Origin of the sequence: Planctomonas sp. JC2975, from assembly GCF_012985205.1 — a bacterium.
Taxonomy (GTDB): domain Bacteria; phylum Actinomycetota; class Actinomycetes; order Actinomycetales; family Microbacteriaceae; genus Humibacter.
On sequence record NZ_JABEKS010000002.1, the window covers coordinates 172,709 to 288,051 of the forward strand.

The 115,343-nt window shown below is 66.7% G+C and carries 96 protein-coding genes (2 of these 96 running past the window's edge); 49 read left to right on the plus strand and 47 right to left on the minus strand.

Features of this window, described 5'->3' with window-relative positions; all coding sequences use genetic code 11:
• Positions 1-60, plus strand: the end of a protein-coding gene (locus HII28_RS14250) for an NAD(P)H-quinone dehydrogenase (RefSeq protein WP_170026276.1). Its footprint begins 1,374 nt before the window's first position; only the last 60 of its 1,434 coding nucleotides appear in the window; its start codon lies beyond the left edge, outside the window; it ends in the stop codon at positions 58-60.
• Between the two features lie 72 nt (positions 61-132).
• Here HII28_RS14250 and HII28_RS14255 read toward each other — a convergent pair whose 3' ends face one another.
• The 3 genes from HII28_RS14255 to HII28_RS20325 all read right to left on the minus strand — a co-directional run bounded on the left by HII28_RS14255 (position 133) and on the right by HII28_RS20325 (position 4,293).
• A complete protein-coding gene (locus HII28_RS14255; protein WP_170026278.1) occupies positions 133-1,896 on the minus strand; it encodes a biotin carboxylase N-terminal domain-containing protein in 1,764 nt (587 codons plus the stop codon).
• 146 nt (positions 1,897-2,042) lie between these two features.
• Positions 2,043-2,690 carry a Maf family protein gene (locus HII28_RS14260; RefSeq protein ID WP_170026280.1) on the minus strand — a complete coding sequence of 216 codons (648 nt, stop codon included), beginning with the start codon at positions 2,688-2,690 and terminating at the stop codon, positions 2,043-2,045.
• Between the two features lie 37 nt (positions 2,691-2,727).
• Positions 2,728-4,293 carry an LCP family protein gene (locus tag HII28_RS20325; RefSeq protein WP_170026282.1) on the minus strand — a complete coding sequence of 522 codons (1,566 nt, stop codon included), beginning with the start codon at positions 4,291-4,293 and terminating at the stop codon, positions 2,728-2,730.
• Positions 4,294-4,588: 295 nt separating this feature from the next.
• Between HII28_RS20325 and HII28_RS14270 the strand changes: the two genes are divergently transcribed.
• The 4 genes from HII28_RS14270 to HII28_RS14285 all read left to right on the plus strand — a co-directional run bounded on the left by HII28_RS14270 (position 4,589) and on the right by HII28_RS14285 (position 8,889).
• Positions 4,589-5,839, plus strand: coding sequence for a TRAM domain-containing protein (locus HII28_RS14270; protein ID WP_346769342.1), 1,251 nt, complete (start codon positions 4,589-4,591; stop codon positions 5,837-5,839).
• Between the two features lie 68 nt (positions 5,840-5,907).
• Positions 5,908-6,585: a response regulator transcription factor gene (locus tag HII28_RS14275; protein ID WP_170026286.1), complete on the plus strand. Its 678-nt coding sequence runs from the start codon at positions 5,908-5,910 to the stop codon at positions 6,583-6,585.
• Complete coding sequence (locus tag HII28_RS14280; RefSeq protein ID WP_170026288.1) at positions 6,572-7,807, plus strand: ATP-binding protein; 1,236 nt, start codon at positions 6,572-6,574, stop codon at positions 7,805-7,807. The genes HII28_RS14275 and HII28_RS14280 overlap by 14 nt, the downstream gene beginning before the upstream one ends.
• Complete coding sequence (locus HII28_RS14285) at positions 7,804-8,889, plus strand: hypothetical protein (protein ID WP_170026290.1); 1,086 nt, start codon at positions 7,804-7,806, stop codon at positions 8,887-8,889. The genes HII28_RS14280 and HII28_RS14285 overlap by 4 nt, the downstream gene beginning before the upstream one ends.
• A 462-nt stretch (positions 8,890-9,351) precedes the next feature.
• Here the strand turns inward: HII28_RS14285 and HII28_RS14290 are convergent, their stop codons facing one another.
• Positions 9,352-9,588 carry an acyl-CoA carboxylase epsilon subunit gene (locus tag HII28_RS14290; protein ID WP_205864944.1) on the minus strand — a complete coding sequence of 79 codons (237 nt, stop codon included), beginning with the start codon at positions 9,586-9,588 and terminating at the stop codon, positions 9,352-9,354.
• Between the two features lie 25 nt (positions 9,589-9,613).
• Positions 9,614-11,203: an acyl-CoA carboxylase subunit beta gene (locus tag HII28_RS14295; protein WP_170026852.1), complete on the minus strand. Its 1,590-nt coding sequence runs from the start codon at positions 11,201-11,203 to the stop codon at positions 9,614-9,616.
• Between the two features lie 273 nt (positions 11,204-11,476).
• Between HII28_RS14295 and HII28_RS14300 the strand changes: the two genes are divergently transcribed.
• Positions 11,477-12,028 carry a GtrA family protein gene (locus HII28_RS14300; RefSeq protein ID WP_170026292.1) on the plus strand — a complete coding sequence of 184 codons (552 nt, stop codon included), beginning with the start codon at positions 11,477-11,479 and terminating at the stop codon, positions 12,026-12,028.
• A 34-nt stretch (positions 12,029-12,062) separates the two neighbouring features.
• Here HII28_RS14300 and HII28_RS14305 read toward each other — a convergent pair whose 3' ends face one another.
• A complete protein-coding gene (locus HII28_RS14305) occupies positions 12,063-14,462 on the minus strand; it encodes an FG-GAP-like repeat-containing protein (protein WP_240977991.1) in 2,400 nt (799 codons plus the stop codon).
• A 219-nt stretch (positions 14,463-14,681) separates the two neighbouring features.
• Here HII28_RS14305 and HII28_RS14310 point away from each other — a divergent pair, with 219 nt between their 5' ends.
• Positions 14,682-15,671, plus strand: a complete 990-nt coding sequence (locus tag HII28_RS14310; protein WP_170026296.1) for a biotin--[acetyl-CoA-carboxylase] ligase — start codon at positions 14,682-14,684, stop codon at positions 15,669-15,671.
• 96 nt (positions 15,672-15,767) lie between these two features.
• On the opposite strand, the gene HII28_RS14315 is transcribed toward HII28_RS14310, so the two are convergent.
• Entirely contained in the window at positions 15,768-17,291 is a 1,524-nt protein-coding gene (locus HII28_RS14315; RefSeq protein ID WP_170026298.1) for a DUF2142 domain-containing protein, read from the minus strand.
• A gap of 136 nt (positions 17,292-17,427) precedes the next feature.
• Between HII28_RS14315 and HII28_RS14320 the strand changes: the two genes are divergently transcribed.
• From HII28_RS14320 to HII28_RS14330, 3 genes are all read left to right on the plus strand, one after another.
• Positions 17,428-17,955, plus strand: coding sequence for a PH domain-containing protein (locus HII28_RS14320; protein WP_170026300.1), 528 nt, complete (start codon positions 17,428-17,430; stop codon positions 17,953-17,955).
• A gap of 542 nt (positions 17,956-18,497) precedes the next feature.
• The gene (locus tag HII28_RS14325) at positions 18,498-19,331 is read left to right on the plus strand and encodes a hypothetical protein (RefSeq protein ID WP_170026302.1); all 834 of its coding nucleotides are present in this window, start codon (positions 18,498-18,500) and stop codon (positions 19,329-19,331) included.
• Between the two features lie 132 nt (positions 19,332-19,463).
• Complete coding sequence (locus HII28_RS14330; protein WP_205864945.1) at positions 19,464-20,588, plus strand: hypothetical protein; 1,125 nt, start codon at positions 19,464-19,466, stop codon at positions 20,586-20,588.
• Positions 20,589-21,204: 616 nt separating this feature from the next.
• On the opposite strand, the gene HII28_RS14335 is transcribed toward HII28_RS14330, so the two are convergent.
• Positions 21,205-21,798, minus strand: coding sequence for a GtrA family protein (locus HII28_RS14335; protein ID WP_240978000.1), 594 nt, complete (start codon positions 21,796-21,798; stop codon positions 21,205-21,207).
• Between the two features lie 190 nt (positions 21,799-21,988).
• On the opposite strand from HII28_RS14335, the gene HII28_RS14340 reads away from it, so the two are divergent.
• From HII28_RS14340 to HII28_RS14350, 3 genes are read left to right on the plus strand one after another with little or no spacing between them, the layout of a single operon-like run.
• The gene (locus HII28_RS14340; RefSeq protein ID WP_170026306.1) at positions 21,989-23,125 is read left to right on the plus strand and encodes a 5-(carboxyamino)imidazole ribonucleotide synthase; all 1,137 of its coding nucleotides are present in this window, start codon (positions 21,989-21,991) and stop codon (positions 23,123-23,125) included.
• Between the two features lie 17 nt (positions 23,126-23,142).
• The gene (gene purE, locus HII28_RS14345) at positions 23,143-23,667 is read left to right on the plus strand and encodes a 5-(carboxyamino)imidazole ribonucleotide mutase (RefSeq protein WP_170026308.1); all 525 of its coding nucleotides are present in this window, start codon (positions 23,143-23,145) and stop codon (positions 23,665-23,667) included.
• The gene (locus HII28_RS14350) at positions 23,664-25,031 is read left to right on the plus strand and encodes an LCP family protein (protein ID WP_240978009.1); all 1,368 of its coding nucleotides are present in this window, start codon (positions 23,664-23,666) and stop codon (positions 25,029-25,031) included. Before purE ends, HII28_RS14350 begins: the two co-directional genes overlap by 4 nt.
• 7 nt (positions 25,032-25,038) lie before the next feature.
• On the opposite strand, the gene HII28_RS14355 is transcribed toward HII28_RS14350, so the two are convergent.
• Together HII28_RS14355 and HII28_RS14360 are read right to left on the minus strand one after the other, a co-directional pair.
• A complete protein-coding gene (locus HII28_RS14355; protein WP_170026310.1) occupies positions 25,039-26,493 on the minus strand; it encodes an MFS transporter in 1,455 nt (484 codons plus the stop codon).
• 49 nt (positions 26,494-26,542) lie between these two features.
• Positions 26,543-27,883 (minus strand): M20/M25/M40 family metallo-hydrolase, encoded by a 1,341-nt coding sequence (locus HII28_RS14360; RefSeq protein WP_170026312.1) that lies wholly within the window; start codon positions 27,881-27,883, stop codon positions 26,543-26,545.
• A gap of 200 nt (positions 27,884-28,083) precedes the next feature.
• On the opposite strand from HII28_RS14360, the gene HII28_RS14365 reads away from it, so the two are divergent.
• The 4 genes from HII28_RS14365 to HII28_RS14380 all read left to right on the plus strand — a co-directional run bounded on the left by HII28_RS14365 (position 28,084) and on the right by HII28_RS14380 (position 32,457).
• A complete protein-coding gene (locus tag HII28_RS14365) occupies positions 28,084-28,722 on the plus strand; it encodes a VTT domain-containing protein (RefSeq protein WP_346769343.1) in 639 nt (212 codons plus the stop codon).
• Complete coding sequence (locus tag HII28_RS14370; RefSeq protein ID WP_170026314.1) at positions 28,719-30,044, plus strand: histidine kinase; 1,326 nt, start codon at positions 28,719-28,721, stop codon at positions 30,042-30,044. Before HII28_RS14365 ends, HII28_RS14370 begins: the two co-directional genes overlap by 4 nt.
• A complete protein-coding gene (locus HII28_RS14375; RefSeq protein ID WP_170026316.1) occupies positions 30,041-30,712 on the plus strand; it encodes a response regulator transcription factor in 672 nt (223 codons plus the stop codon). Before HII28_RS14370 ends, HII28_RS14375 begins: the two co-directional genes overlap by 4 nt.
• Positions 30,713-30,987: 275 nt before the next feature.
• Positions 30,988-32,457 (plus strand): acyltransferase, encoded by a 1,470-nt coding sequence (locus HII28_RS14380; protein ID WP_170026318.1) that lies wholly within the window; start codon positions 30,988-30,990, stop codon positions 32,455-32,457.
• On the opposite strand, the gene HII28_RS14385 is transcribed toward HII28_RS14380, so the two are convergent.
• From HII28_RS14385 to rfbB, 4 genes are all read right to left on the minus strand, one after another.
• A complete protein-coding gene (locus tag HII28_RS14385; protein WP_170026319.1) occupies positions 32,426-33,202 on the minus strand; it encodes an HAD-IIB family hydrolase in 777 nt (258 codons plus the stop codon). The two genes, HII28_RS14380 and HII28_RS14385, sit on opposite strands and share 32 nt — an antisense overlap.
• Positions 33,203-33,303: 101 nt before the next feature.
• Positions 33,304-34,437 (minus strand): glycosyltransferase family 1 protein, encoded by a 1,134-nt coding sequence (locus tag HII28_RS14390; RefSeq protein ID WP_170026320.1) that lies wholly within the window; start codon positions 34,435-34,437, stop codon positions 33,304-33,306.
• Entirely contained in the window at positions 34,412-35,278 is an 867-nt protein-coding gene (gene rfbD / locus HII28_RS14395; RefSeq protein WP_170026322.1) for a dTDP-4-dehydrorhamnose reductase, read from the minus strand. The genes HII28_RS14390 and rfbD overlap by 26 nt, the downstream gene beginning before the upstream one ends.
• A gap of 4 nt (positions 35,279-35,282) precedes the next feature.
• A complete protein-coding gene (rfbB, locus tag HII28_RS14400; protein ID WP_170026324.1) occupies positions 35,283-36,278 on the minus strand; it encodes a dTDP-glucose 4,6-dehydratase in 996 nt (331 codons plus the stop codon).
• A gap of 71 nt (positions 36,279-36,349) precedes the next feature.
• Here rfbB and rfbC point away from each other — a divergent pair, with 71 nt between their 5' ends.
• The 4 genes from rfbC to glf all read left to right on the plus strand — a co-directional run bounded on the left by rfbC (position 36,350) and on the right by glf (position 41,091).
• Positions 36,350-36,958 (plus strand): dTDP-4-dehydrorhamnose 3,5-epimerase, encoded by a 609-nt coding sequence (gene rfbC, locus HII28_RS14405; RefSeq protein ID WP_170026326.1) that lies wholly within the window; start codon positions 36,350-36,352, stop codon positions 36,956-36,958.
• Position 36,959: 1 nt separating this feature from the next.
• The gene (gene rfbA / locus HII28_RS14410; RefSeq protein WP_170026328.1) at positions 36,960-37,826 is read left to right on the plus strand and encodes a glucose-1-phosphate thymidylyltransferase RfbA; all 867 of its coding nucleotides are present in this window, start codon (positions 36,960-36,962) and stop codon (positions 37,824-37,826) included.
• Between the two features lie 129 nt (positions 37,827-37,955).
• On the plus strand, positions 37,956-39,896 hold the full coding sequence (locus HII28_RS14415; RefSeq protein ID WP_170026330.1) for a DUF6541 family protein: 1,941 nt from the start codon (positions 37,956-37,958) through the stop codon (positions 39,894-39,896).
• Positions 39,897-39,933: 37 nt separating this feature from the next.
• A complete protein-coding gene (gene glf / locus HII28_RS14420; RefSeq protein ID WP_170026332.1) occupies positions 39,934-41,091 on the plus strand; it encodes a UDP-galactopyranose mutase in 1,158 nt (385 codons plus the stop codon).
• Positions 41,092-41,205: 114 nt separating this feature from the next.
• Here the strand turns inward: glf and HII28_RS14425 are convergent, their stop codons facing one another.
• Both HII28_RS14425 and HII28_RS14430 read right to left on the minus strand, forming a co-directional pair.
• Positions 41,206-41,937: an ABC transporter ATP-binding protein gene (locus tag HII28_RS14425; protein ID WP_170026334.1), complete on the minus strand. Its 732-nt coding sequence runs from the start codon at positions 41,935-41,937 to the stop codon at positions 41,206-41,208.
• Between the two features lie 34 nt (positions 41,938-41,971).
• Positions 41,972-42,844, minus strand: coding sequence for an ABC transporter permease (locus HII28_RS14430; protein ID WP_346769344.1), 873 nt, complete (start codon positions 42,842-42,844; stop codon positions 41,972-41,974).
• Positions 42,845-43,170: 326 nt separating this feature from the next.
• Between HII28_RS14430 and HII28_RS14435 the strand changes: the two genes are divergently transcribed.
• Positions 43,171-44,853: a glycosyltransferase gene (locus HII28_RS14435; protein ID WP_170026336.1), complete on the plus strand. Its 1,683-nt coding sequence runs from the start codon at positions 43,171-43,173 to the stop codon at positions 44,851-44,853.
• The gene (locus tag HII28_RS14440; RefSeq protein WP_170026338.1) at positions 44,841-45,746 is read left to right on the plus strand and encodes a glycosyltransferase family 2 protein; all 906 of its coding nucleotides are present in this window, start codon (positions 44,841-44,843) and stop codon (positions 45,744-45,746) included. The genes HII28_RS14435 and HII28_RS14440 overlap by 13 nt, the downstream gene beginning before the upstream one ends.
• A 36-nt stretch (positions 45,747-45,782) precedes the next feature.
• Here HII28_RS14440 and HII28_RS14445 read toward each other — a convergent pair whose 3' ends face one another.
• From HII28_RS14445 to HII28_RS14470, 6 genes are all read right to left on the minus strand, one after another.
• Complete coding sequence (locus tag HII28_RS14445; RefSeq protein ID WP_170026340.1) at positions 45,783-46,643, minus strand: glycosyltransferase; 861 nt, start codon at positions 46,641-46,643, stop codon at positions 45,783-45,785.
• The gene (locus HII28_RS14450; RefSeq protein WP_170026342.1) at positions 46,643-47,596 is read right to left on the minus strand and encodes a glycosyltransferase family 2 protein; all 954 of its coding nucleotides are present in this window, start codon (positions 47,594-47,596) and stop codon (positions 46,643-46,645) included. Before HII28_RS14450 ends, HII28_RS14445 begins: the two co-directional genes overlap by 1 nt.
• 210 nt (positions 47,597-47,806) lie before the next feature.
• Positions 47,807-49,159 (minus strand): hypothetical protein, encoded by a 1,353-nt coding sequence (locus HII28_RS14455; protein WP_170026344.1) that lies wholly within the window; start codon positions 49,157-49,159, stop codon positions 47,807-47,809.
• Positions 49,160-49,584: 425 nt separating this feature from the next.
• Positions 49,585-49,998, minus strand: a complete 414-nt coding sequence (locus HII28_RS14460; RefSeq protein WP_170026346.1) for a DUF2304 family protein — start codon at positions 49,996-49,998, stop codon at positions 49,585-49,587.
• Positions 49,998-50,759: a glycosyltransferase family 2 protein gene (locus tag HII28_RS14465; RefSeq protein ID WP_170026348.1), complete on the minus strand. Its 762-nt coding sequence runs from the start codon at positions 50,757-50,759 to the stop codon at positions 49,998-50,000. Before HII28_RS14465 ends, HII28_RS14460 begins: the two co-directional genes overlap by 1 nt.
• Positions 50,746-51,681, minus strand: a complete 936-nt coding sequence (locus HII28_RS14470; RefSeq protein ID WP_170026350.1) for a glycosyltransferase — start codon at positions 51,679-51,681, stop codon at positions 50,746-50,748. Before HII28_RS14470 ends, HII28_RS14465 begins: the two co-directional genes overlap by 14 nt.
• 29 nt (positions 51,682-51,710) lie before the next feature.
• Here HII28_RS14470 and HII28_RS14475 point away from each other — a divergent pair, with 29 nt between their 5' ends.
• Positions 51,711-52,508, plus strand: a complete 798-nt coding sequence (locus tag HII28_RS14475; protein WP_346769345.1) for a glycosyltransferase — start codon at positions 51,711-51,713, stop codon at positions 52,506-52,508.
• Positions 52,505-53,473 carry a glycosyltransferase gene (locus HII28_RS14480; protein ID WP_170026352.1) on the plus strand — a complete coding sequence of 323 codons (969 nt, stop codon included), beginning with the start codon at positions 52,505-52,507 and terminating at the stop codon, positions 53,471-53,473. Before HII28_RS14475 ends, HII28_RS14480 begins: the two co-directional genes overlap by 4 nt.
• Before the next feature lie 52 nt (positions 53,474-53,525).
• On the opposite strand, the gene HII28_RS14485 is transcribed toward HII28_RS14480, so the two are convergent.
• From HII28_RS14485 to HII28_RS14500, 4 genes are all read right to left on the minus strand, one after another.
• On the minus strand, positions 53,526-54,680 hold the full coding sequence (locus HII28_RS14485) for an acyltransferase (RefSeq protein WP_170026353.1): 1,155 nt from the start codon (positions 54,678-54,680) through the stop codon (positions 53,526-53,528).
• Complete coding sequence (locus HII28_RS14490) at positions 54,677-55,816, minus strand: NAD-dependent epimerase/dehydratase family protein (protein WP_170026354.1); 1,140 nt, start codon at positions 55,814-55,816, stop codon at positions 54,677-54,679. The genes HII28_RS14485 and HII28_RS14490 overlap by 4 nt, the downstream gene beginning before the upstream one ends.
• 194 nt (positions 55,817-56,010) lie before the next feature.
• A complete protein-coding gene (locus tag HII28_RS14495; protein ID WP_346769346.1) occupies positions 56,011-57,309 on the minus strand; it encodes an O-antigen ligase family protein in 1,299 nt (432 codons plus the stop codon).
• Positions 57,310-57,433: 124 nt separating this feature from the next.
• Positions 57,434-58,765, minus strand: coding sequence for an O-antigen ligase family protein (locus HII28_RS14500; protein WP_170026355.1), 1,332 nt, complete (start codon positions 58,763-58,765; stop codon positions 57,434-57,436).
• Positions 58,766-58,896: 131 nt separating this feature from the next.
• Between HII28_RS14500 and HII28_RS14505 the strand changes: the two genes are divergently transcribed.
• From HII28_RS14505 to HII28_RS14530, 6 genes are all read left to right on the plus strand, one after another.
• Complete coding sequence (locus HII28_RS14505) at positions 58,897-59,310, plus strand: OsmC family protein (protein ID WP_170026356.1); 414 nt, start codon at positions 58,897-58,899, stop codon at positions 59,308-59,310.
• A 164-nt stretch (positions 59,311-59,474) separates the two neighbouring features.
• On the plus strand, positions 59,475-60,698 hold the full coding sequence (manA, locus tag HII28_RS14510) for a mannose-6-phosphate isomerase, class I (protein ID WP_170026357.1): 1,224 nt from the start codon (positions 59,475-59,477) through the stop codon (positions 60,696-60,698).
• A 125-nt stretch (positions 60,699-60,823) separates the two neighbouring features.
• Positions 60,824-61,795 (plus strand): UDP-glucose 4-epimerase GalE, encoded by a 972-nt coding sequence (gene galE / locus HII28_RS14515; RefSeq protein ID WP_170026359.1) that lies wholly within the window; start codon positions 60,824-60,826, stop codon positions 61,793-61,795.
• Positions 61,796-62,013: 218 nt separating this feature from the next.
• Complete coding sequence (locus HII28_RS14520) at positions 62,014-62,337, plus strand: WhiB family transcriptional regulator (RefSeq protein WP_170026858.1); 324 nt, start codon at positions 62,014-62,016, stop codon at positions 62,335-62,337.
• Positions 62,338-62,783: 446 nt separating this feature from the next.
• On the plus strand, positions 62,784-66,041 hold the full coding sequence (locus tag HII28_RS14525; RefSeq protein ID WP_170026361.1) for a glycosyltransferase: 3,258 nt from the start codon (positions 62,784-62,786) through the stop codon (positions 66,039-66,041).
• Positions 66,031-67,485: a DUF5719 family protein gene (locus HII28_RS14530; RefSeq protein WP_170026363.1), complete on the plus strand. Its 1,455-nt coding sequence runs from the start codon at positions 66,031-66,033 to the stop codon at positions 67,483-67,485. The genes HII28_RS14525 and HII28_RS14530 overlap by 11 nt, the downstream gene beginning before the upstream one ends.
• 90 nt (positions 67,486-67,575) lie before the next feature.
• On the opposite strand, the gene HII28_RS14535 is transcribed toward HII28_RS14530, so the two are convergent.
• Positions 67,576-68,013 carry a metallopeptidase family protein gene (locus HII28_RS14535; protein WP_170026365.1) on the minus strand — a complete coding sequence of 146 codons (438 nt, stop codon included), beginning with the start codon at positions 68,011-68,013 and terminating at the stop codon, positions 67,576-67,578.
• Between the two features lie 104 nt (positions 68,014-68,117).
• On the opposite strand from HII28_RS14535, the gene HII28_RS14540 reads away from it, so the two are divergent.
• Together HII28_RS14540 and ahcY are read left to right on the plus strand one after the other, a co-directional pair.
• The gene (locus HII28_RS14540; RefSeq protein WP_170026367.1) at positions 68,118-68,354 is read left to right on the plus strand and encodes a DUF3499 family protein; all 237 of its coding nucleotides are present in this window, start codon (positions 68,118-68,120) and stop codon (positions 68,352-68,354) included.
• A 103-nt stretch (positions 68,355-68,457) separates the two neighbouring features.
• Entirely contained in the window at positions 68,458-69,984 is a 1,527-nt protein-coding gene (ahcY, locus tag HII28_RS14545) for an adenosylhomocysteinase (RefSeq protein WP_240978031.1), read from the plus strand.
• 186 nt (positions 69,985-70,170) lie between these two features.
• Here ahcY and HII28_RS14550 read toward each other — a convergent pair whose 3' ends face one another.
• From HII28_RS14550 to HII28_RS14575, 6 genes are all read right to left on the minus strand, one after another.
• Positions 70,171-71,184 carry a siderophore-interacting protein gene (locus HII28_RS14550; RefSeq protein WP_170026371.1) on the minus strand — a complete coding sequence of 338 codons (1,014 nt, stop codon included), beginning with the start codon at positions 71,182-71,184 and terminating at the stop codon, positions 70,171-70,173.
• Positions 71,171-72,040, minus strand: coding sequence for an ABC transporter ATP-binding protein (locus HII28_RS14555; protein WP_170026373.1), 870 nt, complete (start codon positions 72,038-72,040; stop codon positions 71,171-71,173). The genes HII28_RS14550 and HII28_RS14555 overlap by 14 nt, the downstream gene beginning before the upstream one ends.
• On the minus strand, positions 72,037-73,143 hold the full coding sequence (locus tag HII28_RS14560) for an iron ABC transporter permease (protein ID WP_170026375.1): 1,107 nt from the start codon (positions 73,141-73,143) through the stop codon (positions 72,037-72,039). The genes HII28_RS14555 and HII28_RS14560 overlap by 4 nt, the downstream gene beginning before the upstream one ends.
• On the minus strand, positions 73,140-74,213 hold the full coding sequence (locus HII28_RS14565; protein ID WP_170026377.1) for an iron ABC transporter permease: 1,074 nt from the start codon (positions 74,211-74,213) through the stop codon (positions 73,140-73,142). Before HII28_RS14565 ends, HII28_RS14560 begins: the two co-directional genes overlap by 4 nt.
• Positions 74,214-74,238: 25 nt before the next feature.
• Positions 74,239-75,300 carry an iron-siderophore ABC transporter substrate-binding protein gene (locus HII28_RS14570; RefSeq protein ID WP_170026379.1) on the minus strand — a complete coding sequence of 354 codons (1,062 nt, stop codon included), beginning with the start codon at positions 75,298-75,300 and terminating at the stop codon, positions 74,239-74,241.
• A gap of 219 nt (positions 75,301-75,519) precedes the next feature.
• Positions 75,520-76,386, minus strand: coding sequence for an RDD family protein (locus tag HII28_RS14575; protein ID WP_170026381.1), 867 nt, complete (start codon positions 76,384-76,386; stop codon positions 75,520-75,522).
• Positions 76,387-76,405: 19 nt separating this feature from the next.
• Between HII28_RS14575 and HII28_RS14580 the strand changes: the two genes are divergently transcribed.
• Entirely contained in the window at positions 76,406-77,401 is a 996-nt protein-coding gene (locus tag HII28_RS14580) for a stage II sporulation protein M (protein WP_170026382.1), read from the plus strand.
• A gap of 107 nt (positions 77,402-77,508) precedes the next feature.
• On the opposite strand, the gene aqpZ is transcribed toward HII28_RS14580, so the two are convergent.
• Positions 77,509-78,282 (minus strand): aquaporin Z, encoded by a 774-nt coding sequence (aqpZ, locus tag HII28_RS14585; protein ID WP_170026385.1) that lies wholly within the window; start codon positions 78,280-78,282, stop codon positions 77,509-77,511.
• 194 nt (positions 78,283-78,476) lie between these two features.
• Between aqpZ and HII28_RS14590 the strand changes: the two genes are divergently transcribed.
• The gene (locus HII28_RS14590) at positions 78,477-78,902 is read left to right on the plus strand and encodes a Fur family transcriptional regulator (RefSeq protein ID WP_346769347.1); all 426 of its coding nucleotides are present in this window, start codon (positions 78,477-78,479) and stop codon (positions 78,900-78,902) included.
• Positions 78,903-79,011: 109 nt separating this feature from the next.
• The gene (katG, locus tag HII28_RS14595) at positions 79,012-81,168 is read left to right on the plus strand and encodes a catalase/peroxidase HPI (protein ID WP_346769364.1); all 2,157 of its coding nucleotides are present in this window, start codon (positions 79,012-79,014) and stop codon (positions 81,166-81,168) included.
• An 85-nt stretch (positions 81,169-81,253) separates the two neighbouring features.
• Here katG and HII28_RS14600 read toward each other — a convergent pair whose 3' ends face one another.
• From HII28_RS14600 to HII28_RS14620, 5 genes are read right to left on the minus strand one after another with little or no spacing between them, the layout of a single operon-like run.
• On the minus strand, positions 81,254-82,582 hold the full coding sequence (locus HII28_RS14600) for a DUF58 domain-containing protein (protein ID WP_170026387.1): 1,329 nt from the start codon (positions 82,580-82,582) through the stop codon (positions 81,254-81,256).
• Between the two features lie 10 nt (positions 82,583-82,592).
• Complete coding sequence (locus tag HII28_RS14605; RefSeq protein WP_170026389.1) at positions 82,593-83,618, minus strand: MoxR family ATPase; 1,026 nt, start codon at positions 83,616-83,618, stop codon at positions 82,593-82,595.
• A gap of 7 nt (positions 83,619-83,625) precedes the next feature.
• On the minus strand, positions 83,626-84,942 hold the full coding sequence (locus HII28_RS14610) for a DUF4350 domain-containing protein (RefSeq protein ID WP_205864949.1): 1,317 nt from the start codon (positions 84,940-84,942) through the stop codon (positions 83,626-83,628).
• Positions 84,939-85,646: a DUF4129 domain-containing protein gene (locus tag HII28_RS14615; protein ID WP_170026391.1), complete on the minus strand. Its 708-nt coding sequence runs from the start codon at positions 85,644-85,646 to the stop codon at positions 84,939-84,941. The genes HII28_RS14610 and HII28_RS14615 overlap by 4 nt, the downstream gene beginning before the upstream one ends.
• Complete coding sequence (locus tag HII28_RS14620; RefSeq protein WP_170026393.1) at positions 85,625-87,076, minus strand: hypothetical protein; 1,452 nt, start codon at positions 87,074-87,076, stop codon at positions 85,625-85,627. The genes HII28_RS14615 and HII28_RS14620 overlap by 22 nt, the downstream gene beginning before the upstream one ends.
• 203 nt (positions 87,077-87,279) lie before the next feature.
• On the opposite strand from HII28_RS14620, the gene mtrA reads away from it, so the two are divergent.
• The 6 genes from mtrA (at position 87,280) to secA (ending at position 96,481) form a co-directional block, all read left to right on the plus strand.
• On the plus strand, positions 87,280-87,963 hold the full coding sequence (gene mtrA, locus HII28_RS14625; protein WP_170026395.1) for an MtrAB system response regulator MtrA: 684 nt from the start codon (positions 87,280-87,282) through the stop codon (positions 87,961-87,963).
• A gap of 25 nt (positions 87,964-87,988) precedes the next feature.
• A complete protein-coding gene (mtrB, locus tag HII28_RS14630) occupies positions 87,989-89,797 on the plus strand; it encodes an MtrAB system histidine kinase MtrB (RefSeq protein ID WP_346769348.1) in 1,809 nt (602 codons plus the stop codon).
• 4 nt (positions 89,798-89,801) lie between these two features.
• The gene (locus tag HII28_RS14635) at positions 89,802-91,523 is read left to right on the plus strand and encodes an LpqB family beta-propeller domain-containing protein (protein WP_170026397.1); all 1,722 of its coding nucleotides are present in this window, start codon (positions 89,802-89,804) and stop codon (positions 91,521-91,523) included.
• A gap of 136 nt (positions 91,524-91,659) precedes the next feature.
• Positions 91,660-92,361, plus strand: a complete 702-nt coding sequence (locus tag HII28_RS14640; RefSeq protein ID WP_170026399.1) for a phosphoribosyltransferase family protein — start codon at positions 91,660-91,662, stop codon at positions 92,359-92,361.
• A gap of 207 nt (positions 92,362-92,568) precedes the next feature.
• Positions 92,569-93,270 carry a ribosome-associated translation inhibitor RaiA gene (raiA, locus tag HII28_RS14645; RefSeq protein ID WP_170026401.1) on the plus strand — a complete coding sequence of 234 codons (702 nt, stop codon included), beginning with the start codon at positions 92,569-92,571 and terminating at the stop codon, positions 93,268-93,270.
• A 394-nt stretch (positions 93,271-93,664) separates the two neighbouring features.
• The gene (gene secA / locus HII28_RS14650) at positions 93,665-96,481 is read left to right on the plus strand and encodes a preprotein translocase subunit SecA (RefSeq protein WP_170026403.1); all 2,817 of its coding nucleotides are present in this window, start codon (positions 93,665-93,667) and stop codon (positions 96,479-96,481) included.
• A gap of 94 nt (positions 96,482-96,575) precedes the next feature.
• Here the strand turns inward: secA and HII28_RS14655 are convergent, their stop codons facing one another.
• Positions 96,576-100,385, minus strand: coding sequence for a beta-galactosidase (locus HII28_RS14655; RefSeq protein WP_170026405.1), 3,810 nt, complete (start codon positions 100,383-100,385; stop codon positions 96,576-96,578).
• A gap of 195 nt (positions 100,386-100,580) precedes the next feature.
• Positions 100,581-101,063 (minus strand): Rv3235 family protein, encoded by a 483-nt coding sequence (locus tag HII28_RS14660; protein WP_170026407.1) that lies wholly within the window; start codon positions 101,061-101,063, stop codon positions 100,581-100,583.
• A gap of 165 nt (positions 101,064-101,228) precedes the next feature.
• Here HII28_RS14660 and HII28_RS14665 point away from each other — a divergent pair, with 165 nt between their 5' ends.
• The gene (locus HII28_RS14665; protein ID WP_170026409.1) at positions 101,229-101,867 is read left to right on the plus strand and encodes a hypothetical protein; all 639 of its coding nucleotides are present in this window, start codon (positions 101,229-101,231) and stop codon (positions 101,865-101,867) included.
• 62 nt (positions 101,868-101,929) lie between these two features.
• Here the strand turns inward: HII28_RS14665 and HII28_RS14670 are convergent, their stop codons facing one another.
• Entirely contained in the window at positions 101,930-102,217 is a 288-nt protein-coding gene (locus HII28_RS14670) for a helix-turn-helix domain-containing protein (protein WP_170026411.1), read from the minus strand.
• A gap of 155 nt (positions 102,218-102,372) precedes the next feature.
• On the opposite strand from HII28_RS14670, the gene HII28_RS14675 reads away from it, so the two are divergent.
• The 3 genes from HII28_RS14675 to HII28_RS14685 are packed head-to-tail and all read left to right on the plus strand — an operon-like array spanning position 102,373 to position 105,860.
• Positions 102,373-103,098 (plus strand): hypothetical protein, encoded by a 726-nt coding sequence (locus HII28_RS14675; RefSeq protein ID WP_170026413.1) that lies wholly within the window; start codon positions 102,373-102,375, stop codon positions 103,096-103,098.
• A complete protein-coding gene (locus HII28_RS14680) occupies positions 103,095-104,360 on the plus strand; it encodes a regulator (RefSeq protein WP_170026415.1) in 1,266 nt (421 codons plus the stop codon). The genes HII28_RS14675 and HII28_RS14680 overlap by 4 nt, the downstream gene beginning before the upstream one ends.
• 9 nt (positions 104,361-104,369) lie before the next feature.
• Positions 104,370-105,860 (plus strand): histidine kinase N-terminal domain-containing protein, encoded by a 1,491-nt coding sequence (locus HII28_RS14685; RefSeq protein WP_170026417.1) that lies wholly within the window; start codon positions 104,370-104,372, stop codon positions 105,858-105,860.
• 76 nt (positions 105,861-105,936) lie between these two features.
• Here the strand turns inward: HII28_RS14685 and HII28_RS14690 are convergent, their stop codons facing one another.
• Positions 105,937-106,185: a WhiB family transcriptional regulator gene (locus HII28_RS14690; protein WP_146322482.1), complete on the minus strand. Its 249-nt coding sequence runs from the start codon at positions 106,183-106,185 to the stop codon at positions 105,937-105,939.
• A 347-nt stretch (positions 106,186-106,532) separates the two neighbouring features.
• On the opposite strand from HII28_RS14690, the gene HII28_RS14695 reads away from it, so the two are divergent.
• Positions 106,533-106,964: a hypothetical protein gene (locus HII28_RS14695; protein ID WP_170026419.1), complete on the plus strand. Its 432-nt coding sequence runs from the start codon at positions 106,533-106,535 to the stop codon at positions 106,962-106,964.
• Between the two features lie 69 nt (positions 106,965-107,033).
• Here HII28_RS14695 and bcp read toward each other — a convergent pair whose 3' ends face one another.
• The 3 genes from bcp to aroA all read right to left on the minus strand — a co-directional run bounded on the left by bcp (position 107,034) and on the right by aroA (position 110,119).
• Positions 107,034-107,525, minus strand: a complete 492-nt coding sequence (gene bcp / locus HII28_RS14700; protein WP_170026431.1) for a thioredoxin-dependent thiol peroxidase — start codon at positions 107,523-107,525, stop codon at positions 107,034-107,036.
• Between the two features lie 139 nt (positions 107,526-107,664).
• A complete protein-coding gene (rsgA, locus tag HII28_RS14705) occupies positions 107,665-108,720 on the minus strand; it encodes a ribosome small subunit-dependent GTPase A (protein ID WP_170026433.1) in 1,056 nt (351 codons plus the stop codon).
• 13 nt (positions 108,721-108,733) lie between these two features.
• The gene (aroA, locus tag HII28_RS14710; protein ID WP_170026435.1) at positions 108,734-110,119 is read right to left on the minus strand and encodes a 3-phosphoshikimate 1-carboxyvinyltransferase; all 1,386 of its coding nucleotides are present in this window, start codon (positions 110,117-110,119) and stop codon (positions 108,734-108,736) included.
• Positions 110,120-110,341: 222 nt separating this feature from the next.
• Here aroA and HII28_RS14715 point away from each other — a divergent pair, with 222 nt between their 5' ends.
• On the plus strand, positions 110,342-111,055 hold the full coding sequence (locus HII28_RS14715; RefSeq protein ID WP_205864989.1) for a sigma-70 family RNA polymerase sigma factor: 714 nt from the start codon (positions 110,342-110,344) through the stop codon (positions 111,053-111,055).
• Positions 111,052-111,300 (plus strand): zf-HC2 domain-containing protein, encoded by a 249-nt coding sequence (locus HII28_RS14720; RefSeq protein WP_170026439.1) that lies wholly within the window; start codon positions 111,052-111,054, stop codon positions 111,298-111,300. Before HII28_RS14715 ends, HII28_RS14720 begins: the two co-directional genes overlap by 4 nt.
• 484 nt (positions 111,301-111,784) lie before the next feature.
• On the opposite strand, the gene HII28_RS14725 is transcribed toward HII28_RS14720, so the two are convergent.
• Positions 111,785-115,343, minus strand: partial view of a multifunctional oxoglutarate decarboxylase/oxoglutarate dehydrogenase thiamine pyrophosphate-binding subunit/dihydrolipoyllysine-residue succinyltransferase subunit gene (locus HII28_RS14725; RefSeq protein ID WP_170026441.1) — the 3' portion only. 332 nt of this gene lie beyond the right edge of the window; only the last 3,559 of its 3,891 coding nucleotides appear in the window; its start codon lies beyond the right edge, outside the window; it ends in the stop codon at positions 111,785-111,787.

A 115,343-nucleotide genomic window follows, 5' to 3' on the forward strand; every position in this document is an offset into this window, starting at 1 on the left:
TACCCGTCGCTCTCGAGCTCGATCACGGACGCGGCCCGCGCGATGCACATAGTGCTGTAGGACGCGCGGTGCCCCACAGCACCTGATCGGCAGCCTGCGACGTGCTGACGCGCGCCGCGCCGCTCTGTTCGACTAGACGATGTTGAGCAGCAGGTGACCGCTGGAGACCGTCGTCCCGACGGAGGCGTTGAGGTTGCTGATCGTGCCGTCCTTGTGCGCGGTGAGCGGTTGCTCCATCTTCATCGCCTCGAGCACGACCACCAGGTCGCCCTTCACCACCTGGTCGCCCTCGCCGACGGCGAGCTTCACGACGGTGGCCTGCATCGGCGCGGTGACGGAGTCGCCGGTCGCCGTGCTGACCGAGTGCGACGCCGACTTGCGCTTCGGTGCGTGTCCCATGGCGGCGGTCGAGCCTCCCGCGATGAGCAGGCGGGTCGGCAGGCTCACCTCGACGCGCTTGCCGCCGACCTCGACGATCACGCTGTGCCGTGCTTCGGCTTCGGGCTGATCGGTGCCCTCGCCGGACCACGGCTCCAGCTCGTTCACGAACTCGGTCTCGATCCAGCGCGTGTACACGCTGAACGGATGCCCGTCCTTCGGTGCGAAGGCCGCGTCGCGGACGATGGCACGGTGGAACGGAAGAACCGTGGGGAGTCCGGCGACCTCGAACTCGTCGAGGGCGCGGCGCGAGCGCTCCAGGGCTTCCTCGCGGCTCGATCCGGTGACGACGAGCTTGGCCAGCAGCGAGTCGAACGCTCCGGAGATCACGTCGCCCGACTGCACACCTGAGTCGACACGCACGCCAGGACCCGAAGCCGGCTTGAACACATGCACCGGGCCAGGCGCGGGCAGGAAGTTGCGGCCGGGATCCTCGCCGTTGATGCGGAACTCGAACGAGTGGCCGCGCGGCTGGGGATCCTCGTAGTCGAGCACGCCGCCCTCGGCGAGGCGGAACTGCTCCCGCACCAGGTCGATGCCGGTGACCTCTTCGGAGACCGGATGCTCCACCTGCAGTCGCGTGTTCACCTCGAGGAACGAGACGGTGCCGTCCTGACCGATCAGGAACTCGCACGTGCCGGCGCCGAGGTATCCGACCTCCTTGAGGATGGCCTTCGACGAGCTGTAGAGCTGGTCGCGCTGCTCGTCTGTGAGGAACGGCGCAGGTGCCTCCTCGACGAGCTTCTGGTGGCGGCGCTGGAGGGAGCAGTCGCGGGTGGAGACGACGACGACGTTGCCGTGGGCATCGGCAAGGCACTGCGTCTCGACGTGGCGCGGCTTGTCGAGGTACTTCTCGACGAAGCACTCGCCGCGGCCGAAGGCGGCGATCGCCTCGCGGGTGGCGGACTCGAACAGCTCGGCGACCTCGTCGCGTTCGCGCGCGACCTTGAGGCCGCGACCGCCACCGCCGTATGCGGCCTTGATGGCGACGGGAAGTCCGTGCACGTCGACGAATTCGAGGACCTCGTCGGCGTTCGCGACGGGATTCAGCGTGCCGGGAGCCAGCGGCGCACCGACCTTCTCCGCCACGTGGCGGGCCGACACCTTGTCGCCGAGACGCTCGATGGCGTCGGAGCCGGGACCGATCCACACCAGACCGGCGTCGATCACGGCGCGTGCGAAGTCGGCGTTCTCCGCCAGGAATCCGTAGCCGGGGTGAACTGCGTCGGCACCGGAGCGACGGCACACCGACAGGAGCTTCTCGATGGAGAGGTAGGTGTCGCCACTGGTCGCACCATCGAGGGCGAAGGCCTCGTCGGCGAGACGAGTGTGCACCGCGTCGCGGTCCTGATCCGCGTACACGGCGACGGACGCGATACCGCTGTCGCGCGCCGCTCGGATGACTCGCACGGCGATCTCGCCGCGGTTGGCAATCAGGACCTTGGAGATATGGGGCACAGTCTTCAAGCCTATTGACGCTTGTATGCCTGGTTTTGAATGGTGCGCACAAAACTGACCTTGAGCGCTTTCGGATGCCTACAACGACTGTGCCGACCCCGCGTGCTGTTCTGCTCGCTCTTGCTGCTCGTGGCCGTCGGCATCCTTCAGCTCCAGAGATCGGTCCACTCGTAGCCGAGCCGTCTGACCAGGCCGCGCAGCGTCGACAGCGAGAGGCCGACGACCGTGCTCGGATCTCCGTCGACCCGGGTGATGAACGGGCCGCCGAGGCTGTCGATCGTGAAGGCTCCCGCCACCTCGAGCGGCTCGCCCGTCGCCACATAGGCGTCGATCTCCGCGTCATCGACGTCGTCGGCGAACGTGACCGACGCGGTCGCAACCGCGCCTGCCGCTCGCGTGGCTCTGCCGCCCGTGTGGTCGATCAGCCAGTGCCCCGAGTGCAGCACGCCTGTGCGTCCACGCTGAGCATGCCAACGCTCGCGTGCGACGGATGGCTGGTGCGGTTTCCCGTAGATCACCCCGTCGATCTCGAACGCCGAGTCTCCACCGAGAATCAGACCGTCGATGGCGGCGCCGTCCACCTCAGCGCCCACGACGGCCTCCGCTTTGGCCCTGGCGAGGAGCTGGACCATGTCGGATGCTCCTAGCGGTACCCCCCGCACGTCTTCCGCTCGCGCCACGGTCGCCGGTTCATCGACGCCGGGGGAGATCGTCAGCGGCTCCACTCCCGCCGAACGAAGCAGTGCGAGGCGGGCGGGCGACGTGGAAGCGAGGTAGAGGCGCACCCGTCCCATTGTGCCCGTCCCGGCACTCTTCGTCCCGGCTCCGACCTCAGTTCACACAGGGGATCGACGACGACGACATGACTCCGCCCGTGCCGAACGTGTTCGAGGGCGCCGATCCGGAGCCGGACGACCCGGATCCGGATGAGCCGCTTCCCGAAGACCCCGACGAACCCGTGCCCGACGAGCCGGAGCCCGAACCCGACCCCGTCGATGCTGAAGGATGCGCGGTCGCGGTGGACGATGCATCCGATGCCGCGATCAGCTGCGCGGTGGTGGCACGCACCTGGTCGAGATCGACGAGGTTGACGTCCTGGCCGTCCTCGTAGCCGAAGGATGAGATCGGCAGCGTCTCGAAGCTCACTCCGCCTCCGCCGAACCGCTTGGCATCGGAGGCGAGGCTGAGCAGATCGAGGTTCGAGTCGACGGCGATGTCGTTCTTGACCGTTCCGAGCATCTTCTCCATCACGGTGAAGTCGTCGAAGAGATTCTGGTGCTGGAGCTTGTTGGCGAGCGAGATGATGAACGCCTGCTGGCGCCGCTCCCGGTCGAGGTCGGTGAGGTTGACGTCGGAGGTCGTCGTGTCACGTCGTTGGCGGACGAAGGCCACGGCTTGCGCGGCGTTGATCTCCTGGAGCCCTTTGGTGAAGTCCGCGCCGGAGTAGCTGTCGGCCGTGGCAGCGTTCAGGCACACCTGGATCGGCTGCACCGCCTCGGCAAGCTGGTAGAACGCGCCCATCGTCACCTCGACGAAGTGGTTGATCTTCACGTTCAGGAACTGCGAGACCGTGTTCACCTCCTCGACGCGAGCCGCCGAGCGGGCCTGCTGATAGGCATCAGCGTGCGAGAGGTTCGGCTGGGTGTTCACGAGGTGCGTGAGCGTGGCGTCGAGCTGATAGCCGTAGGCCTGCTTGATCTTGCCCATGGAGACGCCGTCGGGCGATCCTGGCAGGCTCACCCAGTCGTCGCGTGGAATGGAGATGCCGACCGGATGGCCGCCGCCGGCAGGGATGTGCAGCAGCATGAGCACGTTGGAGTTGTATCCGCCGTCATCCGATGTTCCGGCGTGCAGGGCGTTGTAGACATCGGCCGGCAGCGGGTTGCCGTTCTCATCGAGCCGGCTGTCGAGGCCCATCACCAGGATGTTGGTCTCTGCCGTGTTCTGCGCGGGTCCAAGGCTCGTGCGGTGGATACCGGACGACAACTGCTGGTACTGCGTGAAGACGATGATGCCCGCGCCGACCACCACCAGGACCACGGCCGCTGCGATGCCCGCGATGATGCGTCGACGCCGGAACTTCCGCTTGCGAGCAGTCGCGGGATCTGGCGGAGCGGCCGGAGGCGTCGCCGACGCGCGTCCGCGCTTCGGCTCGCGATACGGCTCCAGGAGCTCGTACGGGTCTGAGGGACGTGCAGCCGGTGACGGCGAGCGTGAGGACGACCGTCCGGCGGGCTGTCCCGAATCGGATGGCGTCCCACTCCGTCGCTGAGCCGACGGTTCAGCCGAAGGAGCAGGTCTCGATCCGTCGTTTCCCGTGTTCTGCCGCTCCCTGGCCCGGTTGATCCGGGCGATCTTCTTGGGATCGAGCGGTTTGCCGTTCTTGTAATAGGTCACGCGGTCCCCTCGCACCGTTCACGCACATCGCAGAAGTAGAAGGTACGAAGGGCGCCTGAGCGCGTGGTGGGCGACCGGTTGGTAACCGGTGAAGGGACTCGCAGGAGCGCCCGGGGCAGACGGATGCCTCGCGCGGCATATGCGGGCCGGCAGCGCTCCCCGGCAACTCCCGACCCGGGTATGGGAGCATCGAAGGATGCCTCGCCCCGCTCGCCGCCGCCCCGCATCCAGCGCCTCCGTCGATCGTTCGGGGGCCCGCACACGCCAGAGTCGTCCGCGGAACGCTGCCCCCGCGGTGGTTGCGGACCCGGTCGACCTCGAACTGGAGGTCACAGGTGTCGCGCACGGCGGAGTGTTCGTCGCACGGCACGAGGGCAGGGTCGTCTTCGTCAGCGACACGCTGCCGGGGGAGCGTGTCGTGGCGCGAGTGTCCGACACGCGGCACGACCGGTTCTGGCGCGCGGAGACGGTACGGGTGCTCGAGCCGTCCGAACACCGGCGCGAGCATGTGTGGTCGGCGGCATCCGTCGAGCGGGACCCGGCTGATCGCGCGGGAGGGGCCGAGTTCGGCCACATCGAGCTGCCGTTCCAGCGCGAGCTCAAGCACCGCGTCATCGCGGACGCGTTCAGCCGCATGGCAGGCGTCGAGGACGCGCCGATCGTGGAGCCGGCGCCCGGCGACGAGGAGCGGGACGGCATCCGCTGGCGCAGCCGCGCGAAGCTTCAGATCGACGATGCTGGCAACCTCGGTCCGTATGCCGCCCGATCCCATCGCGTGGTGCCCGTCGCGGATCTGCCGCTGGCCATCGACGCCGTCGAGCGCGCCGTTCCGCTCGGTGAGACGCAGTCCCGGCCGGGGTCGATCGACGTGACGGTCACCAGCGAGGGCTTCGTCTCGGTGATCAGACGGGATGCCACCGGCTCGACGCATCAGCCGCCGCGGATCATCCACGAGCGCGTCGGTGACCGCCGGTTCGCGCTGGCCGCGACCGGATTCTGGCAGGTGCACCGCAAGGCCCCAGAGGTGTTGACCGCAGCAGTGCAGGATGCCGTGGACGACTCGCTCTTCGACCCGCGGGCGTACAACCTCGACCTGTACGGAGGCGTCGGCCTGCTGGCAGCGGCCATCGGAGACCGCTTCGGACCCACGACCAGGATCACGAGCGTCGAATCGGACGAGCACACCACCGATCACGCCGCCGCCAACCTCGCCGACTGGCTCGGTGCGCAGACCGTGACGGCGCGCGTTGAGGACTATCTGCGGGAGCTGAGCACGCGGTCGACGGCCGGTGAGCGGGCTCGCCTGGCCGCGGCCACGGTCGTGCTCGACCCGCCTCGGAGCGGGGCCGGCCGCGAGGTGATCGAGAAGCTGACCGAGCTCCGCCCGGGCCAGCTCGTGTATGTCGCGTGCGATCCCGTGGCGTTCGCCCGCGACCTCAAGTGGCTGCGCGAGCGGGGCTACATCCTGCGCCGGTCCCACGCCTTCGACCTCTTCCCGCACACTCACCACGTGGAAGTCGTGGCCTCGCTCACGCGAGCTGACTGACCCCGAAGGACCTGCTCCAACGACGGCCGTACGCCCGCCGGGGACGGGCGTACCAATAAGCTGAGTCCATGGTGCGGGTGGGGATCGTCGACGATCACGAGTCTGTGCGCCTCGGACTGCGGACCGCATGTCACGACGCGGGCTACGAGGTCGTCGCCACGGGTGCCACGGTGAACGCGGTGCTCGAGGAGCTCCCCGACACCGGATGCGACGTCGTCGTTCTGGACCTCTCGCTCGGAGACGGATCCAGCATCACCGAGAACGTGAAGCGCGTGCAGGCCACGGGTGCAGGGGTGCTCGTGCACAGCATCGCCGATCAGGTCGCCAATGTTCGAGAGGCGCTCGCGGCGGGTGCAGCAGGGGTGATCCCGAAGTCCGCGCCGACCACGACGCTCATCGCCGCCATCAAGTCGGTGGCCGCAGGCGAGGTGCTGAACAACCTCGAATGGGCGAGCGCCATCGATGCGGACAGCGAATTCGCCAAGGCGCAGCTCGGACGCCGCGAGCGGGATGTCCTGCACCTCTATGCATCCGGTCTGCCCCTGAAGGCCGTTGCCGAACAACTCGGTGTCGCCCACTCCACGGCCCGCGAATACCTCGACCGCGTCCGCACGAAGTACGTCGAGGTGGGACGTCCTGCGCCGACGAAGGTGGACCTGCTGCGGCGCGCAGTGGAGGACGGCATCCTGCCGGGCCTCGCACCGGACGGCCCGGGATTCCCTGGCGTTTCGGATGGCAAGCGCTGATCCGTCGGCCCCGGCCCTTCCGTCGGCGGCGACGGCGAGCCCGCTGACCAGAGCCCGGGTCGAGCGGCTCGCCGCGCGCGCCGTCGCCGGCTTCAGCTGGGTGTTCGGGATACAGGTCATTCCCGCGATCATCACCCAGTCGAGACACGTCGATCCCGTCTATACGACCTTGGTCGCCGGCGTGCTCTTCGCGTCGCTCGCCTGGCTTGGCGTCGCCTCGATCGCCGGACGCACCGTGCGAACATCCGCCCTCATCTTCTGCCTCGCATACGTGGTCGCACTCGCCTTCTGGGAATGCGGCATCACCGATCCCGACTACTTCACCGGAACACGCCCGTGGTTGTGGAACCTGCTCACCGTGGCGACCGCCTGCGCCGCCGTGGCCATGTCGTTCGTGTGGGCGGCGATCTACACGCTTCTCGTGCCGGTTCTCTACGGCTTCGTGCTCGCCTTCACGGCCGGCCCGGATGCTATGCGGATCGCCGTGCTCGACTCCCTTTACGCCGTCATCTTCGCCACGCTGCTGCTGGCGATCATGACGATGCTGCGGCAGGCCGCCAGCAGGGTGGACGGGAGCCAGACGGCGGCGCTCGAGCGCTACGAGGTGGCGGTCCGGGCGCACGCCCTGGCCGCGGAGCGGGTCGAAGTGGATGCCATCGTGCACGACAGTGTGCTCACCACGCTGTTGTCGGCGGCCCATGCCCGCACGCCGGAGGCGATGGCGATCGCCTCCTCCATGGCTGAGGACGCCCTCGGCCACCTCGACACCTCCGCGCCGCTCGCGCGTCCCGGCCGCGCGCTCGACGCCATCCCGATCAGCAGGCTGCGGGACCGGATCATCTCGGCCGCCCGGTCGTTCACCGTGCCGTTCTCGATCGTTCCGCGCATCCGCACCGATGCCCTCATCCCCGTCAGCGTTGCAGAGGCGCTGTACTCGGCGACAGTCCAGGCCATGGTGAACAGCGCCCAGCACGCGGGCGGGGTGCTGGTGCGACGCACCCTCCAAGTCGAGCCGACCGACGTCGGCGGTGTCCTCGTCGTCGTCACCGACGACGGCACCGGATTCGACATCGGACTGATACCTCCCGAGCGGCTCGGTCTCGAGGTCTCGATCCGTGAGCGGGTCGCTCTCGCCGGGGGCGAGGCATCAATCGACTCCACGCCGGGCAAGGGCACCACGGTGCGGTTGCGGTGGTGGCCGTCCGAGGAGGACGCCGGATGATCACCGTCTCCCGCGGCGTCCTCGTCGTCCTTGCTGCAGTGTTCTCGCTGTACCACGTCGTGCTCGCGATCACGTCGATGGGCGTGTACCACCATCCCGCGCCGGTCATCGTGGCCATCGCGCTCTACATCGCCGCCACGGCGCTCTCGCTCGCCGACACGCGCCGCGTCGCGCTCGCGGTATGGATCGCCGCATTCGACCTTGCGGTGTCTCTGGCCGTGCCCGTGCTCGTGGCGAGCCAGCTCGATCAATCGCGGGAGAACGGATATGCAACGTGGTACGTGGCGGCGATCGGCACCCTGATGACCATCGTCATCGTGCGTCGCCGGAGCGTGTTCGCCTGGCTCGGCATCGCGTTTCTCGTTGCACACACCCTCGCGTTCGCCGGCGTGGTGGCTCTGGGCAGCTACGGGGTGATCGGAAGCGTCGTGTGGGTGGCAGCCGCGGCCGTCGTGACGCGCGCGCTCGGCTCGATGGCGCGGGATGCGTCGCGGTTCTCCCGTGCGGAACGCCAGGTCGTCGAGTGGCATGCGGAGCAGGAGGCGCACGTGATCGAGCGGCAGCGCCGCCTCGATGAGACCTACCGCCGAGCTGCTCCGCTCCTGATCCGCATCGCGGAGAGTGGTGGGATGCTCACCGACGAGGAACGAGCGGAATGCCTCCTGCTCGAAGCGGGCATGCGGGACGAGATCCGTGGGCGCGCGCTGCTCGACGACAGCGTGCGCGAGCGGATCCTCGCCGCGCGGCGGCGCGGGGCGGCGGTAGTGCTGCTGGACGACGGCGGACTCGACGGACTGGATGAGGCGGATCTCGGACGCATCCACGCCCGACTCGCCGCAGCGCTCGAGCACTCAGATGCGGACAAGTTCATCGTGCGCACCGTGGAGAGCGGATCCGCGGTCGCCGTGACCGTCGTCGGCCTTCGTTCTGGAGCGCACCTGCCGACCGATGCCGATGGATCCGTCGGACCCCGGGACGCCGTCGACGCTGCCGCCGCCGAATCCGAGGGAGCCGACGACGAGGTGGAACTGTGGCTGGAGATCCCACGGCAGCCATCGATACCGGCGGCCAATGCACTGTGAGGGTTCGCTTCTGGACCGACTCCCAGCGAGGTCGCGTCTCGATGACCGATCTTGCTGATCACCGGGGCATCCCACCGTTTCTGCCATGGAAACCGGTATGCGGGGGAGCTGGCAGCGATTGCGATCGGTTCGCACCGCGTGGTGGCGTTGTGGTGCCGCAAATGCATCGGAGGGCGCCGGTCTAATGACCGACGCCCTCCGGAAGCCCCGAGTCGGGGCGACAACCCGAATATCGCCCCGACTCGCCCCCAAAACACTCGCCCGCTTACCCTAGTCGGCGAATGAATGGCGGTGAATCTCAGATGAGAGACACCTAGCAACATCAATAATGATGGGGTTCGCGCAAGAGGGAAAGTCGTCATTTTGGGGGACAATCGGGGGACAGTTTTCCCGCGTAATCCAGGGTGTTTTGTCCTCCGAGCCTCAAAACGGGGTACAAATCGGGGTTCAAGCCGCCTGGCGTCAGCGCCACGCCCGCCAGGCGCCGTCACCCCGCACCAGAGGCGCGCGCAGGTTCCGCTGGTCGCGCTGCCAGGCCGTGCTCGCGGCATCCGCTTCCGGTGACTCGCGCGCGGACTGTTCACGCAACGCCGCCGTGAGCACCGCAGTTGCAGCGGCGATCTCCGTCTCAGACAGTCCGCCGGTGCGGAACACGATCTGCGAGGCGTCCACCTCGGTATGCATGCTGTGCCTCGCCATGGCTGTTCCTCTCAGTCCTTGGTGGTCACAGCGGGATGTTGCCGTGCTTCTTCGGCGGCTGCGTCGCCCGCTTGGAGCGCAGGGCGCGCAACGCCTTGATGACGGAAACACGTGTCGCAGCCGGCTCGATGACTCCGTCGAGCTCCCCGCGCTCCGCAGCAAGGAACGGGGATGCGACGTTGTACGTGTACTCGTTCGCCAGCTTCGTACGTACGGCGGCGACATCTTCGCCCGCCTCCTCCGCACGCCTGATCTCGCCGCGGTACAGGATGTTCACCGCCCCCTGGCCGCCCATGACCGCGATCTCGGCCGTCGGCCAGGCGAGGTTGATGTCGGCGCCGAGTTGCTTCGATCCCATCACGATGTACGCACCGCCGTACGCCTTCCGCGTGATGACCGTGACGAGCGGAACGGTGGCCTCCGCGTACGCGTACAGCAGCTTCGCCCCGCGTCGGATGACGCCCGTCCACTCCTGGTCGGTGCCGGGCAGATAGCCGGGCACGTCGACGAGTGTGAGGATCGGGATCGAGAACGAATCGCAGAAGCGCACGAACCGCGCCGCCTTCTCACCCGCATCGATGTTCAGCGTTCCGGCCATCGCGTTCGGCTGGTTCGCGATGATGCCGACCGACCGGCCCTCGACGCGAGCGAATCCGATCACGATGTTCGGCGCGAACAGCGGCTGCACCTCGAGGAAGTCGCTGTCGTCGACGATGTGCTCGATGATCGTCGTCACGTCGTACGGCTGGTTCGGGGAGTCGGGGATGATCTCGTTGAGCCGGCGGTCGGCATCCGTGATCTCCAGCTCCGCCTCCGCATCGTAGACGGGCGCATCGGTCATGTTGTTGTCGGGCAGGAAGCTGAGCAGCGCGCGGGCGTAGTCGAGGGCATCCTGCTCATCCGATGCCAGATAGTGGCTCACACCGGAGATCTTGTTGTGCGTGAGCGCGCCACCGAGCTCTTCGAAGCCGACGTCTTCGCCGGTGACGGTCTTGATGACATCCGGACCGGTGACGAACATGTGGCTCGACTTGTCGACCATGATCACGAAGTCGGTGAGCGCGGGGGAGTACACGGCGCCGCCGGCGGCCGGACCCATCACGATGGAGATCTGCGGGATGACACCGGATGCCTGGGTATTGCGCCGGAAGATCTCGCCGTACTTGCCGAGGGCGACCACACCCTCCTGGATGCGCGCCCCACCGGAGTCCAGGATGCCGATCATCGGCACACCCGTCTTCAGCGCGTGGTCCATGACCTTGATGATCTTCTCGCCCGCGACCTCGCCGAGCGAGCCGCCGAAGATGGTGAAGTCCTGGCTGAACACGGCAACATTGCGGCCATGGATGGTGCCGAGCCCGGTGACCACGGCGTCGCCGTACGGACGCTTGTTCTCCATGCCGAACGCGTGAGTGCGGTGGCGGACGAACTCGTCGAGCTCGACGAACGACCCAGGATCGAGCAGCAACTCGATGCGCTCGCGCGCCGTCAGCTTGCCCTTGGCGTGCTGCTTCTCGATGGCGGCCAGCCCGCTGGCGGTAACCGCCTCGTGGTACCGGACCTTGAGATCGGCAATCTTGCCGGCGGTGGACGTGTCGGGCGCGGCGTCGTTCAGGGCCTCGGCGGCACCGTCGGCGTCGGGGGTGGAGATGTCGGTCACCTGTTCACTGTACTTGGTGGGGGTTGGGGGGATCGGTTGGGGGAATCCCACAGAGATCGCTGCAGATTCAGGTGCAATGCCATGAGCGGTGGGCAGCCCCAGCCGACCGATCTCGGAGTTCGCACGGTGACCGTTTCAGCGCCTACGCTTACGCTTGCGTGGGGCCGGCCGCCGTGACCTGCGATGCGTCTGCTCCAGTCGCAGCCCTATTTACACGGAGAACTAACCTTGAGCGATCGCGATCCGGATGCTGCGAGTGCCTCCTCCGGAGGTAACATCTCGCCTGGCGCCACGTCTGCAGATGCCAACGCGGCATCGGGTGGATCGGTCCCAGCGCGCGGCACGTCGAGTCTGCGGCGAGTTCGCCAGCGGATCATCGACTCGCGGCTTCTCCTTCAGAATCGTGCCATCGTCCGATACCTGGTCGTCGGTGGCTTGAGCTTTGTGATCGACTTCGGGCTGCTCGCGTTGTTCGAGGAGGTCTTCCATTGGCAGACCTGGATCGCCACAGCGGTGGCCTTCCTCCTTAGCGTGATCTTCAACTACATCGCCCAGCGGACGTATTCGTTCGATTCGAATACGCCGCATGGCAAGACACTGGTGCGGTATGTCATCCTGCTGGCCTTCAACACTGTTGCGACCTCCGTGATCGTGTCGCTCGGCGCCAAGACGCCGTTGACATGGGCCGGAGCGAAGATCGTAGCCACCGGCATGACGACGTTGTGGAACTATTTCGTGTTCAAATACTGGATCTTCGCCTCAAGACGGCTGCGTAGCTGACAATCAACTTGGGCGGGCGAATCCTCGCCGTCTCCTATCCAAATATGTTCCAGCCGAAGTCGACGTCTTTTCCGAAGTTGAGTCCGGACGGTCGTGCTGTGCTGCCGGCGGTGCCGGTGCCGGAGTAGTAGTAGAGGTTTCCGCTGGGGGTGATTCCGAGGATGTCGGGTTTCCCGTCTCCGTTGAGGTCGCCTGATGCCACGACCTGGGTGAACATGTTCCAGCCGAAGTCGACGTTTTGTCCGGGGTTGAGTCCGGACGGTCGTGCTGTGCTGCCGGCGGTGCCAGTGCCGGAGTAGAAGTAGAGGTTTCCGCTGGGGGTGATTCCGAGGATGTCGGGTTTCCCGTCTCCGTTGAGGTCGCCTGCACCGATCACCTGGGTGAACATGTTCCATCCCCAGTCGACGTTGATGCTGGGTGCCAGGCCGGAGATGTCGTATCCGCTGCCGGTCTTGCCGGTTGTCCCGGTTCCGGCGTAGAAGTACAGCTGCCCGGTGGGTGTAATGCCCAGCAGGTCGGGTTTGCCGTCTCCGTTGAGGTCTCCGGGTGCGACTATCTGGCTGAACATGTTCCATCCGCTCAGGCCGATTTTCTGACCGGGGCCGAATGGTGCGGTTGTCTTCCCGTTCCCCGGGTAGAACCACAGAGTCCCATCCGGCTTCGTCGCCAGAAGATCCGGACGACCATCACCATTCAAATCCCCCGTCGCCACAATGTGGTTGAAGACGTTCCATCCGAAGTCGACATCGACGGGTGGCTTCAGGCCAAGGGCTGCTGCGTTTCCCGAGGAGGCGGTTGATCCTGTCCCGGCGTATAGATCGAGATGCCCTTCCGGCGTGACTCCGATGAGATCGGGCTTCCCGTCTCCATTCACGTCACCTGGTGCAAGGGTGGTGGTGAATGCGTTCCATCCTGTCGTGTCGAGCACGGTGCCAGGATGAAGCCCCGAAGAGATGGCGGGCTGCCCGGCCGTCCCAGTTCCGAGATACGAATACAAATCGCCTGACGGGGTAATTCCGAGAACATCGGGAATGTGATCTCCCGAGATGTCACCCGCCCCGATCACATATGTGAATATGTTCCAGCCGAAGTCGACGTCTTTTCCGAAGTTGAGTCCGGACGGTCGTGCTGTGCTGCCGGCGGTGCCGGTGCCGGAGTAGTAGTAGAGGTTTCCGCTGGGGGTGATTCCGAGGATGTCGGGTTTCCCGTCTCCGTTGAGGTCGCCTGATGCCACGACCTGGGTGAACATGTTCCAGCCGAAGTCGACGTTTTGTCCGGGGTTGAGTCCGGACGGTCGTGCTGTGCTGCCGGCGGTGCCAGTGCCGGAGTAGAAGTAGAGGTTTCCGCTGGGGGTGATTCCGAGGATGTCGGGTTTCCCGTCTCCGTTGAGGTCGCCTGCACCGATCACCTGGGTGAACATGTTCCATCCCCAGTCGACGTTGATGCTGGGTGCCAGGCCGGAGATGTCGTATCCGCTGCCGGTCTTGCCGGTTGTCCCGGTTCCGGCGTAGAAGTACAGCTGCCCGGTGGGTGTAATGCCCAGCAGGTCGGGTTTGCCGTCTCCGTTGAGGTCTCCGGGTGCGACTATCTGGCTGAACATGTTCCATCCGCTCAGGCCGATTTTCTGACCGGGGCCGAATGGTGCGGTTGTCTTCCCGTTCCCCGGGTAGAACCACAGAGTCCCATCCGGCTTCGTCGCCAGAAGATCCGGACGACCATCACCATTCAAATCCCCCGTCGCCACGACCGGAGACGGTCGCCATGCGCTTTGAGTCGTCGCCGTGACTTGGAGCTGGGAGATGTTCCCGTTGAACTCGTCTTGATCGCCGGGAAACACCCCGGAGTCCGCGTACTGCCAGAAGGTGAACGATGGCCATCCACGCGGGAGTGTCCCAGGGCCGCCCGCAACATTGCTCGGCCAGCTCGCGATGAACAACGGATTGGCCGAGAATCCTGTCGAGTCGCCCGTGCAGGTTCTCCACCAGTCCGTCGTGGAGTAGATAGCGGGGAGGCGCCCGGTTCGTGAGAGGACTGTACTCGAGAAGCTCGAGATCCACGCAACCATGTCGGCCTGGCTCAAGCCGTAACACTCGGAACCGTAGGGGTTGTACTCGATGTCGAGCAGCGGTGGGAGAGTGTGGCCGTCCGGTGTCCACCCGCCGCCGTTGGAGACGAAATAGTTCGCTTGCGCCGCGCCGGACGAGGTATCGGGGGTCGCGAAGTGATATGCGCCGTGGAAGAGGCCCGCTGACAGGGAGTCGCCGTACTGCTCACTGAACTGACTGCTCACATAGTCAGTGGACTCCGTCGCCTTGACGTAAGCGAAACGTGCGCCGTTCGCGTATGCGGCGCTCCAGTCGGACGGGGTGAGCTTCTGCCATGCGCTGACGTCCATGCCCAGCACGCCCGAGGGCTGACCGGAAGCCAATGCCATGGCCGGCACGATCTTGTTCGAATCTGAGGAACCGTCGATTCGGGCGGCGATCGTAGATCCCATCGAGTGATTGTGAGCGGCGTTCATGAGCGCGAGGCTCGGATCAGTCCCTTGGACCACCCGGGCCGACGCGGTGTGGTCTACTGAGTCCCTGGAGTCGGCTTCGGACGAAGATCGTGTCGAAGCGATGTGCGCCTCGACCATCCGAGAATCTGAGGAATGAGTTGCGAGTGTCGACCCTGGGAGCAGAATGCCTACGGTGCTGAGCAAGACTGGAACGATGATCCCGAATATGCGGTCGATGCCACGCTTGGTCACAACATCCCCCCGATTGTTGTCGAACACTCACCAGGCTACGAGAGGGTCGCGGTAATGACGTTGCGACGCGGCAACCATGCGGAAGAAGCAGACCCCGAAGGTCTTCCGAGGTCGCGCGGCATCGCGACACGGCTCATACTGCTTGCGACGGCCGGATCCACGAACAGCGAGCTTGCCGAACGGCTCCGCAGAGAGCCCGCGGTCGCCTGGCCGGAATTCGCGGTTCTCGCCACCCTGAATCAAACGGCCGGGCGCGGTCGACTTGGGAGAGAGTGGAAGGCACCTCCGGGGACCATGCTTGCCGTCTCGGTGGTGCTGCGGCCCGCGCGCCATCTGACCGTCGTGACATCCCGCACGCTGGGCTGGCTGCCGCTGTTGGCTGGCGTGGCCATGACGGAGGCGCTTCGCTCGCTCGACGTCCGGGCGACTCTGAAGTGGCCGAATGACGTCATGATCGGAGGTAAGAAGGTGTGCGGCGTCCTTTGCGAGTACGACGGTCAGCAGGAGAACGTCGTCGTCGGAGCGGGGGTCAACTTGTATTTCGGCTCTGATGACCTTCCCGACGACAGGGCAACTTCGCTCGCTTTAGAAGGAGTGACAGCATCGCCCGATGACGTCCTCTGCTCGTTTCTGACAAGCCTCAGAGCCCGCTATCGCGAGTTCATGGCCGCTTCAGGGGATTCACGCGCCTCGGGCCTGGCGCAACGTCTTGAGGAGATGTGTGAGTCCGTGGGGCAGGAGGTACGAGTCGAGCTCCCCGGCGCGGCGACCATCGAAGGACGCGCCGTCCGCATCGACGGTGAGGGCAGGATCGTAGTGGTCGAGGATGCAATGGAACACCACGTGGCGGCAGGCGACATCATCCACCTGCGCCAGACCGGCTCTACGTGAATTGTCGAGCTCGATTCGGCGTGGCCGTTTCATGAGGAACCATCGCGCTCACGAAGTCCGGATGCACCCCCTTGCCGCGCCCGATCACGGCCGACGTCACGACCGAATTGTTCCGGAGGTGATGTCGGGTCGCCCTGGCAGCTCTCCTCGCGACGCGGAATTCCGTGCCAAGACGACGACAATCGACACGGCAGTACTCGCGACCGCCGCGAGGAGAATCCACAGGGCGACCCCGCCAGGTGGTGACCACGCCGCCGGGCGCACGATGTGGAAGATGTTGGTTCCTCCGACCGCGTTACGGGTCATGACCGTGACGAACGACCATGTTTGCGCAATTGCGACGATCGACACCACCAGCCAGCCCATTCGCGGACTGACCCGATCGGTCGTGGACTCGCGAGCGACAACCACTGAACAGGTGATGAGGAAGATGCCGAAGGCGAGGAGGCTGTACCGCCCCTGCCAGACGTAGCCCGTGTTTCGTACAGACGCGGCTTGAACCAATGCAGGCAGGACACCGATACCTGCGACGGAGACGAGGAGGGCGACAAGGTTTCGTCCTCGCGCAACCCCGAGCGCCACTACGAGCCCCGCGAGTGCGAACGTGATCCACACCGCGATCACGGATTCAGGAGCGGGCGCGTCGAGCCATCCGAACACGCCGATGACGGTCGGATCGACCGGACTGATCATCTTGGATATGAAGGCAACGGCCGGACTCGATCCCACTCCCGGGCTCTTGGCAAGCGAACCGAGACTACCGGTGTAGAGGGTCCACACAACCGACCCGACCGTCGCGACGAGCGCGATCCCCGCCGCGATCAACATTCGCCGGTTCTTCAGAAGCATCATCATGCGACGGGCCGGAGTAAGAGCAACGACGACGCCGAGCATGAGGGCGAGCCAGAGCGGTGATATACCCCGCGACGTGACCAGGAGGACCGCCGACGCGGCGATGATCCCAGCCTCCAGCTTCGAAGGGCCATGGTCGTGGCTAGCCACAAGGAGCAGCGTCGCGAACGTGCAGATTCCGGCGGCGATCTCGAGCGAATTCGGGTTAACGGATCCTGCCAGGTAATACACCATCGGCGTCAGCGCGGCAAAGAACCCGTACTTGGCCAACCAGAAGACCTTCAGCCGGGAGAGCGCCGTGAAAGCCACGGCCAGACATGCAGTGATCAGTAGGGCGCTGACCATCCGCATCCCGTAGCCGATGACCTGGGCGTTCCCACTGAGCAGTGACGGCCAGCCGACGAGCCAATAGTAGACAGGATTGTACAGGCCTGCAGACGTGAGCGCCTTCGTGGGCGCCATCCCGGAATGGAAAGGCGGCATGCAAGACGCGGGCTCGGAGGTGACGAACTTGTTGCACGGCCAATCTTGCGCATTGGCGATCGCCGCCGGCACGAGAACGATGGTGTCCGGTGAACCGCTGTGCTGAGTGCCGATCAGTTCGCCGTGGGCTACCGCGGCCGCCTTGATGATGTGTGACGGTTCGTCCGGCGCGGAGCCAAGCGGCGTGCCGAGCGCATAGCAGATCGAGAGAGCGAATAATGCCGCCCAGATCCAGAGGAAGCGCCGAGCGCCCAGTGCAGGCTCACGTCGAGCAACACGCTCCACCCCAGATGACCTCCGGCCCTGCCAGCAACCCGATTGGTCTATCCAACGGCGCAGGAACCCACCATAGTCCGACCCGGATCGACCCGCGAGCGCGATAAGGGCGGCAGCATCGTGGACCTGCGGTATTAATGGGCCTATGGCAGTGACGGATGGGTACGGTTCGCCGCCCGCCGAGCGTGTGGTCGCCCGACTTCATCAGCACGCGTATCGCATGCTCGGGCCGTCCCTCGCTCTCATTGTGATCTGTGGCGTTGCAGGGTACTACGGGTCGGTGTTCGGTGGATGGGTCGGTGTCGTGATCTGGATCGCTGCGCTGTTGCTGGCGATCTTCGCATTCCTCCTGCCGCTCAGCAGCTGGCTGTCCACGCGTTACACGGTGACGACAAGGCGACTGGTCATGCGGACCGGCCTGCTCACACGTGAGCGCCGAGAGCTGTTGCACAGCAGGGGATACACCGTGACGGTGCGGGCGTCGTGGCTTCAGAGCGCGTTCCGCAGCGGGTCGATCCGCATCGGGGGAATGGATCAGAAGACTGTGGTCCAACTCCGTGCCGTGCCGCGTGTACGGGCTGTCACGGAGGCGCTCCATGATCTCATGGAGAACAGCGAGCGAGCGTACTCGGCAGGGTGGGCGCCGGGATCCGAACCTGGCGCGCAGCCCTGAGCAGATGCGAGCGTCTTTGCGTGTGCTCGAGAACGACTCGCTCCAGCGCCGGATTATGGGCATGTCCCTCACCAACGAAGTCCGAACTGGTGACCGTGAGCGGTGTGGTCAAGACGTTCTCGAAGGGTCCGCCTCGAGACGCGTGAGACGCTGGCGTCTCGATGCACAAGGGTCGACTCTCGACTGCGATGGCCCCCTTTCGTCCATGCGGGAGCCGCGGAGCTGATCTTGTAGGCTCGATTGTCGGCTTGCGATCCGGGGGCGACTCGGTGCGATTCCCCTACGCGGGCGTATGCCAGGAGGGAACGTTGACAGGCACAGTGTTCGATCGAGTCTTTGTCCTGTATCCACGCGGTCTTCGCACCGGGGGTCCGGAGGCACTGCATCAGTTGGTCGACGAGTTGCGTGCCAGCGGTCAGGACGCATTCCTCGTTCCGCTGGACGGCAGCGAGCACCTTCCTCGCGTCGAGTCCTTCGAGCGCTATGACGCTCCGGAGGCGTCACTCGACGACAGGGCCGGGAACGCCGTGATCGTGCCTGAGATGGCGATGACGTATATGCGCAAGATACGGCATGCGCAGACCATCTGCTGGTGGCTGAGCATCGACAATTCGTCCCCGTTCATCCTGAGACAAGAACGACGGGACAAACGCTTCGCGCGCGACCACGGCGTCGCGCACGGGGCCTGGGCCCCGAATCGGCGGGTGGCCATCGAACGGAGAATCCTCTCGGTCTATCCGTTTGAACGCTACTTGCGGGACGCCTTGCATATCGCCCAGTCCGCGTACGCGAGGGCCTACCTGCAGACGCACTTGGGACTGTGCGCATCAATTGTGAGTGATTACATTCCTCGGGACGAGCTCGGCTTCTCGGATGAGGCCCGGGACGGATCGCGACGACGATCGGTCGCATTCAACCCGGGCAAATCCCCCTGGCTCCCTGATGTCCTGGGGCCGAGACTTCCCGATGTGGAATGGGATCCGATCGTGGGACTGGACAGACGTGGTGTCGTGCGTCTGCTGAGCAGCAGCGCCATGTACTTCGATGCCGGATACCATCCCGGCCGGGATCGCATGCCACGGGAAGCCGCCATGCTGCGTGCGGTGACGATCGTCGCGCGGCGCGGTGCCGCGGCCTACTGGGAAGATGTTCCCATCGAGGCGCGCTTCAAGGTCTCGCAGGGCTCTGCCTTCGTGGACGAGGCCGTCGCGCGAGTGCGCGAAGCGCTTGATGATCGTGAGCGAGCAGTGGGTCTGCAGGAGACCTATCGGGACTGGATAGCGAACGACCGGCAACGTTTCGGGCTGGAAGTCCGCCGCGCTTTCATCGCGGGCTCGTGGGAGGACGACACGCCGATCCTGCCGGCTCGAGGGTGATTCATGATTCGCCGATTCGGTGGTCTCGCCGTCCTTCCCTTCATCTCATTGCTTATCCCGTTCCTTCTGCTTCCTGTGATTTCTCGGGTGGCGTCTAAGCCGGAGGTGGCAGCGCTGGGAGTGGGTGACTCCGTGGGGGCCGTCATCGCTCTGATCGTCGCGTATGGTTGGCCGCTCACCGGACCGGCGCGCGTTGCGCACCGAAGTTCGGGGCGTGCACTTCGGGAGTACGCGTTGAGCCTCGCCCCGCGGTTTCTCATCGTGGTGATCGCCTTCGTGCCTGGGGTTCTCGTGGTCGCCGCGCTGGCGCCCAGCGGCGAGGCGATCCTCAGCATTCTCTCGCTGTCGGCCGGCGCGGTGATGGGGCTGTCGCCGTCGTGGTATTTCATTGGGCGGGGGGATTCTGCGCGGCTTGCACTCTATGAGACCTTGCCGCGCATGGCGGCCGGAGTCGTCGCGCTCGGGTTGGTTTTCTGGACTCATGACCCGATCTGGTACCCAGCATCGATGCTCGTGGGTACGGCGGCGGCCCAGGCGGCGTTCTCGTGGAGGTCCGGCGCGCTGAAATGGCTACGAAAGGGGTCGACCTGGAGGCGTGCTTCACACGATCTGCGACTAGAGACCCCCGCTGCACTCGCGATGGTCGCTGGGGGCGCATACAGCTCCGCGACCGTGGGTCTCGTCGCTGTCGGGGGAAGCGTCGGCGTTGTCGCTGTCTACGGAATGGCGGATCGACTCTTCAAGGCGTCGCTCACGGCAATCGTCTCTGCTGCTAACGCCGTTCAAGGTTGGGTCAGCGAGGATCCGCGCCATTCGGAGGTTCGCGCGCGTGCGCGGCGAGCGGTTCTGATCCTCGGCATCGTCGGAGCTGTAGGCGCGGCAGGGATCGCCGCTCTCGGCCCGACTGTCACCGCCTGGTTCTTCGGGCCGAGTTACCGGATCGACTATGTAACGTCCTCCGCGCTGGGCCTGGCCTTCCTTGCCGTGGCGTTGAGCACCGGGTTCGGTCGGATGGTGCTCGTGCCGGTAGGCAGGGTGCGACTCGTGACTGCGAGCACGATCGTCGGGGCGGTTGCCGGTGTGCCCGCGATCATCGTCGCCAGCGCCGTCTTCGGCGTTCGTGGTGCGGCGATAGCCTTCGGTGCATCTGAGGTGCTCGTGACCCTCGTGCAGCTCTGCGGTCTTCTTGTGGGACGCATGCGGGATCCAGGGTCTTCTCGAAACCATCTCGAGCCGAGCATCCCGACGAAGGGATAGCGTTCCAGATGGGTGCTCCGTGATGACAGTGTTCGTCAGGTCCGGGGTGCTTTCAGGACGGAACGCCGAGACGCTGGGCGGGCTCTTGACGACGAATGCGATACGCGAGTTGGGCGGCCACCGCTGACCACGGTCCGCCGTCCTCGATCACTGTGTCGGCGGCTCGAGCGTTCGAAGCTGCAAGGTGAGGCCAGGATCAGTCGCCGAGCCGCACGACGAGCGTCGATGCAGCAATCTCGACGCCTTTACGCTCAGCGGCCTGTGGGCTGCGTCGGGATTCCAGTCGCATTGACCCGCAGGAACTCGAAGATCGCGACATCGACTGCACATCCGATGAGCTCGACACCATCGAACTTCAGTGCTCAATGCGAGTATCGCCCGACATGCATGAGGGAAAGTGCGGGGCTGAGCTCCCGCGTCAGCTCGGGATCACCCGGTCAATGGGCAGCGTCGGCGGTTGCGGCCACGACGGCGCGATGGAGCCCGTCGTCACACTGCTACCGACCCGGAAAGGGACGACGCGGCTGACTCACCAGGGTCGAGTTCAGATGATCAACACACGGTCCGCTCGTGCGATGCGAAATCCCCGAAACCGTCCAATTCGAGCTGCGGCATCTTAATCGGCGGTGGATGACCGCACGGCAGAGGTCGGCACTCCTTCGGTAGAAGTCATGTCAGCGGGTGCGTCAGCTCCTGCTGATCCCGGCGCCGGCCGAACCCTCGCGCGGTTGGGCGAATACACCCAGAACTTGTACAACACGTACCGCACGACCGTGCCCAGTACCAGCCCGACGACATTGCTTGCGATGTTGTCGGCCAGAAGCGTGTGGAATCCGAGGAGGTAACGCGAAACAGCGATACACGCCAGCGGAACGCACATGCCGATCAAGCTCGCAACAAAGAATTCAATGCCCTCGCGGGCGGTGTTCGACTGTCGATCGCCGGAGAAGGCCCAGTAGCGATTGCCGAGCCAGTTGACCACAATGGCCGCCAAGGTTGCGACGATCGTCGCGAGCATGGGGCCGTGCGGCATGCGTTCGGGGTTGAACGCCGTGAGCCACAGCCCGTTGAAGACCGCGAAGTTCACGACGACACCAACGCCGCCGACCGCTCCGAACTTGATCAACTGCAGCAGTTGCGGCATCCAGCGAGCGCCCGTGCGATTCCCGGTGGCGGGTGTCGTACGTCGTTCGTCCTGGATCTGGGCCATTGTGGGCTCACTTTCCTCGGCTGGAGCGATGCGGGCGACCCTGAGATCGGAAGTTGCTCGCTGAGCGTATCCACGAGAGTTGTGAGCGTCCTACGACTTCTCGAGATTCTGTGAGCGGCCATACAGACGACGCCTCAGGGGCGTTCACCGGTCGCTCCTCGAGACTGGTTGCGCCGGATAGGCTTTGCCAGTGGTCAAGACAGTCGGTGTGATCGGTGGCGGACAGCTTGCGCGGATGATGATCCCGGCAGCTCTGGAGCTTGGCGTAGGCATCCAGGTACTTGCTGAAGCGCCGGGAATGTCGGCGAAGCTCGCGGAATCCGCGGTCGGCGACTACCGCGAGCTCGAGCCGGTACTCGCGTTCGCCCGTACGGTCGACGTCGTCACGTTCGACCACGAGCACGTGCCGCAGCATGTGCTGCGGGCGCTGGTCGACGAGGGCATTCCCGTGCATCCGGGGCCGGATGCACTCCAATACGCGCAGGACAAGCTGCTCATGCGTGAGAAGCTGACCGAGCTCGGTCTGCCCGTGCCGGATTGGGCTGCTGTCGAGACTCCCGCAGAGCTGGCAGCGTTCCTGGACGAGCACGGCGGCCGCGCAGTCGTCAAGACCGCCCGCGGCGGATACGACGGCAAGGGTGTGCGTGTCGTGAACGCACCGACCGACGTGGACGACTGGTTCACCGCGCTCGCCGAAGACGGCAACGGGGGAGCACTGCTCGTGGAGGAGCTCGTTGACTTCCGCCGTGAGCTGGCGCAGCAGGTGGCGCGCCGTCCGTCGGGGGAGATCGTCGCCTGGCCGGTCGTGGAGACGGTGCAGCGCGACGGGATCTGCGCCGAGGTCGTGGCGCCGGCGCCGGCATCCGCAGGGCACATCGCCGAGGTCAGCGAGGACATCGCCGTGCGGATCGCCGACGGCCTCGGCGTGACCGGCATGCTCGCCGTCGAGCTCTTCGAGACGACCGACGACCGGGTGCTGGTGAACGAGCTGGCGATGCGTCCGCACAACAGCGGGCATTGGACAATCGACGGATCCACGACGAGTCAGTTCGAGCAGCACCTGCGCGCGGTCCTCGACCTTCCGCTCGGCGGTACCGGCACGCTGCGACCGTGGTCGATGATGATCAACGTGCTCGGCGGCCCGGAGGGCGCGACAATGCCTGACCGGTATGCGGCGGCGATGCGCGAGCATCCGACGGCGAAGTTCCACAGCTATGAGAAGGAATCGCGTCCAGGGCGCAAGGTCGGTCACGTCACGGTTTCTGGCGACGACCTCGATGAGGTGGCGTACCAGGCGCGTGGCGCAGCGGCCTTCTTCCAGCAGTGACACCTAGCCTGGATTCCATGCCCAGCGTGAACTCCTCCGAGCCGTTCGACGTGCCCCCGCTCGTGTCCATCGTGATGGGGTCGGACTCCGACTGGGCGACCATGAAGGCTTCCGCAGAAGCGCTCTCCGAGTTCGGTGTTCCGTTCGAGGTGGAGGTCGTCTCGGCACACCGCACGCCCGAGAAGATGATCGCCTTCGGCAAGGATGCCGCCTCCCGCGGCATCAAGGTCATCATCGCCGGCGCAGGCGGTGCTGCAGCGCTCCCTGGCATGCTGGCATCGGTCACGACGCTGCCCGTCGTCGGCGTGCCCGTGTCGCTGTCGCGTCTGGACGGCATGGATTCGCTGCTCTCGATCGTGCAGATGCCGGCCGGCATCCCGGTCGCGACCGTCGCCATCGGTGGGGCGAAGAACGCGGGCATACTCGCCGCGCGCATCCTCGCCACGAGCGACGAAGCGCTCACCGGTCGGCTCGCGGACTACGCCGCCGGACTCATCGAACTCGTCGAACAGAAGAACGCCGACCTCATCGCATCGCTATGAGCGTCGTCAAGTCGATCCGGTACCCCATCCGTTACCCGAACCAGGGCTCCCGTGATGTGATGACCAGGCGCGGCTGGTGGCTCGTCGTGCTCAACCTGATCATGCCGGGCAGCGCGCAGGTGCTCGCAGGCAACCGCAAGCTCGGCCGATTCGGTCTGGTGAGCACGCTCATCCTCTGGGCGGCGGCGATCGTCGTGCTCGTGATGCTCCTGGTGAAGCCGACGGCGGTCCTCGGGTTCTTCGCTCAGACGCTCGCACTCTGGGCGGTGCAGATCTTCGCCATCGGTTACGCCGTGTTGTGGGTGGTGCTGACGCTCGACACGCTCCGGCTGGTGCGGCTGGTGAGGGCGAAGCCGTCTGCCCGTGCCGCGATCGCAGCCTTCGCGGTGGTGCTCCTCGTCGGCGTCTCGGGGACGGCTGCATACGGTGCGGTGCTGGCCGGGAGCGCGCGCGGAGCGCTCAGCGGGATCTTCTCGGCGTCGGCCTCTCTTCCACCGTCGAACGGGCGCTACAACATCATGCTGCTCGGCGGCGACGCCGGTCCCGGACGCGACGGCATGCGGCCCGACAGCATGTCGGTCGTCAGCATCGACGCGAACACCGGCCAGGCGGTTTCGATCGGCGTTCCACGCGATCTGGATCCCGTGCCCTTCAGCGACGGGTCTCCGATGCAGAAGCTGTACCCCGACGGATACGGCTACAACGACAACTGCGACGTCGACGTCTGCCAGCTGAACTCGATCTACACCGAGGTCGAGCTCTACAAGTCGAAGCTGTACCCGAACGCCACGAAGAACAACAGCCAGCCGGGTATCGAGGCGATGCGCGATGCGCTGGAGGGAGTCACCGGTCTCAAGATCCAGTATTACGTCCTCATCGACATGGAGGGCTTCTCGCAACTGGTGGATGCCCTTGGCGGGGTGACCATCGACGTCAAGCAGAAGCTCCCCATCGGCGGCGACGAGAACCTCGTCGGCGTGACCGGATGGATTCAGCCAGGTGTGCAGCACATGAACGGGTACACCGCGCAGTGGTACGCGCGATCACGCGAATCGACCAGCGACTACGACCGCATGGCCAGGCAGCGCGAACTCGAGGATGCCATCCTCAAGCAGTTCACGCCGCTCACGATCGCCACCAAGTTCCAGGACATCGCGAAGGCCGGCGCGCAGGTCGTGAAGACCGACATCCCGCAGTCCAGCATCGGATACTTCGCCGACCTCGCCGAGAAGACCAGGACTCTCCAGCAGCAGAACCTGGAGCTCGTACCGCCTGCGGTCGATCCGACGGATCCGAATTTCGATCAGATCCACTCGATGGTGCAGAAGGCGGTGACGCCGCCTACGGCGAGTCCGAAGCCGTAGGGGTGGATCAGCTCGTGGGCGGATCGGCGAACGCGTGCTTCGGCACGAACAGCAGCAGCCCCGCGCACAGCACGGCCGTGAGCCCGCAGACGATCCACACCGTGTAGTAGCCGCTGAGTGTTCCAGCGGTGTCCGTGGCGGATGCCGTCGGATTCGCCAGTGCGATGCCGAAGACCGCTGAGGCGATCGCGCCTCCGACGGTCTTGACCGAGTTGGTGAGGCCCGTCGCCACGCCCGTTTGGTCGAGCGGGGCAGCGGATGCCGCGGCCGCCGGCAGTGCCGCGATAAGTGCTCCGGATCCAAGACCAGCGATCAGCATGTTTACCACGACCTGCACGTAATCCGCGTGGAACGGCAGGAACAGCAGGTATCCGATCGCGACCAGCAGGCTCGCGCCGATGAGGGCGACGCGCGGTGCGATCCAGCGGGTGACGACGGGGAGCAGAAGGGCACCGGCGACAAGGGAGATGAGGTAGACACCAATGAGGGCGGAGGTCATCCCCGCCGAGGCGCCGAGGCCGTATCCATACTTGTGGACATCCGTTCGAGCGAACGTCGAGAGCGGCACCTGGGCGCCGAGCACGCTGACCCCGAAGAGTCCGGCCGTCACAAAGACCGGCCACAGCGACGACGAACGGAACAGCCGTACGTTGACGAGCGGATCGCGCTGCTTGAGCTCGTACAGCGAGAACGGGATGAACAACGCGATGCCGACCACGATGACGGCCCACGGCCAGAAGGATGCCGGGCCGTTCAAACGCAGGAGGCTGAGCCCGCCCGTGAGCCCGAGCAGGGCGAGTGCCACGAGGATGAGTCCGCCGTTGTCGAAACGCGTAGGGATTGCGCGGCGGGCGACGGCATCCGCGGACTCCTTGATTCCGAAGAGGACGACGAAGAAACAGGCGACCACGGCGATGGCAGGGACCAGGAGAAGGCCCTGGATGGGCAGTGCGCCATCGAGCGCTCCGGATGTCAGCGCACCGGCGATCGCACCGACTTCGAGCGCGCCGACGAGGATCCCCGCCGCTCGACGCGTAAGAGCCGACGGCGTTGGGTGGTCCTGACTGCGCGAGAACACGATGGCGATCTCGAGCGGCAGCCACACCGAGTAGAAGCCCATGACGGCCCACGCGATCAGGAAGAGCCAGAACACCCCGGAGAAGGCAACGGTGATCGCCGCCAGGGCGGTGATGGCCGTGGAGATGAGCAGCATCCGCCGGTGGCCGACCATGTCGCCGAGCTTCGCGAACGCGGGCACAGCGATCGCGGAGGCTGCCAGCTGCGCAGCCTCCAGCCAGTTGAGTTCGGGGTCGGTGACGCCGAGAAACCGTGCGATGTCGTGGTACAACGGCGTGTAGTAGCCCTGGATGACGCCGGAGGTGAACTCGACGAACGCGAGAAAGCCGATGACGGCCGTGATCGAGCGCATGCTGATGCGCGTGGTGGACGTGGCCGACGACATGGGGCTCCTTCGCCGCTTCGGGTGACGATGTAGCCTAACTGACTCGCTGTCAGTTGTCGTTCGGCAGCACCTCGATGAGCCGCCGGTAGAACCGCTCGCCGCGCTCGAGGGCGTCCACCGTCACGTGCTCATCGATGCCGTGGATGCTCTCCCGCTGCGCCCCGGTCATCTTCAGGGGCGAGAAGCGGTACGTCGCCGGGCTGAAAACGTGGAAGTAGCGGCTGTCCGTAGCGCTCATCTGGATGTAGGGGATGCTCGGGATGCCGTCGTAGGCGTCCGACACCGCAGCCGATAGGAGGCGGAACTGCTCTCCGTCGACCGGCGAGATCGGGGACGGGTCGTGCTGCTCCTGTGCGCTCACGGTGACGCCCCTGTCGCGGATGACGCGCCGAACGCGGCGGAGGGCGGTCGTCGCCGTCTCGCCGGGTGCGATTCGCACGTTGAGCACCGCCGACGCCTCCTCGGGCAGCACGTTCGCCGCAGTTCCGCCGCCCAGCATGGTCACGGCGAGCGTGGTGCGCACGACCGCCGCGGCCTCGCCTGCCATCGCGGCGAGCATTCGTGCGCCGAGCCACGGCACGGCCACGATGATGCGGAACGCCACCCGCATCGCGCCGCGGGTTGCCGGGACGAAGCGACGGAACATGTCCCTGGTGACCTGAGGCATCCGGGCGGGGAACGGGTGGGCACGCAGGCGGGAGGCCGCGCGGGCGATCCTGTCGGTGGCGGTCAGTTTCGGGGGAGCAGACGCATGGCCCGGGTCGGAGCGTGCCGTCAGCGTGATCGTGACGATGCCCTTTTCCGAGACGCCGACCATGGCGGCGTCCATCCGGATGCCCTTCAGCGGCTCGTCCACGACCGCGCCGCCCTCGTCGAGCACGATCCACGGGTGGATGCCCCGTCGCTGGAATTCGGCGGCCGCCTCGCGAGCCGCTGCCCCGTGCGACTCCTCGTTGCCGCCGAGCCAGACGTAGAGATCGCGTGCCGGGGTGAAGTCGGCGGCGAGGAGGTTCTCGACCGCGTCCAGCAGCACGCACACGGCGCCCTTGTCGTCCAGCGTGCCGCGTCCCCAGACCACACCATCGTCGATGACGCCGTCGAACGGAGGCCGGCTCCAGGCGCCCTCATCGCCGACCGGGACCACGTCGTAGTGGGCCATGAGCAGGGCGGGGGATCCGCTGGTGCGACCTGGCCAGCGGAACAACAGGCCGAAGTCCGTGATCTTCTCGAACTCCAGGCGTTCATGGACGAGCGGATACAACTCCCGCAGCAGCTCCTCGAAGTCGTGGAAGGGGCCCGGCCCGGTGGCGTCGACGTGCGCGGAGACGGTCGGGATGCGGACCATGCGCGACATCCGCTCGGCGATGCCTACTCGTACCTGGACGTCCATCGCACCAGCGTATCCAGCCGTCGACCCGTCACGCCGTGTCACGAAGATCACACCGTGGTAGGGGGTCGCGGATACCTGCGAGTGACGCGTGGGACAAGAGCGACGGACAGGCTGGAGAGGCACGGTCATCCGACCGCGAGCGAAGCAGGGGCCGAACGAGGGGGACCATCATCGATACCGTCAACGCCTTCATCGCGAGTGTGGTCTCCACGCCGTGGGTGCCGTTCGTGATCGCACTGTTCGTGGTCGTCGACGCCTTTCTGCCGCCCGTGCCGAGCGAATCGCTCATCATCGCCGCGGCAGCAGCCGCAGTCTCGCTGGGTCAGCCGAACCTCGTTCTCGTTGTGGCGTGCGCAGCCGTCGGCGCGATCATCGGCGACAACCTCACCTTCTCGATCGGCAGATCGGTCGGCCTGGAACGGTTCGCCTGGATGCGCCGCCCCCGCATGCGCGCCGCCCTTCAGTCCGCAGGCCGCGGCATCGCACGGCGACCCGCCGTGTTCCTGATGAGCGCGCGGTACATCCCGGTCGGCCGGGTCGCCGTGAATCTCGTCGCCGGCGCCTCGGGATTCCGGCGCCGCACGTTCTTCCTGCTGTCGATCGTCGCCGGAGTGACGTGGGCGACGTACTCGGTCGCGATCGGACTTCTCGCCGGCCATCTGCTCCACGGCAACGCGCTGCTCGGTATGCTCGTCGGAATCGCCGGGGGAATCGTGTCGGGCGTGCTCGTCGACCTGGTCATGAGGCTCGCTGCCCGTCGTGCCGCCTCACGAAGCTCGACGGAGTCGGACCAACGGAATCCCGAGCGTCGTGAGTCGGAGAGCATCGGGGTGGAATGACGAAAGCGGAGAGGCCACGCGAGTCGCATGGCGACCCGGCTCGGCCAGCTGGAGCGCGACCCGATCGAGCACGCCGTGATCGGAACAGGACCAACCTCAAGCGCCTGGATCTCGGACGCATCGGCCTGTGGACGATCGTCATCCTCGGTGCCGTCACCATCCTGGCCGTCGGCTCCGCGCTGCCCGCGGCGGCGTTCGGCGTACCCGTCGTGTTCTCACTCATCCTTGCGGCCGGCCTCGCAGGCTCGATGGTCCTCAGCCTTGTGCGGCCGACCCTTGCGACGGTCCTCGTCGTGGTCTCCGTGCTCGGCTTCGCACTCGTGACACCGCCATCCGGCCCCTGGCCGATCATGGTGCCATCGATCATCGCGCTCGCGGTGGTCGTGCTTCTCGTCTCGCGCACCCGGTGGTTGATAGGTCTGATCGCGGTTCTCGTGACGGGTGCCGGCGGAATGGTCATCGCGATCGCGAGCCCGACGACGACGGATGTCAGTGGAGCCGCCACAGCAGACCTCATCGTGTTCGTGTCCATCGCCGCCGCCGCGTGGCTGATCGGACTCCTCATCGGCAAGTGGGCTGCGGTGCGAGCCCAATTGCTCCGGGAACGGGCGATCTCGGCCGCCGAGCTCGTCCGCCGCGAAGCTGTCGAACAACGCACCGAGCTCGCTCGGGAGCTCCACGACGTCGTCGCGCATGGCATGAGCGCGATCCAGGTGCAGGCGTCCTCGGCGCGGTACCGCATTCCGGGGCTGTCCGAGACCGCGGCCGCCGAGTTCGACGAGATCGCGGGTCTGGCACGCTCGTCGATGCGCGAGATGCGGGCACTGCTGGCCGTGCTGCGCAGCGAGGATGCAACCGGTCAAGGGGTTCCGCAGCCCACGGCCGCCGACGTGCCCGACCTGGTGGCAGCCGCGGTGCGGTCCGGTTCGCGTATCGAACTCGACGACCGGCTCACCGTTGACGAGCGCGCCGCACTCGATCCGGTCGTCTCGCTCACGCTCTACCGGGTGGTGCAGGAATCCCTGAGCAATGTGGCGCGTCACGCGACGGGCGCCGACACGCTCGTGACCATCGAGGTCGGCGACGCCGGGCTCTTCGTCCAGGTGCGCAACGGCGCGGCGACCGGCAACGGCGGGGGAGACCTCGCGGTTCCGGATGCCGGCGGCAACGGCATCCGTGGCATGCGCGAGCGCGTCACGCTTCTCGGCGGCACGCTGGAGGCGGAACACACGGATGACGGCGGGTTCGTCGTGCGCGCGGCAATCCCGTTGAATGGTCAGAAGGAGCTGGGCGGTTCGACCGACCCGAAAGGCATGGAATGACGATCAGCGTTCTCGTCGCGGACGACCAGGCGATGGTGCGCGCCGGATTCGCCGCCATCCTCGATGCGCAGCAGGGGATCAGCGTGCTCGGCCAGGCCTCCGATGGAGTCGAGGCCATCGCGCTGGCGCGCAGCCTGCGGCCGGATGTCGTGCTGATGGACGTGCGCATGCCGAACCTGAACGGGATCGACGCGACGCGCGAACTCGTGACTCCGAGCCGCGGTGAACCGCACGTGCCGCGCGTGCTCGTGCTGACGACGTTCGACGCCGACGACTACGTGTACGACGCGCTCGCCGCGGGTGCGAGCGGATTCCTGCTCAAGGATGCCGCGCCCGACGAGCTCGTGCACGCCGTGCGGATCATCGCCGACGGTGATGCGCTGCTCGCACCGAGCGTGACGAGGCGACTCCTCGAGAGATTCACGGCGCAGCGTCCTGCGTCGCCGCGTCGGTCGGTGCAGCTGAACTCGCTGACCGAGCGGGAGCGGGAGATCCTGGTGCTCATCGGCCGCGGATACTCGAACTCCGAGATCGCGGGCGAGCTCTTCATCGCGGAGCAGACCGTGAAGACGCACGTCAGCCGGATCTTCACGAAGGTCGGCGTGCGGGACCGCGTGCAAGCGGTCATCCTGGCGTACGACACGGGGCTGGTGCAGCCGGCTTCCTGACCGGGGTCTGGTCCCCCGCCGGTCGCGCGGACCGTGAACGAACCTCGGCGGACAACTCGCGAGCTCATGGCCGAGGGCGCAGGTCATCCACTGTTCGCATCCGATGTCCTGCACGTTCGCGTCCGCACTCGTGCACTTTCGCGGAGGTGACGCGGCGCTTGGCCCCTACCGGGGTAGGGGAGCGGAATGGCTCCGGGCGGTGACGCGGCGCTGTGTGTGCGCTTCGTACGTTCTAGCCGGCGGCCATGCAGAGCCGACCGGGAAGAGAGAGCATCGTGTCCGTCGACATCCCCATCGCCGCTCAGCCGGCCGATCCGCGAGACGAGCAGCATCGCGTCAGGAACAGCCGAACGTGGGAAGCGCCGCCAGCGCCTCTGGCATCCGTTCCCGCTTCCGTGCGCGTTCGGGCGCGGGACGGTGCCGTCGACCTTGCCAGAGCGTGGTGCCTCACCGTGGTCGTCGTGATGCATGCGCTCATGGTCGGTGTGACGATGGGCGCGGGCGGACCCGTGCTCGAGAACGCTCTCGAGGGCTGGTCGGGCTTCGCTCCGTTCACCTGGTTCGCCCAGATCATGCCGTTGTTCTTCGTGCTCGGTGGCTTCTCCGCCCACGTTCAGTTCACGTCGCTGAACTCTCGCGGCGTGACGGCGTCCGGCTACATCGCGTTGCGGATGCGCCGCCTACTGCGGCCGGCGCTCGCGGCCATCGCTGCGATCGTGCTCGTGCTGGCCGTGCTGACACTGCTCGGAACGCCTGCCGACATCGTCGCGATCGCCGGATTCAGGCTCAGCCAGCCGTTGTGGTTCCTCGGCGTGTATGCGCTGACGACCGCCGCGGTGCCGCTCGCCCTCGCGGCGCATCGCCGCGCGCCGTGGGCGTCGGTAGGCGCGCTCGCCGGGCTCGCGGCGACCGTCGACATCGTGCGATCGGCGACCGGCATGGCCGGCATCGGCTTCCTCAACCTCGTGTTCGTCTGGCTGCTGGTGCAGCAGTTCGGATTCTGGCTCGCCGAGGACCGGATGCCTCGCTCCCGCCTGGCCGTCGCCGCCCTCGCCGTCGCTGCTTACGGAAGCCTTGCGCTGCTGTGCACCTTCGGCGTGTTCTCGTTCGACCTGCTCTACGATCTCAATCCGCCGTGCTTCGCACTGGTCCTGCTCGGCATCGGTCAACTGGCTCTCTTCCGGCTGTTCGCCCCCGCACTGCGACGGATGCACGCCCTGCGTCCCGTGAACGCGATCGCCGGTTGGATCAACGCCAGGGCGATGACCGTCTACCTCTGGCACATGCTCGTGCTCGTGCTGCTCGCGGGCGTCCTCGTCCTGGTTGCGAGCGGCGTCGGGATCCTCGGCGGCGCGGAGCTTCCTGCACTGCGCTCCGGCGAGTGGTGGGCGACGCGTCCGCTGTGGCTGGTCTGCGTGATCGCGGCGGTGGCGCTGGTCGTCACGGCGACGTCGCGATGGGAGACCGCGCCAGCGGCTCCTGCCGACCCGAAGCGGCCGGTCGGGTGGGGCGCAGCATCCGCTTCGGCACTGCTGGCGATCGCGGGCGTGGTCGTGATCCTGGTCACGGGATTCACGATCGTCGGCGGCGTTGTCGGCCTGGCGTGCATCGCAGCCGGCCTGCGGCTCGCATCGGGACAGCCGATCGTCGGTTCGCGAGTCGCGTCGGAACAGCCGGCTGGTGGCGTGCTTCCGTCCCTTGCCTGTTCGGCTTCTACTCGACCGGCGCAGCCAGCGACGGAATGAGCTCGTCCAGCACCTCGATGGTGTGTTCCCACCCGCGCACGGCGAGGGTGGGAACGCCCATCGCAAGCACCGGGTAGTCGTTGCCGTCCGGATCGAGCCGGTCGCCGATGAAGAGCATCTCGGTGAGGCGGATGCCGGTCAGCTCGGAGAGCCGACCGATCCCGTACGCCTTGTCGATGCCGCGCCGGGTGATGTCGACGGATGTCGACCCGCCCGACCGCACCTCGAGGTCGGGGATCAGGTCCTGCACCGCTGCCCGCAGCGTGTTCTTCTTCTCGCCGGACGGGTCCCACGCGGACTTCGCCGACACCGGCGCCGACTGGCCGAGCGCGGAGAACGTGATCTGCGATCCGCGGTCCTCCAGGATCGGACCCCACGTCTCGGACTCCCAGTACCCGAGGCGACGCGCCTCCGACTCGACCGCATCCAGCGCACGCTGCTTCTCGTCGTCGCTCAGATCCTGGGCGTACACCTTGGTCCAGTCGCCATCGACGAAGCGGAAGTACTGCGTGCCGCAGGTTGGCATGAGGTGCAGCCGCTCGAGGGCGGCGGGGGAGGCATCCGTGAGCTTCTCGATCACCTGCGCCGAGAACTGCCCGAACTGCCCGCCGGAGATGACACACACCGGCACTGCGTCGAGCAGGTCGGTGAGGCGCTGCGCCATCGCGGGGTCCAGCGGCGACTTGGACGCTGCGAGCGTGTCATCGAGGTCGAAGGCGACGAGGCGGGGAGAGAACGCGATCAAAGGGTGATCCTGGAGGTGAGGCACGCGAACGTGCGGACGACGGGTGTGTTCCGGCTGACACGGCAGTCTAGTCAGCCGACTCTGAATGGGCGGACAGAGGCCTAGAGCTCAGCGTGCAGCAGCCACACCCGCTCGGCGGAGTCGCGCCAGCTGAAGGCGGCGGAACGATCCATTCCCGCGAATCGCAGGCGTTCCTGCACCCCTGGGTCGGCGAGCACGGCCGCGATCGCCTGAGCGAGGCGCGCCGGGTATCCCTTCGCGTCCTCCCGCGGCACGGCGATGCCGGCGCCGAATGCGACCTCGCGCACGGCCGGGTCGTCCGAGTGCACCACAGGCGTGCCGAAGCGCATCGCCTCGACAACGGGCAGACCGAATCCGGATGCCAGGTTCGGGTACGCGAAGACTCCTGCGCGACTCAGCACGACGGCCAGATCCTCATCCTCGAGGGTCCCGAGCACGAGGACACGTCCTTCGGGCAGCCCGCATTCCATGGCGACGGTGCTGATCGTCTCGCCGCGGAACTCCTCGGGACCGACGACGACCAGCGGCATCCCGTCCAGCAACGGATGGCTCATCGCCTTCAGCAGTTCACGGAGACCCTTCCGCGGGTCGAGGCTCGACACTGTGGCGACATACTGCGCGGGCAGGCGGAGTCGGGCGGCGCGGACATCCGCATCCGCCGGCAGGCGCAAGGTGTCCGAGGGCGCACCACCGATCACCCGGATGCGATCACCGAGGTGTGCCACGTCTTCCAGCTGCTCGGCCACGGCGTGCGTCGGCACGACGATGGCGTCGGCGAACTTGCGTGCGCGCTTGAACATCGCCTTCTGCCAGGCGGTCTGCGTGAGGCCGAGCTTGTCGGATGCCGTCCACGCGGACGCGTCGTGCACGGTGACGGTCGTCTGGTCCAGGTCGTCGGTGTCGTGGCGGAACAGCGGCGCGAGAAGGCTCGGCGCATGGATCAGCCCGCCACCCATCGGCAGCTTGACGCCCATCTGCCACGCAAGGGCCACCTCCCGAGGGCCGACGGGCAGAGAGTGCACGTCGGCGAGACCGGGCAGGAGCTCCTGCAGACGTCGACGGTCCGTCTCGTCGTGGGCAGCTATCACACCCTCGACGACGCATCCGCGCGGCGCGGTCGCGACGAGCTGCCTGGTCAGTTCCAGGCTGTAGCGCGACACGCCATCCGGCACGTCGCTGAGGACATCGTCAACGATCACCCGCAGGGTTGTCATCGAACACCTTTCGATCGAACGCGTCCGCCAGAGCGTCACGCCAGTCTCGCATCACGGGCAGCCCGGCCGCTTGCCAAGCGTCGTGACCGAGAACGGAATACGCGGGCCGCGGGGCAGGACGCACGAAAGCATCACTTGTGGTCGGCTGCACTCGTGCCGGGTCGAGTCCGGCGAGCTCGAAAGCGGCGCCCGCGAGGCCGAACCAGGTCGTTTCGCCGCTTGCCGTGCCGTGGTAGATACCTGCCGTTGCGCCGGAATCGACGAGGTGCACGAGCTGTGCGGCGAGATCCGCCGTCCAGGTCGGCTGACCCACCTGGTCGTCGACGACGCTCACCGTTTCGTGCGATGCCGCGAGGCGGAGCATCGTCTTGACGAAATTCGGTCCGTACGTGCCGTACAGCCACGCGGTGCGAACGATGAAGGTGCCGTCGGGATGAGCGGCCAGCGCGAGCTCCTCACCGGCGGCCTTTGTGCGTCCGTAGGCGTTCAGAGGGTCGCGGGGGGCACCCTCGGCGTACGGCGCGAGCGCATCGCCCTGGAAGACGTAGTCCGTCGAGATGGTGACGAGCCGAGCACCGGCATCCCGTGCTGCAATGGCGAGGTTCTCGACGCCGAGTGCGTTGACCGAGTAGGCGAGACCTTCGTGCGTCTCTGCGTCGTCGACCTTCGTATAGGCGGATGCATTGAAGACGACGTCGTGGCCCGCGACCACTGCGGCCACCGCATCGCGGTCGGTGACGTCCAGTTCGGCACGGGAAAGAGCGGTCACCTCACGGTCGCCGAGAGCGGACTGCAGATCGTGGCCCAGCATCCCGGATGCGCCGGTGATCAGGTAACGCATACCGCTACTGCCCCTGCGCCCTGTAACGGTCTTCGGTCGCCTGCTTCTGCGGAGCCCACCAGTCTTCGTGGTCCTTGTACCACTGGATCGTGGCGGCGAGGCCTGCGGCGAAGTCCGCGTAGCGCGGGGTCCAGCCGAGCTCCGTGCGCAGCTTCGTCGAGTCGATGGCGTAGCGCAGGTCGTGGCCGGGACGGTCGGCGACCAGGTCGTACGCGTCCGCCGGCCTTCCGAGCTCGCTCAGGATGAGTTCGACGACCTGCTTGTTGTTCTTCTCGCCGTCTGCGCCGATCAAGTAGGTCTCACCGATGCGGCCCTTTTCGAGGATGGTGAGGACAGCTGACGAGTGGTCGTCGGCGTGGATCCAGTCGCGCACGTTCTCGCCCGAGCCGTACAGCTTGGGACGTTCCCCGCCGAGAACGTTGGTGATCTGGCGCGGGATGAACTTCTCGACGTGCTGGTAAGGGCCGTAGTTGTTCGAGCAGTTCGAGATGGTCGCCTTCACCCCGAACGAGCGCACCCAGGCACGCACGAGCAGGTCGCTTCCCGCCTTCGTCGACGAATACGGGCTCGAGGGGTTGTACGGCGTCGACTCGGTGAACTTGGCCGGATCATCGAGCTCGAGGTCGCCGTAGACCTCGTCGGTCGAGATGTGGTGGTAGCGGACTCCGTACTTCCGCGCTGCTTCCAGCAGCGTGAACGTTCCGACGACGTTGGTGTGCACGAACGGTTCGGGATCCGACAGCGAGTTGTCGTTGTGGCTCTCGGCTGCGTAGTGCACGACGGCATCGTGATCCGCGAAGAGGCGGTCGACCAATTCGGCATCGGCGATGTCGCCCTTGACGAACGTGAATCGGTCATCGGGAAGCCCGTCGAGCGAGGCGAGGTTGCCTGCATAGGTGAGCTTGTCGAGCACCGTGACGGTGTGGTCGGTGTTGTCGATCAGATAGTGGACGAAGTTCGAACCGATGAAACCGGCACCGCCGGTGACGAGGATCTTCATGCGTTAAAGGGTGCTTTCTGGTCGAGAGACTGCGGCCGAGTCTACTGAAGGCCCATTGGTAGACTCTCCCGGTGCAAATCCGCGAGCTGACCGTGCCCGATGCCTACGAGATCACCCCGGTGCAGCATCGGGACGACCGTGGAGTGTTCCTGGAGTGGTATCGGTTCGATCGTCTGGAGGAGACCGTCGGCCACTCGCTGAACCTTCGCCAGGGGAACACGTCGGTGTCGCGTAGGGGCTCCGTGCGCGGCATCCATTTCGCCGACGTGCCGCCCAGCCAGGCCAAGTACGTGACGTGCACTCGCGGAGCGGTGCTCGACTTCGCCATCGACATCCGTGTCGGCTCTCCGGCATTCGGCACCTGGGACACCGTTCTGCTCGATGACGTCGACCGTCGCGCCATTTACGTGCCGGAGGGGCTCGGTCATTGCTTTGTGGCGCTGACCGACGACGCAACGGTGAGCTACCTCGTCACGGACGTGTACAACCCGGGGCGCGAGCACGGCATCAACCCGCTCGACCCCGACCTCGCGCTCGAGTTCCCTCTCCTGCAGGAGGACCTGTTGTTGTCGCCGAAGGATACGGATGCGCCCGGCCTGGCCGAAGCCAGGGAGCAGGGGCTCCTGCCCGACTATGCGGCCGCGAAGGCGTTCTACGCGTCGCTGAACGGAGCGAACTGAGATGCGCGGAGTCATCCTGGCCGGCGGATCGGGCACGCGCCTATGGCCGATCACCAAGGGCATCTCGAAGCAGCTGATGCCGATCTACGACAAGCCGATGGTCTACTACCCGCTCTCGACACTGATGATGGCGGGCATCCGCGAGATCCTGATCATCACGACCCCGGAGTACAACGATCAGTTCCAGGCGTTGCTCGGTGACGGATCGGATCTGGGACTGCGTCTCGAATACGCGGTTCAGCCCTCACCGGACGGGCTGGCGCAAGCATTCATCATCGGCGAAGAGTTCATCGGTGACGAATCGGTAGCGCTCGTGCTCGGCGACAACATCTTCCACGGGACCGGCCTCGGGACAGCGCTGCGGCACGTGACGAACGATGCCGGGGCCACGATCTTCGCCTATCACGTGAGCAATCCGCGGGCATACGGCGTCGTGGAGTTCGACGACGACTTCAAGGCGGTGTCCATCGAGGAGAAGCCGGACCGGCCGAAGAGCAACTACGCGGTGCCCGGACTCTACTTCTACGACAACCACGTGGTCGAGATCGCGAAGACGATCGAACCGAGTGCGCGTGGTGAACTGGAGATCTCGACCGTCAACGAGCGCTACCTGCAGGCGGGCACGCTCAACGTCCAGGTACTCGATCGGGGCACGGCGTGGCTCGACACGGGAACGTTCGAGTCGATGATGCAGGCCTCGGAATACGTTCGGGTGATCGAAGACCGCCAGGGAACCAAGATCGGCTGCATCGAGGAGATCGCGTGGCGCGCGGGCTGGATCGATGACGATCAGGTGCGAGTTCTCGCCGAGCCGCTGTTGAAGAGCGGCTACGGCCGCTACCTCGTGGGTCTCCTCGAAGCCGAGTAGCGAAACTACGACGTCTCCCAGCCGCCACCCGGGCCGGCGGAAACGCGTCCCTTCGCCCACGGGTCTGTCATGGGTTGCCCAGCAGACGATGCCCTAGCATATTTCAGTTGTCTCACGGACGGAACCCGAATGATCTCACCCTGGTTGGTCGCCATTCCGCCGTTTGTGGTCGCAACCGCTCTGTTCGTGCTTCCTGGACTGTTGGTTCGGATCGCTGGGTGGAATGTCCGCTCGTTGGGCTATTACTTCATCTCGCCGGTCATCTCCTTGGCGATCGTCGGCGTTGCGGCGAATGTCGGTCCTTTGATCGGTCTGCGCTGGTCGCTCCTCCCTGTCGCTATCGTGACCGTCTTCGCCGTCGCTATCGCGTATGGGCTGAAACGCTGGGTGGGTCGAGGGCAAGTGGTCGTGAAGCGCCCTCAGAAATGGGCACTTATCGCGAGCGTCGGCGGGCTCGTGGGTGCCGCTATCGTGATGGCGGCGCAGTTGACGTACGTATTCGTCGGCCCTGAGAACATCTCGCAGTCGTTCGACAACGTTGCACATCTCAATTCGGTCCGGTTGGCACTCGACAGTGGGAATGCATCGGCCGCAACGATCGGAAGCGTCACCGGAGCGACACTGTATCCGGACGGATGGCATGCATTCGTCACGCTTGTCGTGCAATTGACCGGCGTCAGCATTCCGGTAGGCGTCAACGCCACGAATCTCGCGATCGGGGCGATCGTGTGGCCGGCATCGTGTATCGCGCTCGCATCCGTGTTCTTCAGGGATCGTCCGGCCGCCCTGGTCTCGGCGGCGGCGTTGTCAACTGGATTCGCGGCCTACCCGATCGCGATCTTGTGGTGGGGTGTGCTGTATCCGAACTTCACCGGATACGCCGTTGTCCCGGCTGGTGTCGCAGCGGTCCTGCTGTTGCTCCGATCCGAGGGTGTCCGAAATCGAGTCAGGGCGGCGGTCCTCGTCCTTGTGGCGCTCCTGGGCACAGGAATTGCCCACCCGAATGCGTTCCTGGCTGTCGTCGTGTTCGGCGCGACAATCGCTCTCGACTGGCTCATCAGGTACGGAATCGGTGTTGGCACTCGCCGAGGATGGATCATCGCCTCGTCTTGGATCGTCGGCACCGTCGTGTTTGTGGTGGCCTTGTTCTGGTTCGTACGAACACCCGTTGCTGCAGCGACGTGGCCCCCGTGGGGTACGACCTGGTCGGCGATCAAGCAATCTCTCACGATGGGCACAGGTGGCTATCCGATCACTGTCGTGGTGGTGATCCTGCTCGCGATCGGTGTGGTCACCGTGGTGGCTCGACCCAAGTGGCTGGCCGTTCTTCTTCCCTTCGCGGTCGCAGCGACACTTTTCGTTCTCGTGTCAGGAACGGATGTGGGAAATCCCCTTCGTCAGCTCCTGACGAATCCGTGGTACAGCGACTCGTATCGCATCGCCGCTCTGCTTCCGGCCGCTGCCATCCCGCTCGCGACTCTCGGCGTCGTGACCGTCGTCGATATCGCCGCGACCGCAGCGAAACGAGTGTCTATTCCGCGTGTCGTGTCGGGAATCGTTGCCGTGGCTGCAGCAGTTGCCCTGTTTGTGCTCGTGGGCGCCGTGGGGCCCAACGTGCGGGGATACGCTACTGCGGCTCGCGCGAGCTATCAGATGACTCCATTCTCATGGTTGTTGAGCCCGGACGAACGGACGCTGATCATGCGCCTGAAGTCCGAAGTCTCCGGCGGCTCCGTCATCGCCGGCAGCCCGAGGAACGGCGCATCGTTGGCATACGCGCTCGCGGGGCGCCACGTGACGGAGCTCTACGTCTTCGGCCCGAAGAATTGGAATCAGAGGATCATCGCTCACCACCTACGGGACATCGAGACAGATCCGCGGGTCTGTCGCGCAGTCCGCGCCGAGCACGTGGGCTACGTGCTGGACTTCGGTTCGGCACCTGATGTACAGAACAAACCTGAGCTGGGGAAGGCCGAATACAACGGGGTGCAGGACCTCACGCCGAACTCTCAGCTCCACCTCATCGACCATCAAGGACCGGCGAAGTTGTTCCGCGTCCAAGGGTGTTGAAGCGCCGTAGCACGGCTGCGGAAAGGAAGACGTTCATATGAACTACGACTTGCTCGTCGTTGGATCCGGGTTCTTCGGGTTGACGGTCGCTGAGCGCTGCGCCAACGAGCTAGGACTTCGCGTGGCGGTCATCGACCGACGCTCACACATAGGGGGCAACGCTTACAGTGAGCTTGATGCCCAGACTGGCATCGAGGTCCACCGCTATGGCGCGCACCTCTTCCACACGTCCAACAAGAACGTGTGGGATTACGTGAACCGCTTCACGCAGTTCACGTCGTATCAGCATCGCGTTTACACCACGCATAAGGGAGAGGTTTTTCCGCTCCCGATCAACCTCGGGACCATCAACCAATTCTTCCGCTCTTCTTATTCGCCCGATCAGGCGCACGCCCTCGTCGTCGAGCAGGCTGCCGAGATCGCTTCTGGGGACATCTCGAACCTCGAAGACAAGGCGATCTCCCTCATCGGTAGACCGCTGTACGAGGCCTTCATTCGGGACTACACCGCTAAGCAGTGGCAGACGGATCCCAAGGAGCTGCCGGCAGAAGTCATCAGCAGGCTGCCCGTGCGCTACAACTACGACAACCACTACTTCAACGACACCTACGAGGGCCTTCCTGTCGACGGCTACACCCCTTGGCTCGAGCGGATGGCAGACAACCCGAAGATCGACGTCATGCTCGACACCGACTTCTTCGACGAGGGATCGCCGTTCGTCAAGCACTCCACTGTCGGTGCCATCCCCATCGTCTACACGGGTCCTGTCGACAGATACTTCGACTACGCCGAGGGTGCACTGTCCTGGCGAACCCTCGACTTCGAACGCGAGGTCCTGAGTGTGGGGGACTTCCAGGGAACGTCGGTCATGAACTATGCGGACCTGGACGTGCCGTATACGCGCATCCACGAGTTCCGGCACTTCCACCCCGAGAGGGACTACGATCCGAGCCGCACGGTCATCATGCGGGAGTACTCGCGCTTCGCGGAATCCGGCGACGAGCCGTACTACCCGGTGAACACACCTGAGGACCGTGCAACGTTGCTCGCATACCGTGAGCTCGGCGCGGCCGAACAATCCGTGATCTTCGGAGGGCGGCTCGGCACGTATCAGTACCTCGACATGCACATGGCGATCGGATCTGCGCTCTCCACCTTCGAGAACAAGCTGAAGCCGCTCTTCACGAGGTCCTGACCCGCGGGTGGGGGCCGTCGACGTCCGCAGGAGACGTCGTCGGCCTCGCCGCACCCCTCACCGGTCGTGGAGCTGCAAGGCTTGATCGCCGCCGCAAAGTGTTCCCGATAGCGCTCAGTTCTCGGGCAGAGCGCCGATCGCATCCTCGATCGGGCCATCGAACACGACCTTGCCCTTGCGGATCACCACTCCGCGTTGGCAGAGGGCGGAGACCATCGCCATGTCGTGGCTGACGACCACCATGGTCTTGCCCTGCAGGATCAACTCTTCGATCTTCCGCTGGCATTTCTCGCGGAACGGCGCATCGCCCACGGCGAGGATCTCGTCGACGAGCAGGATGTCGAGTTCGGTGTGGATAGCGACCGAAAAGGCAAGCCGAAGGAACATTCCGGACGAATAGTGCTTCACCTCGGTGTCGATGAACCCGCCGATCTCCGAGAACGCGACGATGTCGTCGAATCGCTCATCGATCTCCTTGCGCGACATCCCGAGGATCGCGGCGTTCAGGTAGACGTTGTCCCGTCCGGTGAGATCGGGGTGGAATCCTGCGCCGACCTCGATGAGGCCGGCCAGCCGTCCGCGCGTGAGGATGCGGCCCTTGTCGGGGAGCAGAACCCCCGAGATGAGCTTGAGCAGTGTCGATTTTCCGGACCCGTTGTAGCCGAGCAGCGCGACCGCCTCGCCCTCGTGGATCTCCAGCGAGACGTCCGAGAGAGCCGAGAACGTGGTCGAGAGCTTCTTGCGGCGGATGAAGCCGACGAAAGCCTCTTTGAACGAGTGCGTGTGACGAAGGATGAAGGTCTTCGTCACGTTCTTGACGATGATGCTCGGCGGGGCCGAAGTCATTTCTGTTCCCACTGGCGGGACAGAGCTCCTTGTGTCAGAGATCCTGGGCAAAACGACCCTCGAGCTTCCGGAAGGTGAGCTGCCCGACGATGAGGAAGGCGATCGACGTCAGGACTGCGATGAACGAGAAAAGAAGGAGGTTCGGTGGTCCTTCGGGAATGCTGCCATGCAGCGTCGGCGTCCAGAATGCGAGGTGCATCAGCTCGACCGCGGGGGTGAGCGGGTTCAGCATGTAGACGGTCTGCGCCCACTGCGGGAGCGCGGCCTGCACGGAGTGCCAGTGGTAGAGAACTGGCGATGCCCATGTGGCGAACAGCAGGAACAGCTCGACAAGGTTCTGGGCATCCCGGAATGACGTGTTCACTGCGCCGAAGAGAAGCCCGAGGCCGGTCGAAAGGATCGTCACGATGATCACGCCGAAGAGGAAGCAGAGCAGGGCAAAGAAGCTCGGAATCCAGCCCGTGATCAGGCATCCGACGAAGAGCACGACAACCTGAGGTAGGAAGTGGATGAAAGCCACGAACACCGCTGCCAACGGGAAGAGTTCCCGTGGTAGGTAGATCTTCTGCACGAGGGCGCCGTTGTCGACGATCGATCTGGTGGCGTTCGTGAACGCCTCGCCGAACAGGTTGATCACGATCATGCCCGAGAACAGATAGATCGGGAAGTTCGGGACGCCCTTGTTCAAACCCAGGAACACTCCGAGCGCGAAGAAGTACACGAAGAACTGGGCGGCAGGCTTGACGTACGACCACGTCCACCCGAGGACCGAGCCGTGGTACCGGGTCTGGATTCCTTTGCGCACCAGCAGCCGCAGAAGGTACCGATAGCGGAAGATGTCAAAAAGACCACGGCTATGACCGGGTGTCACGAAGCCCTGTGCTCCGGCGTGGTAAGTGGTCGTCACGGCGTGGGGGTTCCTTAGTGAAGGCTGCTCTTCCGGCAGCGGCGCATTCGACCTCCAAGGGGGAGTCGTAAACCTCACCAAGTGTAGTCGTTGAGAAAGAGGCTTATCGCGGTCGCTCCCAGGTTGCCGACGATCGGGATTCGTGGGTCGAACCGGCGTGTCTCGCATGGCACGGGGGCCGGAGACGCCGTCCGCGCGAGCGCGACGGGTGCGGCGACGGATCAGGGCCTGACGTCGCATGGAGGCGCTTTGGAGGAAACTGCTCGCTAAGCTGTCTGGGGCGTTCCGCCGGTCCCTGCACACGAAATCAGAGGATTACCTGACATATGCGCATCTACCGCCTTTACGACCGGCTGGCGCTGTTCGCCGTGGGCGAGGAAGCCGGCGTCGTCTCGGTGGGTGAGGCGCTGAGCGCTCGTCAGCGGGCGCTGCTTGTCGGAGCTCTGAACTACCACGCCTTGGATGCCCCGTCAGCACGTTTTCGGATCCACGTATATGTGGCGCGACGTGGCATGCCATCGTCGCTGACCGACGACAGCACGCGACGCGCACCCAAAAAGACGGCCGGCGCCGTGTGGATGGGAGAATTCGGCATCATCAGCGAAGTCGCCGGTGAGGAGCATCCACTTTTCTCGGCCGTGGGTCGCGGTGACCGGCGTCTCGTGCCCGATACGGAAACGGGCGAACGACACATAGTGCTCGATGCCGACCCGTCAGGCGAGAAGAGTGGTCTGCTGCGCACGCACGGCCTGTATTGGGGAGCGCGCATGGCAGTGGAGCGCCGGTTCCCATTCGCGTACGACCGCCTGCGGCAATTCATGATCCGAAACCGCGAGTCAGGCCTGTTCTCGGCGCGGATCGCTCGAACGCATCGTGACGTCGTCGCCGAGCCCACGCGAAACCCCGGCGAAGGCTCACCAGCAGTGCTGTTCGGGTTGCATTGGCTTGATCTGGGCGGCGCCGAGCGATGGGCGCTGAAGACCATTGAGGTCGCGCAGAACCACGGGATGACTCCGATTGTGGTCACCGATGTCGCCTCCTCGCACCCCTGGATCACTCGGCCCGAGTTCGATGAGGCCATCGTGCTGCCGATGACCCACCCGCTCGGGCAGCCCGACGACAGAGAGCCAGTGCTCGACGCGATCGTGGAATCTTGGGATATCCGTGGTGTGTACGTGCACCACTGCCGATGGATGTACGACCGCCTTCCATGGCTGCGTGGGCGCCTTCCGGGGCGTCCGATCGTCGACTCGCAACACATCCTGGAGTTCAACGGCGGCGGGTATCCGGCGCTCGGCGTCATGCTGGATGACAGCATCGACACGCATCACGTTATTTCGCCGCAACTCGAGGACTGGTTGCGGGATGTGCAGGGCGTGCCCTCGGCGAAGATCGAACTGGCACCGCTGGTCGGACTCACTGCCGACGCGGGTCGCATTGACGGCGTGCGTCGACGCATCGACGCAAAAGTGCTCAAGGTCGGTTTCGTCGGAAGGTTCGCCCACCAGAAGCGTCCCTATCTCTTTCTGAAGCTTGTGGAGGCGCTGCAGCGCTCCTTGGGCATTCCAGTCGAGGCCGTGATCCAGGGCGGCGGGGCACTGGAACCGTTCGTTCACCGTGAGATCGATCGGCACGGACTACGGGATGTCGTGACGTTGCGTGCGGAGACCGCACCCGTCTCGGAGACGCTATCGATGGTGGATGTCCTTGTGATCACCTCTCAGAACGAGGGGCTCGCTCTGACAGCACTCGAATCGATTGCAGCTGGCGTGCCGGTCGTATCGACGGATGTCGGATCGCAGCGAACGGTCGTAGCACCCGAGGCGCTTGTGTCACGGCAACCGCACGCGTTCCTCGGGAAAGCCACCGAGATCCTTGCGCGGATGGCGGCTTCTGAGGCGTTTCGCGCGCAGATCTGGGCCGATGAGTCGCGGCTCGCCGATGAGTTTTCGCAGCTGGAATCCGCAGACAACTGGCTGGAAAGGACGATGACCGAGTGGAGCAGGTAACCGCCGTCGTTGTGGCGTTCAATCGGCTCGAGAAGCTGAAGACCGTTATTGCATCGATCGAGGCGCAGACGAGACGACCCGATCGCCTTATCGTGGTGGATAACGCCTCGAGCGACGGAACGGGCGAGTACCTGGCGACTGTCCAGTCATCACTCGAGCTCGACGTGCTGACCCTGTCCGAGAACACGGGCGGGGCCGGCGGATTCTCGGCCGGTATGGCGCGCGCCTACAACCTCGGCGCCGACTATGTCTGGATCATGGACGACGACTGTTATCCGAATCCGGACGCCCTGCGCATCCTCATCGACGGTCAGCGAGACGCTGTGGAGAAGCTAGGGCCGGAAGTGCCGTTCTCGTGCTCGCTCGTGCTTTACACGGACGGGAACATCTGCGAGATGAACAACCCGGAGACCACCTGGGATTGGGCGAGGCTGATCGCATCGGGCTCGCGCTCCGTCATGGTCCGCAGCTGCTCCTTCGTCTCAGTGCTCTTTCCTCGATGGGTGATCGAGAAGCACGGACTTCCGTATTCGGAGTACTTCATCTGGTTCGACGACCACGAGTACACGCTCCGCGTGACGCGAGCTTGCCCTGGCGTCCAGGTGCTCGACAGCACCGTCGTGCACGACATGGGCGACAACAAGGGAGTCAACTTCGGTCTGATCGACCACAAGAACGCCTGGAAGTTCCGCTTCGGCATCCGGAACGAAGGCTCGTACCGCTTGCATCACGAGAGCTTGGCATCGTACTTGCTCTTCTTTGCGCGGGTGCAGGTAGTCATGCTGCGCGGGCGGGTGGAGCGGCGTCTTCGCTGGTCGATGACCAAACAGCTTTTCCGAGCGATCGGGTTCAATCCGAGGATCGCGTTCCCGTCGAGATCCTCCATCGGATAGAGCTGTGGTCGAGGCTCGGCGTCAGCGAGCGCGCATTCACTTGGCTGCCGGCTTCGCTCCCGAGCCGCGCTGGACGATCATCGATCGATATGCGCGGCGCCTGACCACCTCAGGCGTCAGCCGATACGCTCCGCGGAGCACAACGTTGCGCAGGAACTGCCTTCGAGATGTGAATCCGCTTCGTAGGAATGCGCGCTGAAGCATCCATTCGCTGCGGAGTAAACGCAGTCCGCCGCGCCGCTTGTATGCGCCGGACGAGATGCGGTAACGCACGAGAGGCTCTGGCGAGTTGACGGCGCGCACACCGGACTTGAGCATGCGGACGAAGAGCCAGTAATCCTCCATCATGCCCATCGGCCGGTACCCGCCCGCCAGCTCGACAGCCTGTTTGGTGTAGACGACGGTCGGGTGATTGAAAGGATCGTGGAAACGCGCATAGTGCGTGATCGCATCAAGATCCGTCGGCGGGGTCCTTCGGACCCCCACCAGCTCCTCTCCGTGCTCGGTTTCGGAGAACTCGAGGAGTCCGCTTCCGACGAGTTCGTATCCCTTCTCGATCAGATCGAGCTGGATCTCGAACCGATTTGGCTCGGAGACGTCGTCGGCGTCCATCCGAGCTACCACTTCGTAGGAGCACTCGGCCAGTCCCGCGGTCAGTGCTTCCGACAATCCTCGGTTCTCCGGAAGGATGACGATATTCAACGGAACCGGTGTGCTTCGATCCAATTCTGCGATAGCGGACACCAAATGGGCCGATACCGGCCCGTCCTGCACGAGGACCACCTCGGAAGGACGCACGGACTGTTCGACGACCGAGCTCCGAAAGGCTCGCAAAAGGTATCCGGCATCGTCACCGTGGTACACAGGCATGAGGAGCGAGAACGGGGGTGGAGCCATCAGCGGTGGGCCCCCCGGCTCCGTGCCGTTTCGAAGGTCGTCAAAGACGATCCATCGATGCCGAGTGAGTCGAGGTAGGCGCCATTGTCCCGTGGCTTCGTCTTCACCCCATCGTTCCAGCCCGCACGGAATGTGCGCACGATGGTGCCCCGATCCTGCGAGGCGCGGTAGGTGCGCATCCAGCGCCGGGCTGTGGATGCGACATAGAGCGGCAGCTCGTACCAGCCAAGCGCGGTTGAGACGCGGAAAAGCCAGAGCTTGTTCCGGACCTCGTAGTAAAAGCGTGGACCTGGATCGACGTCTGTGTCTGCGCGCGCCTTGGTCTTGTGCAAGACGACGCTCGCCGGCACGTAGAGCCCTCGGCCATGGCGGAGGATGCGCGCGGTGAACTCGAAGTCGTCGTTCCAGAGAAAGTACTCCGCAACGGGAAGGCCGTGAGCTCGCACCGCCTTCGCGTCGACAAGTGCGGAGACGAAAGAAGCCGAGCGAACGGGAACGGATGCCACGGCGGCCGCATCCCTTCGTTCGGATGCTCTGGCAAGAGGTTTGCGTCGCGGAGTGTTCATCGGATGGTCGAGGCCGTCGGCCCACACGACCCGTGAGGCCAGGACGGACACCTCCTCGCGGGCGTTGGAGCGCACGTCCAGGAGCGCCTCTAGGGCCGTCGGGGTAGGGATGGTGTCATCGTCCATGACCCACACCAGGTCTGCGTTCTGTACCGTCAATGCGTGTTCGATCGCCACGGCGAAGCCTCCGGCACCGCCTGTGTTTACTCCAAGTCTGACCAGATCCACTTCGGGAAAGCCCGCGGCGACCTCGGCGGAGTCGTCGGTCGACGCATTGTCCACGACGACGACTGCGTCAAGGGGCAGCGTCTGCTCCTGGAGAGCGTTGAGGCATTCGTTCAGAAGGTCGCGCCTGTTGTATGCGACCACGGCTGCGACTACGCGCACACCATAACCTTTCGTCGGGAACGCCACTGCACCGTCGCTGATGCGTGTGGCGACTCGGCATATCGGGACGTGGCAACTTTACCGGGGTCCGCTGAGCGGACTGACACAGCACGTTCCTTGTCGGAACGGATTCGGGGGTGGATCTCCGAACGCCGCCGCCGCTCGTTGACGAACACAACAACGGAGCGTACTTCGGTGCGTTGGTCAGATTCAGCGCACTTCAGCAGTGAACCGGGCACGCAGTGCTGCCAGTACCTTCTCGCCGACATTCCAAGAAGGGAAGAGCAGATCTGTATTCGTACGTTGGCGGTCCTCCAACGGGTCGGATTCGCCGGAGGCAAGGGAGAGAGCCAGCCGTTGCGCTTCAGCGACGTCGGAGACGCGGTGTACGCCGGCGACAGCGATCTCACCTATGTCGTTGAACGGCGCGTGGCCGGCCCTTTCCAGGAACACAATTGGCTTCGTCATCACCTGTGGCTCGATGAGCATGCTGACGCCGTCCGTGACGACGCAGTCGCTGGCAGCGACGATGTTCATGTATTCCGCGCCGTTGCATACCTCGGCGTTTGGGAGCGCTGACCAGTTGCGAAGAAAAGCTGAGTACTGAGCCGGAGACACCGGAGACTGCGGCGTATGGATTCGCGGCTCCAACGCAGGATGGGCGAGGAAGACGAACTCGACTTCCTGGTGTGTTTTCGCGAACTCGAGCATTGGCCCATGTGCCATTCCGAATGTCCCGAACTGGGTCCAGTCTGAGCCCACGCTGTGATGTGCGCTCCACACGATGCGCGGCCGAATGTGGTCGTTTCCAAAGGGCCAGAAAGGTTTCGCGGTTCGCAATTCGTGTGCTTTGGCGTGTCCGACCACATCGACGTTCTGTCCGAGACGGTGCCCTTCACGCACCGACATGTCCAACATCAGCTCATTCGTCGCGAAGACAACCCATCCGGCGGTGTGCAGCTCTTCGTCGACCGCGGTGTTCTGACGATCTGAGACGGGTGGATTGACGATGGGGTTCATTGGTTCGTAGGGAACCAGGCCCTGGCGTAGAAAATTCAGGGCGTTGGTGCGGAAGGCGGTCGGGACGTCGTTGTCCCATTGGGATTGCCGGAGAACGAGGTCCGGGTCGATGGCACGGATGATGGGCAGCGCCCGCAAGGAGTCGCTGAAGTTGAAGCGGATGTGCTCGATGCCGTCGGCGGCAAGTCGTTCGTGAAGCGCCTCTTCGCCCCGGAAGCCCTCGTCACCGGGATACTTATGAGGAATTGTGGCGACCGTAGGGCGGAAGTCATCTGAATCCAGCATCGCCTGCACGATGGCATGCATGCCGGGCCACGCCCCGAGATGATGAACGAGGAAGAGCACGCGATATGGGGGACGAGGAATAGAGGCCCGGACGGACGCAGCGGCCGCAGCAGAATGCACTAGTGCGGTGAGACCGCTGATGGCATCGGCGTTCTCGGTAAGGGAAGCGCGTACCTCTTGGATCTCGCGTTCGATTCGTCGAAAGCGCTCCGTCAGGTCATTGAGACGGATGCGGGGATTGATTCTTGAAAGATCCATTTTTGCCTTCGGGAGCGCGCTTGCTTGCGTTCAGGTTGCGCGACCCCCACTGCGCTCTCGCCCGCATGGCAATTGTTACATATCTGTCCGTGCTTTCAGGGGCCCTGCGCCATGGCGCTGTGGTCTGTAACAACCCTTCATGCCGACGAGGAGTGGCCCTCGGTTGCTGCACTGGCCCGCCCATTCGAGCGAGTGGCCATGCAAAGCGTTGTCGCCCGTGACGGCAATGAACAGACGGCTGCATGTCGCCGGCAAAAGTTTGGTGCCCTCGCGCTGGAAACGTCAGCCTTCTGGTCGGCCTCGACCACTGCCACGACCGGCATGCCCGATCACGGTACGGCCGCCGCGGCATTTGCGGCGGCCTCGAATGCTGCACTGACGGCGTCCCCTTGCTGGAGGCGACGCAATGATGCTTGGCTTCGCGTTCACGTCTTGTCGGAAGCGTCCGGACCTGAGCCGTCACTGTGAGTCGTTGGTGGGCTGCCGCTTTGGGGTGATGCGTGCTCGGCCCGCAATTCGTCGACGTCGGCGCGCAAAATGGCGATGTCTTCGGCGAGCCGGCGCGTCTCATCCTCGGAATGCGACAACTCCCACGAGAGGTGCAGGGTGACACCCAACAGCAAAAGCAACGCGAGGATGAAGAGCAAGTTCGACGGCAGTTGCACTCCGACAATGCCGGTGAGCCATACGAGCAGGCTGGGAAAGAGGCCCAGGATCAGCACCAGCAGGCCGATGATCAGCCATAGTACGGCGTACTTTTCGCGCAACTGACGACGCAGCAGCATTGTGCCGATGATCACGATAATGATCACGGCAAGGACGATCGCTGCGACGACCATTACGCCACCTCCTCGGTCGGACGGAGCCTGCCGCGGCGGAGCAGTGAGAGGACAAGCGCGAAGCACGAGCGGATCAGGTACACCGCGGATCCGATCGGGCCCTTGCTCGGCGCACCGTGGGCTCGCGGCCGCATCGAAACCGGCACCTGAGTCACGGTGAGCCCGCCATGCACGGCCGCGACGAGCGAGTCGATAGTGTCGCCGAGGTATTCGGAAGGGTAATAGCGCACGTATTGATCGATCGCGCGCCGGTTTGCAGCGCGGAATCCCGAAGTGACATCGGTGAGCGGCGCCTTAGCGACACGTGAGATCACCGTGGCGAGGAACCGCATCGCCCATTTGCGAGGGCCACGCACGACATAGGCGTCGTCCCCAGCGGTGAATCGGGCGCCGATCGAGATGTCTGCCTTCTCGAGGCCGGTGAGTACTCGTTCGATATCGCCTGGATCGTGCTGGCCATCCGCGTCGACTTGGATGGCCTGGTCGTACCCGCGTCGCGCGGCGTAAGTGAATCCGGTGCGCATGGCACCACCTACACCCATGTTGAACGGAAGCTCGAGCACGGTCGCCCCCGCCTCCTTAGCGACCGCCGCCGTTGCATCGGTCGAGCCGTCATCGACGACGACAACATCGTGGATCACGCCGTTGGCCCGAATCTCGCGGATGGTGTTGCCTACGTTCGCCGCTTCGTTCCATGCGGGCACGATGATCAGCACGCGTGGTTGGGGGCTCGTCACGCACTGGATTCTACAGGCCGGCATGACCTGGGCCGTCCGACATGGAGGCCGGGCCCGCCTTAGCCGAGCCGAGTGCGTGTCGTGTCAGAGCGCGGATACCGGCCCCGCTGTGTGCGCGGGCCGCAGCGGGCAGTTCTGTGATTGCGTGGAGACGAGAGCTGAGGTGCGCTCGCGCAGCACGAGCTGCGGCATGCCAGCCCAAAGCGTCCATTGCCGCAGCGGCCTCGGCGAAAACTTGTCGTTCTTGAGCGAACTTCGAGCCGTCGGGCCCGGTGACCGCGGAATAGCTCTGTCTGTGTCTGCGGTACTCGAACTCCACCTGGTCGTCGAGAACGAGCTTGCCACCGTCAGCGGCAATGTGCACGAGCATGTCGAGGTCTTGAACGACGTCGAGGCCGACGCGGAACCCTGGGTCTTTCAAGTCCGAGACGCGCCAGACGAGCGACGGGAAGTAGGTCCAGTTGCCACGCAGCAGGCTCGTCGCCAATTCTTCACTTTCGAGCACGCGCGGGTAGGGACCTCTTGGGCGGATCCAGGACTTCACTCGGTCGGAAAGGGGCATGTGCGGTCTGCCATCGGCATCGATCGGCTGAACACCGACTTGGATGACCGAGGCGTCTGGATGCGCTTGGATGAGCTCCTTGACTCGTGCGACGAACCCAGGACGCATTACATCGTCGCATCCCATGAGCATCGAGAATTCTCCGCGCATGAGGGACACTGCTTTGCGGTAGTTGCGGCTCGGGCGCAGATTGGTCTCATTGCGGAGGTAGGTGACGCGCGCATCAGCGAGGCCGACCAGCCATTCGCCCGCGGAGAGATCCGGATACACGTCATCGATGACGACGAGGCGCCAGTCGGGGTCGGTCTGTGCGAGCACGCTTCTCACCGCCGCCTGGAAATGGTCGACACGCCCGTAGAACGGCATCATGATGTCGAAGGTCACTACCAGCCCCTGTCTGTTGAGCAGCATCCATGGTTTCACATCCGCGAAGATGGTACGGACGAACGGACGAGAGGACGAACTTGCCTGACGGCATACGAGTCAGCGTGTGTATGGCGACATACAACGGCGCGACGTACATACGCGAGCAATTGGATTCGATCCTCTCCGAGCTCGACATCGACGACGAGGTCGTTGTCGTCGACGATGCTTCCACGGACGGAACCGTGAACATTGTTCGCGCGATCGGTGACCGCCGCATTCGCGTGTTCGACCGCGCGGAGAATCTCGGGTACGTGCGAACCTTCGAAGAGTCCCTCCTTCGTAGCAGGGGAGAGTACCTGCTGCTCTCCGATCAAGACGACGTTTGGCTGCCTGGGCGCGTCGGGACCATGCTCGACGTGCTGCGCACCGAGACAGTCGTGGCCAGCAATATGGTGATTCTGGGCACCGGGGAGCGCCCGAATTGGTGGATGCCGGCGCGCACTGCTCGTCAGTGGTATCGCAACCTGCTCAGGATCGTCGCCGGTGTGAGCGGGTACTACGGCTGCGGCATGGGCCTGCGTCGCGACGCACTGCGTGTCCTCACCCCGTTTCCGGCCTTCCTGACCGAATCGCACGACCTCTGGATGGCCTTGGGCGGCAATCTGCTCCATTCCGTTGGTCTTGTCGAAGCTCCGACGTTGCAGCGTCGGGTCCACGGCGAGAACGTCACTCCGCTCCGTCCGCGATCGGTCGGCAAAGTCCTTGCGGCCCGAATCATGCTCCTTCGGGCGCTGTTCGTCCTGGCTCGGCGTATCCGTCGCCTGCGATCGGTCCAGACGTCGTGAACGGCGATCAGGTGGGCGAGGCGCCAGCACTGCGGCGTCGTATCACAGCGGTGGTCACGGCGTATCGGCCGAGCCGCGAAATCCTCAAGAATGTCGCTCGCATCGCACACCAGACCGATGGGGTCATCGTGGTCGATGACGGCAGCGGCGCAGAGTACTCAGAGCTTCTGGAAGAGCTCGCGGCCAACGGGGCCGACGTGGTGAAGATGGAGAGGAACCGCGGCATCGCTGCCGCACTAAATGCCGGCGTGTTGGCCGCAGAACTTGCGGCTGACGACCTGCTCCTCACCTTCGACCAGGACTCTGCGCTTCCTAACGGATTCGTCGCTGCCCTGGTCGCGCGTTGGGACGCCGCGACGTCGGCGCATCAGAGGGTTGGGCTCGTCGCGCCGGCCCGGTTCGCCGGACTCCCACAGACGATGGCGGATGGCACCACTGCCCGCGAACCGATCCAGTCGGGGACGCTCTTCTCCGGTGAAGTACTCGCGGCAGCGGGGCCGTTCCGCGAGGAGCTTTTCATCGATCTCGTCGATGTCGAGTATTTTTTCCGTCTCCGGGCCCTCGGCTACCAGACCCTGGCGGTGGAAGGGCTGGACTTGCCTCATGAGCTGGGCCGTTCCTACGCAGTGACGGTCTTCGGCCGGCCGATCCGGGTCGGCGGACGGTTGCTGACTACAAGCCTGAGCACGCCGTTCCGCTATTACTACCGTGCCCGGAATCGCATTGTTATCGACGCGGAATACGGTGATCGAGAACGAGAGCTGCTCCGGCGGGATCACGCCATGGAGCTTCGGCACCTGCTTTTCGTGCTCGCGTACGCTCGGCCTCGTCGCGCGATGGTGGCGTTACTTCGCCGCGGACGGCATGCCGGCCGGCAACGTGTCATGGGCCCGATGCCCGACGAGGTGCAACGGCTGGCGGCCACCATCAGGTGGTCGAAAACTCCGATCGACGCGACGGAGTGACGACGGCGCGGTGCTCGTCTTCGAGGCTGCGGCCCTACGGAATCCGCATAACTTACTGTTCCGCAGGCGCCGCGGGAGCGGGCCCGACGGCTCCGCCATGACTCTGTCCGGCGATCGCCGACTGCTCGACCACTGGAGAGGCCGGCACGACGACGCGGCTTCGTTTGACGAGTCGTAGCACCGGTCGCTCGACGAGGAACCAACTCGCGGTCGCGAATGCCGTGGTGAGCACAGCCGTGATCGCCCAGTACAGCCACATGCCGTGCGAGGCGCCACCGAAGACCGCCACAAGTTGTTGCATCGGCCAGGCATAGATATAGAAGCCGTAGGAAATGTCGTTTCGTGCGATGAAGGCCGGTTGCGGTATCAGTGTGCTGAGCCAGATCAGTGCGTAGGCCAGGAACGGCGCAGACGCCTGCCCGCCAAACCCCGGAATGAAGCAGATGCACGCTGCGGCCGCCAGCGCGCTGACGATGCCGATCACCGGGCTGATGCCCCAGCGCCTGATCACGAAGTACGCGATCGAACCACCCAGAAAGTAAGGGAGTAGTCGCGAGAGGAGCAGGTAATCCTGGTTCAATCCGAGGCGCTGAGCCAGCCCCAAGCCCGCATAGTTCAGTACGGAGAGCGCCCAGAGAACTATCATCGGCACGATCGAACGGCGGAACACGAGCAGACCTCCGAGCACCCAGATGATGAGGTAACAGAGGAACTCGTAGTAGAGGGTCCACAGGGAGCCGTCCCATGCATCCTTATACGGAACGGTGTCGAGAGACTGGCCAATGCCGTAGTTGTCCATATGCAGCCCTGCGTTGGACCAGATGTAGTTCAACGGCGTCGAGGGCGTGGAGAAGTATCCGCTCAGCGAATGATGCTGTGCGTAGAGCGCGACCGGCGCGAACACGAATGCTGTGATCGCCAGACAGACGAGGAATGCCGGGAAGATTCGCGCGACTCGATGCACGAGGAACTCGCCGGCATTGTGTGAGATGCGACTCCCGGTGATGAGAAAGCCGCTGAGCACGAAGAAGCCCGCGACCGCCCAGCCGCCGAGATTCTCCCCACGGAATCCCGGCCCGGTTCCCTGACCGGCCGTGAACCAGCTGTGCGCGAACAGCACCATGGCCGCGAAGACCAGCCGGAACATGTTCATGCTGTTCCGATGGGAAGGGAACGGCCGGGACCGCAGGAACGAGTCGGATGTCATTTGAGCAGCTTGCGTTCGGACATCTCGGTCAGCGATCGCTCATACCCGCTCTCAGCGATCGGCTGTGTTGCCACCCAGTCGGCAAAACGCTTCACACCGTCCTCGAACGAGATCGACGGAGTGAACCCTAGGAGATCGTGGATGAGTGAGGTGTCGGCAACGTTGTGCCGAATATCGCCGAGACGGTAATTGCCGGACACCCGCGTCGGCACATGTCTGCCGTACGCCGCGAAAAGCGCCTCGACGACCTGCTCTACGGTCGTCGCGACGCCGCTTCCAACGTTGAACACCTGACCGATCGCCTCTGATCGGGTAGCGGCGAGATACGTGGCATCCACAACATCGTCGATGTAGACGAAATCCCTGCTCTCCAGGCCATCTTCGAAGATGTTGATCTCCTTGTCCTGGGCGATGAGCGACGAGAAAATCGACAAGATACCGGTATACGGGTTCGATAGGGACTGTCCCGGCCCGTACACGTTCTGGTATCGCAGTGCGACGGACTCGAGACCGATGGCCGCTCCGACGGTCATCACCAATGACTCCTGCATCTGTTTCGTGATGCCGTACACCGAAGACGGATGCAGTCGCGCCGTCTCCCTCGTCGGGACCATGATCAAAGGCTCACCTGTGGCAGGATCCAGGACGTCGAAGTTGCCTGCAGCAAGGTGAACGTCCGATCGCTGCGCGGGGTACAGAGTGGCTCCGTCATCATCGCGATACTCGCCCTCCCCGTAGATCGATCTCGACGAAGCGACGACGAGACGTCGCACGCTCGTGGATCGGTTGGTGATGATGTCGAGGAGCTTCGCAGTGCCGCCGACATTCACGTCTACGTATCTGTCGATCTCGTACATCGACTGACCGGTGCCGGTCTCGGCAGCGAGGTGGATGACAATCTCATGTCCGTCCAATGCTGCGGCGAGGGCGTCGATATCGGTCACAGAACCCTGGATGACGGAAGCGACAGGGAGCACTGAAGCCAGGAGAGGTGAGGTGTTCGCAGGATCATCTCCGTGAACCTGCGGCGACAGGCTGTCCAACACGGTGACACGGTGACCAGCGCGAGCGAACCGCTGGGCGAGTCGGGAGCCGATGAACCCGGCTCCACCGGTGATCAGAACGGACTGCGGCACGTGGCCACCCTTCTATCGAGGCGAAAGAACGATCGGCTGTCACTCTCACGGCCACGTCAGCAGCGGTCGAGACGATCGTTCAGGTGGACAGACGCCCATGGCATCTTAGGCCACCGCGACGCTCAGCAAGCGTCACTCGGCTCACCGATGCTGTCACATTGAGTTCTGCCGGCGCCGAGAAGGCGTCGTATGAATCAATTGTCCGCCCGCGCCGGCAACGCCTGCCTCCACGACATCCCCTGCGACGCCTTGACCGTGCAGATGACGAGCAGCATCCATCCGCTCTCGATCAGGATCGTGCTCTCGGCCATCGCCGTGCAGATGAGGGCGATGAGGATGAGCGGCGGCCAGGCGTAGATGACGCTGCGCTTGTTGGATCCGAGCAGCCAGGAGCGCCCCATGGCGAGGCCGAGGAGCAGCAGGAAGAGCAGGAAGCCCACGAGGCCGACCTGGAGCCACACGTCGAGGAAGGCGTTGAGGCCGTTGGCGTGCGGCGCGCCCGTCAGGGCGTTGATGAGCGAGTAGGGCGGGAGGGATCCTCGCCAGAAGCCGATCCAGCCCCAGCCCAGCAGTGGGTTGACGGGGATGAGGTGCCAGATCTGGATCCACACGTCGTAGCGCACCGTGATCACGGATCGGCCGTGCAGCGCGTCGATGATGGCCGCGCGGAAGATGAACGCCAGCACAGCCAGTACGACGAGCAGGGCGCCCAGCGACACCTGCACCGTGAATTTCCAGCGCTCGTTGCGGATGTGCCGCACCCCGAAGAGTGCGCCGGTCGCCAGCAACAGGATCACCACGACGAGCGCGATGACCGGGGAGCTCGAGAAGACCAGGGCCAAGGCCGCGAGCACGACAGAGAACACGGCCAGCCCTGTTGCAATGGACTTCGTGCGCCATTCGATGATGAAGGTGACCATGGCGATGAGCGCCACGAGCCCGAGCTGGTTGCGGCTGCCGAAGAGGCCCGAGATCGGTCCGCCGTGCGCGAGGTTGCCTGCGATGCCGAGGAAGCGGATCGGGGCATCGATCAGGAGCCCGCTCAGCACCTCAAGCGCGAGGGATGCGGTGAGCAGCACCCTGAGCACATCGCCGATGACGCGCACGATCTGGATGGCATCCCGCACGAGCGCCAGGTAGATGGCGAGGAACGTGAACACCCACTGGTACAGCACCGCCGCCAGCGTCGCCCACTGGTAGTTGCTCCACACGATCGAGACGGCGCACCATCCGACGAACACGAGCAGGGAGACCGGGAGGAGGCCCTGCCACTCGATCACGTCCCAGTGCGCGATGAAAGATCCAACTGCGAGCACGACCAGTGTGGCGAAAACGGCGATGACGCCCGGCCATCCGATCAGGTCCCTGATCGTCGTCGTGAGGAAGGCAGATCCCACGATGCAGAGCGACAGCGCGCGGGAGAACCTCGCGGACTCGAACAGCGCCCGGCCGAGCGTGAACCACCGGGGCTGGCGTGAGGTCGTCGACGTCACCGGTCGACTGGCCGGCGGCGAAGGCGCGCGGCACGCGCCGTACGGGCGTCAGCGGGCGTGGCGGGCATGCTTCATCGTATCGTCGCGGCGGCCCGCGTCCTGGCGGGCGCGGCGGCCTGTGCGGCTACGGACGATCCACCTTGGTCTTCACGCTGAAGGCGACGAGGAGCGCGAATCCGGCTTCGATGAGCATGCGGCTCTCCGCGAACGACTGTGCGATCATCGCGGCCAGCATCAGCAGCGGGAACAGCGTGATCGCCGTGTAGGGGACATCCGCTCGCACGACGCCGTTCGCGTCGAACGGCGCGCGGTCGACGGCCATGAACCAGGCACGTCCGAACGTGGAGAGCACGAGCAGGACGAACACGATCAGGCCGAGGATGCCCAGCTGCAGCCAGACATCCAGGTAGGCGTTGTGGGCCTGCAGATATTCGACCTTGTTCCTGATCGCGAGTCCCTTGAACGGCTCGACCCAGGGCGCCCAATAGCTGATCCAGCCCCAGCCGAAGAGCGGCCGTTGCTGGGCCAGGTGGATGACGTGGCCCCAGATGTCGGTACGCCCCGTCAGGTCCGAGCTCTTGCCGAGCAGCTTGGTGATCGTGCCCCAGAACAGCACGACGGATGCCACGCCGACGACGAGTACGGCCGCCGCCGTCACGTAGATCGGCACCCGCTTGCTCTGTGCGACCCGCCTGGTCCACAGGGCGAAGAGCAGCACGACGACTGCGACCGCCAATGCGGCGATGACGGTGGACGACCTGGTCAGCAGGAACGTGATCCCGGCGAGTACGAGCCACACGATCCCGGCGGTGCGGTTGACGGTGCGGTCGGCCAGCTGAATGCCGAACACGATCAGCGCGAACAGGGTGATCATGCCGAGGATGTCGCTGTTGCCGACGATGCCCTGGATCTTGCCGCCGTGGAAGAGGAGGTCGCGGCTCCAGTAGTAGGCGTCTGGCAGTTTGCCGGCGGGGTAGTGCACCCAGAACGGCAGGATGTGGTGCCTGATGAACACCGACACGAACAGCTCGAACACCAGCGACAGGCCGATGATCCAGCGGAAGGCGGCGCCGAGCGCGCGCAGGATCTGCTGCCAGCTCAGGCACAGCGCGAAGAACACCGCGCCAGTGGCCGTGGCCAGCTGGGCGACGACGCCGATGACGGATTCGGTCCGGTAGGCGGACCAGGCGATGGAGACCACGCACAGCAGGAGGAACAGGAGGAGTGTCTTCGGCCATTTGCGGATCGCCACCCGCGGCCGGGTCCGCACCAGGAACACGATGCTCACGACGAGGCACAGGAAGACGACGATGCCCCAGCCCACCCAGCCGATGCTGTAGCGCCAGAAGTCGCCGACGAAGAGCGTGAAGAACATGAACCCGGCGAACGCCAGCATCCATCCCTGGCCGGACGGGACGGTGAGCGGTGCCGTCGCCGGCCGGGTATCGGGTGTCATGCGTTCACTGTAATGCGCGCGCTGGAGCTGAAAAGCGGAGGCCATTTCTGGCCTCCGCCGCGGTCCCGGCCGGTGGCGATCGCGCGGTATCGGGCATGGCATCACCGTCGGGCCCGGCCTAGCCTGGCCCCATGTTCCGTGTGCGAACCAGTAACGCGGCCGACCGCAGCGCGGCCATCGGGGCCGCAGGACCCTTCACACTCGTCGTCGACCGCTCGCAGGAGGCCGGCGGCGACGGGCTCGGCTTCAGCGGCGGCCAGCTCCTCTATCTGGCGATCGCCGGCTGTGTCTCCAACGACCTCTTCAGGGAAGCGGATGCCGCGGGCATCCACCTGAGACAGGTCGCGGTCACCGTCGACGGCGACTTCAGCGGTTCACCGGCCGTCTCGGATCCTGTCTCATACGACGTCGAGCTCGCCGGCGATGAGGACGAGGCGACCCTCAGAGCGCTCGTCGAACGGGTCGACGCGATCGCCGAGGTGCCGAATTCGCTGCGCGGAGGGACGCCCGTCGCGCTCCGGGGCATCACGGTACTCGCGCGCTGAGGAACCCCGCTGGTCGGCGCAAGCGAAGGTTGCGGCTGGGTTTCGACGGCCTCGACCGGCGGTACGCGGTTTCGACCAGCGATCGATGCGCGTGGGCTGTCTCCGGCGAACGGGCACCCGGGCGTTGATACTCTGCGACGTATCCAGAAGAAAGGGCGGTGCCGATGTTTGTGCGCATCGACAACGTTCCGCGCGACTATGCGTGGGGCTCCTCGCACGGCATCGCCGACCTGCTCGGCCGTCCGGCGTCCGGCGGTCCGGAAGCCGAGTTGTGGCTGGGGGCGCACCCCGGATCCCCGAGCTTCCTCGTTCACCCGACGACCGATGCCGGCACCCTGGCAGACCTCATCGCCGAGGATCCGGCGGCGACATTGGGCGACGACTGGCCCGCAGAGGAGTCCTACGACGGGCGTCCGCGGCTCGGATTCCTCCTCAAAGTGCTCTCCGCAGCCAGTCCGCTCTCCATCCAGGCGCATCCTTCCCCGGAGCAGGCACGCGCCGGGTTCGACCGCGAGAACCGGCTCGGCATTCCGATGGACTCCCCGGAGCGCAACTACAAGGATCCGTTCCACAAGCCGGAGCTGATCTACGCGGTCACACCGTTCGACGCCCTCTGCGGATTCCGCGACCTGGCGACGTCCATCGCCGTGTTCGACCGGCTGATCGCCACGGGCCGCAGCCAGAGGATGCAGCACGACGAGCTCGACGTGCTGCGCGGCATCCTGCTGGCGGGGGAGGACGACGAGTCGGCGCTGCGTGCCGCCGTCGGGCTGCTGCTCGGCGGGGGAGAGGCGGCGGAGGAGATCGTTGCGCAGGCCACGGCCATCGCGCGCTCGCCGAAGGGCGAGAGCGTCCCCGAGCTGGGCGTCGTGAGCCTGCTCGCTGACGCCTACCCCGGCGACCCCGGCGTGGTGCTCGCGCTGCTGCTGCACCGCGTCGCGCTCGCACCGGGCGAAGCGCTCTACCTGCCGGCGGGCAACATCCACGCGTACCTGAAGGGGACGGGGATCGAGCTGATGGCCGCCTCGGACAACGTGCTGCGCGGCGGTCTCACGCCGAAGCACATCGACGTGCCGGAGCTGCTGCGCGTGCTGGACTTCGCGCCGGTGCCCGCCCCGCTGCTCGCGCCGTCGCGCGTTGGCGCCCTCGATCTGTTCGAGCCTGACGTTCCCGACTTCCGGTTGGCGCACGTCACGGCAGACTCGACCCTGACCCTGAACGGTCCGGCGATCGTCTTGGCCACCGCAGGGGCCGCAACTCTCTCCGGAGCGTCGGGCACCGCGAACCTGACCAGGGGCGAGGCGGTGTACGTGTCGCCCGACGAGGGATCGCTCGCATTCACTCTCGAGTCGGACACGACGCTCTTCGTCGCCACCGAGAACCGCTGATCGCGCCCAGCCTGCTCCTCGTTGACGATTGATGGGCTGACGGCGATCGCTGCCGTCCTCCGGCGGGGACGGTGCGGGCCGGCGGCCGTTCGAGGCGGTCCCCGTCGCCCGGTAGTTTGGATGGCATGGCTTGGTTGGTGACCGGCGGTGCCGGCTACATCGGTTCTCACGTTGTGCGCGCGTTCGCGGAGGCGGGCATCGACACTGTCGTCGTCGACGACCTCTCCAGCGGACACGAGGGATTCGTGCCTGCCGGCGTGCCCTTCGTGCGCGGCACGATCCTCGACGGCGAGCTGCTCGAGCGCATCTTCGCTGAGAACCCGATCACGGGCGTCATGCACATCGCGGGCTTCAAGTACGCGGGTGTCTCGGTGCAGCGTCCGCTGCACACCTACGAGCAGAACGTGACGGGAACCGCCACACTGCTCGCCGCGATGGAGGACGCGGGGGTGAACACGATCGTGTTCTCTTCCAGCGCCGCCGTCTTCGGCACCCCGGATGTCGACCTCGTCACGGAGCAGACGCCCAAGGCGCCCGAGTCGCCGTACGGCGAGTCCAAGCTCATCGGCGAGTGGCTGCTGCGCGACCAGGGGATCGCCAGAGGCATCAAGCACACGAGCCTGCGCTACTTCAACGTGGTCGGATCCGGGTACCCCGACCTCTACGACACCAGCCCGCACAACCTCTTCCCGCTCGTCTTCGACGCGTTGCTGGCCGGCCGCACTCCGCGCATCAACGGCGACGACTATCCGACGCCAGACGGAACGTGCGTGCGCGACTACCTGCACGTCTCCGATCTCGCCCACTCGCACGTCGTGGCCGCCCAGCGGCTCGAGGCAGGCGACGCGCTCGAGGCCGCGTACAACCTGGGCAGCGGCGACGGCGTCTCGGTCGGGCAGATCATGTCGACGGTGGCCGATGTCACTGGCATCGCCTTCACCCCGGAGATCGCACCGCGCAGGGCCGGCGACCCGGCGCGCATCGTCGCGTCCGGAGAGCTGGCCGCGCGAGACCTCGACTGGAAGATGCGCCAGTCCCTGCAGGACATGGTGCGCAGCGCCTGGTCGGCCAGACAGGCAGCGGCCGCCGCGCACTGAGACGCTGCGATCCGCATGGTGGTGCGGATCGCAACGCCGGCATCCCGGGCGTGTCGAAATTGTTGCCTGTTCCCGGCGCGTCGTGAACCTTCCATCGGCGCCCGAACCTTTACGATTCGCGACTTGACGCGATCGAACTACACCGGTGTAATTAGTGAAACGCCCCGCGCTGAAAGAAAGTGCACGGTGCGCGTGGCAACACAGGTGGGGAGATCGATATGGCTATAAGCGAATATCGACCGGGGGTACCCGAAAACTGGTTCGTCGATCCTGTTCGGCTGGGGGTGCCGGGGGTTCCGTCGCGCGAGGAGGATGACGATAATCCGCTCGGGTGGCAGTCGGATGCGCTGTGTGCGCAGACCGACCCCGAGGCGTTCTTTCCCGAAAAGGGCGGATCGACTCGGGATGCCAAGAAGATCTGCACGTCGTGCGAGGTGCGCAGTCAGTGCCTCGAGTACGCGCTGCAGAACGACGAACGGTTCGGCATTTGGGGTGGACTCTCGGAGCGGGAACGTCGCAAGCTGCGTAAGCGCGCCGGCTGAACTGAGTCCGGCGAGCTGAGCGGTCGGGTTGAAGCCCGCCGGTCGACACGACCCGGCCGACAGCGTTCGGCGACGGCGTCGCTCGAGGTTTGGCAGGTCCCGGTGGCCGCGGCGCGATCGACGATGACGTTCGCGTTGCGGCCGACAGAGGCCAGTGCGATGCCTCGTCGGTGGCGTTGCGATCAGCGTCATTCTCGGAGGTCAGCGGCGTCGCGAATGCCGCAGCCGCCGTTCGAAGGACGGCTCGGCATCCGCCGACCGAACCGCGCGGCTGGGCGCCCGTGGCGATGCTCCCCGGCAGCACTCACGACACCGTCACCTCGTCTGCCGGCCGCGTCCAGAGCAGGGAAAGCGGACCCACAGCCTGACGGCAAACGACAGGGAAATCCCGGCGCACGCGAGCCCGGTCCCCGGGATTGAGCGGGTCGTTGCCTAGGCTTGCCGCGATGCCTCCGACTGTCACCGCTCTCGTCGTCGCGCACCGCGGCGCCGATCACCTGACCCGAAGCCTTGACGCACTCGCCGCGCAAACCCGGCCTGTCGACTCAGTGGTGGTGATCGGCGTGGCCTCCGACGAGGCGACAACCGCCGCCGCGTCGTCCGCCTCACCCGGCGCGCTGCTCGCGTCGAAGGAGAGGATCCCGTTCGGCGCTGCGATCGGCCTGGCAGCCCGCACGCTGCCGCCTCCGACGTCCGACGACGAATGGCTGTGGTTCCTCGCCGAGGACACGGCGCCGGAACCGGATGCCCTGGAACGGATGATCGAGACCGTTGCGGTCTCGCCGTCCGTGGCGGTGGCAGGCCCGAAGCTCGTGGACTGGGACGCGGCCTCCGTGCTGCGCGAGCTTGGCATCGCGATGACCAGATTCGGCGCGACGATCGTGCCCGTCCAGGACGAATTCGACCAGGCGCAGCACGACCACACGAGCGACATGATGGCTGTTCCCGCTGCCGGGATGCTGGTCCGGCACACGGTCTGGGAACGGCTCGGCGGATTCGACCCCGCGCTGCCCGTCTTCGACGACGGCCTCGACCTGTGCGTCAGAGCCCGTCTTGCCGGACACCGTGTGGTGATCGTTCCGACCGCACGCATGGCATCCGCTGCAGATGACGTCAGCGCGCCGCGCCGCAGCCCGAAGGGCGGTCGTCGCCGACGTCAGCATCGGCAGAGGCGTGCCGCGCAGCTGCACAGGAGGATGGCGTACGCACCGGCATTCGCCCTGTTCCTCCACTGGCTGTCGCTGGTGCCGCTGGCGGTACTGCGTTCTCTCGGGCTGCTGCTGAGCAAGCAGCCGGGATCGATCGGCGGCGAGTTCGCCGCCGCGTTCGCGACCGCGTTCGGCGGCAGCCGGATCGGACCCGCTCGTTCCGCCATCAAACGAGTGCGAACGGTCAAGTGGAGCGCGATAGCGCCGCTGCGGATCCCGCGATCCGAGGTGAGGCGGGCACGTGCCATCCAACGCGAGGCGAGCCTGACCCGCGTGCGCGGCGAACGGCGGGAGCTGAACTTCTTCAGCGGCGGCGGCGCCTGGGTGGTGCTGGCCATGGCAGTCATGAGCATCGCGCTGTTCTCTCCGCTGCTCGGGTGGACGCAGATCGGCGGCGGCGGACTGCTGCCACTGAACGATGTGGGGGCCCTCTGGTCCAGTCTCGGATACGGCTGGCGCGACATCGGCATCGGCTTCGTGGGAGCCGCCGATCCGTTCAACGCCGTGCTCGCCATCCTGGGATCCCTCACGTTCTGGCAGCCATCGTTCGCGATCGAATTGCTCTGGTTCGCGGCCATGCCTCTTGCAGCACTCGGCGCGTGGTTCCTCTCCACCAGGCTCACGCACCGTCCCGTGCTGCGTGCCACCTTCGCGCTGGTCTGGGCTCTGGCGCCGATGCTGTTCGACGCGCTTCAGCAGGGGCGCCCGGCGGCGGTGATCGTGCACATCCTGCTGCCCTGGCTGTTCTTCGCGGGAACCGCTGCGAAGCGGTCGTGGGCGGCAGCGGCCACGACGGGCATCCTCGCCGCGGCGGTGTTGGCGTGCGCTCCGATTCTCGCGCCTGCGCTCTTCGTGATCTGGCTGATCGGCGTGATCCTCGCCCGGCGCGGGACAGTACGGATGCTGCCCATTCCGATCCCGGCCGTCGCGTTGTTCCTGCCGCTCGTCGTGCAGCAGACGCTGCGCGGCACGCCGTTCTCGGTTCTCGCCGACCCCGGACTGCCGCTGGCGGGCACGGACGGGCATCCGCTCCATATCGCACTCGGATTCGCGGACGGCAACCTCGGTGGATGGCAGTCGCTGGCCGGACTGCTGGGCATCAGCGGGATCGCGCCGTCGATCGTGGTGCCGATCCTCGTCGCGCCGATCGGGATCCTCGCCCTGCTGGCGTTGTTCCTGCGCGGGACCATCCGTGCGACGCTCTGCCTCGTCGGCGCGCTGCTCGGATTCGCCACGGCGATCCTCACGCTGCACCTCTCGTTGTCGGCGTCCGGATCGCACGCCGTGCCTGTGTACGCAGGCTCCGCACTGAGCCTCTACTGGCTCGGTCTGATCGCCGCGGCGACGATGGCGCTCGTCGCGCTCGGCCGCTTCTCCATCGCGCCGGCCACGGTCGCTGTGGCCTTCCTCGCGGTGGCCATTGCGCCGCTCGCGATCGCGATGCCGCTGCAGACATCGGCGGTTGGACCGTCCACCACGAGCGCCCTGCCCGCGTACGCGACGGCTCAGGCGCAGGCGAAGCCCCGCATCGGAACGCTGCGGCTCACGCCGCAGACCGATGGCTCGCTCGGTGCCCAGCTGGTGCACGGGACGGGTCAGACGCTCGACGACCAGAGCACCCTGAGCGCAACCAGCCGTACCCTCACGACGGACGAGAAGCAGCTCGCCGTACTGGCCGGCAACCTCACGTCGACGAGCGGTCTGAACGCATCGTCGCTGCTGAAGCATTTCGGTGTGTCATTCGTGCTGCTCGAGACGACAGCGGGGGAGGGTGTGTCGCCGGCATCGGCGACGGAGGTGCGGGCGGAGACCGCGCTGGACGGGAACGCGCTGCTGACGCAGGTGGCGTCCACCGATGGAGCCGTGCTGTGGAGTGTTCCAGGTCAGCGGCACCAGGTGCCCATCCCGCCGGATGCCGGCGGCTGGCTTCGGGTGCTCGTGTTCATCGGGCTCGGCGTCGTGATGGGCCTGACACTGCTGCTTGCGCTTCCGACCGGCCGAACGGAGCGTGGAAACCTCGGACGCCCGACGGCGGCCGAGGTGCTGGGCATGCGGCCCGAGAAGCGTCGCGCCCCGACGAAGCGGAGCGCCCGGTGGGCGCTGGATCCGGCGCCCACCGTCGACAACGCTCCCGCGGCGGACACGGATGCGGTGAACCCGTCCGATCCGGCTTCCGCCTCCGACGACGGTGGCGCCGACGAGGGAGACCGTCGCGCTTCGGCTCCCGAGCAGGACTCAGGAGTTGATCCCGATCCCGATCCGGATCCGGATCCTGACACCGATTCCGGCCCGGATCGCCGAGGAGACGAAGGGCCGGCGTCCTCCGAGCGCCTGGACGGTGCCGACGCCGACGCCGCACCTGACGACGACACCGAATCCGAGCGCGCTGTCGCCGAGGGCCACGCCGGCGAAACGGACGCCGATCAGGATGAGCCGAGTCGGGCATCCGATCCGATGGTGCACGAAGGTGCTGAAGGAGGCGGACGTGCCCAGTAAGCGCGCCATCGCACGAGGCAGCGTGCGCATCGTGGCCGGCGTCATCGGCACGGGCGTCGCGGTCCTCGCCATTCTCGGAGCCACGCTCCCGTGGCCGAGCTTCAGCATGGTTCCTCCTGCGCACACCGTCACACCCGTTCCGGCTGACCAGTCGCGTGTGTGTCCCGGCCCGCTGCTCGACCAGACAGACGCCAGCAACGCAACGTCCCTGTCGTCGATCGGATCGCCGACCGTCGTGACGCGCGCAACGACCTCGGTCGCGCAGCGCGACCTCGACACGCCGAGCGTGCAGGGAGGCGGCTCAGCGCCCAGAGTGATCAGCACGCAGGCCGGCGACTCGGGCGGGCATCCGCTGATCGCGGGCGGCCAGTCGCAGAAGGCGTCGGAGTCCGACATCGCGGGCCTCGCTGCTGCGGCCTGCGGTGAAGCGACCTCCGACAGCTGGCTCGTCGCGGGAGCCACGACCCTGGGTTCGACGAGTCTCGTGCTGCTGAGCAATCCGACGGCGGTGCAGGCGACGGTCGACCTCACGGTGTACACCGAGGCTGGACGCGCCGAGGCGCCCGGTGCGCGTGGCCTCGTCGTGCGGGCGGACTCGCAACTCGTGGTGCCACTGGCGGGGATCGTGCCGAACGTGCAGGCATCCGTCGTTCATGTGCAGGCGACGGGAGGCAGCGTGTATCCCTCGCTGCAGCAAAGCAGCGTGCAGGGCCTGGCACCGCAGGGCGTCGAGCTCGTCGGACCGACGGCCGAGCCGGCGCAGCAGTCCATCATCCCCGGGATGACCGTGGCCAACATCGCCCGGGTGAGCGGCGGTGCTGACGGGGCAGCAGCCCAGCTGCCGACCGTGCGACTGCTTGCGCCCGGCACGGAAGCCGTGCACGTCACTGTGACGGCGACCTCGGAGACGACGGCGGGCGTCGTGGACACGTCGCGCATCACGTTGCAAGGCGGGACGGTGCGCGAGGTGCCGTTCTCGCACCTCATCGACGGCTCGTACACGGTGCGCGTCTCGGCCGACGGACCCGTCGTCGCCGCTGCACGCACGGTGGATGCCGTTGCGCCGGCGAGCGGAGACCAGTCCGCGACCGCTCAGGCCGAGGCCGCGACGCAGGACTTCGCCTGGTTCGTGGCGTCGGCGCCGCTGCAGCAGCGTGCGCTGCTCGCGGTTCCGACTGGCGGGTCCCCGACGCTGCACCTCGTCAACGACGGAAAGTCGTCGGCGACCGTGACGATCACCGGCAAGAACGGCTCGGCCCAGCGCGTGTCCGTCGCCGCGGGCAAGGGGGTCGCGGTACCGGTGAGCGCCCGCGGCACCTACGACCTGGAAGGCGCGACCGGACTGCGTGCATCGGTGAGCCTGACCGCTGACGGGGCGTCGTCATCCTTCGCGCTCAACCCGCCAGGACCCATGGCGCAACCGATCGCCGTCTACCCGAAGTGAGCAGTCGGGTCAGTCTCCGCGGCTGCGCCGCTCGACTGACTCAATCGCCTTGAGAACCCGAGCTCGCTCGGCTTCTCCAAGGCTCAATCGTCAGTAGTGACCGAAACGGCCGGGGGCGAGGTCCCATGGGTCGCGGCCCATCAGCTCGGCGACGGCACGGAACACGCAGCTCTCCACGAGGAGCTTGCGGTGCAGGTCGTCGTTGCGATGCAGCTTCGCCAGCCGTTCGATCGGCACCCGGTAGAGCGTGATCGCCTTGTGCGCGTGATCCACGCCCCAGCGTCCCACCTCCTCGACACCGAGAGCGGATGACGGTGCCGCAGCGATCTGCACGCGCATGTCCGAGAGCTCGTCCGGCCAGACGCCCTTGAGGTAGTCGGCCGTGGCCGCGACGGTCATCTCGAAGGTGTCGATCCTGTCCTGCAGCAGCGGGAGGTGCGGACCGGTGACTGGGCCGCGGGCCCCCCGGCCATGGCGATCCGAGCGACGCACCGCGCTGGCGTACCGCACGGGTCGGGATCGTGGCATGGGGACCATCCTAGGGTGCGGTGCGCGGTGGGGACGGTCGCGCCGAGGATCCACCGGATCGTCGCTCACGGCTCCATCACGCGCGCGAGTAGTGTTGTGCCCTGATGAAGCCCCGTGTGTGCTCCAAGGTCGCGTGCTCGCGGGAAGCCGTGGCAACTCTGACGTACGACTACGCGGACTCGATGGTCGTGCTCGGGCCGCTCTCGATCGCCCACGAGCCGCACACCTATGATCTGTGCGCGATCCATGCCGACCGTCTGTCGGCACCGCAGGGCTGGCAGGTCGTTCGGCATCAGGTGCTCGGCGGGCTGGACAGCGCCCCGCACGGCGAACTGCTCTGACGCGCAACGTGCCGCGCGGCGGCGTTCTCGTCACGAACCGCCGCATACCGAGGCCTCGAGTGGGGGACTGGCCACGCTGGACCGGCCTGAGACAATGGAGCACATGACTTCGCTCTCCACCACGCAGCAGACCGCCGACCCGCACCCGGCGCAGCCGTTCGAGTACCGCGTTCGCGATCTCGGCCTTGCAGAGGCCGGTCGTCACCAGTTGCGCCTGGCCGAACAGGAGATGCCCGGCCTGATGGCCCTGCGGGCTGAGTTCGGAGACGCCCAGCCGCTCGCCGGCGCTCGCATCGCCGGATCGCTGCACATGACGGTGCAGACGGCAGTGCTCATCGAAACGCTCGTCGCTCTGGGTGCACAGGTGCGCTGGGCGAGCTGCAACATCTTCTCGACGCAGGACGAGGCGGCGGCCGCGGTCGTCGTCGGCCCCGACGGCACCGTGGATGATCCTCAGGGCGTTCCGGTGTTCGCGTGGAAGGGCGAGACGCTAGAGGAGTACTGGTGGTGCACCTCCCGCGTGTTCGACTGGAGCGCCGAGGCGCAGGCGGCAGGCGAAGCCGGGACGTCAGATTCCGACTTCACCGGACCGAACCAGATCTTGGACGATGGCGGCGACGCCACGCTCCTCGTTCACCTCGGCACGCAGTTCGAAGGCGACGGACGGGTTCCGGATGCCGCACGGGGCGACTCGCACGAGTACCGCGTCATCCTCGACCTGCTGCGCGCGTCGCTGGCGGAATCCGCCGACCGCTGGACCCGCATCGGCGAAGGGATCGTCGGCGTCACCGAGGAGACCACGACGGGTGCGCACCGGCTGTACGAGCTGGAACGCGACGGCAAACTCCTCTTCACGGCGATCAACGTCAACGACTCGGTCACCAAGTCGAAGTTCGACAACAAGTACGGCATCCGGCACTCGCTCGTCGACGGACTGAACCGTGCAACGGACGTGCTCATCGGCGGCAAGGTGGCGTTCGTCGCTGGCTACGGCGATGTCGGCAAGGGAGCGGCAGAGGCGCTGCGCGGGCAGGGCGCTCGCGTGATCGTGAGCGAGATCGATCCGATCAATGCGCTGCAGGCCGCGATGGACGGATTCCAGGTCTCGCGCCTCGAGTCCGTGATCGGCGAGGTGGACATCCTCGTGTCCGGCACGGGCAACAAGGACGTCGTGCGCCTGGAGCACCTGCTGGCCATGAAGCACCTGGCGATCGTGTCGAACGTCGGACACTTCGACAACGAGATCGACATGGCCGCGCTGGAGTCCCTCGAGGGGGCGGAGCGCATCGAGATCAAGCCTCAGGTGCATGAGTGGCGCCTCCCGAACGGGCGCAGCGTGCTCGTGCTGAGCGAGGGACGCCTGATGAACCTCGGAAACGCGACGGGGCATCCGTCGTTCGTGATGAGCAACTCGTTCACGAACCAGGTGCTCGGCCAGATGGAACTGCACAACAATCTCGCTGCGTATCCGGTCGGCGTGTACACGCTGCCGAAGGTGCTGGACGAGAAGGTCGCGCGGTTGCACCTCGACGCGCTCGGAGTGGAGCTCACGACGCTCACGCCGGAGCAGGCGGCCTACATCGGCGTGCCCGTCGACGGCCCTTACAAGTCGGACCAGTACCGGTACTGACGATTGAGGGTCGGGAAAGCGAGCTGGCTCGCTTTCCCGACCCGATTGAGTCAGTTGAGCGGCGTAGCCGCGATCACTGACGATTGAGCCGCGAGGCGGGGTGAGCTTGCTCGCTTTCCCGTCCCGATTGAGTCAGTTGAGCGGCGCGGCCGCGATCACTGACGATTGAGCCGAGAGACGAGTCGCTCAGTACTCGCTGCGGCCGCGGCGCCAGTAGCCCATGAACGAGACGGCCTGGCGGTCGAATCCGACGTCGCGCACGAGGTGGCGGCGGATGCGCTTGATCGCAGCGGCCTCGCCGGCCAGCCACACATACGTTGAGGCGTGCCTGTCGTCGCCGGTGATGCGACCGCCGGTGAGAGGATCCGTGCCCGGCACCTCCCACAGTGTCTCCGCCTCGATGTCGACGTCTTCGGGCTCGACGCCCGCGGGCATCGCGGGTACTGAGGACGAGACATCCGCCGTGTCAGGCGACGGTTCCGTCGGGCGGGGGAACGCGGCGCAGACGGCATCCGCCAGCGACTCGCCCGGATCGCCATAGCGTGCGACGAACCGCACGTCGACGGATGTCGGAGCGTCGAGCGCCTCCAGGTCGGCACGGTGCGGGAGTTCCGCGAAGACGGTGGTTGCAGCATCCGTCGGCAGCGACTTCAGGATGCTCGCCATCGCCGGCAGCGCCGTCTCGTCGCCCGCGATCACGAATCGTCGCGTGGTGGTCGGCGGTATCCAGCCGATCGCGCCACGGTCGCCGTCGGCCCTCACGTTGGGGCCCAACAGGCGTAGGGGCATGCCGGCTTCGGCGCCGGCGGCCCATCCGGCGGCCGGACCGGCCGTCTCGGCATGCAGCGCGAAGTCGACGTCGAGTTCGACTCCTGCGAAGCCGACGCGGCGGTCCCGGATCGTGTACGTGCGCATCGGCGGTCGCGTCTCGTCGGGGAGCGCTGACCACTGGGCGTACCAGGCGGGATCCTTCGCGCGCATGGACGGATATCCGCCCTGGGCATTGGGCAGCAGGAGCTTGATGCGCTGGTCGAGGCCGTCCCAGGCGAGGTCGTCGAGCCCGCGACCGCCGAACGTGATGCGCACGAAGGTGGGGGAGATGCGCTCAGTGGCGAGCACCGTCGCGTCGAACAAGCGGTACAACGGCTCGGCGGCGCCATCCAACGTGGCCTGGTCCGCCTGCGTGTCAACGAGCGACATCGGCCGCCTCCTCTTCGAGGATTGCGCGCTCGGCGGCGAAGGAGGCGGAGGATCCCGTGCGGTGCCGTCCGATCGGAATGACGAGCGGTGTGCCGGACACCGGGTCGTCGACGATGGCGGCATCGAGGCCGAAGACGTCGCGCACGAGGTCGCCGGTCACGATCTCGCGCGGCGTGCCATCGGCCACGACAGAGCCGTCCTTCATGGCGATGAGGTGGTCGGCGTAACGCGTGGCCAGGTTGAGCTCGTGCATCACGACCACGACCGCCGTTCCGCGGTGGCTGAGGTCGACGAGCAGGTCGAGCACGTCGATCTGGTGGGCGACATCGAGGTAGGTGGTCGGCTCGTCGAGGAGCAGGATGTCCGGCTCCTGCGCGAGCGCCATCGCGATCCACACGCGCTGCCGCTGTCCGCCGGAGAGTTCTTCGACCCGGCGGTTCGTCAGTTCGAGGATGCCGGTGGACGTCAGCGCCTCGGCGACGGCCTCGTCGTCTCGAGCGCTCCACGGGCGCGACCAGGACTGATGCGGATACCGTCCGCGTCCCACGAGCTCTGCCACCGTGACGCCTTCCGGTGCGACGGGGCTCTGCGGCAGCAGACCGACGACGCGGGCGACGGCCTTGGTCGGCGTGCGGCGGATATCCGATCCGTCCAGCAGGACGGCACCCTTGGCCGGCGTCAACAGGCGAGCCAACGCCCTGAGGAGGGTCGACTTGCCGCATCCGTTCGCCCCGACGATCATCGTGACGCCCTGCTGCGGCAGCTGGAGAGCGAGATCGTCGACGACGACGCGATCGTCGTACGCGAGCGTGACATGGTCGGCGGCGAGCGTGTGGGTCGTGCGCTGCTGGCTCACGAGACTCCTCCGGTTGCGGCGCTCCGGCGGCCGCCGCGGGCGAGCAGCCAGAGCAGGTAGGGGGCGCCGATCGCGCCGGTGACGACGCCGACGGGAAGCGTGACGCCCGGGATGAGGTGCTGGCCGATGAAGTCGCCGGCGAGAAGGATGGCGGCGCCCATCAGCGCGGAGGCAGGAACGAGCAGGCGGCTGGAGCGCAGCATGCGGGTCGCGATGGGTCCGGCCAGGAAGGCGACGAACGCAACGGGTCCGGTGAGCGACGTGCCGACGGCGATGAGCGCGACGGCCAGCAGGACGAGCGCCACGCGGTCCCTCTGCACCCGTGCACCGAGCGCTGTCGCCGTGTCGTCGCCGAGGCGCAGCGTGTCCACGGTGCGGCCGGAGAACAGTGCGAACGGTAGGAGCACGATCAGCGCGATGGCCACGGCGGGCAGCTGGTCCCAGAGGCTTCGGCTGAGGGATCCGGTGAGCCATACGAGCGCCTGCTGCGCGTCGGCGATGTCCGAGCGCGTGATGACGTAGCCGATCACGGCCTGGGCTGCCGTGCCGATGGCGATGCCGATGAGTACGAAGCGGTATCCGGTGGTGGAGCGGCCGGCGGAGAGAACGAAAATCAGGAGCGCTGTGACGAGGGCGCCACCGAGCGCAGCGACCGAGACGACGAGTCCCGAAGCGCCGAAGACCGCGATCGCGACGACCGCTGCCAGACCTGCGCCCGAGGAGATGCCGATGACGTCGGGGCTCGCGAGGGTGTTGCGCAGGACGGACTGGAACAGGCATCCGGCCGCGCCGAAGGCGAGCCCGACGAGCAGTCCTCCGAGCGCTCTGGGCAGGCGGAGCTCGCCGACCGTGAAGCTCGCTCCCGGCACCGTCTGGCCGGAGAGCACCCGCAGCACGTCGCCGATCGGGGTGATGGTCGCGCCGATGCAGAGGGTCAGGACGACGAGTACGAGCACGACGAGCGCCAGCGCCGTCACGACGAGTGCGTCGTGGCGTGCGGTGACCCTCCTGGCCGAGCGGATGCCCGCCACGGCTCGCCGAAGACCGCTGCCCTCGAGCGCGGATGCCGCACCACCCGCCCGGTTCGCCTGCGTCACGCTCACAGCGCCACCGCCTTCGTACGACGCACGAGTGCGATGAGAACGGGGGCGCCGATGATCGCGACGACGACGCCGACCTCGATCGTGGACGGACGTGCGACGAGCCGGCCGATCACGTCGGCGACAAGCAGCAGCACACCGCCGAGGAATGCGGCGGCAGGCAGGATCCATCGATAGTCGGCGCCGAACACCAGACGCGCAGCGTGTGGAACGGCAAGGCCCACGAACGCGATGGGACCTGCCATGGCCGTGGCCGCACCGCACAGCAGCACGACGGCAACCGCGGTGAGCACCCGGGAGAGCCCGACTCGGTGGCCGAGCCCGCGTGCAAGGTCGTCGCCGAGGGCCAAGGCGTTCAGAGCGGATCCCTGGAAGAGGGCGAGCACGAGTCCCACAACGATGAAGGGCGCGAGCAGGAGGATGGTCGACCAGGCGGGGGCGGAGATGGATCCGATCTGCCAGAAGCGGTACGAATCCAGCGATGCGACGTTCGTGAGCAGCACACCCGTGGTGATCGACGCGGCCGCGGCCGTCACAGCGGCACCGGCGAGGGTGAGGGTGAAGGGCGTCGCTCCGCGACGTCCGGCGGACGCCACGGCGTAGACCACGATCGCGGCGACCGCGGCGCCCGCAAACGCGAACCACACCGTGCCGATGGCGCTGGACACCCCGAGGAACGTCATGGCGATCACGACGAAGAGCGCAGCGCCGGAGTTGATGCCCAGCAGCCCCGGATCCGCCAGCGGATTGCGGGTGACACCCTGCATCAGCGCGCCGCCGACTCCGAGCGCCGCGCCGATCAAGATCCCGGCCACTGTCGTCGGCACCCTGCTGAGCGCCGCGGCCGCGTCGATCCCCGGCACCCCCGGCGTCGTCAACGCATGCCAGACCTGGTCGATGGGCACGTCACGCACACCGAACACCAGTGAGGCGACGGATGCCGCCACCAGCGCGAGCGCGCACGCCACCATTCCCCAGGTGCGCGTCGTCCTGCTGCGGCGCCATCGCGGCGTCGCGGCGGCGGAACCCGCGTGCGCGAGCTCCGCAACGACGGGAGTGAGGGTGGAGGTCATACTTCTTCGCCGACGATTCTTCGGCTCAGCCGACCTTGTCGGCGGCCTTGGCGAGCTGCGGCACGTAGGTCGGCAGCACCCACGGGATCGAGAGCACGGACGGCGCTGACGACGCCATGATCTCGGTGGTGTCGTCGAGCACGACGACGGATCCGCGCTTCACGGCCGGGATCTGGCTGAGCAGCGGATCCTTCTTGATGAGGTCGTACGAGCCAGCATCGTCGACGTAGAGCACGGCGATGTCGGCGTCGAGGGTGTCGGCCTTCTCACTGCTGATGGTGCCGAAGAACTGCGAACTGCCCGCCGCGAGCTTCTCGATCGACGGCGCGTTCTTCAGGCCGAGGTCGCCGAGGAACTTCACGCGTGCGTCGCTCGGCGTGTAGTACGTGATGGTCGACAGATCCTTCGGGTCGACCCAGATGTACATCACGGTCTTGCCCTTGATCTGCGGGTACTTCGCGATCTCCGTGCTGATCGTCTTCTCGGTGTCGGCGATGAGCTTCTGCGCCTGTGCCTTCTTGCCGAGCGCCTCGCCGTCCGTCAGGGTCGTGACGCGCCACGGAGTGCCCCAGGCCGCCTTCGGGTACGACACCGTCGGTGCGATCTTGCTCAGCGTGCTGTACTCCTGCTTGGTGAGTCCGGAGTAGGCGCCGAGGATGACATCGGGCGTGGAATCCGCGATCTTCTCGTACGGAATGCCATCGGTCTCGTCGTTCAGCTGCGGGGTCTTCGCGTCCGCCTTCTTCAGGGCGGCCGCCGTCCACGGCAGCACGCCGTCACCGTTGTCGTCACCGTACGTGGCCTTCGACATCGAGACCGGGATGTCGCCCAGCGCGATCGCGGCGTCCTGGTTCGTCCAGCTGATGGTCGACACGCGCTTCGGCGCCGACTGGATCACCGTGGTGCCGAACGTGTTCTTCAGCGAGACCGGGAACGCGCCGCCGGCGGACTCCGCGTCGTTCGTGCTCGTCCCCGCCGTGCTGGAGCAGCCGGTCAGCGCCAGCGCCGTCGCGGCGAGCACGGCGACGGCGGCGAGACGGCCCCTGCGGAAGCGGGCGGGCGAAGCGGAATGGGCGCGGGTGATCATGCTGTCCTTCGGGTCGGGCGGATCCGCGGCACTCCGCGCCGCTGAATCGGCTGGTCGCACCGCGACGTGGTCGGGCGACGGTGCCCGTGGCGTGCCGCTCTTGGCGGCGAAGTGGGGGGCCTCCCAGGCCGGTCGGGCCAGTAGGTAAGCCTTACCTAACTCAGGTAACCCTAACCCAGACTCGGGCCCGGGTCCAGCCCGGACCGACCGCAGGGGTCGTCAGCGGCGCGGGAAGCCGGGCGGCAGCGCGGTGAGCGCGGGCTGCACCCTGGAGAGACGCTCGCGCTCACCCATCAGTGCGGCGTACTCGCGGTCCCGCCGGAGCGCGGCGACCGCCACGAGGAACGACTCGGCATCCGTGTTCGGAAGAGGAGAGACGTACGGGGACGCCTCGCGCGCGAGGTCCGTGGAGACGCGGAGGCGGGCATCCGCTGTCAACGTGTTCGCGTGGCGCAGGAACTCCGCGATGCGACGTGCCAGGCGCGGCGGCAGGGCGGCTACGTCGGCGACGACGGCCCAGCCGGCCAAGTACGGCGGAAGCGCCGGGGGAGGCTCAGGTGGGGCGGGCATCCGCTGAATCTGGGAAGAGGTGCCGGCCAGCCAGTCGCCGACGCGCCTCGAACGCGCGCTCAGCAGACCGGTCACGGCGGCGATGCCGCCGAAGGTGAGGTAGATCTCGACGACGCCCGCCAGGGATCGCACGAAGGCGTGCCGCAACAGTTCGACGCCGCCGTCGTCGCGGACGATGCGAGCCCCGATCGCGAGCTTGCCAAGGCTGCGGCCGTGGCTGAGGGTCTCGACCGCCGTGGGCACCACGAGGAACATCACGGCGAGGATCGCTACCTGAATGGCGGCGGTCGCTGCCGGATCGAACACCTTGGACGCAGCGCTCAACGCCCAGAACAGCAGGATGACCACGGTGTACGTCGCGACCACGTCGATGAGGAGTCCCGCGGCGCGCAGCACGAAGGTCGCCGGCCGTGCATCGAACGCCACGGCCTCGCCGATGACCTGGCGATCCGCGTCGCCGTACTCGTTCAGGGAGGTGTCGACGAAGCGAGGATTGCCCGCAGCCCCGCTCGTCATGGCTACCATCTAAGCAGTCATGGATGCCGACGCGTACGCCGCCGCCCACAGCGCCGAGTGGGACCGACTCGACGTGCTCGCGAAGCAGCGCAAGCTCGACGGACCGGACTCCGACGACCTCATCGCCGGCTACCAGTCGACGGCGACGCAGCTCTCGACGCTCGGCTCGACGGACGGCGACAGCGCATACACGGATCGGGTTGCGACAGTGCTTGCCGACGCGCGGCTGCGGTTCACCGGGGGAACCGGAAGCGCGGCCGGAGCCGTCGCACGGTTCTTCGCGATCGCCCTGCCCGCGGCCCTGTACCGGGTGCGATGGGTCACCCTTGGGGTCGCCGCGGGCACGGTGATCGTGGCGTTCCTCACCGCATGGTGGCTCGTGGCGGATCCGAAGGCGCTCGCCGCCGTCGGCAGCAACGTCGACCTCAAGCAGTACCTGAACCACGACTTCATCGACTACTACTCGCGCAACCCAGCGGCATCCTTCGCCGGCCAGGTGTGGACGAACAACGCGTGGCTGGCAGCTCAGAGCGTGGCGACCGGGATCCTCGGTGTCTACGTGCCGTACATCCTGCTGCAGAACGCGATCAACCTCGGCCTGGCGGCCGGCATCTTCACGCACTTCGGGCGCACGGACGTGATGTTCTCGTACATCCTCCCGCACGGCCTGCTCGAGCTCACCTCGCTCTTCGTCGCCGCAGCAGCCGGTCTTCGCATCTTCTGGGCGTGGGTGGCTCCTGGGCCGCGCACCAGAGGTCAGGCGCTCGCGCAGGAGGGCCGCGCCCTGTTCGCGGTCGCCGTCGGCAGCGCGATCAGCCTGTTCTGCTCCGGTCTGATCGAGGGCTTCGTCACGCCGTCCGGTCTCCCGGTCTGGGCCAAGATCACGATCGGCGCGGTAGCGCTGGGAGCCTTCCTCTTCTACATGCTCGTGGTCGGCAGGCGCGCAGCACTCGCCGGCGAGACAGGCGATCTGGACGGAGCGGATGCCGCGACCCGGCGCCTCGTCGCCGCGTAGGCGTCATCGTCACCGGCGTCGAGCATGCGGCGACGGGTCCCAGGAATCCTGGAACCCGTCGCCGTGCTCGTCGTACGTCCGGCAGGATGCCGGCGATCGATCCGCGTCTAGGCGGCAGCCTGCTTGATCAGGCCACCGAACAGCGGCTTGAACGTGAAGCCGGCCAGGAATCCGCCGACGATCGGGAAGAGGATGAACACCCACAGCTGTGCGAGATTCCCGGGTCCTCCGTAGATGGCGGCAGCGATCGAGCGGGCGGGGTTCACCGAGGTGTTGTCGACCGGGATGCTGATCAGGTGGATGAGCGTCAGCGTGAGGCCGATGGCCAGTGCCGCGAATCCGGGTGCCGCCCCTTGGCTCGTGACGCCGATGATCACGTACAGGAACACCGCCGTGAGGATGATCTCGATCAGGATCGCCGATCCGAGCCCGAATCCGCCGGGCGAGTGCGCGCCGTACCCGTTTGAGCCGAAGCCAGAAGCCACGGTCTTGGCGAGGAATCCGGTCGGTCCTCCCGAGGCGATCCAGAACAGCAACGACGATCCGATGACGGCACCGATGAGCTGGGCGATGACGTAGCCCAGCACGTCGCGCCACGGGAATCGTCCCGCGGCGGCGAGCCCGAGCGTGACGGCCGTGTTGAAGTGCCCTCCGGAGATGGGCCCGAGCGAGTAGGCGCCGACGACGACAGTGAGGCCGAAGGCGAGCGCGACGCCGAGGAAACCGACGTTGAACCCGCCGACTCCAGCCTTGAATCCGGCGGCGAAGATGGCGGTGCCGACACCACCGAACACCAGGATGAGCGTGCCGACCGCCTCGGCGAGCATGCGCGACAACAGGGTCGGTGTAGGTTTCGCTGTCGGATTGGTGGTTTCAGACATGGTGTTCCCCCCGAAGAGATCAGTGGACGTTATCCGCGGATATGCCGGGAATCGGCATGTCCCGCCTTTGGGCACGATAACTACCGCCGAGCGAGGCCGGACCGTGCCGCGGGGCGTGTCGTCGTCTCCGCGACAGTGTTATGGTGAACGAAGTTATCTTGATCAATTCAAGATAAGAACCGGGTGAGACCACAGTGACGACAGCCATCGAAGACCTTCACAGCGCCCTGCGCGGACGTGGGCTGCGCGTCACCGAGCCCCGTGTCGCCGTGTTCCGCGCCGTGCAGGCGCATCCGCACGCCGACACCGAGACCATCCTTGCCGCGGCTCGGTCCGAGCTTCCCCTGGTCTCGCACCAGGCGGTGTACGACGGCCTGCATGCGCTGACGGATGCGGGACTGGTGCGTCGCATCCAGCCAGCCGGCTCGCTCGCCCGCTACGAGGTGCGCGTGGGCGACAACCACCACCATCTCGTGTGCCGAGTCTGCGGAAGCGTCGAAGACGTCGACTGCGTCGTCGGAGAGGCCCCGTGCCTCACGCCGGACGACGATCACGGCTACGTGATCGACACCGCCGACATCGTCTTCTGGGGCGTCTGCCCCCGCTGCAGCGCACCCTGACCGTTTGCTCGCCCCGCGGCGAGCATCCACGACCATCCACCCACCCGCAACGAAGAAGGATCACATCGTGAGCGACAATTCCGACCGACTGGTCAGCGAAACGGCACTCATCGCCGACGAGGGCTGCCCCGTGCCGCACGGCGGCGCGAGCGGCAACCGCCCGTCGAACATCAGCTGGTGGCCAGAGCGCCTGAACCTCAAGGTTCTGGCGAAGAACCCCGCCGTGGCGAACCCGCTCGGCGGCGACTTCGACTACGCGAGCGAGTTCGAGAAGCTCGACCTGGCCGAGGTGAAGGCCGACATCCTGACGACCCTCACCACCTCCAAGCCGTGGTGGCCTGCCGACTTCGGCAACTACGGGCCGCTCATCATCCGCATGGCGTGGCACAGCGCGGGAACGTACCGGGTGCACGACGGGCGAGGCGGCGCCGGAAGCGGCCAGCAGCGGTTCGCGCCGCTGAACAGCTGGCCCGACAACGTCGGACTCGACAAGGCCCGACGCGTGCTGTGGCCGGTGAAGAAGAAGTACGGCAAGTCGCTGTCGTGGGCCGACCTGATGATCCTCGCCGGCAATGTCGCGCTCGAGTCCATGGGGCTGAAGACGTTCGGCTTCGCCGGCGGCCGGGTCGACGCATGGGAACCGGACGACGACATCTACTGGGGACCCGAGTCCACCTGGCTCGGCGACGAGCGTTACACGGGGGACCACGAGCTGGAGGCGCCGCTGGCCGCCGTGCAGATGGGCCTCATCTACGTGAACCCTGAGGGCCCGAGCGGCAACCCGGATCCGCTGGCGTCGGCCAGGGACATCCGCGAGACCTTCAAGCGCATGGCCATGAACGACGAGGAGACCGTCGCGCTCATCGCAGGCGGCCACACGTTCGGCAAGACGCACGGCGCAGCTCCTGACAGCAACGTCGGACCGAATCCGGAGTCCGCCGGCCTCGAGGAGCAGGGTCTCGGCTGGAAGAACGCGTTCGGCTCTGGCAAGGGCGACGACCAGATCACGTCGGGGCTCGAGGTCACGTGGACCTATCACCCGACGCGCTGGGACAACGAGTTCTTCCACATCCTCTTCGCGTACGAATGGGAGCTGATGGAGTCGCCCGCCGGCGCCAAGCAGTGGCGCCCGAAGGATGGCGGCGGCGCGGACATGGTGCCGTTGGCGCACTCCGACGGACGACGCGAGCCGCGCATGCTCACCTCCGACCTCGCGCTGCGCTACGACCCGGAGTACGGGCCGATCTCGCGGCGCTTCAAGGACGACCAGGCCGCGTTCCAGGACGCCTTCGCCCGCGCCTGGTACAAGCTCACGCACCGCGACATGGGGCCGCGCGACCGCTACCTCGGATCCGAGGTGCCGGCAGAGGAGCTCATCTGGCAGGATCCGGTGCCCGAGGCGACGGGCACGTTGAGCGATGCCGACGTCGCAGCGCTGAAGGCGGCGGTGGCGGCATCCGATCTGACGGTGTCAGAGCTGGTGTCGACGGCATGGGCGTCTGCGTCGACCTTCCGCGGCGGCGACAAGCGCGGCGGTGCGAACGGTGCGCGCATCCGACTCGAACCGCAGAAGCGCTGGGCCGTGAATCGGCCGGAGCAGCTGCAGAGGGTGCTGGGCACGCTCGAGCAGATCAAGGAGCAGTCGGGAACCGGTGTGTCGCTGGCCGACCTCATCGTGCTCGCCGGCGGCGTCGGCGTCGAGCAGGCGGCGAAGGCCGCAGGCGTCGACGTGCGGGTCGGCTTCACGCCAGGACGCACGGATGCCACGCAGGAGCAGACGGACGTCGAGTCGTTCGGCTACCTGGAGCCCCGTCAGGACGGTTTCCGCAACTACGTCGGCGTCGTCGGCGGTGCTCCGGAGGAGTTCCACTTCGTCGACCGCGGCAACCTGTTGACGCTGAGCGCGCCGGAACTGACCGTACTGCTCGGCGGTCTGCGTGTGCTGGACACCAACTGGGACGGTTCGGAGACCGGTGTCTTCACGACGCGCAAGGGCGTGCTGACGAACGATTTCTTCGTGTCGCTGCTCGACCTCGGCACCGAGTGGACGCCGCTCGACGAAGGCGGTCACGCCTACCGCGGCGTCACGGCAGAGGGCACGACGCTGATCGGATCCCGCGTCGACCTGCTGTTCGGATCCAACTCCGAGCTGCGTGCCGTCGCCGAGGTCTACGCCAGCGACGACGCCCAGCAGAAGTTCGTCGAGGACTTCGCCGCGGCCTGGCAGAAGGTGATGGAGCTCGACCGCTTCGACCTGAAGCGCTGATCGAGTCCTCAGGCGAACTCGCTGACCGAAGCGGCCGGCACCCGATGCGGATCGGGGCCGGCCGCTTTGTCGTATCGACGACGGGCTACAGCCGACCGGATGCCTTCAGCTGCAGGTACCTGTCGGCCAGAGCGGGCGGCAGCTCGGCTGGCACAGCCGACACGACGTCGGCCCCGAGCTGGCGGATTGCTCCTGCCACGCGTGTGCCGTCGAGCAACGCGCGCTCCGCCGCGGCGGCCCGATAGAAGGCTCCGACATCGTCGTGCTGCGCTGCGGTGTGCGCGATGTCGGGGTCCAGCACGGATGCGACGACGACGGTGTGCATCTTGGTGAGCTGTGGGAGCGCAGAGAGCAGGCCGTTCGAGGATCCCGGGGCCGAGGCGTCGGTGAGCAGCACGACGAGCGCGTGCCTGTGCGTGATGGCGCGTACCTGCGAAGGCACCGCCGACCAGTCGGACTCGATCAACTCCGGCTGCACGTCGGCCAGCGCCGTCACGAGCCGCGACAGGAGGGACGAGCCCTTGGCGCCGACCACGCGTGCACGTACACGGCGGTCGAACGCGACCACGTCGACCCGGTCGCCGGCGCGATCGGCGAGGGCAGCCAGCAGGAGTGTGGACTCGAACGCCGTGTCGAGACGGGGCTCGTCGGATACGCGGGCGGCAGACGTGCGGCCGCTGTCGATGACGACCACGATGCGCCTGTCGCGTTCGGGGCGCCAGGTGCGCACCATGATGCCCGAGCCGGCGCGAGCCGCTGCCGAGGTGCGGGCCGTCGCGCGCCAGTCGATGGACCTCACGTCGTCGCCGGCGACGTACTCGCGCAGCGAGTCGAACTCCGTGCCCTCGCCGCGCACCATCACCGGCGTCGTACCCTCGAGCTCACGCAGTCTCGTCAGCCGGGATGCCAGATGCTTGCGCGAGTGGAAAGGTGGCAGCACCCGCAGCTCGCCCGGTGCCTGCAGCGTTGCCTGACGCGACCACAGGCCGAGCGGGCCGGCAGAGCGGATGGCGACGAACTCGACACGGCGTGTTCCGCGGCGCCGCGGGGTCAGGGTGTGGGTGAGCATCCGTCGTTCGCCGGCCGGCACGTTTAGCGGCACCCGCGCCGGTGCGTGGCCCGCCGAGGGAGGCCAGCCGTCGCGCAGTCGGCCGTGCAGCCGACGGGCGTCGAGGTTGGTGACCGCGAGCGTCTGGGTCACGGTCGCGCCGAGGCGCACGCGGGCGGGGAGCATCCGCTCGATGCGCACGCGCCGCGGAGAGGATGCCATCAGCAGGTCGATCGCGCCCAGGGCGCAGCAGAACACCAGCCACCACGCGAGAGCGAAGTACGCACCGGGCGCACTCGTGCCGAACAGCACGATCGGCACGAGCCCAACGGCGAGGAGGACGGCGAAGCGTCCGCTGACGGCCATCGACGCGCGCCTAGAGCGGAACCTGCACCTGCTGCAGCACGGAGCGCAGGATGCCGTCGGTCGAAACGCCCTCCAGCTCCGCCTCCGGCTGCAGCTGCAGGCGGTGCCGCCAGGCGGCAGGCGCCATCGCCTGCACGTGGTCGGGGGTGATCGCGTCGTATCCGCCGAGCCAGGCATACGCCTTGGCCGCAGCCAGCAGCGCCGTCGCGCCGCGCGGACTCACGCCTAGCCGAACGGACGGGCTCTGCCGCGTGGCGCGGGCGAGGTCGACGATGTATGCGAGGACGTCCGCTCCGGCGCTCACCCGGCGCACGGCATCCCTTGCTCGCAGCACTCCAGCCGCATCGAGCACCGGACGGATACCGGCGGCCGCCAGCGCCCTCGGATCGAAGCCGGCTGAGTGGCGGCGCAGCACCTCGAACTCGGTGTCGCGGTCGGGAAGGTCGAGCACGAGCTTGAGCAGGAAGCGGTCGAGCTGCGCCTCCGGCAGGGTGTACGTGCCCTCGTACTCGATCGGATTCTGGGTGGCTGCGACGAGGAACGGATCCGGCAGCGGCAGAGTCTCGCCGTCCGCGCTCACCTGCCGCTCCTCCATGGCCTCCAGAAGGGATGCCTGAGTCTTCGGGGGAGTGCGGTTGATCTCGTCGGCGAGCAGCACATTCGTGAACACCGGGCCGTGCCTGAAGACGAACGCCGCCGACTTGGCGTCGTACACGACAGACCCTGTGACGTCTCCGGGCATCAGGTCGGGGGTGAACTGCACCCGCTTCATGTCCAGCGACAGGGAGCCGGCCAGCGAACGCACGAGCAGCGTTTTCGCGACCCCTGGCACGCCCTCCAGCAGCACGTGTCCACCCGTGAGAAGCGCGACGAGCAGGCCGGTGACGGCCGCCTGCTGACCGACGACCGCCTTGGCGACCTCGGTGCGCACCCGTGCGAATGCGTCGCGGTCACCGGCGGATGCGGATGCGCCAGGCGGCACCGACGTGCCGCCAGCGTCCTCTGGTCGCGGCGCTGCATTGGTCGGGTCGGTCATCGGCGGGTCACTCCTCGTCGCTGTAAGCGCTCGTACGTGTCGTGTTCGTGGGTGTCGCCGGCGAGCCGAGCGGCCCGGCGACGGGCGGCGTCTGCGCCCCGCCGGCCGGCGGCTCGGTGCCTTCCGGCGCGGGCCTTCCGAGCGTATCGGTCGCCCCGCCGACGGCGAGGCGCACCTCGTGCTCGAGATCCTCGAGCACGGATGCGGTCGCGAGCGCCTCGGCATCGGTTCCCGGCGTCGAGTCCACCAGCGCCTCCCGAACGTCGACGAGCGGGCGACCGGTCAGCCCGGCCGCCGCGATGACGATCTGGTCGACGTACGCGTTCGGCGGCAGCCCGCAGAGTCGCCCGATCCGGCGCAGGGCGCCTACCCGGAGCGCATCCAGGGCGTGCGAGCGTGCGGATGCCCTGCGGTACAGCTGTGCCCGGCCGTCGATCGTCTCGCTGGCCCGGATCACGACGGGCAGGTCCTCGACCACGAGCGGTCCGAAGCGGCGTCCACGCCAGATCGCCGCGGCGACGACCACGGCGATCAGCAGGATGATCGCAGGCGTGAGCCATCCGGGCGTCAGCTCCGCGATCGTCGGTACGCCGGACGCGGTGGCATCCGCCGCCGACGGCAGGTACCAGACGAGGGTGCGGTGGGATCCGAGCAATCCGATCGCGAGTGCGGCGTTCCCCGCCTTCTGGATGCCGTCGTTCTCCAGGATCGCTGCGCCGACGGCGCTCACCGTCGTGTCGCCGGAACGGGCCTGGGCGAGCGCGTACAAGCTGCCGAGCGGGAAGCATCCGACGGCGTCGCCGGTGACGCGGAAGGCGGTGTCGACGCCCGCGACGGACTCGGCGCGATCCGCCGCGGCCACGTCGCAGCCCGGAGTCGACGACGCCGTCCGTACCGGATGACCCGCCAACCGCACATCGGGCGCGATGGCCTGCAACTGGGCGAAGCCAGGGCCGACGGCGACGACGTCGACGCCGAGGCCGAGCACGGTGCGCGACTGCGCCGCATCCAGGAACCCGCTCGGATCGGAGAGCAACACCGTCGTGTCGTCGCGTTCGGATGCCGCCTGCCGGGCCGCCTCCAGCGTGCTGGCGGTGCGCACGTCCACGCCGTGCTCCTGAAGCACCCGTGCCAGCGCCTGCGCCCCCTGCGGCGCCGGGTTGTCCGCCCCCATCGGATCCAGGGTGCTCGTGGCGAGGGACAGCTGGATGGCCGTCGCGATCCCCGCGCCCACCAACAGGATGACGATCAACACGATCCAGCCGCGCGCCCGCCTCAGGCTCTGACGCGGCGTGCTGGACAGCACGGGAGCCGTGGCGGTCATTCGGTGACCACCGCGTCGGCGGTCGTGAAGACGGGTCTGGCCTTCGCCAGCTCGCGATCGAGCGCTGCGAGTGTCGCGTAGTCGTCGGCGTCCGCACGCCTTCCGAGGTATCGGACGCCATCGAAGAGAGTCGCAGCGCCGTGCAACTGCGTTGTGAAGGCAGGCAGCGCGCCGGATGCCTCGATGGCCAGCTCCTGCGCCGTGGTGCCAGGAAGGACGAGCACGATGGTGCGGTCGCCCAGAGCGCGGCCGATGGCGCGGAACAGCTCGCGCACAGCCTCGTCGTATCTCCCCGCCGAAGCCGCAGAGGCGGCGCGACGACGCAGTTCGTCCGCCGACCTGTGGTCCTGGGCATCGAAGACGGCGGGAGCCTGGCGCCGACGCGACAGACGCGGCATCCCGAAGATGACGAAGGCCGCGATCAGTACAGCCGCGAGAAGGGCCACGCCGATGCCGGCCATGATCCAGGCGGCATTGCCGCCGATCCCGCTGCCGAGGGCGGAGAACCACTCGGAGATCTGCTGCGCGAGCCGGTCGAACCAGGTCGGCTTGGCGGCCTGATATTCGGGTTTCGCCAGCTCGTGCTGCAACCACTGCTGAGCGGTGGGACCGTCAGGATTCAGCGGCGGAGTATCCACGTGCACGCGCTGCAGGAGCGAGAGCACGGCGCTCGACGATCCGGTCACGGGGAGCTCTGCGTCCATGGTGCGTTCTGCGCATCGGGAGCACCCGCTGCAGGAGGGACTCCCCAGGCGCGCTGCGCGATCCAGGCGGGCGTCGCGAACGGGTCGCCGGCATCCGGGATGCCCGCCGCTCGCTCGTCGACCACGCGACGCAGGTCGGCGTCGAGGCCCTCGCGGCGCATCCGCAGATCGAGATAGATGGTCGTCGCCGTAGCCGACTCCACGACCGAGGTGATCGAGCCGATGAAGGTTCCCACCACGAGCGACAGCACGTAGTAGACGATCGTGACGGTGATGGCGTTGCCGCTCTGCAGCGAGCCGGTCGGGCTGATCACGGAGATGACGATCGCGTAGATCGCCTGGAGCGGCACGGTGACGATGCTGCTGGCGACGGAGCAGACGAGCCAGACGAGCACGAGCGTGCCGAACGTGCGCCAGAACGATCGGCGGGTGAGGTGCCACGAGCGACCGACCGCGTGGAACACGCCGGCCTTCTCGACGACGATGACGCTGGGCGTGAGTGCGGTCTTCGTGCCGACCCAGATCCACACGGCGATCAGGCAGAGCACCGCGAACACGACGGCAAGAACCGTGGCGAGCGTCGAACCAGCCATGCTGGTCAGGATGCCGACGCCGAGCGGGACGAGCACGGATGCGACCACTGCTGCCGCCAGCAGCGCCGTCCAGCCGATGAGGCGCCAGCGTCTGCCCCGCGTCCAGCGCCACAGTCCGCGCAGGGTCAGCTTCTCGCCGAGTGCCCCTCGTGCAACCTCCGTGGCGACGAGGCCCTGCACCATGGCCGTGCCGACGAGCGAGATCACGACGCCGACGAGGACCGCGGCGATCAGCAGCGCGACGCTTCCGGCGGCGATCAGCTGCTGATCGGACGACTGCTCCTGGCTGGCCGTCCCGATGCGCAGCACGGCGAACGCGGTCGTGGCACCCACGACGACGACCGTCGTGACGGTCGTGATGAGCTGCACGATGAGAGCTCCGCCTACCGTGGCGCGAGGGTTGTGCCGCAGCACGGCGAACGGGGTTCCGAACAGGCGTCCGAACGTCATGGGACGCAACGGGAAGAGGCCCGGCTTCGGTGGGGGAGTCCAGCTCTGCTGCCAGCTCGGGGCGCCTGTCGCCGGCTGCTGCCAGCCGGGCTGGCCGGAGTACTGCCAGCCGGGCTGGCCCTGGTACTGCTGCCATCCTGACTGGCCCTGATACTGTTGCCAGCTGGGTGGGCCGGGATATTGCTGGCCGCCGGACGGATCCGGATACTGCTGTGCGATGGGCGGGGCAGTCTGCGCGCTGGTCGATGGGGGTGCCCACGACTCGGGTGCCGTCCATCCGGGATCCTGCTGGTGCGTCGCGGGCCCATCGCCGCTCTGGACGGGCTGTCCCTGCGTCGGCGCGTGCGCGCTCGCGCCGGGTTCGACCGGATTCTGGGAATCGCTCACCGTTGATGACCTGCCGCTGCTCGTGTCCAGGGTTTCCTCATCCTGGCACACCGGATCCGACCCGTCGGACCCCGCGACTCACCGCGGCCCGAGGCGCCTCTCTCGGCTGTCGGACCCGACCTGTCGACTACTCTTGTGCCATGGTCTCGCCCGCGTGGACGCCTTCCGCGGGCGCCGAAGAGGAATCAGGACCCCTTACTGGAATGAACGCACGAATCCTGGTTGTCGACGACGACACCGCACTGGCCGAGATGATCGGCATCGTGTTGCGGACCGAGGGCTTCGAACCCAGCTTCTGCGCCGACGGCAGCCTCGCGATCGAGGCGTTCCACGGCGCGAAGCCCGATCTGATCCTGCTCGACCTGATGCTCCCCGGCATGGACGGCATCGAGGTGTGCTCGCGCATCCGTGCCGAGTCCGGCGTGCCGATCATCATGCTGACCGCGAAGTCCGACACGGCGGATGTCGTGAAGGGCCTCGAATCCGGCGCTGACGACTACATGGTCAAGCCGTTCAATCCGAAGGAGCTCGTGGCCCGCATCCGCACGCGGCTGCGACCTGCGGCATCCGCTCCGGCCACGGATGTCTTGCGTGTCGGCGACCTGGAGATCGACGTCGCCGCCCACGAGGTGCGGCGTGGAGACGACCGCATCAGCCTGACCCCGCTGGAGTTCGACCTCCTGATCGCGCTCGCCTCGAAGCCGCAACAGGTCTTCACGCGCGAGATGCTGCTCGAACAGGTGTGGGGTTACCACTACAAGGCCGACACGCGACTCGTGAACGTGCACGTGCAGCGGCTCCGCGCGAAGGTCGAAGACGACCCCGACAACCCGAAGATCGTGATGACCGTGCGCGGAGTGGGCTACCGCGCCGGCGCGACGCCGTGACCGGCGCCCACTGAGAAGAGTCCGCGTGTTCCTCGGCGTCGACTGGCGACGGTGGCGGGAGTGGCCCGGCCACCTGGCGCACCTGTGGCGCACCAACCTGCAATTCCGCACGATCCTGATCACCGTGGCGCTCACCGGCGCTGCCGTGCTCGTCGCCGGTCTGCTGGTGTCGTTCGTGGTGGGCAACGGGCTCTACCAATCGCGCCTCGAGCAGGCGTATCGCGACTCCGCCCGCGCCACCACCGACGCCCAGAAGAAGCTGGACGCGTCGGACGCCACCGACCCCGAAGCCGTCGAGAACCTTTTCCTCCAGGTGTTCGGCGATGTGAAGAACTCGACGGCGACCGGGCTCGTCGCCTCTTTTCGTGTTCCCGGGCAAGGGATCGACCCCGGCGCACCCGTCGGCGTCTCCACCTTCGGCTCGGGCAAGGACGTCATCACCGCCGACATGCGCAAGGCGGTGAAGTCATCGCCGCACGCCGTGTTCGCCCAGTCGGTGGCGCTACCGGCGACCGACGGCACGACCCGCCCCGGCATCGTCGTCGGGTCGCAGCTGCAGTTGCCGACGGCCGGTCGCTACGAGCTGTACATCGGCTACGACCTCTCCGATTCGGAACAGACGCTGCTCTTCGTACAGAGGACTCTGCTCGTCGTCGGCCTCGCTCTGCTGCTGCTGATCGCCGCCATCACCTACCTGGTTGTGCGGCTCGTGGTCACACCCATCAGGGTCGCGGCACAGACGAGTAGACGCCTGGCAGACGGCGACCTCGAAGTGCGCATGCCCATCGCCAACGAAGACGCGTTCGCCACACTCGCGAGATCCTTCAACGGCATGGCGGATGCGCTCCAGCGGCAGATCACGCAGCTCGCGACCCTCTCGCAGCTGCAGCAACGCTTCGTGAGCGACGTCTCGCACGAGCTGCGCACCCCGCTCACCACCATCCGCCTCGCCGGTGATGTCATCTACGACCAGCGTGAGGACTTCCCGGCGGCGACGGCGAGGACGGCGGAGCTCCTGCACACCCAGATCGAACGCTTCGACACCCTGCTCTCCGACCTGCTCGAGATCAGCAGATACGACGCCGGATCCGTGGTGCTCGAGCTCGAGCCGACCAACCTGGTGCGACTGGCCGACGACGCCGTCGACGACATGCGGCCGCTCGCGGTGACGAACGGATCCGAGCTCCGGCTCGAGGCACCTGGCGGCTACTTCGAGGTGGACATGGATGCCAGGCGCGTGCGCCGCATTCTGCGCAACCTGCTCGGCAACGCGATCGAGCACGGCGAGGGTGGCCCGATCGTCGTTGTGGTCGACAGCAACCAGTCCGCCGTGGCGCTCGGCGTGCGCGACTACGGCCTCGGCATGAGCGAGCACGAGGTGCAGCACGTGTTCGACAGGTTCTGGCGCGCGGATCCGTCGCGCAAACGCACCATCGGCGGCACCGGTCTCGGCTTGGCGATCTCGCTGGAAGACGCCGCCCAGCACGAGGGATGGCTCGATGTCTGGTCTTCTCCGCACCACGGATCCCACTTCCGCCTGACCCTGCCGCGCACCCCGGGGGAGCCGATCCTCTCTTCCCCGATACCGCTCGCGCCCGCCGATGCGCCGCGCGACGACGAGGACCGTCCCATCGGCAACGAGCTGACAGGGAACCGCCACGACGTCGACTCCGACGGCAACCGCGGCGAACGCGGCGGCCGGAATCGTCGCGGCGGCGGTCGCGGGCGCCGCGGCCGCGGCGACTCGTCCGGCGGCCATGGCGAGTCCGCGAGCGGCGGGCAGGGCAGCACGGGACCGGTCTCCACCTCGACCGGATCAACCAGAGGACGGTGAGCGCATGAGCACCGACAGCATCCGCAGACGACGCACCGCGCTGACGCTTGCCGCCGCCCTCGCTGTTCTGGCGTTGATCGCGGGCTGCGCTCAGATCCCGCGCACCAGCGCCGTCAAAGAGGTGGGTCCGATCACCGAGCAGAACGACGGTCTCGGACAGGTCGACTTCCTGCCGAGCGGACCGCAGACCGGCGCCACGCAGGACGACATCCTGCGTGGGTTCATCCAAGCCGCGGTGTCGCCCCAGGGCGACTACCAGGTCGCGCGCGAGTTCCTCACGACCGGTTATCAGAGTCGCTGGAATCCCGACGCCTCCGTCACCGTCGACACGGCGTCGGCGCGCACATACTCCACAGTGGACGCGAACCAGAAACAGCTCACGCTGGCGCCCACCGCGTTCGTCGACGCCGACGGGACCTACAGCCGAGCCGAGTCGCCCACCGACATCACGCAGCAGTACTCCTTCACGAAGGAGGGCGGCGAGTGGCGCATCTCGAAGGCGCCGAACGGCGTCGTCATCGACAGCTCGCGGTTCACGAACGTGTTCGCCGCTCACCTGCTCTACTTCTTCAGCCCCGACCTGAACTTCCTGGTGCCTGACCAGCGCTGGTTCCCGAACTCGCCGGCGTCGCTGCAGACGCGCGTCGTGAAAGAGCTGGTCCAGGGGCCCGCGAAATGGCTGGCCGGCGCCTATGTCAGCGCGTTCCCGCAGGGCTCGCAGCTCACCTCGGATTCGGTCACGGTGACAGGAGGCGAGGCCGACGTCGACCTCAACAGCACGGCGGGCACGGCCGATGCGCCGACCCTTGCGCGCATGCAGCTGCAGCTTTCCGAGTCGCTCAGCTCCGTCGCGGGCATCAACGACGTGCGGATCTCGTTCGAGGGTGTGCAGCGTTCGGTGCCCAGCGCGCTGACCCCATCGCCGACGAACGACCCGAGCGTGGACACGAACGCGCTCGTGATGCGCGGAGGAAAGTTCGGACTCCTCTCCGGCGCCGGCGTGACGGAGATCCCGGAGATCTCGGCCAAGGTCGAAGGGCTGTCGCCGTCGGCCGCGACGCTCTCCGCCGACCACCACAGCGCGGCCGTTCTGGCATCCGATGCCGCCTGGCTGGTGCGGACCGGCGACGATCCCATTCGCTTCGACGCGCGACCGGGACTCGTCGCTCCCACGCTCGATCCGTCGAACTACGCCTGGAGCGCGTCGGCCGGAAAGCCGTCCGAGTTGGTGGTCATGGGCGCCAACGGGACCCCGACGGCCCTCACCGCCGCCTGGCCGGACGCGCAGACCATCGTGGCCATCGCCATGTCGCGCGACGGCACCCGTCTGGCTGCACTCGTGCGCACCGACAGCGGCATCGACATCCAGGTGGCCGGAGTCGTGCGCACCGCCACCGGCCGACCGGAGAGTGTCTCGACGCCGATCGACCTCGGTACCGTCTCCGGCGGGACGGCGACGTCGCTGACGTGGCTCGATGATCACACGGTCGCCGCCCTCGCCAGCGGATCGAGTGGTGACAGCACGATCGACGTGCAGTCGATCGGCGGTGAGGCGACGCCGGAGCCCGGCCCGACCAACGGATCCTCGATCGGACCGGTCGGCGCGACCCCCTACTACTGGGTGCTCACCGACAGCGGGTCGCTGCAGTGGCCTCGTGGAGCCGGATGGCAGGAGCGCATCGACGGCGTGCAGTTCATCGGCCAACAGCTCGGCAAGCCGCAGTAGCCCGCACACTCCCAGCCGGCGCGATCGTCAGTTCAACCGGCGTCACTCGTCCTCCCCAGAACTCGGGTGCCGAGCAGGCATCACCGATGCGACAGCGCGTGGTCGGCGTGGCACGCCGTCGCATCAGACTGTCCAGATGCCGAATATCGACGCGGCCACCGACCATGCCGCCGCTCCGGGCCGCGGATCCCGCCTGCGGTCGGCCTTGCTCGATGCCCTCGCCGTCGTCGCTCCGACGTCATGCGCCGGCTGCGGCGCCGCTGACCGATCCCTCTGCGAGGCGTGCGCCGGCCGCCTGTCGCCGTCGGTCAGGACCATCGACCTCGACGATCTGACCGTGGCCGCCGCATTGGACTACGACGGTGTCGCTCGCTCGGCGATCGCAGCCTTCAAAGACGGCGGACGCACGGATACCGCACCGCACCTCGCCGTAGCCTTCTCCGCCTCGATCGAGGCTGCACTCCAGCAGTCCGTGGTACCTCACCGATCGTCCCTGCACCTCGTCACGGTCCCGTCGTCGCGTTCCGCCCACCGCGCTCGCGGATACTCGCCAGTCGGCCTCCTCCTCGGGCACCTGGGCCTCAGGGCCGAGCCCATGCTCGGTGCCCGTCGACAGGCGGCTGATCAGGTGGGGCTCTCGCCGGACTCGCGCAGAGAGAACCGATCGGAGTGGCTGGAGGCGAGGCACGCGGTAGCGGGGGAGCGGATGCTGCTGGTGGACGACATCCTCACAACAGGGGCAACACTCCTGGAGGCGAGGCGGGCACTGGAATCGGCGGGCGCCATCGTCGTCGGAGCCGCTGTGTTGGCCAGGACTCCGCGGCGGAATGCTGCGTGACACGCCGGCATGACGAACAGAACGGGCGCTTCAGCGCGAAAAAAGCCGTGATCACGCGCCCCGTGCGCGACACCGCTTCGTCACATGGCGTTCACCTCGGATATGCCTGGTGACATCCACGGTGGGCCGGTCTACGGTAGGGGAAAAGGTGTCGGTCCAGCCGCCCCTTCCGAACGGGTGACGGCCGCACCGGAAGCGGAGGTCGCCATGGAAATCAACATCTTCGGACTCGGTGTGGGCATCACCGATCGCTTCCGCGAATACGCGACCGAGAAGGCCGCGAAAATCGGATCGCTCGCTGAACGCGCCCTCTCGCTGGAGATCAAGGTCTCCCGTCACAACGAGAAGTCCGGAGGTCAGAACGGCGACGACCGCGTCGAGCTCACGCTCATCGGTCCTGGTCCCGTCGTTCGTGCCGAGGCCACCGCTGCGGACAAGTACGCGGCGTTCGACCTGGCGATCGGGCGATTGCTGGAGCGCGTGCGACGCGCCAAGGATCGCCGCAAGATCCATCGCGGACTGCATCGTCCGCCCTCGGTGCGTGAGGCGTCGACGGTCGGGCTCGGCCGCGTCGACGTCACACCGGCACCCGTGACGGTCCTCGAACAGGTGCGCACCGGAAGCGTCCCGGTGGTGGACGACGTGCAGCAGACCGAGGAGGCAGAGGAGTACTGCCCGGTCGTCATCCGCAAGAAGGTGTTCGCGTCCGTGCCGATGACGGTGGACGACGCCCTGTATTACATGGAGCTCGTCGGTCACGACTTCTACCTCTTCATCGATGAGGAGTCGGGACGTCCGTCGGTCGTCTACCGACGCAAGGGCTGGGACTACGGCGTGATCGGACTCGACGAGGACGCGGAAGAGCTCCAGGAGGTCGCGACGGCGTCGCGCAAGCTCGGCCGCGGCTGAGGGCTTCCGGCGGGGCGGAGCCACGAAGAGTGGCACCGCCCCGCCGGATCATGTCCGGCCCCGGACAGGCGGACATCTCGACGCTCCGCGTGGCGGCTGCACCGTCGGCCGAACGATCGCGGGAGTGCTCCTGATCCGGCTCCCTGTGGCCGGACTGGGCATCGCTCGCATGGTGAGCAGGCGCCGTCGCAGCGCCTGAAATCGGGCCCGGTGGGCGATCTCACCCGGTCCATCGCGACGGCCGGAAGGCACGCGGCGCACGCACAGCAGTCGTCCGGCATCCTCAGGTCACAGCCCGGTAACATGGGTGGCGTTGTCGCCCCGCGGGCGGCACGCGTCCACCCGGGACGACGGACGCCGACGGCGTCTCCCACGAACCATCTGGAGTGCATCAGTGGCCTCAGTTCTCGAAAAGGTGCTGCGTGTCGGCGAGGGCCGCACGCTCAAGCGGCTCGAGGCGTATGCCCGTGCCGTGAACGCGCTCGAGGAAGACTTCCAAGCCCTCACCGACGAGGAGCTGCGCAACGAGACGGTCGAGCTGCGCGAGCGGTACCTCGGCGGGGAATCCCTCGACGACCTGCTGCCCGAGGCGTTCGCTGCGGTGCGTGAGGCATCCGTCCGCACACTCGGAATGCGGCACTTCGATGTGCAGATCATGGGTGGCGCGGCACTGCACCTAGGAAACATCGCCGAGATGAAGACCGGTGAAGGAAAGACGCTGGTGGCCACCACCGCGGCCTACCTCAACGCGATCGCCGGCCGTGGGGTGCACATCATCACCACGAACGACTACCTGGCCAGCTACCAGGGCGAACTGATGGGCCGCGTGTTCCGCGCCCTCGGCATGACGACGGGTGTCATCCTCGCCGGTCAGACGCCGGACGAGCGCCGCGAGCAGTACCTGGCCGACATCACGTACGGCACGAACAACGAGTTCGGATTCGACTACCTGCGCGACAACATGGCGTGGCAGGCATCCGACATGGTGCAGCGCGGACACTTCTTCGCGATCGTCGACGAGGTGGACTCCATCCTCATCGACGAGGCGCGTACCCCGTTGATCATCTCCGGACCGTCGAGCGGCGAGGCCAATCGGTGGTTCAACGAGTTCGCCCGCCTGGCCACGCGGCTGGAGCCGGAGGCCGATTTCGAGGTCGATGAGAAGAAGCGCACGGTCGGTGTGCTGGAGCCCGGCATCGCGAAGGTCGAGGACTACCTCGGCATCGACAACCTCTACGAGTCGGCCAACACTCCGCTCATCTCCTTCCTGAACAACGCCATCAAGGCGAACGCGCTGTTCAAGCGCGACAAGGACTACGTCGTGATGAACGACGAGGTGCTCATCGTCGACGAGCACACCGGCCGCATCCTGGTCGGACGTCGCTACAACGAGGGCATCCACCAGGCCATCGAGGCCAAGGAGGGTGTGCCGGTCAAGGCGGAGAACCAGACGCTGGCCACCGTCACGCTGCAGAACTACTTCCGCCTCTACAAGAAGCTGTCCGGCATGACGGGTACCGCCGAGACCGAGGCGGCCGAGTTCATGTCCACCTACAAGATCGGCGTCGTGCCGATCCCCACGAACAAGCCCATGATCCGCAAGGACATGCCCGACCTCGTCTACAAGAACGAGGAGGCCAAGTTCAACCAGGTGGCAGAAGACATCCTGGCGCGCAACAAGAAGGGTCAGCCGGTTCTCGTCGGCACGACGAGCGTGGAGAAGAGCGAATATCTCTCCCGGCTGCTCGCGAAGAAGGGCGTGCGGCACGAGGTGCTGAACGCGAAGAACCACGCGCGTGAGGCCGCGATCGTGGCACAGGCCGGCCGCCTGGGCGCCGTCACCGTCGCCACCAACATGGCCGGCCGCGGTACGGACATCATGCTCGGCGGCAACGCCGAGTTCATCGCCGTCGCGGAGATGAACTCGCGCGGCCTGAATCCGGTCGAAACGCCGGACGAGTACGAGGCGGAGTGGGACGCCGTCTTCGACCGGGTGAAGGCAGCCGTGAGCCAGGAGGCCTCCACGGTCGTCGAGGTCGGCGGTCTGTACGTGCTCGGCACAGAGCGGCACGAGTCCCGGCGCATCGACAACCAGCTGCGTGGCCGCTCCGGCCGTCAGGGCGACCCTGGCGAGAGCAGGTTCTACCTGTCGCTCACCGACGACCTGATGCGCCTGTTCAATGCGGGCGCGGCCGAGAGCCTGATGGGCCGCAGCAACGTCCCAGACGACCTGGCCATCGAGTCGAAGGTGGTGAGCCGCGCCATCCGCTCCGCCCAGTCGCAGGTGGAGGCGCGCAACGCCGAGATCCGCAAGAACGTGCTGAAGTACGACGACGTGCTCAACCGCCAGCGCGAGGCGATCTACAGCGACCGCCGGCACATCCTCGAGGGCGACGACCTGCACGAGCGCGTTCAGCAGTTCCTCGAAGACGTCGTCGCCGAGGTGCTCGAGCAGCACACCGCGGAAGCGAACGCCGACGACTGGGACTTCGACGCTCTCTGGTCCGACCTCAAGGTGCTGTATCCGATCGACATCTCGATCGACGAGGTCATCGCGGAGGTCGGCAACAAGGGCCGAGTGAACCGCGACTACATCAAGCGCGAGATCCTCTCCGATGCCCGCCTCGCTTACGGGCGTCGTGAGGACCAGCTGGGATCGCCGGCCATGCGCGAGCTGGAGCGTCGTGTCGTGCTCTCGGTGATCGACCGCCGCTGGCGCGACCACCTGTACGAGATGGACTACCTCAAGGACGGCATCGGCCTGCGGGCCATGGCGCAGCGCGATCCGCTGGTCGAGTACCAGCGCGAGGGCTTCACCATGTACCAGCAGATGATGGGCGCGATTCGCGAGGAGTCCATCGGGTTCCTCTTCAACCTCGAGGTCGAGGTCACTCAGGCCGCGGGCGAGATCACCGAGGTCGAGGCCAAGGGTCTGACACCGGCCGCGAACGAGCAGCAGCGCCTGAGCTACTCGGCGCCGAGCGACGACGGCAGCGTCGAAGTGCGCAACCAGCGAGGCCAGATCGACAGCGCGGCATCCGATCGCGCCGAGCGCGCCCGGCGCAGGCAGCTCGCCGCTCAGCAGGAGGACGTCGCCACGCAGCAGCAGCAGGGCGCATCCCGTGGGGCGTTCGGACAGCGCGACGATGCCGGCGACGCCGCGCCGCAGAATCGCGCAGAGCGACGCGCACAGGAGCGCCGCCGCCGCTGATCAGCTGCATCGTAGACCTCCTCGATGAGGTCGACTATGAAGGGGCCCCGGCGGTGATGACACCGCCGGGGCCCCTTCGCGTGCACGTGTCACCTCATGGCGTGCATTCGAACTTGGCGTCCGCCCAGTCCGCGTTGTCGTGTCCGTTGCCGTCTCCGGCATCGCCGACGGTCAACGTGAGCACGTGCACACCGGTGATGTCGACGGACAGCGCGATCGGTGCGGCAGAGCCCGCGATCGTCGGCGTCTGCTTCAGGAGTGTTCCGTCACCGTAGACCTGGAAGTCGACCGAGCCCTTGCCGCCGGCACCGACATCCAGACCGACGATGCTCGAGAACGAGGTGCACGCCCCTGGAAGCGTCAGCGCGACGGTGCTGATCGAATTGACGCCGACGCCCTTCTCGTACGTCGTACCGGCGAGCGTGATCGGACCGCCGCCCACGCTCACATCGCGTCCGATGGTTCCCCAGCCGCTCACTGTCGAATCCCACGGGAGATCACTGATGTAGTGCTCTCCCGCGCTCTGCACCGCGAGCGCGACGGTTCGGCCCGTCGTCGTCGACGATGCGGCCTGCGAGACCGAGCTGATCGCGGCGATCGCGTAGCTGCCGGATGCGACGTCCTCGGGCACGCCGACCGTCCAGGTCATCGTTGCCGATCTGCCCGGCACAAGGGGCGACGTGGTCGTCGGGCCCGAGGGGTCCAAGGTCCAGCCCGCCGGGAGGTCGAGCGAGGTGGAGACGCGTGCCGCCGCTCCCGAGTGGTTCGTGACGATGCCGGTGAGGTGGATGGTCGTCCCGCCCCTCACGACGCCTGTCATGTCGGAGGCGAGCGAGTCGAGCGTCACGCTCGACGGCAGCTTCGGCGGCCCGTACACGGATGGGCTGAAACCCGGCGCATCGTTCATGGTGAGCGGAACGCCTCCGCGAACAGTCCCGAGATCCGTCAGACGCACCGCTTCGAGTGCGTTGGCGGCACCGCCGTCGCTCGTCACGGCGAGTGCGACGGTGTTGCCGCCACGAGGGTTCAGGATGCCGTTCGGCAGAACGAACGTGTGCTGAGGTCCGACGTTCGCGATGTACTGACCGACGTTCCAGCCGTTCACGTAGATCAGTGCGCGGTAATCGCCGCCGGATCTCGGAGTCGACGGATCGCCGATCGTGAGGCCGAGCGATGCGTCCTCGTTTTTCGGCACGTTCAGCGCGAAGGTCGTGCGATACCAGGACGTGCCTGGCACGGCGGACGCCGCGGGCAGCGTGGTCGTCGGCCACGACGAGTCGGGGAACCCTGGCAGGTACCAGCCCTTGCGCTCGCCGTACTGGCCGCCGACGTTGTTGATGCCGCGCGCTGCGTCGACGACGTCCTCGCCGCCGAGGTCGCCCTGGATCTTCCACGCTATCGGCGTGGTGGTCGCGCCGCTCGGCCCGCTGGTGGTGACGCCGATGAGACCGCGTCCCTCCTTCTGCGCGTCGTTGACGCCGCCGTCCTCGTTGTGTCCGTCGTTGCGCACCATCACCGAGAGCTCGTGCTTGCCGGTGCGCAGGCTCTCCGGAATCGTGAACACCGCAGTGCCTGTGGTGGGTGGTGCACTCGCCCCGGAGGCGAGCACGTTCTGGCCGAGATACACGCCGTCGAGCCAGGCTTGCAGCATGCCCGCTCCGCCGCCTCCGTAGTTCAGGCGCAAGCTCGTCGTGTCTGCCGACCCGGTGTACCTCCCGCGGTACCAGACGTCGCCCTGATGGAAGCCGTAGTCGTCTGCCGTGAGAACCGGTCCGCCGCTCGGCGGCTTGGTGGTGCTCGTCGTTGAGGTCTTGTCTGCGGTGGCCCACGACGAATCGTCGAATGTCGGGCTGGCTTCCGGCGTACCCGAGGCGAAAGACCATCTCGCCTGCGTCAGATCGGGAAGTGTCACGGCGGCCGCACCGACGAGCGGGCTCGAGGCGTCCAGATCGCCGGATGCACCCGCCGCGGTGGTCACGGCGTCGCCGTTCCACGTCACGGCGTTCACGTCTGCCGGCGCCCACACCTGCAGGTCGCCGGCATCCTTCGTGTCGCCGGTGAGCTTCAGGGTGAATCCCGAGACGGATGCCGTGCGCACCAGTTCCGGCCCGCGCTCCAGCACGGTGCCTGCGGCCGTGTCCTGCTGCCAGAACGTGTCGGCGGTGTCCTGGTCGGCGATGAGCAGCGTGAACGGGCTGCGTCCGCCTCCGCTGATCCGCACCTGGGCGAGACCGGAGTGCGTGTAGTCCAGCCGCAGGTCGCCCGTCGTCTGATCGTAGTCCGCCGTGACATCGCCGGAGAGCACGGTCACGTCGGGTGCCGACGAATATCGCAGGACCGTCTCGCCGCTTTCGCCGTTCCGGCCGTAGAGCAGCGCAAGGTCGCCGTCCGATCGGTGCACGTGCGTCATGATCTCCGACGTCGAGTAGACGAGGTGCTGGCCGTCCATGTCGTAGTCGGCGATGAGCATTTTCGCGTCTTGACCGTTGAGTCGGAGCGCCCCCGCCTGCGGCACGGTGTACGTGCCATCCGAGGTCGACAACGGGAAGGTGAAGGAGTCGTCCGTTGTCGCGTTGGAGGGGTTGTGCACCGCGAAGTACAGGTGCGTCCCCGTGTCGGGGTTGACGTCGTTGTAGACCTTCACCTTGGTGGACGACGGCGCCACCCCATCCGATTTCTCCAGCTTCGTCAACGGTGCCACGCTCTGCAGGAACAGCCCGAGCTCCTTCATCGTGCTGGCCTTGGGACGAATCTGCCTTGCCTCGTCGATCGCGGCACCGTAGTCGTACGACGTGTAGACCACGGGTGCGGGGAGCCAGCCCCACGAGGTCCCGCCGTACGTCATGTAGAAGTTCTGGATGCTCAGGCCGTTGGCGATGTTCGTTCCGTAGAACACGCGCTCGTATCCGGATCCCTCCCGCTGTGCGGTGCAGTCATATGTGCCGACGCTGCCCCAGTAGTCGAACCAGCCGCCACCGAACTCGGCGGCGAAGCCAGGAGTCTGCGGCGACGCGCTGGACCCGCCGGTGGCGCCGCCGGTCCCGTAGAGGCCCCAGTCCGGAGCGACGGAGGGTGTTCCCGCCGTCCCGTTCGAGCTGCAGGATCCGCCCGGATATCCGTCGAACGCGTAGAGATCGGTCGGTCCCGCCACGGTGCCGGCCACGCTCGAGCTCTGCGGCACCCAGATTCCGTTGCGGCCCTTGTCGTTGTGAAAGATGGGCACCTCGATGCCGTCGGCTCGTACCTTCGCGTAGAGGTGGTTCATGTAGTTCTTCTGGCTCGTGCTGCTCGACGCGAGCTCGTTCTCGATCTGGTCGAGGATGACCGTGCCGCCGCCGTCCGTGAGCTGGTGCTTCTTGAGGATCGCGTCGATGTGGGTCAGCCAGTCGTCGGCCGCGGCCAGGTAGTCGGGCGCATCGCTACGAGCCTTGCCGGCGACCTGCGTGAGCCATCCTGGGAAGCCGCCGCCATCCGTCTCTGCATTGATATAGGGCCCGGGCCTGGCGATCACGTACAGGCCGACCTGCTGGGCCATGTCGAGCAGCTTGTCGACGTCACGCACGCCCGAGAAGTCGTAGACGCCGGCTTTGGGCGAGTGGTACGCCCAGTCGAAATAGATGGAGACGGCGTTGTAGCCCTCCGCCTTGAGCTTCTGCAGCACGTCGAGCCAGAGGCTCGTGCTCGGCAGCCGCCAGTAGTGGAACTCCGCCGACCAGATCATCGTGCGGTGCCCGTCGATCATCAGCGAGTACTTGTCGTACGTGATGGTGTGCGCCGGTGCTGCATCGGTCTTCGCCACGGGGGCGATGCCCTCAGCGCCGCCCGATGCGCTGAAGATCATTCCGACGGCGAGCGTCGCGGCGACCACTGCGCCCCACGCCCTTCTCGATGTTGCGCGTGCCACTACGTCCTCCCCATTGAGACATAGATTTCGGCCAAAACGGCTCAGAGCACACCGTATCCGCACAGCTGATTCCTGCACAATGCCCAGAATCGCACATGTTCGAACATGACAGATAGCGAAGACCTACGCCGATCCGGCGCAGAGCAGGGAGTGTCTCTCGTTTCGCCTGCGCTTCGCGACCCGCTCCGGCCAGCCCTACAGCACGCTGATCGCGGATGCCCGCCAGCGCCGATCGAGACCCTCGAGACGAATGGCAACGGCGCGCACGCGCACCGGGTTGCGCACGATGACCGTCGCCTCGATCACGCCGTCCCGCGGCTCGCAGAGATGCGTGCTGAGCACACTGAGCGCCGGCCGCACGGCCACCTGACCCTTCACCCGCCTGGCTCGCTCGGCGAGCACTGTCCTGTGCAGCAGCGTCGCGTAGACGTCGTCGGTGACCCAGCGCATCAGCTGCTCGAGGTCCCTGGCGCCTGCCAGCACCTCGAGGATGCAACGCGCGAGGTTCTCGATCAGCGGCTGCGGGTCAGGGAGATCGCCGCGACGAGACGGCTGCGCCATGAAGTAGTCGTCACCGAAGCCCTGACGCAAGGGGACGCGACCAATCGATCCGTCGCTGCGACCGTCCTTCTCCGAATACCGGTCGGGCTCGGGCAAAGGCGTCGACGCCTGACTCATCGCGGCACTCCCTGTGGTCGGGACGGAAAGGCGGGCCTGTGCCCCCGCCTTCGGGGGGGTGTTTCGGCAGCACTCAACCAGCGGCCAGACAGGAGCGTCCACGGCGTTCGTGCCCTGTTGACAACTGAGCTCGCCGCCGCAGCTCAGGCGTTACGGTGTCCTGTCATGCGCTGGGACAACCTCTTCGATGACCTCGAGAGCCAGCTCGAGCACGAGCTCGGTGTGGACGATCTCGAGTTGCGTGTCGAAGAGGAGCGGTTGCGGCTCGGACGTCTCACGTTGCGCAGCCGCCTGCGTGCGGCATCCGAGACGGCGGGCAGACGTCCGGATCCGTTGCACCTCTGGCTGATCGACGGCAGCGATGTTCGTCTGCGTCCGACGACGTTCGGGCGCGACTGGGTCTCGGGCGAATCGGCAGCGGATGCGACGGGCGGCGGCGTCGCGCGTACCGCCGGCCCTCGCGTCATCATTCCGCTCGATGCCATCGCCTCGATCGTCCTCGATCCCGGTCAGCTCGAACGCAGTCTCACCGCCGAGCCGGACCCCGATGCCGTGCGCCCCGGCGGCCCGTCGCCCGGCCTCATCGATCGACTTGGCCTGCCTTTCGCCCTACGGGATCTGGCCAGACGGCGCGCTGCGGTCTCCGTGACGACCGTGAGCGCGACGATCCACGGCACGATCGACCGTGTGGCTCGGGACCACTTCGACCTCGCGGTGCACGAGCGCGGGACACCGCGGCGCGCGAGCAATGTTCGCGGCGTGCGGATCGTTCCCATGGCATCCGTGGTGATCGTGCGGCTCTGAGTCGCATGCCGACAGACACGTTCGAGCGCTGACGTGCCACCGGACGCACGGCGGTGCGTCGATCAGTCCTCGCCGTGCCAGATGATGCGGCCGCCGGAAAGCTCGGGGATCGACGCCAGATCCGACTGCTCGAACAGGGCTCGACGCCTGGTCTCCTCGTACATGGCGGTGATGTACGCCTCGAGTTCCACCCGCTCGATGCGCCAGGCTCCCGGCCGGCCGACACGGATGGCCGGCAGTTCTCCGGTCTCGAGGAGGCCGATCACCTCGGACGGGGCGACATTGAGGATCTCCGCAGCGTCGGCGACGGTCAGGAAGCGCGTCACATCGTCCGAGCGGTCGGCGGTCATGCCTTCGATTATGGCGGGACGGGCTCCGCCGCCTCCGCGGTGTGGATAACTTTCCTACGACTTGCCCAGGATCGGCACGATGGTTTCACGTGCGGCCGCGGAATGCCGCTGAGTGCGGCTGAGCGGACGCTCAGGAAGCGTCGACGAGGAGGAACATGAGCGGGTCAACGGGCGCGAGACCGCGGAGGTTCTGGGTCGATCCGAGATTCGCCGTCGGCATCCTGCTCATCGTTGCGTCGGTCGTCGGCGTGAGCGCGCTGCTCTCCGTGCAGAACCGCACGGTTCGGGTGTACGTCGCCAGGAGCACCCTCGTGGTGGGCGACGTCGTGCACGCAGGCGACCTCACTGTTGCGAACGTGCGGGTCCCGGCATCCGACCGCTACCTCGCAGAGGGTGCGTTGCCGGACGACGCCGTGGTCACCCGTTCCGTGCGCGAGGGCGAGCTCGTGCCGGCGAAGGCGGTGAGCAGCACGGTGCAGGCCCGGTTGACGAGCGTCGTGGTGACGGCATCCGGTCCGGTCGCGGCCTCCGTGAGCGCGGGGACAACGGCGGATGTCTGGGCCGCCCACACGGCGAACGACAAGAACTACGCCCCGCCGCTCGTGCTCGTCTCCGGTGCAGTGGTCGTCTCCGTGTCGCGCGACGACGCGCTGGTGTCGGGGCGATCGTCCGTAGCGGTCGAGTTGAGGGTGCCGGCGAGCCGCGTCGCCGCTGTGCTCCAGGCGATCGCTGACGGCGAGGCCATCTCCGTCGTGCCCGCCAGCGCGGATGCCGCCGCGTCCGCTTCCGACGCATCCTCCGTGTCGCGCACCGCGACTCCTGCGCCGACCCCGTCTGGGCCGCATTCGTCAGGGGACGACGCGACGGGCAGTGCAGGATGACCGCGGTCGCCCTGTGTCTCGACCGCCGCACGCTGGAACGGGTGGCGGCGGAGGCGACGGCATCCGGTCATCTGATCGTCGCGCGCACGTCGACCGGCAAGGAAATCCTCGCCGCGGTCGCCGCGCAGAACATCGAGGTGGCCGTTGTCGGCGGTGCGCGCGGGCGGCTCTCGGCAGAGGTCGTCGCGGCGTGCGACCGCGCTGGCGTGCGGCTCGTCGTGCTGGTCGCCGGTGAGTCGGAGCGTCGGCACGCGCTCTCCGTAGGCGTCTACGACGCCCTGGATGCGAGCGCCGAGTGGCCGGCCATCGAGCCGTCTTTGCGCGGGGTGCGCGTCATCCCGTCGCGTGCCGGTGGCCCGGTCGGGGTCAAGGACGAATCGCGGATCATCGCCGTCTGGGGGCCGGCCGGCGCTCCGGGACGCACCTCCATGGCGATCACGATCGCCGCGGAGCTCGCAGCACTCGGCCACAGCGTGGTGCTCGCGGACGCGGATCCCTACGGAGGCGCCGTGGCCCCGGCTCTTGGACTCCTCGACGAGGCTCCCGGATTCGCCGCGGCGTGCAGACTCGCCGCATCGGATGCGCTCAGCCACGACGAGCTCGTCCGAGTGGCTCAGCGATACGCGAGCCCACGCGGCGCCTTCTGGGTCCTCACCGGCATCGGACGAGCCGCCCGCTGGCCCGAACTCACCGCGGATCGCGTGGAGCGCGTGCTCGCCCAGTGCCGCAGCTGGGTCGATTACACCGTCGTCGACCTGGGGTTCAGTCTGGAGACTGACGAGGAGATCACCAGCGACCTGTTCGCTCCCCGTCGGAACGCGGCAACGCTCACCTCGGTGCAGGCCGCAGACGACGTGGTCGCCGTCGGGCTCGCGGATCCGGTCGGCCTCTCGCGCCTGCTGCGCTCGTTCGGTGATCTGCTGGAGACCGCACAGGAGACTCCGCCCCATGTTCTCGTGAACAGGGTGCGGGCATCCGCGGTGGGATCGAATCCGTTCGGGCAGGTCGCCTCGACATTGCGGCGATTCGGGGGAGTCGAGCCGGCGGCGCTGATCCCGGACGACCCGATCGGATTCGACCTCGCCGTGCTCTCCGGTCGCACGCTGCGCGATGCGGCACCCAAGTCGCCGGCTCGTGCGGCCGTCCGCCGATTCGTCGAACGGGAGCTCGCACCGACGCCCGAGCCGCAGCACGGCCGCCGACGCCATGCGGCCAGACCTCGGCCCATCGTCGAGGGCGTGACCGGCAGCGCGCGTCCCTAGACTGAAGCGATGTCAACACTCAGTGATCTCGTCGTCGCGCACGGCCGTTCGACCCCGGAGGACATCGAGTGGTTGCACCTCCTGGTCGGTGACTGCCAGCTGCTCGCCGACCTCGCGTTCGCCGATATCGTGCTCTGGGTGCCGACGGATGACGGCTTCATCGCGGTCGCCCATTCGCGTCCGTCGAGCGCCGCGACCCTGTTCTATCGGGACTTCGTCGGTCAGTCCATCCGTGCAGAGTGGAAGGGCCTCGCCACCGAGGCGTTCGACACCGGCGCGATCGTGGATTCGCACGCCCCTGACTGGTACGAGGAGATGCCCACCAGGGTGCGCGCCATACCTGTCTTCCGTCGCGTTTCGGCATCCAGCGCCAAGGTCGTCTCGACGCCTATCGCCGTGATGACCCGCCATACGAATCTCAGCGAAGCGCGCACGCCCAGCCGCCAGGAGCTCACCTTCAACGCGTGCGCGAACGACCTGTTCAGCATGATCGCCACAGGCGACTTCCCCGACCTCGGGGCTCCGTCCGGTCCGCGCAGGGGCGCGCCGCGGGCATCCGACGGTCTCATCCGCCTCGACGTCGACGGCGTGACCACCTTCGCCAGCCCGAACGCACTCTCGGCGTTCAATCGCATGGGATTCACGGAGGAGCTCGAGGGGGAGTCGCTCGCCGTCGTGACGACCCGACTGCTGATGGGGAACTCCGTCGTCGACGAATCGCTTCCGCTCGTCGTCACGGGTCGCGCACCCTGGCGTACGGACATCGAGGCGCGCGGTGTCACGGTGTCGCTGCGCACGATCCCGATCCGCACGCACGGCGAACGGACTGGCGCGATCGTGCTCTGCCGCGATGTCACGGAGATGCGCCACCAGGAGCAGGAGCTCATCACCAAGGACGCGACGATCCGCGAGATCCACCACAGGGTGAAGAACAACCTGCAGACGGTGGCATCGCTGCTGCGCATCCAGGCGCGCCGAACGCACTCCGAAGAGGCCAGGGATGCCCTCGGCCAGGCGATGAGGCGCGTGGCCGCCATCGCCGTGGTCCACGACACCCTCTCAGAGGGTCTCGCTCAGATCGTGGACTTCGACACCGTGTTCGATCGGGTGCTGCTGCTGGTCGCGGAGGTCGCAAGCACGCACAACACGACGGTTCATCCGAAGTCCTCCGGAAGCTTCGGCGAGCTCCCGAGCGAATACGCGACGCCCCTCGCGCTTGCCCTCACCGAGCTCGTGACGAACGCCGTCGAGCACGGTCTCGCCGGCCGGTCCGGCGAAGTGGAGATCATCGCCGACCGGTCGCCTGAGATGCTCACCGTGAAGGTGAAGGACAACGGTTCAGGGCTGCCGGAGGGCAAGGTCGGAGACGGCCTCGGCACGCAGATCGTTCGCACGCTTATCCAGGGCGAACTGAGCGGCACCATTGACTGGCACACCATGGTCGGTTCGGGAACCGAGGTGACCATCGAGGTGCCGCTGCGCTACCTGCGCAAGGCGTGATCGGAGAGCATCGCCTCGCGCTCGGGAGCGCCTGCCGATCGGGTACCGGTGGTCCGTCGACGAAGAGCCTCTGGAGTCAGGAGGCGCGGCGGGCGCGAGCTGCGCGACGCTTGAGTGCGCGGCGCTCGTCTTCGGAGAGTCCGCCCCACACACCGGAGTCCTGACCGGTCTCGAGGGCGTACTGCAAGCAGGTCTCGGTCACGGTGCACCGGGCGCAGACTGCCTTCGCCTTTTCGATCTGCTCGACTGCCGGCCCCGTGTTACCCACCGGGAAGAAGAGTTCCGGGTCGGCTGTCAGGCAGGCGGCTTTGTCGCGCCAATCCATGAGGGTGCTCCTTATTTGTTGCATGCGTCATCAGACGCGGGCATGGCCGAAGGCCAGATTCGGGTAAGCGCCGAGTCTCAGGGCCGTGACTTCACGGGACCGAAACCCGACCGGTTCCGATCCGATCGACGTGGTCGTTGTACAACCTCGCCGAAGAACGATTACCTGGTGGACTGCGATCCTGGAAGACGGACGCCTGCCCACCACCCTGTGAGCGTCAACTCGACTTGGAAATGCTCGCATACTGGTAGGGCCAAATCAAGAGTTTCGAATGGGATAACGCTGTGAACACAGACCGGAAACAGAAGCCCGATAATGGCGATGACCGGCCCGAAAAGTCGTTTCCTGTGCTACTCGGATGTCTCGTCGCGCTTCTGTCGCTCGAGTCGTTGTGCCTGATCGCGGTCGTGATCTGGCTGAGCATGCAGGCGGCGCAGACCGCGGCATCCGACGTCCCGACGGGCCTTGCGCTGCTGATCATCGCCGCTTTGTGTGCGGTGTGGGTGGTGCTGACGACGGTGGGGGCTGCCCGCCGCCGCTCGTGGATGCGCGGCTCCACGATCACGCTGCACATCCTGGTGTTTGCGATCGCCATCGGCTCCTTCACGGGAGTGACGGCGGTCCCGGAGGCGGGATGGGTTCTGCTCATCGTCGCCGCGCTCGGGATCGGACTCGTACTCGCGCCATCCGTCACGCGCGCCACCGCTCGTCGGATCGATGCGCCGAGCGTTGACGACGACTCGTCAGCATCGACAACCCCACCGCCGGCCGAGCGCTGACGCGCAGTCGGCGATCCGGCGGTCGATGCAGGACTGATTCGGGCCCAGGCGCTCGGCAGCGGAGGGCGCTCAGGCGGCGAGACCGAGCTTCTTCCGAAGCGAGGCGACGTGCCCAGTGGCGCGAACGTTGTGCAGCGCGAGACGGATGCTCCCACTCCCGTCCACGACGAACGTCGAGCGGAGCACACCAGTGACGACTTTTCCGTACAGCGACTTCTCGCCGTACGCGCCGTAGAGCTTGTGCACCGTCAGGTCGCTGTCGGAGAGCAGCGGGAAGTTCAGGTGGTCCCTGTCACGGAACTTCGCCAGAGTGGCCGGCGCGTCCTTGGAGATTCCGAGCACCTGGTATCCGGCTGAGGCGAGCGAGTTGATGTTGTCGCGGAAATCGCACGCCTCCTTCGTGCACCCGGGGGTCATGGCCGCCGGGTAGAAGTAGACGACGACGTTCTGTCCCGCGAAGTCGTGCAGCGAGACCTCGTTGCCGTCCTGATCCAGGAGGGTGAAGTAGGGGGCGGTGTCGCCCTCGGCGAGGCGGGACGGGGTCGCAGACGTGTCGCTCATGTCTCAACGGTAATCGGTCGCCGCCGGATCCCTTCCGCTGTCCTGTGATGCCGTTCGTCACGCGAAACGCGGCAGCGAACGAGAGTCTTGGTGCGGCGCAGGCGCTGGACGGCTGTGGCGGATGCTACGCGCCGTCCGGTCAGGAGAAGGTGGCGAGAAGACGCTGCAAGGAGTCGAGGCGGGCAGGGCCGCGCTCTCCGAGTTCGCCGGCTTCCACGGCGTCGATGATGGCGCAGTCGGGAGCGTCGGGCAGGTGCGTGCATCCGCGCGGGCAGTTCTCGGCGATCGCGGCGAGATCCGTGAAGGAACGCAGGATGTTGGCCCGATCCACGTGACCGAGTCCGAAAGAACGGACGCCAGGGGTGTCGATGATCCATCCGTCGCCGAAGGGGGAGCGGAGCCGGAGCGAGACTGTCGACGATGAGGTGTGCCGACCGCGGCCGGTCACCTCGTTGACGTGACCCGTCGCCCGATCCGCTCCGGGAACCAAGGCGTTGACCAGCGTCGACTTGCCGACGCCGGAATGGCCGACGGCGACCGTGTCGTGTCCGGCGAGAGCGCGGTACAGCTCGTCGAGCGGGATCCCCTCGACTGTCCCACCGGTGGTCGAGAGGAAGACCGGCAGGTCGAGTCCGGCGAAGTTCTCCAGGAAGGGTGCTGGATCGGCGAGGTCGGTCTTCGTCACGCAGAGCAGGGGAGCGATTCTCGCATCGTAGGCCGCGACGAGGTAGCGGTCGACGAGGCGCGTGCGCGGCTCCGGATTGGCCGCAGAGACCACGATGAGCATCTGGTCGGCGTTGGCGACGATGATGCGCTCCACCGCATCCGTGTCGTCGGCGCTGCGGCGCAGCAGAGTGCTGCGCTCCCTGATGCGGACGATGCGCGACAGCGTGCCCTCATCGCCGCTGACGTCGCCGACGAGATCGACGCGATCACCGGTCACGACGGCCTGCTTCCGCAGCTCGCTGGCGCGCGATGCGATCGCCTCGTGCTCGTCAGCGGTGTCCTCGTCGATGAGCACCGTGTAGCGGCCGCGGTCCACGCCGAGCACGCGAGCGACGACGGCGTCCTCGTGCTCCGGCCTCGTCTTCGTGCGTGGACGGTTCCCCTTGGGATTCGGGCGCACGCGCACCGACGTCTCGTCGTACTCGTCGTACGGCGTGTCCTCCTCGTCGTCGGTGTCCCACCAGCTCACGCGACGGCGGTCCTCACCCGGCGATCCCGTCGACGGAGGGGGCGGATCCGGATGACGCGACGAGGTCGCGCCACAGGGCGGTGAACTGCGGGAGCGTCTTGTGCGTCGCCTCCACGCCGTGGATCTCGACGCCCGGTACGGCGAGGCCGATGAGGGCGCCGCTGGTCGACATCCGATGGTCGTCATAGCTGCGCCAGACGCCGCCGTGCAGCGGCCTTGGCGTCACGCGCAGGCCATCCTCGAGCTCTTCGACCTGGCCGCCGAGGCCGTTGATCTCCGCGGCCAGCGCCGCCAGGCGATCCGTCTCGTGGTGCCGGATGTGACCGATGCCGGTGATGGTGCTGGGCGAATCCGCCAGGGCAGCCAGTGCCGTCACGGTCGGCGCGAGCTCGCCGCCGGCCGAGAGGTCCAGCTCCACACCGCGGATGCCGTCGCCACCGAGCACGGTGAGCGAACCGTCAGAGCGCTCCACCCTCGCGCCGAACGCGGGAAGGATGTCGGCGAGGTGGGCGCCGACCTGGGTCGTGGCATCCGGCCATCCCGTGATGGTGACCGTGCCGCCGGTCACGAGCGCTGCAGCGAGGAACGGTGCCGCATTGGAGAGGTCGGGCTCGATGTCGACGTCGCGACCTCCGATGGCGCCTGGCACGACGATCCACTCGCCGACGGACGGGCTCTCCACGTCGACACCGCGGCGGCGCAGGGCGTCGATCGTCATCTCGATGTGCGGGAGGCTGGGCAGTCGCTCGCCGACGTGCTTCAGGTGCAGGCCGTTCTTGAATCGCGCAGCCGAGAGCAAGAGGGCCGAAACGAATTGGCTGGACGCCGAAGCGTCGATCTCGATGGTTCCGCCGGTCACGACGCCCGTGCCGTGCACGGTGAAGGGCAAGCCGCCGCGGCCCGAATCGTCGATGTCGACGCCGAGCGCCCTCAACGCCGTCACGATGCCGCCCATCGGTCGACCGCGCGCGGAATCCTCTGCGTCGAAGACGGTCGGGCCGAGTCCGAGGGCTGCGACAGGTGGCACGAACCGCATCACCGTTCCGGCTTGGCCGCAATCGATCGTCGTGCTCCCGGTGATCTCGCCGGGTGTGATGAGCCAGTCGGATCCGAATCCGCCTGACCCCTCGCGGTCCTCGATCCGAGCGCCGAGGGCGCGCAGGGCGCTGACCATGTTCGCACTGTCCTTGGAGTGCAGGGGTGCTCGCAGCAGGGACGGGGCATCCGCCAGCGCGGCGAGAACGAGCTCGCGGTTGGTGATCGACTTCGAACCCGGAAGCGAAAGGGTGGCGCGCAGGGGCGCGTCGGCCGTCGGAGCGGCCCAGAGCGTCGGGGGCTCCTCCGGACGGTTGTCGCCGTACGGATCGAAGTCCGGTGCGGAATATTTCGAGATCAGCATCGATTGTCAAGAGTAACGATCTTGCGAGATCCCAGGCCGGAAGGCTTTGGCTTCGCGAGAGTCGAGACCCAGTCGAGATGCTTAGCCGAGAGGAGCACACGGATGCCGCAGGCACTGCTGAGCGCACCCGTCACCTCGTCGACGCACCGCCTCACGGCTCAGGCCGTCGCGGGCATCCGTCGCTCGGAGAGCCCGAAGGTGCCCGTCCTAGACTGGGGCGTGATGTCGACTCCAATCGAGGGATCCACCCCGGCCGAGAATTCAGCTGACCAGGGATCGAGCCAGGATCTGGGCGCGCTGTTCGAAGAACAGGCGCTGCCGTTCATGGACCAGCTGTACGCGGCGGCGCTGCGCATGACGCGCAACCCCGCCGACGCGCAGGATCTCGTGCAGGAGACGTTCGTCAAGGCATACGCCGCGTTCGCCCAGTTCAAGCAGGGCACGAACCTGAAGGCCTGGCTGTACCGCATCCTGACGAACACCTTCATCAACACGTACCGCAAGAAGCAGCGCGAGCCCTACCAGAACGCCATCGACGAGCTGGAGGACTGGCAGCTCGGTGGTGCGACGTCCACGACTTCGTCGAGCTCGCGCTCGGCGGAGGCGGAGGCGATCGACCACCTCCCCGACTCCGACGTCAAGAACGCACTCCAGGCCATACCGGAGGACTTCCGTCTCGCCGTGTACCTGGCCGACGTCGAGGGCTTCTCCTACCAGGAGATCGCCGACATCATGAAGACGCCGATCGGCACCGTGATGAGCCGTCTGCACCGTGGCAGACGCATGCTCCGCGAGCTGTTGACGGATTACGCGCACGAGCGCGGCCTCAGTGCCGTTCGAGACAGCGACGCCGTTCCAGACAGAGGTGCGGCCGCGTCGGCGAGAACGGTCGACCCGAAGGTCAGCGCCGTGCAGAACACCGGGAGCACCAGATGAGCGACTGCGGCTGCGACAAGGCCAAGAAGGACATCGAGGAGTACCTGCACAACGAACTGCAGGCCGACGACGCCGCGGACATCCGCGAGCACCTCGCCAACTGCGACGACTGCCAGAGCGAAGTGCACGTCGGAATAGTGCTCACCGAAGTCGTGCAGCGAGCTTGCAAGGAGACCGCTCCCGAGCAGCTGCGCGTGCAGGTGCTGGCACAACTGCGGAGCATCCAAGCCACGCACACGTACTGATCCGCGTTCCGGTCCTCGCCCGCCACGCCCGGGCGTTCGACGGCGCATCTTGTGCGGTGCGGTGACCGCTGAGCGTGCTCGTCGTGCACCCACCGACAGGCGGCGGCCGTCCGAATGGATGGTCTCAACCGCCCGAGCCTCGGGCGCGCCGGTTTGGAATGTGTTGCGTCAGTGTGGCTCCGCGGGCGTCCCTGCTCTCCGGTCGTCCCGCGGCTCTGTGGTTGTCCCGCTCTGCAGTCGTCCCTCGGATATGCGGTCGTCCGCGGCAGACGCGTGACGTCGGGCGGCTTGCTCGTGCGCGGATCCGTCCGTCGATGTCCACGCACCGCCCGTTTTCAGGACATGTCCGGAGATTTCCCGTCAGTGCGGACATCTCAGCAGATGTCCTGAAAACGGACGTGCAGAGGACCGACGGACGAGGACGACGGCTGGGACGGCGGAGGACCTGCCCAGTTGTGGGCAGGCCCTCCTTACACCGGCAGGGTCACAGCGCCGTCGCGCGCTTCAGCAGTTCCGCCTGCTCCTGGGCGTGGCGCTTCGCCGATCCCGTCGCTGGAGAAGCGGATGCCGCACGCGAGAACACGCCGAACGGCGGCAGGCCAGCCTTCGCCGCCTCGAGAGCCATGTAGATCCAGGCGCCCTGGTTCTCCGGCTCGTCCTGCAGCCAGAAGAACTCCGCGTTCGGATACGACGCGAGCGTGGAGCGAAGCTCCTCGGCCGGGAACGGATAGAACTGCTCGACGCGCACCAGGGCGACCTGGTCGTTCGGGTTCTTCTCCAGCTCCGCCTTGGCGTCGTAGTAGACCTTGCCCGCCATCACGAGGACGCGCTTCACGCCGTTCTTGTCCACGTTGCGCGGGTCGTCGAGCACGGGCTGGAACGAGCCGGACGTGAAGTCCGTCACATCGCTGGTCGCGCCGCGCAGACGCAGCATCGCCTTCGGGGTGAAGACCACGAGCGGCTTGCGCGGCCGGGCGTAGGCCTGGCGGCGCAGAAGGTGGAAGTACGACGCCGGAGTCGACGGACGCGCCACCGTCATATTGTTCTCGGCGCACAGCTGCAGGTAGCGCTCGATGCGGGCCGACGAGTGGTCGGGGCCCTGGCCCTCGTAGCCGTGCGGCAGCAGGAGCACCAGCGAGGAACGCTGACCCCACTTCTGCTCGGCTGACGAGATGAACTCATCGATCACCGTCTGGGCGCCGTTGGCGAAGTCGCCGAACTGCGCCTCCCACAGGACGAGGGCGTCCGGACGTTCAACCGAGTAGCCGTACTCGAAGCCCATCGCCGCGTACTCGCTCAGCAGCGAGTCGTAGATCCAGAACTTGGCCTGGTTCTCGCTGAGGTTCGCCAGCGGCAGCCACTCCTGCCCGTTCACCCTGTCGTGCAGCACGGCCTGGCGCTGCACGAACGTGCCGCGGCGCGAATCCTGTCCGACGAGGCGCACCGGCGTGCCCTCGAGCAGGACGGATCCGAGCGCCAGCAGTTCGCCCATCGCCCAGTCGATGCCGCCGTTGCGCGTCATGTCGACGCGCTTGGTCAGCAACTGCTGGAGCTTGGGGTGCACCGTGAAGCCGGCCGGCTTGTTGTCGAACGCCTGGCCGATGGTCTGGATGACCTGGTCGCCAACGCCGGTCGTCGCGAGTTCGCCGCGCGCGGCATCCTGTTGGGCGTCCGGTCGTTCCAGATCGTTGATCGCATCGGGGTCGCCGGAGATGACCGGGATGGACCCGGTCTGCGCGGCGTGCGTCTCGGCGAATGCGCGCTCCAGACGGTCCTGGAAGTCCTGGTGCGCCTGCTCGTACTCCTCCTCAGAGATGTCGCCGCGACCGACCAGGGCCTCCGTGTACAGGCGGCGGACGGAACGCTTCGCCTCGATGAGGTTGTACATCAGCGGCTGCGTCATCGACGGGTCGTCGCCCTCGTTGTGCCCGCGTCGGCGGTAGCAGATGAGGTCGATGACGACGTCCTTCTTGAACTCCTGACGGAACTTGTACGCCAGTTCGGCGACGCGCACGACCGCTTCCGGGTCGTCGCCGTTCACGTGGAAGATGGGCGCCTGGATGGTCTTCGCCACGTCGGTCGAATAGACGGACGTGCGTGCCTCGCTCGGCGGCGTGGTGAATCCCACCTGGTTGTTGATGTTGACGTGGATGGTGCCGCCCGTGCGGTACGCCCGCAGCTGCGACATCTGCATGGTCTCCACCACGATGCCCTGACCCGCCATGGCGGCGTCGCCGTGGATGAGGATCGGCAACGTGAGGAACGTGCCGGCCGGACGACGGTCCTGCTTGGCACGGGCGATGCCCTCGAGCACACCGTCGACAACCTCGAGGTGCGACGGGTTCGCCGCGAGGTAGACGGCGATCTCCTCGCCATCGGCACCCCTGAACGTTCCCTCTGTGCCGAGGTGGTACTTCACGTCGCCCGAGCCGCCGACGGTGCGCGGGTCCTGGGTTCCCTCGAACTCGCGGAAGATCTGGCCGTACGTCTTGCCGGCGATGTTCGTGAGCACGTTGAGCCGGCCGCGGTGCGCCATGCCGATGGCCACCTCGTCCAGACCCTCCTGCGCAGCCTCCTGAAGGATGGCGTCGAGCAGTGCGATCGTCGACTCGCCTCCCTCGAGGCTGAAGCGCTTCTGGCCGACGTACTTGGTCTGCAGGAACGTCTCGAAAGCCTCGGCCTCGTTCAGCTTGCGCAGGATGCGCAGCTGCTCGTCGTGCGTCGGCTTCTCGTACGGCACCTCGACGTGGTCCTGGATCCACTTGCGCTGGGCCGGATCCTGGATGTGCATGTACTCGATGCCGACGGTGCGGCAGTACGAGTCGCGCAGAACACCGAGGATGTCGCGCAGCAGCATCGTGTGCTTGTCGCCGCCGAACCGTCCGGTCACGAACTGCCGGTCGAGGTCCCAGAACGTGAGGCCGTGCGAGGCGATCTCGAGGTCGGGGTGCGTGCGCTGCTTGTACTCGAGCGGGTCGATGTCGGCCATGAGGTGGCCGCGGACGCGGAAGGCGTTGATGAGCTCCTGCACGCGCGCCGTCTTGTCGACGGAGCTGGCCAGGTCGACGCTGATGTCCTCCGCCCAGTGGATCGGGTCGTACGGGATGCGCAGCGCGGCGAAGATGTCTTCGTAGAAGTCGTGCTGCCCGGTGAGGAGCTCGTGCACGATCTTCAGGAACTCGCCAGACCCCGCACCCTGGATGACGCGGTGGTCGTACGTGCTGGTGAGCGTGATCGTCTTGCCGATGCCGAGCGTGGTCAGCGTCTTCAGGCTGGATCCCTGGAACTCGGCAGGGTACTCGAGGGCGCCGGCGCCGATGATGCAGCCCTGGCCCTTCATGAGACGGGGCACCGAGTGCACGGTTCCGATGCCGCCCGGGTTCGTGAGGGAGATGCTCGCGCCGCTGAAGTCATCCGCGGTGAGCTTGTTGCCACGGGCGCGCTTCACCAGGTCTTCGTAGGCCGCCAGGTACTCGCCGAAGGTGAGCGACTCGGCGCGCTTGATGGCGGGAACGAGGAGGGCGCGGGATCCGTCCGGCTTCGGGATGTCGATCGCGATGCCGAGGCCGATGTGCGCAGGGGCGATCACCGACGGCTTGCCGTCGACCACGTCGTAGTAGACGTTCTGGCTCGGGAACTCCTTGAGCGCCTGGATCAGCGCCCACCCGATGAGGTGCGTGAAGCTCACCTTGCCGCCTCGGGTGCGGGCCATGTGGTTGTTGATGACGATGCGGTTGTCGATCATCAGCTTCGCCGGGATGGTGCGCACGCTGGTGGCCGTCGGCACAGTGAGGCTGACGTCCATGTTGCTGGCGAGCGTCTTGGCCATGCCGCGCAGCGGGGTGGCGACGGGCTGGCGCTCCTCCTCGCCCTCGTCTTCGGCGTGCACGACGGACTGCGGAGAGGTGACCGGTGCGTCAGCGGGGACCGGCGCGGGGCGCGGCGCGATGGAGGTCGTGCGAGCGACGGGCTGGGTGGCGGACGCGGTGTCCGCCTGGACAGGGGACGTCGCCGGTGCCGGCGGAACGGGCGCTGCCGGCGCG

Coding starts and splice junctions, on each gene's coding strand:
- HII28_RS14350 (WP_240978009.1), top strand. CDS start 23,664: ATGAGCGTCGTCAAGTCGATCCGGTACCCCATCCGTTACCCGAACCAG.
- HII28_RS14635 (WP_170026397.1), top strand. CDS start 89,802: ATGAGCACCGACAGCATCCGCAGACGACGCACCGCGCTGACGCTTGCC.
- HII28_RS14275 (WP_170026286.1), top strand. CDS start 5,908: ATGGTGCGGGTGGGGATCGTCGACGATCACGAGTCTGTGCGCCTCGGA.
- HII28_RS14690 (WP_146322482.1), bottom strand. CDS start 106,185: ATGGATTGGCGCGACAAAGCCGCCTGCCTGACAGCCGACCCGGAACTC.
- rfbA (WP_170026328.1), top strand. CDS start 36,960: ATGCGCGGAGTCATCCTGGCCGGCGGATCGGGCACGCGCCTATGGCCG.
- HII28_RS14310 (WP_170026296.1), top strand. CDS start 14,682: ATGAGTTGCGAGTGTCGACCCTGGGAGCAGAATGCCTACGGTGCTGAG.
- HII28_RS14665 (WP_170026409.1), top strand. CDS start 101,229: ATGCGCTGGGACAACCTCTTCGATGACCTCGAGAGCCAGCTCGAGCAC.
- HII28_RS14285 (WP_170026290.1), top strand. CDS start 7,804: ATGATCACCGTCTCCCGCGGCGTCCTCGTCGTCCTTGCTGCAGTGTTC.
- rfbD (WP_170026322.1), bottom strand. CDS start 35,278: ATGCGTTACCTGATCACCGGCGCATCCGGGATGCTGGGCCACGATCTG.
- HII28_RS14375 (WP_170026316.1), top strand. CDS start 30,041: ATGACGATCAGCGTTCTCGTCGCGGACGACCAGGCGATGGTGCGCGCC.
- HII28_RS14540 (WP_170026367.1), top strand. CDS start 68,118: ATGAAGCCCCGTGTGTGCTCCAAGGTCGCGTGCTCGCGGGAAGCCGTG.
- HII28_RS14670 (WP_170026411.1), bottom strand. CDS start 102,217: ATGACCGCCGACCGCTCGGACGATGTGACGCGCTTCCTGACCGTCGCC.
- aqpZ (WP_170026385.1), bottom strand. CDS start 78,282: ATGTCTGAAACCACCAATCCGACAGCGAAACCTACACCGACCCTGTTG.
- HII28_RS14280 (WP_170026288.1), top strand. CDS start 6,572: ATGGCAAGCGCTGATCCGTCGGCCCCGGCCCTTCCGTCGGCGGCGACG.
- HII28_RS14550 (WP_170026371.1), bottom strand. CDS start 71,184: ATGTCGCTCGTTGACACGCAGGCGGACCAGGCCACGTTGGATGGCGCC.
- HII28_RS14325 (WP_170026302.1), top strand. CDS start 18,498: ATGGCGATGACGTATATGCGCAAGATACGGCATGCGCAGACCATCTGC.
- purE (WP_170026308.1), top strand. CDS start 23,143: ATGCCCAGCGTGAACTCCTCCGAGCCGTTCGACGTGCCCCCGCTCGTG.
- HII28_RS14390 (WP_170026320.1), bottom strand. CDS start 34,437: ATGACAACCCTGCGGGTGATCGTTGACGATGTCCTCAGCGACGTGCCG.
- HII28_RS14720 (WP_170026439.1), top strand. CDS start 111,052: ATGAGCGACTGCGGCTGCGACAAGGCCAAGAAGGACATCGAGGAGTAC.
- HII28_RS14580 (WP_170026382.1), top strand. CDS start 76,406: ATGGATGCCGACGCGTACGCCGCCGCCCACAGCGCCGAGTGGGACCGA.
- aroA (WP_170026435.1), bottom strand. CDS start 110,119: ATGCTGATCTCGAAATATTCCGCACCGGACTTCGATCCGTACGGCGAC.
- glf (WP_170026332.1), top strand. CDS start 39,934: ATGAACTACGACTTGCTCGTCGTTGGATCCGGGTTCTTCGGGTTGACG.
- HII28_RS14360 (WP_170026312.1), bottom strand. CDS start 27,883: ATGGACGTCCAGGTACGAGTAGGCATCGCCGAGCGGATGTCGCGCATG.
- bcp (WP_170026431.1), bottom strand. CDS start 107,525: ATGAGCGACACGTCTGCGACCCCGTCCCGCCTCGCCGAGGGCGACACC.
- HII28_RS14460 (WP_170026346.1), bottom strand. CDS start 49,998: ATGGTCGTCGCAGCGATCGTCCTTGCCGTGATCATTATCGTGATCATC.
- HII28_RS14505 (WP_170026356.1), top strand. CDS start 58,897: ATGTTCCGTGTGCGAACCAGTAACGCGGCCGACCGCAGCGCGGCCATC.
- HII28_RS14290 (WP_205864944.1), bottom strand. CDS start 9,588: ATGGCGAGGCACAGCATGCATACCGAGGTGGACGCCTCGCAGATCGTG.
- HII28_RS14600 (WP_170026387.1), bottom strand. CDS start 82,582: ATGGCCGTCAGCGGACGCTTCGCCGTCCTCCTCGCCGTTGGGCTCGTG.
- HII28_RS14525 (WP_170026361.1), top strand. CDS start 62,784: ATGCCTCCGACTGTCACCGCTCTCGTCGTCGCGCACCGCGGCGCCGAT.
- HII28_RS14335 (WP_240978000.1), bottom strand. CDS start 21,798: ATGGCCCAGATCCAGGACGAACGACGTACGACACCCGCCACCGGGAAT.
- HII28_RS14570 (WP_170026379.1), bottom strand. CDS start 75,300: ATGATCACCCGCGCCCATTCCGCTTCGCCCGCCCGCTTCCGCAGGGGC.
- HII28_RS14425 (WP_170026334.1), bottom strand. CDS start 41,937: ATGACTTCGGCCCCGCCGAGCATCATCGTCAAGAACGTGACGAAGACC.
- HII28_RS14575 (WP_170026381.1), bottom strand. CDS start 76,386: ATGACGAGCGGGGCTGCGGGCAATCCTCGCTTCGTCGACACCTCCCTG.
- HII28_RS14680 (WP_170026415.1), top strand. CDS start 103,095: ATGACCGCGGTCGCCCTGTGTCTCGACCGCCGCACGCTGGAACGGGTG.
- HII28_RS14610 (WP_205864949.1), bottom strand. CDS start 84,942: ATGACCGCCACGGCTCCCGTGCTGTCCAGCACGCCGCGTCAGAGCCTG.
- HII28_RS14475 (WP_346769345.1), top strand. CDS start 51,711: ATGGTTTCACATCCGCGAAGATGGTACGGACGAACGGACGAGAGGACG.
- HII28_RS14520 (WP_170026858.1), top strand. CDS start 62,014: ATGGCTATAAGCGAATATCGACCGGGGGTACCCGAAAACTGGTTCGTC.
- raiA (WP_170026401.1), top strand. CDS start 92,569: ATGGAAATCAACATCTTCGGACTCGGTGTGGGCATCACCGATCGCTTC.
- HII28_RS14370 (WP_170026314.1), top strand. CDS start 28,719: ATGACGAAAGCGGAGAGGCCACGCGAGTCGCATGGCGACCCGGCTCGG.
- HII28_RS14640 (WP_170026399.1), top strand. CDS start 91,660: ATGCCGAATATCGACGCGGCCACCGACCATGCCGCCGCTCCGGGCCGC.
- HII28_RS14445 (WP_170026340.1), bottom strand. CDS start 46,643: ATGGCTCCACCCCCGTTCTCGCTCCTCATGCCTGTGTACCACGGTGAC.
- mtrA (WP_170026395.1), top strand. CDS start 87,280: ATGAACGCACGAATCCTGGTTGTCGACGACGACACCGCACTGGCCGAG.
- HII28_RS14305 (WP_240977991.1), bottom strand. CDS start 14,462: ATGGCATTGGCTTCCGGTCAGCCCTCGGGCGTGCTGGGCATGGACGTC.
- HII28_RS14260 (WP_170026280.1), bottom strand. CDS start 2,690: ATGGGACGGGTGCGCCTCTACCTCGCTTCCACGTCGCCCGCCCGCCTC.
- HII28_RS14715 (WP_205864989.1), top strand. CDS start 110,342: ATGTCGACTCCAATCGAGGGATCCACCCCGGCCGAGAATTCAGCTGAC.
- HII28_RS14465 (WP_170026348.1), bottom strand. CDS start 50,759: ATGCCGGCCTGTAGAATCCAGTGCGTGACGAGCCCCCAACCACGCGTG.
- HII28_RS14485 (WP_170026353.1), bottom strand. CDS start 54,680: ATGACATCCGACTCGTTCCTGCGGTCCCGGCCGTTCCCTTCCCATCGG.
- HII28_RS14500 (WP_170026355.1), bottom strand. CDS start 58,765: ATGACACCCGATACCCGGCCGGCGACGGCACCGCTCACCGTCCCGTCC.
- manA (WP_170026357.1), top strand. CDS start 59,475: ATGTTTGTGCGCATCGACAACGTTCCGCGCGACTATGCGTGGGGCTCC.
- HII28_RS14355 (WP_170026310.1), bottom strand. CDS start 26,493: ATGTCGTCGGCCACGTCCACCACGCGCATCAGCATGCGCTCGATCACG.
- HII28_RS14320 (WP_170026300.1), top strand. CDS start 17,428: ATGGCAGTGACGGATGGGTACGGTTCGCCGCCCGCCGAGCGTGTGGTC.
- HII28_RS14565 (WP_170026377.1), bottom strand. CDS start 74,213: ATGACCTCCACCCTCACTCCCGTCGTTGCGGAGCTCGCGCACGCGGGT.
- ahcY (WP_240978031.1), top strand. CDS start 68,458: ATGACTTCGCTCTCCACCACGCAGCAGACCGCCGACCCGCACCCGGCG.
- rfbB (WP_170026324.1), bottom strand. CDS start 36,278: ATGAAGATCCTCGTCACCGGCGGTGCCGGTTTCATCGGTTCGAACTTC.
- galE (WP_170026359.1), top strand. CDS start 60,824: ATGGCTTGGTTGGTGACCGGCGGTGCCGGCTACATCGGTTCTCACGTT.
- HII28_RS14605 (WP_170026389.1), bottom strand. CDS start 83,618: ATGACCGACCCGACCAATGCAGCGCCGCGACCAGAGGACGCTGGCGGC.
- HII28_RS14435 (WP_170026336.1), top strand. CDS start 43,171: ATGCGCATCTACCGCCTTTACGACCGGCTGGCGCTGTTCGCCGTGGGC.
- HII28_RS14660 (WP_170026407.1), bottom strand. CDS start 101,063: ATGAGTCAGGCGTCGACGCCTTTGCCCGAGCCCGACCGGTATTCGGAG.
- HII28_RS14685 (WP_170026417.1), top strand. CDS start 104,370: ATGTCAACACTCAGTGATCTCGTCGTCGCGCACGGCCGTTCGACCCCG.
- HII28_RS14535 (WP_170026365.1), bottom strand. CDS start 68,013: ATGCCACGATCCCGACCCGTGCGGTACGCCAGCGCGGTGCGTCGCTCG.
- HII28_RS14455 (WP_170026344.1), bottom strand. CDS start 49,159: ATGGATCTTTCAAGAATCAATCCCCGCATCCGTCTCAATGACCTGACG.
- HII28_RS14415 (WP_170026330.1), top strand. CDS start 37,956: ATGATCTCACCCTGGTTGGTCGCCATTCCGCCGTTTGTGGTCGCAACC.
- HII28_RS14615 (WP_170026391.1), bottom strand. CDS start 85,646: ATGGACGCAGAGCTCCCCGTGACCGGATCGTCGAGCGCCGTGCTCTCG.
- HII28_RS14675 (WP_170026413.1), top strand. CDS start 102,373: ATGAGCGGGTCAACGGGCGCGAGACCGCGGAGGTTCTGGGTCGATCCG.